The sequence below is a fragment of the Burkholderia stagnalis genome, assembly GCF_902830275.1.
GTDB classification, from domain to species: Bacteria; Pseudomonadota; Gammaproteobacteria; order Burkholderiales; family Burkholderiaceae; genus Burkholderia; species Burkholderia stagnalis.
This window is the reverse complement of the sequence record NZ_CADESW010000021.1, coordinates 1-113,605: the sequence shown is the minus strand read 5'-3', so window position 1 is coordinate 113,605 and position 113,605 is coordinate 1. Positions and strand designations below refer to the sequence as shown.

General features: G+C 69.1%; 99 protein-coding genes, 2 pseudogenes and 1 riboswitch (1 of these 102 cut by a window edge). Of the genes and pseudogenes, 43 read left to right on the top strand and 58 right to left on the bottom strand.

Annotation, left to right across the window (positions count from 1 at the left end; all coding sequences use genetic code 11):
• Positions 1-533 carry the start of a sensor histidine kinase gene (locus HWY45_RS28960; protein ID WP_059883820.1) on the bottom strand. It extends 541 nt beyond the left edge of the window, so only the first 533 of its 1,074 coding nucleotides appear in the window; it begins with the start codon at positions 531-533; its stop codon lies off the left edge, out of view.
• A 322-nt stretch (positions 534-855) separates the two neighbouring features.
• Between HWY45_RS28960 and HWY45_RS28955 the strand changes: the two genes are divergently transcribed.
• The 4 genes from HWY45_RS28955 to HWY45_RS28940 all read left to right on the top strand — a co-directional run bounded on the left by HWY45_RS28955 (position 856) and on the right by HWY45_RS28940 (position 2,544).
• Positions 856-1,389, top strand: a complete 534-nt coding sequence (locus HWY45_RS28955; protein ID WP_059883821.1) for a hypothetical protein — start codon at positions 856-858, stop codon at positions 1,387-1,389.
• A 157-nt stretch (positions 1,390-1,546) separates the two neighbouring features.
• Complete coding sequence (locus HWY45_RS28950) at positions 1,547-1,735, top strand: hypothetical protein (RefSeq protein ID WP_059883822.1); 189 nt, start codon at positions 1,547-1,549, stop codon at positions 1,733-1,735.
• Entirely contained in the window at positions 1,701-1,973 is a 273-nt protein-coding gene (locus HWY45_RS28945; protein ID WP_081059789.1) for a hypothetical protein, read from the top strand. The genes HWY45_RS28950 and HWY45_RS28945 overlap by 35 nt, the downstream gene beginning before the upstream one ends.
• Positions 1,966-2,544 carry a DUF4337 domain-containing protein gene (locus HWY45_RS28940; RefSeq protein WP_059883824.1) on the top strand — a complete coding sequence of 193 codons (579 nt, stop codon included), beginning with the start codon at positions 1,966-1,968 and terminating at the stop codon, positions 2,542-2,544. Before HWY45_RS28945 ends, HWY45_RS28940 begins: the two co-directional genes overlap by 8 nt.
• An 82-nt stretch (positions 2,545-2,626) precedes the next feature.
• On the opposite strand, the gene HWY45_RS28935 is transcribed toward HWY45_RS28940, so the two are convergent.
• A complete protein-coding gene (locus HWY45_RS28935) occupies positions 2,627-4,105 on the bottom strand; it encodes an aminotransferase class V-fold PLP-dependent enzyme (protein ID WP_059883825.1) in 1,479 nt (492 codons plus the stop codon).
• 381 nt (positions 4,106-4,486) lie between these two features.
• Here HWY45_RS28935 and HWY45_RS28930 point away from each other — a divergent pair, with 381 nt between their 5' ends.
• Complete coding sequence (locus tag HWY45_RS28930; protein WP_230946961.1) at positions 4,487-6,220, top strand: 3-keto-5-aminohexanoate cleavage protein; 1,734 nt, start codon at positions 4,487-4,489, stop codon at positions 6,218-6,220.
• A gap of 15 nt (positions 6,221-6,235) precedes the next feature.
• Complete coding sequence (locus HWY45_RS28925; RefSeq protein ID WP_059883827.1) at positions 6,236-6,769, top strand: gamma carbonic anhydrase family protein; 534 nt, start codon at positions 6,236-6,238, stop codon at positions 6,767-6,769.
• 115 nt (positions 6,770-6,884) lie between these two features.
• Here HWY45_RS28925 and HWY45_RS28920 read toward each other — a convergent pair whose 3' ends face one another.
• Positions 6,885-7,766 (bottom strand): alpha/beta hydrolase, encoded by an 882-nt coding sequence (locus tag HWY45_RS28920; protein ID WP_059883828.1) that lies wholly within the window; start codon positions 7,764-7,766, stop codon positions 6,885-6,887.
• Positions 7,767-7,830: 64 nt separating this feature from the next.
• Positions 7,831-8,925 (bottom strand): OpgC domain-containing protein, encoded by a 1,095-nt coding sequence (locus HWY45_RS28915; protein ID WP_059883829.1) that lies wholly within the window; start codon positions 8,923-8,925, stop codon positions 7,831-7,833.
• A gap of 380 nt (positions 8,926-9,305) precedes the next feature.
• On the opposite strand from HWY45_RS28915, the gene HWY45_RS28910 reads away from it, so the two are divergent.
• Entirely contained in the window at positions 9,306-10,460 is a 1,155-nt protein-coding gene (locus HWY45_RS28910; RefSeq protein ID WP_059565623.1) for a porin, read from the top strand.
• 27 nt (positions 10,461-10,487) lie between these two features.
• Here HWY45_RS28910 and HWY45_RS28905 read toward each other — a convergent pair whose 3' ends face one another.
• Complete coding sequence (locus tag HWY45_RS28905; protein WP_059565624.1) at positions 10,488-11,399, bottom strand: LysR family transcriptional regulator; 912 nt, start codon at positions 11,397-11,399, stop codon at positions 10,488-10,490.
• Positions 11,400-11,538: 139 nt separating this feature from the next.
• Between HWY45_RS28905 and HWY45_RS28900 the strand changes: the two genes are divergently transcribed.
• Both HWY45_RS28900 and HWY45_RS28895 read left to right on the top strand, forming a co-directional pair.
• Complete coding sequence (locus tag HWY45_RS28900; RefSeq protein ID WP_059810229.1) at positions 11,539-12,555, top strand: aldo/keto reductase; 1,017 nt, start codon at positions 11,539-11,541, stop codon at positions 12,553-12,555.
• Positions 12,556-12,715: 160 nt separating this feature from the next.
• Positions 12,716-13,456: a sulfite exporter TauE/SafE family protein gene (locus HWY45_RS28895; protein ID WP_059883877.1), complete on the top strand. Its 741-nt coding sequence runs from the start codon at positions 12,716-12,718 to the stop codon at positions 13,454-13,456.
• 23 nt (positions 13,457-13,479) lie between these two features.
• On the opposite strand, the gene HWY45_RS28890 is transcribed toward HWY45_RS28895, so the two are convergent.
• A complete protein-coding gene (locus tag HWY45_RS28890) occupies positions 13,480-14,376 on the bottom strand; it encodes a LysR substrate-binding domain-containing protein (RefSeq protein ID WP_059565627.1) in 897 nt (298 codons plus the stop codon).
• 513 nt (positions 14,377-14,889) lie between these two features.
• Between HWY45_RS28890 and HWY45_RS28885 the strand changes: the two genes are divergently transcribed.
• From HWY45_RS28885 to HWY45_RS28875, 3 genes are all read left to right on the top strand, one after another.
• Complete coding sequence (locus tag HWY45_RS28885) at positions 14,890-15,705, top strand: peptidoglycan DD-metalloendopeptidase family protein (RefSeq protein WP_059883830.1); 816 nt, start codon at positions 14,890-14,892, stop codon at positions 15,703-15,705.
• 185 nt (positions 15,706-15,890) lie between these two features.
• Positions 15,891-16,787: a class A beta-lactamase gene (bla, locus tag HWY45_RS28880; RefSeq protein ID WP_059883831.1), complete on the top strand. Its 897-nt coding sequence runs from the start codon at positions 15,891-15,893 to the stop codon at positions 16,785-16,787.
• 133 nt (positions 16,788-16,920) lie between these two features.
• Positions 16,921-17,793: a LysR substrate-binding domain-containing protein gene (locus HWY45_RS28875; protein ID WP_059565630.1), complete on the top strand. Its 873-nt coding sequence runs from the start codon at positions 16,921-16,923 to the stop codon at positions 17,791-17,793.
• Between the two features lie 57 nt (positions 17,794-17,850).
• Here HWY45_RS28875 and HWY45_RS28870 read toward each other — a convergent pair whose 3' ends face one another.
• The 9 genes from HWY45_RS28870 to sapR all read right to left on the bottom strand — a co-directional run bounded on the left by HWY45_RS28870 (position 17,851) and on the right by sapR (position 25,700).
• Entirely contained in the window at positions 17,851-18,186 is a 336-nt protein-coding gene (locus tag HWY45_RS28870; RefSeq protein WP_059883832.1) for a fimbrial protein, read from the bottom strand.
• A 312-nt stretch (positions 18,187-18,498) separates the two neighbouring features.
• Positions 18,499-18,753, bottom strand: coding sequence for a GlsB/YeaQ/YmgE family stress response membrane protein (locus HWY45_RS28865; protein WP_059810238.1), 255 nt, complete (start codon positions 18,751-18,753; stop codon positions 18,499-18,501).
• A gap of 127 nt (positions 18,754-18,880) precedes the next feature.
• The gene (locus HWY45_RS28860) at positions 18,881-19,657 is read right to left on the bottom strand and encodes an ABC transporter ATP-binding protein (protein ID WP_059810241.1); all 777 of its coding nucleotides are present in this window, start codon (positions 19,655-19,657) and stop codon (positions 18,881-18,883) included.
• Positions 19,654-20,562, bottom strand: coding sequence for an ABC transporter ATP-binding protein (locus HWY45_RS28855; protein ID WP_175038361.1), 909 nt, complete (start codon positions 20,560-20,562; stop codon positions 19,654-19,656). The genes HWY45_RS28860 and HWY45_RS28855 overlap by 4 nt, the downstream gene beginning before the upstream one ends.
• On the bottom strand, positions 20,552-21,472 hold the full coding sequence (gene nikC, locus HWY45_RS28850) for a nickel transporter permease (protein ID WP_059810243.1): 921 nt from the start codon (positions 21,470-21,472) through the stop codon (positions 20,552-20,554). Before nikC ends, HWY45_RS28855 begins: the two co-directional genes overlap by 11 nt.
• Before the next feature lie 66 nt (positions 21,473-21,538).
• Complete coding sequence (locus tag HWY45_RS28845) at positions 21,539-22,609, bottom strand: ABC transporter permease (protein WP_059883833.1); 1,071 nt, start codon at positions 22,607-22,609, stop codon at positions 21,539-21,541.
• Between the two features lie 10 nt (positions 22,610-22,619).
• Positions 22,620-24,215 carry an ABC transporter substrate-binding protein gene (locus HWY45_RS28840; RefSeq protein ID WP_059883834.1) on the bottom strand — a complete coding sequence of 532 codons (1,596 nt, stop codon included), beginning with the start codon at positions 24,213-24,215 and terminating at the stop codon, positions 22,620-22,622.
• Between the two features lie 40 nt (positions 24,216-24,255).
• A complete protein-coding gene (ddpX, locus tag HWY45_RS28835) occupies positions 24,256-24,819 on the bottom strand; it encodes a D-alanyl-D-alanine dipeptidase (RefSeq protein WP_059883835.1) in 564 nt (187 codons plus the stop codon).
• 14 nt (positions 24,820-24,833) lie between these two features.
• Complete coding sequence (gene sapR / locus HWY45_RS28830) at positions 24,834-25,700, bottom strand: sap1 transcriptional regulator SapR (protein WP_059883836.1); 867 nt, start codon at positions 25,698-25,700, stop codon at positions 24,834-24,836.
• 344 nt (positions 25,701-26,044) lie between these two features.
• Here sapR and HWY45_RS28825 point away from each other — a divergent pair, with 344 nt between their 5' ends.
• Both HWY45_RS28825 and HWY45_RS28820 read left to right on the top strand, forming a co-directional pair.
• Positions 26,045-27,301 carry an oxalate decarboxylase family bicupin gene (locus HWY45_RS28825; protein ID WP_059810257.1) on the top strand — a complete coding sequence of 419 codons (1,257 nt, stop codon included), beginning with the start codon at positions 26,045-26,047 and terminating at the stop codon, positions 27,299-27,301.
• Between the two features lie 80 nt (positions 27,302-27,381).
• Positions 27,382-28,698, top strand: coding sequence for an Nramp family divalent metal transporter (locus HWY45_RS28820; RefSeq protein WP_059883837.1), 1,317 nt, complete (start codon positions 27,382-27,384; stop codon positions 28,696-28,698).
• 85 nt (positions 28,699-28,783) lie between these two features.
• Here the strand turns inward: HWY45_RS28820 and HWY45_RS28815 are convergent, their stop codons facing one another.
• The 4 genes from HWY45_RS28815 to HWY45_RS28800 form a co-directional block, all read right to left on the bottom strand.
• Positions 28,784-30,373 carry an ABC transporter substrate-binding protein gene (locus HWY45_RS28815; RefSeq protein ID WP_059883838.1) on the bottom strand — a complete coding sequence of 530 codons (1,590 nt, stop codon included), beginning with the start codon at positions 30,371-30,373 and terminating at the stop codon, positions 28,784-28,786.
• Between the two features lie 124 nt (positions 30,374-30,497).
• The gene (locus HWY45_RS28810; protein ID WP_059810264.1) at positions 30,498-30,836 is read right to left on the bottom strand and encodes a hypothetical protein; all 339 of its coding nucleotides are present in this window, start codon (positions 30,834-30,836) and stop codon (positions 30,498-30,500) included.
• Positions 30,837-31,078: 242 nt separating this feature from the next.
• Complete coding sequence (locus HWY45_RS28805; protein WP_059810266.1) at positions 31,079-31,408, bottom strand: hypothetical protein; 330 nt, start codon at positions 31,406-31,408, stop codon at positions 31,079-31,081.
• A 133-nt stretch (positions 31,409-31,541) separates the two neighbouring features.
• On the bottom strand, positions 31,542-32,444 hold the full coding sequence (locus HWY45_RS28800) for a LysR family transcriptional regulator (protein WP_059810268.1): 903 nt from the start codon (positions 32,442-32,444) through the stop codon (positions 31,542-31,544).
• Positions 32,445-32,610: 166 nt separating this feature from the next.
• Between HWY45_RS28800 and HWY45_RS28795 the strand changes: the two genes are divergently transcribed.
• Complete coding sequence (locus HWY45_RS28795; protein ID WP_059883878.1) at positions 32,611-34,641, top strand: FUSC family protein; 2,031 nt, start codon at positions 32,611-32,613, stop codon at positions 34,639-34,641.
• A gap of 39 nt (positions 34,642-34,680) precedes the next feature.
• Here the strand turns inward: HWY45_RS28795 and HWY45_RS28790 are convergent, their stop codons facing one another.
• Positions 34,681-35,598 carry a bestrophin family protein gene (locus HWY45_RS28790; RefSeq protein WP_059883839.1) on the bottom strand — a complete coding sequence of 306 codons (918 nt, stop codon included), beginning with the start codon at positions 35,596-35,598 and terminating at the stop codon, positions 34,681-34,683.
• 11 nt (positions 35,599-35,609) lie between these two features.
• On the bottom strand, positions 35,610-37,934 hold the full coding sequence (locus HWY45_RS28785) for an FdhF/YdeP family oxidoreductase (protein WP_059883840.1): 2,325 nt from the start codon (positions 37,932-37,934) through the stop codon (positions 35,610-35,612).
• A 141-nt stretch (positions 37,935-38,075) separates the two neighbouring features.
• On the opposite strand from HWY45_RS28785, the gene HWY45_RS28780 reads away from it, so the two are divergent.
• Complete coding sequence (locus HWY45_RS28780; protein WP_059883841.1) at positions 38,076-39,512, top strand: aminotransferase-like domain-containing protein; 1,437 nt, start codon at positions 38,076-38,078, stop codon at positions 39,510-39,512.
• An 86-nt stretch (positions 39,513-39,598) separates the two neighbouring features.
• Here HWY45_RS28780 and HWY45_RS28775 read toward each other — a convergent pair whose 3' ends face one another.
• A complete protein-coding gene (locus HWY45_RS28775) occupies positions 39,599-39,922 on the bottom strand; it encodes a hypothetical protein (RefSeq protein WP_059883879.1) in 324 nt (107 codons plus the stop codon).
• Positions 39,923-40,539: 617 nt separating this feature from the next.
• On the opposite strand from HWY45_RS28775, the gene HWY45_RS28770 reads away from it, so the two are divergent.
• Positions 40,540-41,898 carry an MFS transporter gene (locus HWY45_RS28770; RefSeq protein ID WP_059565649.1) on the top strand — a complete coding sequence of 453 codons (1,359 nt, stop codon included), beginning with the start codon at positions 40,540-40,542 and terminating at the stop codon, positions 41,896-41,898.
• Between the two features lie 79 nt (positions 41,899-41,977).
• Here HWY45_RS28770 and HWY45_RS28765 read toward each other — a convergent pair whose 3' ends face one another.
• Entirely contained in the window at positions 41,978-42,724 is a 747-nt protein-coding gene (locus tag HWY45_RS28765; RefSeq protein WP_059565650.1) for a carbonic anhydrase family protein, read from the bottom strand.
• A gap of 234 nt (positions 42,725-42,958) precedes the next feature.
• Between HWY45_RS28765 and HWY45_RS28760 the strand changes: the two genes are divergently transcribed.
• Positions 42,959-43,405, top strand: coding sequence for a cupin domain-containing protein (locus HWY45_RS28760; RefSeq protein WP_059565652.1), 447 nt, complete (start codon positions 42,959-42,961; stop codon positions 43,403-43,405).
• A 71-nt stretch (positions 43,406-43,476) separates the two neighbouring features.
• Here HWY45_RS28760 and HWY45_RS28755 read toward each other — a convergent pair whose 3' ends face one another.
• From HWY45_RS28755 to HWY45_RS28735, 5 genes are all read right to left on the bottom strand, one after another.
• Complete coding sequence (locus HWY45_RS28755; protein WP_059883843.1) at positions 43,477-44,040, bottom strand: isochorismatase family protein; 564 nt, start codon at positions 44,038-44,040, stop codon at positions 43,477-43,479.
• 56 nt (positions 44,041-44,096) lie between these two features.
• Positions 44,097-44,540 (bottom strand): MarR family winged helix-turn-helix transcriptional regulator, encoded by a 444-nt coding sequence (locus tag HWY45_RS28750; protein ID WP_059883844.1) that lies wholly within the window; start codon positions 44,538-44,540, stop codon positions 44,097-44,099.
• A gap of 119 nt (positions 44,541-44,659) precedes the next feature.
• Positions 44,660-44,896, bottom strand: a complete 237-nt coding sequence (locus HWY45_RS28745) for a DUF7661 family protein (RefSeq protein ID WP_059565655.1) — start codon at positions 44,894-44,896, stop codon at positions 44,660-44,662.
• Positions 44,897-44,940: 44 nt separating this feature from the next.
• Complete coding sequence (locus HWY45_RS28740; protein ID WP_059883845.1) at positions 44,941-46,011, bottom strand: serine hydrolase; 1,071 nt, start codon at positions 46,009-46,011, stop codon at positions 44,941-44,943.
• A 71-nt stretch (positions 46,012-46,082) separates the two neighbouring features.
• Complete coding sequence (locus HWY45_RS28735) at positions 46,083-46,985, bottom strand: LysR family transcriptional regulator (RefSeq protein WP_059883846.1); 903 nt, start codon at positions 46,983-46,985, stop codon at positions 46,083-46,085.
• Between the two features lie 475 nt (positions 46,986-47,460).
• On the opposite strand from HWY45_RS28735, the gene HWY45_RS28730 reads away from it, so the two are divergent.
• Positions 47,461-47,736, top strand: coding sequence for a helix-turn-helix domain-containing protein (locus HWY45_RS28730; RefSeq protein WP_059810289.1), 276 nt, complete (start codon positions 47,461-47,463; stop codon positions 47,734-47,736).
• A 55-nt stretch (positions 47,737-47,791) separates the two neighbouring features.
• On the opposite strand, the gene HWY45_RS28725 is transcribed toward HWY45_RS28730, so the two are convergent.
• The 3 genes from HWY45_RS28725 to HWY45_RS28710 all read right to left on the bottom strand — a co-directional run bounded on the left by HWY45_RS28725 (position 47,792) and on the right by HWY45_RS28710 (position 53,705).
• Positions 47,792-48,535, bottom strand: a complete 744-nt coding sequence (locus tag HWY45_RS28725; RefSeq protein ID WP_059883847.1) for a transporter — start codon at positions 48,533-48,535, stop codon at positions 47,792-47,794.
• A gap of 76 nt (positions 48,536-48,611) precedes the next feature.
• Complete coding sequence (gene mgtA, locus HWY45_RS28720; protein WP_081069851.1) at positions 48,612-51,374, bottom strand: magnesium-translocating P-type ATPase; 2,763 nt, start codon at positions 51,372-51,374, stop codon at positions 48,612-48,614.
• A gap of 690 nt (positions 51,375-52,064) precedes the next feature.
• Positions 52,065-53,705 carry a S8 family peptidase gene (locus HWY45_RS28710; protein WP_059883849.1) on the bottom strand — a complete coding sequence of 547 codons (1,641 nt, stop codon included), beginning with the start codon at positions 53,703-53,705 and terminating at the stop codon, positions 52,065-52,067.
• Between the two features lie 505 nt (positions 53,706-54,210).
• Between HWY45_RS28710 and HWY45_RS28705 the strand changes: the two genes are divergently transcribed.
• From HWY45_RS28705 to ilvD, 3 genes are all read left to right on the top strand, one after another.
• Positions 54,211-55,107, top strand: coding sequence for a glutamate/aspartate ABC transporter substrate-binding protein (locus HWY45_RS28705; RefSeq protein WP_059883850.1), 897 nt, complete (start codon positions 54,211-54,213; stop codon positions 55,105-55,107).
• 162 nt (positions 55,108-55,269) lie between these two features.
• Entirely contained in the window at positions 55,270-57,132 is a 1,863-nt protein-coding gene (locus HWY45_RS28700) for a methyl-accepting chemotaxis protein (protein WP_059883851.1), read from the top strand.
• Between the two features lie 168 nt (positions 57,133-57,300).
• A complete protein-coding gene (ilvD, locus tag HWY45_RS28695) occupies positions 57,301-59,160 on the top strand; it encodes a dihydroxy-acid dehydratase (protein ID WP_059883852.1) in 1,860 nt (619 codons plus the stop codon).
• A gap of 129 nt (positions 59,161-59,289) precedes the next feature.
• Here the strand turns inward: ilvD and HWY45_RS28690 are convergent, their stop codons facing one another.
• From HWY45_RS28690 to HWY45_RS28675, 4 genes are all read right to left on the bottom strand, one after another.
• A complete protein-coding gene (locus HWY45_RS28690; RefSeq protein WP_059883853.1) occupies positions 59,290-59,997 on the bottom strand; it encodes a DUF3142 domain-containing protein in 708 nt (235 codons plus the stop codon).
• 7 nt (positions 59,998-60,004) lie between these two features.
• Positions 60,005-62,179 carry a PA5441 family protein gene (locus tag HWY45_RS28685; RefSeq protein WP_059883854.1) on the bottom strand — a complete coding sequence of 725 codons (2,175 nt, stop codon included), beginning with the start codon at positions 62,177-62,179 and terminating at the stop codon, positions 60,005-60,007.
• Positions 62,180-62,449: 270 nt separating this feature from the next.
• Positions 62,450-64,708: a penicillin-binding protein 1C gene (gene pbpC, locus HWY45_RS28680; protein WP_059883855.1), complete on the bottom strand. Its 2,259-nt coding sequence runs from the start codon at positions 64,706-64,708 to the stop codon at positions 62,450-62,452.
• Positions 64,709-64,715: 7 nt separating this feature from the next.
• The gene (locus HWY45_RS28675) at positions 64,716-70,760 is read right to left on the bottom strand and encodes an alpha-2-macroglobulin family protein (RefSeq protein WP_059883856.1); all 6,045 of its coding nucleotides are present in this window, start codon (positions 70,758-70,760) and stop codon (positions 64,716-64,718) included.
• 304 nt (positions 70,761-71,064) lie between these two features.
• Here HWY45_RS28675 and HWY45_RS28670 point away from each other — a divergent pair, with 304 nt between their 5' ends.
• The 5 genes from HWY45_RS28670 (at position 71,065) to HWY45_RS28650 (ending at position 76,209) form a co-directional block, all read left to right on the top strand.
• The gene (locus HWY45_RS28670) at positions 71,065-71,568 is read left to right on the top strand and encodes a sugar dehydrogenase complex small subunit (RefSeq protein ID WP_059565668.1); all 504 of its coding nucleotides are present in this window, start codon (positions 71,065-71,067) and stop codon (positions 71,566-71,568) included.
• Positions 71,568-73,181, top strand: coding sequence for a GMC family oxidoreductase (locus HWY45_RS28665; protein WP_017329146.1), 1,614 nt, complete (start codon positions 71,568-71,570; stop codon positions 73,179-73,181). Before HWY45_RS28670 ends, HWY45_RS28665 begins: the two co-directional genes overlap by 1 nt.
• A gap of 2 nt (positions 73,182-73,183) precedes the next feature.
• Positions 73,184-74,461, top strand: a complete 1,278-nt coding sequence (locus tag HWY45_RS28660) for a c-type cytochrome (protein WP_059565670.1) — start codon at positions 73,184-73,186, stop codon at positions 74,459-74,461.
• Positions 74,462-74,630: 169 nt separating this feature from the next.
• Positions 74,631-75,050, top strand: a complete 420-nt coding sequence (locus tag HWY45_RS28655; RefSeq protein ID WP_059565723.1) for a DoxX family protein — start codon at positions 74,631-74,633, stop codon at positions 75,048-75,050.
• An 82-nt stretch (positions 75,051-75,132) separates the two neighbouring features.
• Positions 75,133-76,209, top strand: coding sequence for a porin (locus HWY45_RS28650; RefSeq protein WP_407060557.1), 1,077 nt, complete (start codon positions 75,133-75,135; stop codon positions 76,207-76,209).
• A 133-nt stretch (positions 76,210-76,342) separates the two neighbouring features.
• On the opposite strand, the gene HWY45_RS28645 is transcribed toward HWY45_RS28650, so the two are convergent.
• Both HWY45_RS28645 and HWY45_RS28640 read right to left on the bottom strand, forming a co-directional pair.
• The gene (locus tag HWY45_RS28645; RefSeq protein ID WP_059883857.1) at positions 76,343-77,656 is read right to left on the bottom strand and encodes an MFS transporter; all 1,314 of its coding nucleotides are present in this window, start codon (positions 77,654-77,656) and stop codon (positions 76,343-76,345) included.
• 41 nt (positions 77,657-77,697) lie between these two features.
• A complete protein-coding gene (locus HWY45_RS28640; RefSeq protein ID WP_059883858.1) occupies positions 77,698-78,879 on the bottom strand; it encodes a M20 aminoacylase family protein in 1,182 nt (393 codons plus the stop codon).
• A 173-nt stretch (positions 78,880-79,052) separates the two neighbouring features.
• Here HWY45_RS28640 and HWY45_RS28635 point away from each other — a divergent pair, with 173 nt between their 5' ends.
• Positions 79,053-79,955: a LysR substrate-binding domain-containing protein gene (locus tag HWY45_RS28635; protein ID WP_059565676.1), complete on the top strand. Its 903-nt coding sequence runs from the start codon at positions 79,053-79,055 to the stop codon at positions 79,953-79,955.
• A 173-nt stretch (positions 79,956-80,128) separates the two neighbouring features.
• Positions 80,129-80,449: a pyrimidine/purine nucleoside phosphorylase gene (ppnP, locus tag HWY45_RS28630; protein WP_059810310.1), complete on the top strand. Its 321-nt coding sequence runs from the start codon at positions 80,129-80,131 to the stop codon at positions 80,447-80,449.
• A gap of 112 nt (positions 80,450-80,561) precedes the next feature.
• On the opposite strand, the gene HWY45_RS28625 is transcribed toward ppnP, so the two are convergent.
• The 4 genes from HWY45_RS28625 to HWY45_RS28610 form a co-directional block, all read right to left on the bottom strand.
• A complete protein-coding gene (locus tag HWY45_RS28625) occupies positions 80,562-80,903 on the bottom strand; it encodes a hypothetical protein (RefSeq protein WP_059883859.1) in 342 nt (113 codons plus the stop codon).
• Between the two features lie 359 nt (positions 80,904-81,262).
• The gene (locus tag HWY45_RS28620) at positions 81,263-83,056 is read right to left on the bottom strand and encodes a chloride channel protein (protein ID WP_059883860.1); all 1,794 of its coding nucleotides are present in this window, start codon (positions 83,054-83,056) and stop codon (positions 81,263-81,265) included.
• 20 nt (positions 83,057-83,076) lie between these two features.
• A complete protein-coding gene (locus HWY45_RS28615; protein WP_059883861.1) occupies positions 83,077-83,490 on the bottom strand; it encodes a MarR family winged helix-turn-helix transcriptional regulator in 414 nt (137 codons plus the stop codon).
• Between the two features lie 114 nt (positions 83,491-83,604).
• Positions 83,605-84,783, bottom strand: coding sequence for an HPP family protein (locus HWY45_RS28610; protein WP_059883862.1), 1,179 nt, complete (start codon positions 84,781-84,783; stop codon positions 83,605-83,607).
• Between the two features lie 350 nt (positions 84,784-85,133).
• Here HWY45_RS28610 and HWY45_RS28605 point away from each other — a divergent pair, with 350 nt between their 5' ends.
• From HWY45_RS28605 to HWY45_RS28595, 3 genes and pseudogenes are all read left to right on the top strand, one after another.
• Positions 85,134-86,102, top strand: coding sequence for a LysR family transcriptional regulator (locus HWY45_RS28605; RefSeq protein ID WP_059565682.1), 969 nt, complete (start codon positions 85,134-85,136; stop codon positions 86,100-86,102).
• Positions 86,103-86,108: 6 nt separating this feature from the next.
• Positions 86,109-86,264: pseudogene (locus HWY45_RS28600) on the top strand (LysR family transcriptional regulator); the annotation flags it as partial.
• 95 nt (positions 86,265-86,359) lie between these two features.
• Complete coding sequence (locus tag HWY45_RS28595; RefSeq protein WP_230946962.1) at positions 86,360-87,028, top strand: hypothetical protein; 669 nt, start codon at positions 86,360-86,362, stop codon at positions 87,026-87,028.
• 207 nt (positions 87,029-87,235) lie between these two features.
• Here HWY45_RS28595 and HWY45_RS28590 read toward each other — a convergent pair whose 3' ends face one another.
• Together HWY45_RS28590 and HWY45_RS28585 are read right to left on the bottom strand one after the other, a co-directional pair.
• Positions 87,236-87,757, bottom strand: a complete 522-nt coding sequence (locus tag HWY45_RS28590; protein ID WP_230942540.1) for a hypothetical protein — start codon at positions 87,755-87,757, stop codon at positions 87,236-87,238.
• The gene (locus HWY45_RS28585) at positions 87,757-88,845 is read right to left on the bottom strand and encodes a calcium:cation antiporter (RefSeq protein WP_059565684.1); all 1,089 of its coding nucleotides are present in this window, start codon (positions 88,843-88,845) and stop codon (positions 87,757-87,759) included. Before HWY45_RS28585 ends, HWY45_RS28590 begins: the two co-directional genes overlap by 1 nt.
• 194 nt (positions 88,846-89,039) lie before the next feature.
• Here HWY45_RS28585 and HWY45_RS28580 point away from each other — a divergent pair, with 194 nt between their 5' ends.
• The 5 genes from HWY45_RS28580 to HWY45_RS28560 all read left to right on the top strand — a co-directional run bounded on the left by HWY45_RS28580 (position 89,040) and on the right by HWY45_RS28560 (position 93,954).
• A complete protein-coding gene (locus tag HWY45_RS28580; RefSeq protein ID WP_150998811.1) occupies positions 89,040-89,327 on the top strand; it encodes a hypothetical protein in 288 nt (95 codons plus the stop codon).
• Positions 89,328-89,388: 61 nt separating this feature from the next.
• On the top strand, positions 89,389-90,945 hold the full coding sequence (locus HWY45_RS28575; RefSeq protein ID WP_059810319.1) for a 3-hydroxyacyl-CoA dehydrogenase: 1,557 nt from the start codon (positions 89,389-89,391) through the stop codon (positions 90,943-90,945).
• Positions 90,946-91,000: 55 nt separating this feature from the next.
• The gene (gene paaK / locus HWY45_RS28570) at positions 91,001-92,320 is read left to right on the top strand and encodes a phenylacetate--CoA ligase PaaK (RefSeq protein ID WP_059565686.1); all 1,320 of its coding nucleotides are present in this window, start codon (positions 91,001-91,003) and stop codon (positions 92,318-92,320) included.
• Between the two features lie 38 nt (positions 92,321-92,358).
• Positions 92,359-93,159: an enoyl-CoA hydratase-related protein gene (locus tag HWY45_RS28565; protein ID WP_059883882.1), complete on the top strand. Its 801-nt coding sequence runs from the start codon at positions 92,359-92,361 to the stop codon at positions 93,157-93,159.
• Positions 93,160-93,282: 123 nt separating this feature from the next.
• Positions 93,283-93,954, top strand: coding sequence for a MarC family protein (locus HWY45_RS28560; RefSeq protein ID WP_059565687.1), 672 nt, complete (start codon positions 93,283-93,285; stop codon positions 93,952-93,954).
• A 19-nt stretch (positions 93,955-93,973) separates the two neighbouring features.
• Here HWY45_RS28560 and HWY45_RS28555 read toward each other — a convergent pair whose 3' ends face one another.
• From HWY45_RS28555 to HWY45_RS28545, 3 genes are all read right to left on the bottom strand, one after another.
• A complete protein-coding gene (locus tag HWY45_RS28555) occupies positions 93,974-94,840 on the bottom strand; it encodes a CPBP family glutamic-type intramembrane protease (RefSeq protein ID WP_059883865.1) in 867 nt (288 codons plus the stop codon).
• Positions 94,841-94,938: 98 nt separating this feature from the next.
• Positions 94,939-95,595 carry a VC0807 family protein gene (locus tag HWY45_RS28550; protein ID WP_059810378.1) on the bottom strand — a complete coding sequence of 219 codons (657 nt, stop codon included), beginning with the start codon at positions 95,593-95,595 and terminating at the stop codon, positions 94,939-94,941.
• A 60-nt stretch (positions 95,596-95,655) separates the two neighbouring features.
• Entirely contained in the window at positions 95,656-96,288 is a 633-nt protein-coding gene (locus HWY45_RS28545) for a histidine phosphatase family protein (RefSeq protein ID WP_150998808.1), read from the bottom strand.
• A riboswitch (cobalamin riboswitch) is annotated at positions 96,264-96,405 on the top strand. It overlaps the preceding gene by 25 nt.
• Positions 96,406-96,452: 47 nt before the next feature.
• On the opposite strand from HWY45_RS28545, the gene HWY45_RS28540 reads away from it, so the two are divergent.
• Positions 96,453-96,662, top strand: a complete 210-nt coding sequence (locus HWY45_RS28540; RefSeq protein WP_017329174.1) for a CbtB domain-containing protein — start codon at positions 96,453-96,455, stop codon at positions 96,660-96,662.
• Between the two features lie 12 nt (positions 96,663-96,674).
• Positions 96,675-97,400, top strand: a complete 726-nt coding sequence (locus tag HWY45_RS28535; RefSeq protein WP_059883866.1) for a CbtA family protein — start codon at positions 96,675-96,677, stop codon at positions 97,398-97,400.
• A 63-nt stretch (positions 97,401-97,463) separates the two neighbouring features.
• On the opposite strand, the gene HWY45_RS28530 is transcribed toward HWY45_RS28535, so the two are convergent.
• Positions 97,464-98,528, bottom strand: a complete 1,065-nt coding sequence (locus tag HWY45_RS28530) for a 2,3-butanediol dehydrogenase (protein ID WP_059883867.1) — start codon at positions 98,526-98,528, stop codon at positions 97,464-97,466.
• A 526-nt stretch (positions 98,529-99,054) separates the two neighbouring features.
• On the opposite strand from HWY45_RS28530, the pseudogene HWY45_RS28525 reads away from it, so the two are divergent.
• Positions 99,055-99,345, top strand: a pseudogene (locus HWY45_RS28525) (DUF3331 domain-containing protein); the annotation flags it as partial.
• On the opposite strand, the gene HWY45_RS28520 reads toward HWY45_RS28525, so the two are convergent.
• Complete coding sequence (locus HWY45_RS28520; RefSeq protein ID WP_059883868.1) at positions 99,317-100,522, bottom strand: GNAT family N-acetyltransferase; 1,206 nt, start codon at positions 100,520-100,522, stop codon at positions 99,317-99,319. The pseudogene HWY45_RS28525 and the gene HWY45_RS28520 sit on opposite strands and share 29 nt — an antisense overlap.
• Positions 100,523-100,657: 135 nt before the next feature.
• Here HWY45_RS28520 and pdxR point away from each other — a divergent pair, with 135 nt between their 5' ends.
• Positions 100,658-102,130: a MocR-like pyridoxine biosynthesis transcription factor PdxR gene (gene pdxR, locus HWY45_RS28515; RefSeq protein ID WP_059883869.1), complete on the top strand. Its 1,473-nt coding sequence runs from the start codon at positions 100,658-100,660 to the stop codon at positions 102,128-102,130.
• A 229-nt stretch (positions 102,131-102,359) separates the two neighbouring features.
• Entirely contained in the window at positions 102,360-103,850 is a 1,491-nt protein-coding gene (locus HWY45_RS28510) for a trypsin-like peptidase domain-containing protein (protein WP_059883884.1), read from the top strand.
• A gap of 7 nt (positions 103,851-103,857) precedes the next feature.
• Here the strand turns inward: HWY45_RS28510 and HWY45_RS28505 are convergent, their stop codons facing one another.
• The 3 genes from HWY45_RS28505 to HWY45_RS37490 all read right to left on the bottom strand — a co-directional run bounded on the left by HWY45_RS28505 (position 103,858) and on the right by HWY45_RS37490 (position 105,990).
• A complete protein-coding gene (locus HWY45_RS28505; protein ID WP_059883870.1) occupies positions 103,858-105,204 on the bottom strand; it encodes a leucine-rich repeat-containing protein kinase family protein in 1,347 nt (448 codons plus the stop codon).
• Between the two features lie 102 nt (positions 105,205-105,306).
• A complete protein-coding gene (locus tag HWY45_RS28500) occupies positions 105,307-105,822 on the bottom strand; it encodes a GNAT family N-acetyltransferase (RefSeq protein WP_059883871.1) in 516 nt (171 codons plus the stop codon).
• Complete coding sequence (locus HWY45_RS37490; RefSeq protein WP_367650932.1) at positions 105,823-105,990, bottom strand: TetR family transcriptional regulator; 168 nt, start codon at positions 105,988-105,990, stop codon at positions 105,823-105,825. It lies immediately after the preceding gene.
• Between the two features lie 100 nt (positions 105,991-106,090).
• On the opposite strand from HWY45_RS37490, the gene HWY45_RS28490 reads away from it, so the two are divergent.
• Entirely contained in the window at positions 106,091-107,119 is a 1,029-nt protein-coding gene (locus HWY45_RS28490) for a D-alanine--D-alanine ligase family protein (RefSeq protein WP_150998805.1), read from the top strand.
• A 24-nt stretch (positions 107,120-107,143) separates the two neighbouring features.
• Here the strand turns inward: HWY45_RS28490 and HWY45_RS28485 are convergent, their stop codons facing one another.
• The 7 genes from HWY45_RS28485 to cobA form a co-directional block, all read right to left on the bottom strand.
• On the bottom strand, positions 107,144-107,842 hold the full coding sequence (locus HWY45_RS28485) for a fumarylacetoacetate hydrolase family protein (protein WP_059883872.1): 699 nt from the start codon (positions 107,840-107,842) through the stop codon (positions 107,144-107,146).
• Positions 107,843-107,967: 125 nt separating this feature from the next.
• Positions 107,968-108,888, bottom strand: coding sequence for a helix-turn-helix transcriptional regulator (locus tag HWY45_RS28480; protein WP_059565730.1), 921 nt, complete (start codon positions 108,886-108,888; stop codon positions 107,968-107,970).
• Between the two features lie 158 nt (positions 108,889-109,046).
• The gene (locus HWY45_RS28475) at positions 109,047-109,832 is read right to left on the bottom strand and encodes a YkgJ family cysteine cluster protein (RefSeq protein WP_059883873.1); all 786 of its coding nucleotides are present in this window, start codon (positions 109,830-109,832) and stop codon (positions 109,047-109,049) included.
• A gap of 41 nt (positions 109,833-109,873) precedes the next feature.
• Entirely contained in the window at positions 109,874-110,476 is a 603-nt protein-coding gene (locus tag HWY45_RS28470) for a uracil-DNA glycosylase family protein (RefSeq protein WP_059883874.1), read from the bottom strand.
• Positions 110,477-110,606: 130 nt separating this feature from the next.
• Positions 110,607-111,653 (bottom strand): CmpA/NrtA family ABC transporter substrate-binding protein, encoded by a 1,047-nt coding sequence (locus HWY45_RS28465; RefSeq protein ID WP_059883875.1) that lies wholly within the window; start codon positions 111,651-111,653, stop codon positions 110,607-110,609.
• Between the two features lie 11 nt (positions 111,654-111,664).
• Positions 111,665-112,261 carry an ANTAR domain-containing response regulator gene (locus HWY45_RS28460; protein ID WP_059565701.1) on the bottom strand — a complete coding sequence of 199 codons (597 nt, stop codon included), beginning with the start codon at positions 112,259-112,261 and terminating at the stop codon, positions 111,665-111,667.
• A gap of 138 nt (positions 112,262-112,399) precedes the next feature.
• On the bottom strand, positions 112,400-113,176 hold the full coding sequence (gene cobA / locus HWY45_RS28455) for a uroporphyrinogen-III C-methyltransferase (RefSeq protein ID WP_059883886.1): 777 nt from the start codon (positions 113,174-113,176) through the stop codon (positions 112,400-112,402).
• Between the last annotated feature and the right edge of the window lie 429 nt (positions 113,177-113,605).

Genomic DNA, 113,605 nt, shown 5'->3' with positions numbered 1-113,605 from the left:
AACAGGAAATGCGGCTCGATCTGGGCCTGCAGCAGCGCGAGCCGCGCGGCCGTTTCGGCCTGGCGCGCCTCGGCGGCCTCGCGCCGCTGCGTTTCGAGCGACGCGCGTATGCGCGCGGCCTGCACGAACACCGAGACAAATGCGCAGGCCGCACCGGCGACGACGAACGACGAGCCGTAGGCCAGCCATACCTTGACGCCCGCATGTCCGATCAGGTGCGGAACGTGCCCGATCGTCGAGGCCGCGATCTCGAAACCGATGAACACGCTGGCCGGCGCGACGATCAGGATCTTCGGCACCAGCGCCAGCTTGCCGCGCACGAGCTTGTCGGCGGCGACACTGAGCAGCGTCGCGCTGAAACCGATGCCGTTCGCGACGACCAGATACGGGAGCAGCACCTCATTGCGGCGGGTGGCCCAGAACATCAGCCCGACACCGGAGTTGAAAACCAAGAGGCCCAGCAGCGATCGGCCTCGATGCACTAGGCCGGCATGGGGCGCGGACGACAGGAACGGGAGGAGCCTGCTTTGCATGGCTGCGAGCGAGTGCGGATGGCGGCGATGGTAACGTAATTCGCGGCAGCGTCACCACTGGCGAGCGGCCGCGACGCATGCGCGGCGGCCTCGATTCGCGCACGCAGCCAGCGTAGATGCGACGCGTCGTCGGGTTGTTGTAATGCAGCAGCGCGCGTGGGCTGGCGCGACGACGAAGCGGCCCCGCACGGACATTCGCCGGACGCAGGCGCCGTTCATCGGCCAATTCCCACCGTTCGTCGCAAAGCGCGGCAGGCGGACTTTCCGGCCGCTATAGTCGTCGGCATATCCGCCGCGCGCGGCGCTCTCGATCAGGTACCCCATGCAACATCTCCCGGCCTACGTCTACGTGTTGTTCTGCGGGCTCGCCTATATCGGCGTGACGCGCTGCTTCGCGCGCGAAGTCCGGCCCGTGCGTCCGATCCTGTTTCCGATCGTGTTCGTCGGGCTCGGCCTGTCGAGCCTCGGCCACCTGTTTCCGCAGGCGGGAGGCGATGCCTACGCGGCCGCGCTGGCCGCGCTCGCGCTGGGCGCGACGGGCGGCTGGTTCCACGCGCGCCGCTGGCGGCTGCAGTTCAGGACCGGGCCCGAAGGCATGCTCGTGCGTCTGCCCGGTGACGCGAGCCTGCTGGCCACGCTGCTCCTGACCTTCGTTGCCGAGACGTTCATTCATGACGCGATCGCCACGTCGCGGCCGTGGGCCGCCACCGGAACCTTCGCGATTCTGTCATTCGCGGTCTGGGGCATGCTCGTCGGTATGCCGCTCGGACGCGCGGTCAACGTGGTCACGCGCTGTATCCGTCATGCGAACGGATCGTCCGACGAGGGCGCCGCGCCGTCGTTCGAGTCGCGCTGAACCGGCACGGTCGCCGGCGAAGTCATCGAGACTTTCGCGCCGCGGTCTTCTTCCTCACCCGACGCATGGCGTCGGGCGATTCGCTTTCCGCGTCACGAAGAAACCTGTCCGCCTGCCTCGTGCGATCGGCGCGAACGTGCTCCAGCGGATCGATGCAATGAGCGAGGACGCGCTGGCGGATTTCCGCGCGCGCCACGTCGGCTTCGTCAGCCTGCCGCACCAGCACTTCGATGCGTTCGACGGCATCGCGAAAAGCTATTTTCGCGCCGATCCGCAGACTGGCGCGTTGACCGTGTTCGTCGTGCCCCGCGATGGAGGTGCTGAACACGGTGATCGGGCTGCGTGAGCGCTTCATTCCCGCGACCTTCAATCTCGACGAGCAGGCGCAGGAGAACGCGTCGAAGCGCGCGTCGGCCGGCGCGCAAATTGGGGCCGCTGCTGTAACGCACGCGCGTTCGTTTCCTGGGGCGTCGAATGTTGAGCTGATCGTGTGGTTCGGACGTTGCTCGACTTCGCCCAACTACCGGATAATCGCCGCATTATCCCGAGAGACCGCGTATCACGCGGATGCCAAGGATGTCTGAAGAATTCGAAGTTCATGGCCCTCACGACCATGCGGTGGAACATCACGCGGCTCATGGTGGCGATCAAGGTACGTCGCGCATCGCGGTGCTGACGGCCGTGCTTGCCTGCTTCGGCGCGATATCTGCCTATCAGAGCGGTGCTGACGAGAGCTTCGCGCTGCTCTACAAGAATGACGCCGCGATCCGGAAAACCGAGGCTGCGAACCAGTGGGCCTACTATCAGGCGAAGGGCAATAAGCAGAACCTCGCCGAGCTCGGCGCGGCGTTGAGCCCGGAGGCGTCGCCGCAGCGAAAGCGGTTCGAGACGGATGCCGCGAGATACCGCGCCGACAAGGAGCCGATCCGGGCACGTGCCGAGGCGCTCGAAAAGGAAGTCGAGAAGAACAACGCCGCGAGCGAGGAGCGGATGCACCGACACCATCGATGGTCGCAGGCGACGACCGTCTTCCAGATCTCGATCGCACTGGCGGCGATCACGATCCTCACGCGGCGGTCATGGATGCAGGGCCTGTCGATTGGCGCGGCCGCGATTGGCATCGTGATCGCGGGGTTGGCGTTCTTTGGGGTTTGATTGACTGGCAGTCGCGGAGCACGCGTGACCTACGATATCCGTCTCAAGCTCGTCTGAACTGGCTCACCGCGCCATCACGCCATCACGCCATCCGCCGCGCCACCAGCCGACTCCACAGCATCCCGGCCCGCTTGCCGCTTCCGCAATACGCAAGAACCGGCTTCGGCAGCGCATCGACCATCGCGCCGAACGCATCGACCTGCGCGTCGCCGATCTGATCGGATTCGACCGGGAGGTATCGCGCGTCGAGCCCAAGCTCACGGGCCGCGGCTGCAATCTCCTCGAACGCCGGCTGATCGGCGCTCTCGCCATCGGGCCGGTTGCAGATCACGGCGCGGAAGCCCGCGCTGCGAATCGCTTTCAAATCATCCGGCGTGATCTGGCGCGACGCCGTCAACCCGCTCGATGCGCTCGACCGGCACTGCTCGATCGCGTGCCGGAAGCAGGCGATCGCGAAGTCGATGTCCTGTTCCGTCGTGAAGCGTCCGACGCTGATCCGGACGGTGCGGCCCGCCGATTCCGCATCCAGCCCGATGGCCGTGAGGACGTGGGACGGCGTGCCGGCGGCCGAGTTGCACGCCGAAGTCGACGACACGGCGAGCGCATCGCCCAGCATGAACGGGAAGAAGCCCGGTGCGGTGACGGTCAGGCTCAACGTATGCGGGATGCGCCGCGCCGCGGCCGCGTTCTGCGTGACGTCGCCGAGCGCCAGCACGCCGTCCTTCAACCGCGTGCTGAGCACGGCAATCCGCGCCGCTTCTGTCTCGAGTCCTTCGGCGGCCAGCTCGCACGCGGTGCCCATGCCGACGATCTGGTGGGTCGCAAGCGTGCCCGAACGCAAGCCGCGCTCGTGTCCGCCACCGTGCATTTGCGGCGCGATTCGATCCGCGATGTCCCGGCGCACGAACAGCGCGCCGATCCCTTTGGGCCCATAGAACTTGTGCGCCGACATCGACATCATGTCGATGCCGAGCGCGCGCACATCGATCGGGGTCTTGCCGAGCGCCTGCGCCGCGTCGACGTGGAGCAGGGCGCCGGCGGCGTGCACGACCCGGGCGATCGCGCCGATGTCCGTGAGGGTGCCGATCTCGTTGTTCACGAGCATCAGCGACACGAGGCCGGTGTCCGGGCCGATCGCCGCGGCCACGGCGTCGGCCGTGATTTCGCCGTCGGACGTCGGCGTGAGACAGGTGACCGACATGCCTTGCTTCGACAGGCTGGCCATCGTGTCGAGAATGGCCTTGTGTTCGATGCGGCTCGTAATCAGGTGACGCTTCTCGACGGCGGCATCCGCATAGCCCTTGAGCGCCAGGTTGTTCGATTCGGTCGCGCCCGACGTCCAGACGATTTCGTCCGCATCCGCGCCGATGAGCGCGGCAACCTGTGCGCGCGCCCGTTCCACCTTCGCCCGCGCCTGCCTGCCCGCGGCATGCGAACTCGACGCCGGGTTGCCGAACGCGCCGTCCGCGCCGAGACAGGCGACCATCGACTCGATCACGCGCGGATCGGCCGGCGTCGTCGCTGCGTAGTCGAGGTAATGCAATGTGTTGTTCTCGCTCATATCCTTCACTGGCCCCTTCGCAATGCAGGAAATGATACGGTGACCGACCAGGAAAAAGGATCCAAACTTGGCTGGAAATTGGGCCTTTCGTGGAATATTTTTCTATCGATCGGCGGCGTTCGGGGAGCGGGGGCCTAAGTTGGCGGCATCGGCATGCTGCCCGGCGGTGACCGGGCAGCTCCGCGCTCTCGGAAGACCGTGCCCCGATCTCGAATCGAAACCGGCAGCGGCTCTCGAAAAACGCATGAACATTCCGGGTGCATGTTTTTTCTCGCGATGATTGCGATACAAGCGCATCTGCAAATTGCCGGAGTTTTCAATTGATTTAAACAATTTCGGCGGTTCAAGAATAATCAATCAAATCATTTCAACATCATCTGATTGTTTCTTTCAAATTCCAGTCAATTTACCTTCATAAGCCTTGTATTAAATTTCAATTGCTATAAGCTGATCGTAAGCAACGTTGCTTCATGTATTTCTTCTCATCCAACAGGAAGATTGCCCATGACACGTATGTACATTACGGCCGCTCCTACCGGGGCTGTCCCGAAATGGCTCGATCCGCTCGAACCGACCTTTATTCCGTCCGGTCTTATTCACCCGTTATTCGACTCGGACGAAGCCGAGAAAATCGTCGCGCGTTTGCGATCGGACGGCTGGGAAGCCGTTCCCGCCGGCGGATGGTTGATCGAATCAGGACACGGTTTTTCTCTTGCAGATCGTTTTTTAGCAGAACTACCAAACCCGCCTGTCGCGCGCCATGCATTGGAGGAAATGGGGTGGACTCACCGCGATCGGGCGTGGCATCCGCCACCGGTGTCGGCATCCGGCAGCGCCGTCATTCCGCGCGAATGGCTGGCGGCGCTGTCGTCGGTCGAGCTCGTCAGGCGCATCGTGCTGCAATTGACGACGTATGGATGGGTGGCCGACGAGCGCGGCGATCTCGTCTGGCATCACGCGAAGCTGCACAGCTATGTGCCGCCTGCGCTGATCGAGTCGATTCGCGAGGATTGTCCGGCGCTGCTGGCGAAACTCGAAACATCCGGCTGGCGTGCATGCGGCGCCGGCTACTGGCAAGCAGGCAAGGGGCGCTCGCCGGTCCTGCCGATCACGCCGGATGCAATCGTCGACGAAACCGTCCGGTCGATCCAGGAAGGCGCGGCGGTCGTGCACCTGCACACGCGTGAACTCGGCGACCGCACGTCGCTCGAGATCCCCGGGCTGGGCGCCGTCACGGTCGGCACGCAGCGCAACCAGATCGTCGTGGACCACTACGACGCGATCGTGCCGGCGGTGCGGAACGTCGATACGACGGCGATCCTGAATCTGTCGACGAGCGTGCGGGGCGATCGTCAAGGCTCGCGCAGCACGCTGCGGCGCGCTCACCTGAAATCCTACGGCGAGGCCGCGGTGCCCGAAGTTGCGTCGCTGAGCCCGGCCGCGGTGATTTTCCAGGGCGGCGGCGGTTACGACAACGCGCCGGATTTCCTGGCCGAGCAGTTCGCGCATTTCCAGCGGGTCGGCACGCGCCCCGAGGTGGAAGTCTTCAATCACACGATCATCGACAACGCGACCACCCTTTACCGCGCGTTCCTCGAAGCGACCGGCCGGCCCGTGCTGTTCATGCTGGTGGCCGGCGTCGACCAGTACCGTCGCGATCCGGTCAGCGGGGACGTGGAGGACGATTCGCTGATCGCGCCCGACGTCCGCCAGGAAATCGCCCGCTGCGTGGCGGCCGGCGACGCGCCGGCGCGGCAGCGCGCGATCGATCTCGCGGTCGAACAGCTGAGCCCGGTGGTCGCACGGCTGCGCGACGGCTTTCCGTCATCGCTCGTCTCGCTTCTGTTGCCGGGGCCGCTGCAGGCGATACTGGCCGATCTCGCGCACGCGTTGCGCCTGGACGGCGTGCGCATCGGGCTGGAAGACGGCCTGACCGTGCTCGACAACCGGGTTCCGGGCGGCGTGCGCAAGGCGCGCGGCACCTGGGAGCAGGTGCGCATGCTGCGCGAAGACCTGCTGGCCAGGGGCGTCACGGTGCAAACCGCCGCCGAGGTGCGGGACATGCTCGGCCTGCCGGTCGCCAGGCCGCGTACGTCGCATTCGACACGCGCATGACGGAGCGAATATTCGATGGCTATCTATCGATTGGGTGAGCGCGTGCCCACCATCCATGCGAGCGCGTTCGTCGCGGATACGGCGTCGATTGTCGGCGACGTTCGGCTGGGCGCCGATTCGAGCGTCTGGTTCGGCGCGATCGTGCGCGGCGACACCGAGCCGATCGTCGTCGGCGCGGGCACCAACATCCAGGACGGGGCCGTGCTGCATACGGACGCGGGGTGCCCGTTGACGATTGCCGAACACGTGACGGTCGGCCACCAGGCCGTGCTGCATGGATGCACGATCGGCGAGGGCTCGCTGATCGGGATCCAGGCGGTGGTGCTCGACGGCACGGTGATCGGCCGTCAATGCCTGGTCGGGGCGGGCGCGGTCGTCACGGCGGGCAAGGTGTTTCCCGAGCGATCGCTGATCCTCGGTGCGCCCGCCAAGGTCGTTCGCGTCCTGACGGATGAGGACGTCGCGCGGCTGCGCACGAATATCGGCTTCTATGCGGAGGTGCGCAGGCCGATGTACCAGCGGGCGCTGCACCGGATCGATCCGGTGTGACCCGGCTCGGCGAACCGTTGCGTCCGGCCGTGGACGCTTCGGCATGACGCGGCCGGCCCTTCGCCGGGCCGGCCCGCGCCACCCGCCCGGGCGCGCAATAGTGCGCCCGGGCGGCTTACTTCACGCAATCGAGCGTATACCTGAGCGCCGGCGCGATCATGCCGCGCCACACGTCCCACGTGTGGCCGCCGTCGACGATGCGCAGCTCGGCCGGGTTCTGCGCGCGGCGCAGCTGCGTATACAGCAAGCTCGATTCGGCCTGGATCGTCAGGTCGTCGTCGCCGGCGGCGATGAACATCGGCACGCGCCAGCTCCGCGCGAAATAGCCGCGCAGCAGCGCCGGGTAGTTGAGTTCATGCCAGACACGCGAGTCGAACTGCTTGTCGCCGAACACGCCCACGTAGCGCGCCGCGGAATTGAGCGGCGGCTCGTTCGCGTAGATCGCGGGGCTCAGCAGCATCGCGCCGCAGAACAGGCCCGGCTCGAGCAGCGCGAAGCGCAGCGCGCCGAAGCCGCCCATCGACACGCCGCCGATCGCGCGGCCCGCGCGCTGGTTCGACACCGCGAAATGCGCCTCGACGTCCGGCAGCAGGTCGTTGAGGAACGCGCTCTGCATCCGTTCCTTGCGGTCGACGTACCAGTCGGTGCCACCCTGCGGCATCACGATGACGACCGGCGGGATGTCGTGCCGCTCGATCAGCGTATCGGCGGTGGTCTGCAGGCGGCCCTGCGTGATCCAGTCGTTCGCGTTGCCTGCGTTGCCGTGCAGCAGGTACAGCACCGGGTAGCGCGCGCCTTCCGGGTTGTAGCGCGGCGGCAGGTAGACCGTGTACGACCAGTCGCGCTGCAGCGACGACGAACGGAACGTGCGCATCGCGACGCTGCTGTCGTCGCTGATCGGGGCGACCTGGGCCGGCTGGGCGGGCGGGGAGGATGCGGCGGATTCGGCGAAGCCGATGGTCAGCGCGGCGGCAAGCAGGAAGGAAAATCGGCGCATGTCGAGCGGGGTGAGGAGTATCGTCGCCTATCGTAGCAGCGGCGGATGACGGTCGCGCGGCGGTTCAGCGCCGCGTGCGGAACGGCAGCCGCGACATCAGCGGCGCGTAGAGCTTGGCGACGAGGTACAGCAGGCCCATCGCGCCGACGTCGGCGGCCAGCCCGAGCGGCACGTCGAGGTAGCCTTCGGTCGCCTGGTACAGCAGCGAATCCACCGCGAGCGAGATGCCGGTGCCGGCGACGAAGCACAGCAGGCCCTGGCGGCCGATCGTGCCGATCCACGGCATGGCGTGCGCCACCTTCTTCATCCAGCCGAGGTGCACGAGCTTGGCCGCGAGCCACGCGATCGCGAGGAAGTTCACGAGCCGCAGCACGCCGAGGTTCTGCTTGATCGACGGATCGGTCGGGAACGGCTCGATGCGCAGCCGGTAGTACGCGCCCGCCGCGACGATCGCGAGCGACGCGGCGGTCAGCAGCCAGCCCTGCGGCTTCGGCGCGAGCGTCTGGTAGACGGGCTGGCAGCGCGAGACCGCGCCGAGCACGAACAGCAGCTGCCACGCGAACGGATTGAAGTCCCATGGCGCGCCCTCGACGGTCGGCAGGAAATGCGCGGCGTGCGGCGCGGCGAACCACAGCGACGCGCTGAACGCGAGCAGCAGCCACGGCTGGCTGCGCGCGAGCGGCAGCGCGAGCGGGACGAGCAGCGCGAAGAACGCGTACATCGGCAGCACCGACGCGAGGTACGGCTGGCGCCGGAACAGCAGGATGTCGCGCAGCGCGGCGAGCGGCTTGTGGATCAGGCCGTCGAGATCGTTGGTCGGCATGTTCGGGCCGTCGATCGCGAACGCGTTCAGCGCCGCGGTGATCAGCAGCATCAGGCCCGCGGTGACGAGGAACGCGCGGTAGATCTCGAACGCGCGGCGGATGAAGCGCTGGCGCGCGGCGGCCTCGTCGTGGCGCTCGGCGAGCGAGTTGTACGCGATCGCGGTCGCGAAGCCGCCGAGGAACACGAATACTTCGGCGGCGTCGCACAGCGCGTACGCATGCAGCGTGACACGGGACAGGATGCTGCCGCCGATGTGGTCGACGACGATGACGAGCAGCACGAGGCCGCGGAAGAAATCGAGCTCGGCGTAGCGGCCGGGCCGGGCGGGGCTCATCGGCGCGCCTCCCGGCGAGCGCCGCGCGCGCGGCCGGCACGCACCGCGCGTGAATCGGGGTCAGGCATGACTTCGTGAAGAATTGTCGACAGGAGGCGCATTGTGCCACCGAAGTGGCCGGTTCAGGGTTTACGTGAATGGCATATCTGCCAGCCACGGCCCGCAAGGCCCGCCCGGCAACCGGGACAATGGGGCCAGTTGGAAGGGCGCAACGCTTTGCGCGCGGGTGCCGCGCCCCGATGGACGTTTGGATTGCGTCGTGACACCATTTTGACCATTGCGCGGCGTGCCACCCCGCGCCGCCCGCCGATCGGGCCATACAAGACCAACAACCGGGCGCCCCGCACGAGCGCCCCGACTCCCGGTTCTGGAGATTCGCCATGAAGAAGCACGTCCTTTCCGCCGCCGCGCTGGCCGCCTTCGCCGCACCGGTGTTCGCGCAAAACAGCGTGACGCTGTACGGCCTGATCGACGAGGGCTTCAACTACACGAACAACGTCAACGTGGGCGGCCTCGGCAAGACCAACTACCAGCTCGCGAGCGGCTATGCGCAGGGCAGCCGCTGGGGGCTGCGCGGCTCGGAGGACCTGGGCGGCGGGCTGAAGGCGATTTTCGTGCTCGAAAACGGCTTCGACGTGAACAACGGCCGGTTCAACCAGGGCGGCCGCATGTTCGGCCGGCAGGCGTTCGTCGGCCTGTCGGAGTCGCGCTTCGGCACGCTGACGTTCGGCCGCCAGTACGACGCGCTCGTCGACTATCTCGCGCCGCTGACCGCGAACGGCAACTGGGGCGGCACGCTGTTCTCGCATCCGTTCGACAACGACAACACCGACAACTCGTTCCGCGTCAACAACACGGTGAAGTATGCGAGCCCGGACTGGAACGGCCTGACGCTCGGCGGTACGTACAGCTTCAGCAACAGCACCGGCTTCGCGAACAACCGCCAGTACAGCATCGGCGCGCAATATTCGCTGGCCGGCCTGCAGGTCGCCGCGGCCTACCTGCAGGCGAACAGCCCCGGGATCGGCAACGCGGGCGCGATCGCGGCCGACGACGCGAACTTCGTCGCCGACCGCCTGCGCATCTTCGGCGGCGGCATCAACTACACGTTCGGCCCGGCGACGGTCGGCTTCGTGTACACGAAGACCGACGTGAAGAATCCGGTGTCGACCGTCTACCTGCCCGCGTCGACGTTCTCGGGCCTCGGACTGACCGCGACGAAGTTCCAGAACTTCGAGGTCAACGGCAAGTACCAGCTCACGCCCGATTTCTTCCTCGGCGCGCAGTACGTCTTCACGGACGGCAAGTTCGACGCCGCGGCCGGCTCGTTCAAGCCGAAGTACCACACGGTGGGCGTGATGGCCGACTACAGCCTGTCGAAGCGCACCGACGTGTACCTGCAGGGCGCATGGCAGAAGGTCGCCGGCGACCGCACCGGCACGGCCGCCGACGGCGGCTACGTAGTCGGCACCGACGGCCCGTCGTCGTCGTCGAACCAGTTCGCGGTGCGCGCGGCGATCCGCCACAAGTTCTGATCGCCGGCGCAGGCGTGCCGACGCCCGTCAGCCGGGCGGGCGCGTCCGCCCGATCGTCTGCGCGAGCCAGTCGACGAAGATCCGCACGCGCGGCGCAAGATGCCGGCCATGCGGAAACACCACCGACACCGGCAGCGGCGCCGCATTCCATTCCGGCAGCACCTCGACGAGCGAGCCGTCCGCGAGCGGCCCGTCGAGGCTGTCGCGCGGCGCCTGGATCATTCCGAGCCCGGCGAGGCAGCAGGCCAGGTACGCCTGCGAACTGTTGACCGACACGATGCTGCGCATCTTCACCGCGTGCATCTCGCCGGTATCCATGTCCGCATATTCCCAGTCGAGCTCGCGGCCCGTGCGGCTCGAGAAATAGCCGACCGCGACGTGTTCTGGCAGGTCGTCGGGCGAGCGCGGCGTGCCGTGGCGCGCGAGATACGCCGGCGACGCGCAGTTGACCTGCGCCAGCTCGCCGAGGCGCCGCGCGACGAGCGACGTGTCCGACAGCGCGCCGACCCGCACCGCGCAGTCGATGCCGTCGGCCACCAGGTCGACGAAGCGATCGGTCGTGCTGATCACCACCCGCAGGTCCGGGTAGCGCGCATGGAACGCCGGCAGCGCCGGGATCACCTCGTTCAGCGCGAAACGCTCGGGCAGGTCCACGCGGATCACGCCGCGCGGCGACGCGCCGGCGTCCTCGAACAAGGTCTCGGCGTCATCGAGATCTGCGAGCAGCCGCACGCAGCGCTCGTAGTAGGCCGTGCCCTCGGCGGTCAGCGCGACGCGCCGCGTCGTGCGCTGCAGCAGGCGGATCTTCAGGTGTTTCTCGAGGTACTGGACGGCGTTGCTCACCGTCGGGCGCGGCAGCTGGAGCTGCTCGGCCGCTTTCGTGAAGCTGCCCAGATGGGCGACGCGCGCAAAGATGCGCATTGCGTGCAGATGATCCATGCGAGGCGGGGGTGGGGCGGATTGGACAGCCTCCATTGTTAATCAGCGTCGAATGGTTTGGTGGAGTCTTTCGCGTTTATCACCAGCCGGGATCTCGCCAGAATGCGGTCCATCCACTCACCACTTCGAGGAAACGGACATGGAACTGCGTCAACTGGGCCGCTCGGGCCCGCGGGTGTCGGCCATCGGGCTCGGCTGCATGGGCATGTCGGACCTGTACGGGCCGGCCGACCGCGCGGAGAGCATCGCGACGCTGCACGCGGCGCTCGACCACGGCATCACGCTGCTCGACACCGGCGATTTCTACGGGATGGGCGACAACGAGATGCTGATCCGCGACGCGCTGCGCGGCAGGACGCGCGAGCAGGTCGTGATCAGCGTGAAGTTCGGCGCGCTGCGCGATCCGGCGGGCACCTTCGTCGGCTACGACGCGCGGCCGGCGGCCATCCGGAATTTCGTCGCGTATTCGCTGAAGCGGCTCGGCACCGACTATCTCGACATCTACCGGCCGGCCCGGATCGATCCGGCGGTGCCGATCGAGGACACCGTCGGCGCGATCGCCGATCTCGTGAAGGCCGGGTACGTGCGGCAGATCGGGCTGTCGGAGGTCGGCGCGGACACCGTGCGCCGCGCGGCGGCCGTCGCGCCGATCGCCGATCTTCAGATCGAGTATTCGCTGCTGTCGCGGGACATCGAGGCCGAGATCCTGCCGGCCTGCCGCGCACTCGGCATCGGCGTGACCGCATACGGGGTGCTGTCGCGCGGGCTGCTGAGCGGGCGCTGGACGGCGGCGCGGGAAGTGGGGCGCGATTTCCGCGCGGCAAGCCCGCGCTTCCAGGGCGAGAACCTGACGCACAACCTCGCGCTGGTCGAAGCGCTGCGGGCGATCGCGGACGAGAAGGGCAGCAACCCGGCGCAGGTCGCGATCGCGTGGGCGCTGACGCGCGGCGACGACATCGTGCCGCTGATCGGCGCGCGCAAGCGCACGCAACTGCAGGACGCGCTGTCGGCGCTTGCGATGCAACTAACGGTCGATGATCTCGCCCGCATCGAAGCGGCGGTGCCCGCCGGGGCGGTGGCCGGCGACCGTTATCCGGCCGCACAGATGGCGCACCTCGACAGCGAGCAGGGGCGAGGGGCGGCTCACAAGGGGTGAGCAGCCGTCGGCTGGCGGCCTCACTGCCGCCGGGCGCCGCCCATCGTGCCGCCCGGCCCCCGCCGCGCCAGCCCGAGCCAGCCTCAGGCAAAACCAGATGGCGCGCGGCGGGCCGGCGGTTCACGATCGCGCCGTATTCACCCGAACGGAACGCGCGCTCATGCAACTCGATACGACGACGATCATCGTGCTGGTGTTCCTGCTGGCCGGTGCGGTCAAAGGCATGATCGGCCTCGGACTGCCGACGATCGCAATGGGGCTGCTGACGCTCGCGATGCCGCCGTCGGCCGCGGCGAGCGTGCTGCTCGTGCCGTCGTTCGTCACCAATGTCTGGCAACTGTGGCTCGGCCCGTGGTTCGGGCCGCTGCTGCGCCGGCTGTGGCCGCTGCTCGCGGGGCTGACGATCGGCACGCTGACGGGCGGCCTGCCGGCGCTTGCGTCCGGCAACGGATGGACGCACGCCGCGCTCGGCGTCGTGCTGGCCGCGTATGGCGGCTGGGGGCTCGCGGCCGCACGGCTGCCTGCGCCCGGGCGTCACGAGCGATGGCTGTCGGCCGTGGTCGGCTACCTGACCGGCGTCGTCACGGCCGCGACCGGCGTGTTCGTCGTGCCGGCGGTGCCGTACCTGCAGGCGCTGCGGCTGTCGAAGGACGACCTGATCCAGGCGCTCGGGCTGTCGTTTACCGCGTCGACGATCGCGCTCGGCCTGCAGTTGCGGATGACCGGCGCGCTGCAGGCGGTCGATCTCGGCGTGTCCGTGCTGGCACTCGTGCCGGCGCTCGCGGGGATGCTCGGCGGGCAGGCCGCACGGAAAGTGATGAGCGAGCGGGCGTTCCGGCGCTGCTTCTTCGTCGGGCTGATCGCGCTGGGCGCGTACATGGCGGCGTCGGCGCTGCATTGAACCCGCGCCGCTGCGCCGACTGGCTAGCCCTGCGCGGCCGCGCCCGACAGGAACGCGACGAACTCCCGCGTGTACTTCGGCAACGCATCGAACGACCGCGCGCACAGTGTCAGCTTCCGGTGGCTCCATGCATCGGACAGCTCGACCATCGTCACGTCCATCGTCTGCATCGCGCGCGCTGCCGCGTGCCGCGACACGATCCCGATCCCCACGCCGCTCTCGATCACGCGGCAGATCGCGTCGAAGCTCTTCAACTGCACGCGATAGCGGATCCGCTTGCCGAGCGCCCGCGCCTGGTCGGCGAGGTGTACCTGCAGCGCGCTGCCGTCGGTGAGGCCGATGAAGTCCGCATCGACGATCTCGTCGAACGCGACCTTGTCGCGCGCGGCGAGCGGATGGCCGGCCGGCACGACGACGATCAGCCAGTCCTCGCGAAACGGCATCTGCGCGAGCCCGCCGAGCCCGACCGAATCGGCGACGATGCCGACGTCCGCCGTCTTGTTGCGGATCGCATGCACGATCTCCTGGCTCGAGCGCTCCTCGACGCTGATCGACAGCTTCGGATGATGCGGCAGGTACGCGGCGAGCGCGTCGGGCAGGTATTCGCTGAGCGACGCGGTGTTGCACAGCAGCCGGATGTGGCCGCGCAGCCCCTGGCCGTATTGCTGCAGCTCGCCGCGCATGTGGTCGATCTGCTGCAGCACGGTGCGCGCGTGATGCTCGAGCGCGCGGCCCGCGTCGGTGACCTGCGTGCCCGACTTGGTCCGGTGCAGCAGCGGCACGCCGAGCTCGTCCTCCATCCCGCGGATGCGCTCGCTCGCGGCCTGCAGCGTGATGTGCGTGCGTTCCGCGCCGCCGGTGATGCTGCCCGCCTCGCAGGTATGCAGGAAGAGCCGCAGGTCGGTCAGGTCGAAGCGCATGGCGGGGGCGTGTCGTGGGTATCGGCGATACGGTAGCAGGAACCGCGGACGCGGGCTCAGGCTTTGCCTGAGGCCCGCTTCGCCGCTTCCGCATTTTCGGGGCGCGATCATTGCCGGATCATGGGCCGCATATCGACCCAAGGAGACCGTCATGCGCACCAACCCGTCGTGGGGCGTGTCGTTCAAGATCGCGCTGCACCTGTTTTTCCTGTGCGTCGGCATCGTGCTGGCCTGCCTGGAACTGGCCGACCGGCTGCGCTGAGCCCGCCCGCGCCGTTGTGCGCGCATCGAAAGGCTTGCGTAATTTTCCCCGTTCCCCGGAAATTTTTGCGCTAATTGCGCCGCCAGGCGTCAAGTTCTTCCCGATTTGACCGTATTACCGGTATCGAGCATGCGCGGACGCGGGCTTCGTGATCGTTTGTCATCAATGTTTGCATCCGGTTACACGTCGCCCGTCCCGTTTTTGAGATGCTTGAAAGCTTGTCAAGAATGTTAAATCGGAGTCGGTCGACCATGGAAAAGCGCGAGATCTACCGCAGGGCGGCGTGGCTGTCGGGCCTTGGCGCCGTGCTCGTCATGGCCGGTTGCGCGACCGCCCCGCCGGTTCCGCCGAGCGATACGCTCGCGGGCGGGCCGGCATCGCCGCAGGACGCGGCCGCCCAATCGGCCGCGACGGCGCCGCCGCCGGCCCCCATCCTGGTGGCGCATCGCTATGTCGTCAAACGCGGCGACACGCTGGCGGGCATCGCGTCGGCGCACGGCTGCAGCGTGGCCGACCTGCGCCTGTGGAACAGGCTCGGCGCGCGCAGCCGGCTGCGGGCCGGGCAGGCGCTGCGCATCGTGAAGCAGGAAGCGCCGCAGGCGCCGGCCGTCGCATCGGCGCAGGCCGCGTCGCCGGCCGCCGCGCAGTCGGCCAGCGACCGGCAGGTCGTCAAGGAAACCCGGCGTCATGCAAGCGGGGTCGCGCTGACGTGGCCCGCGCGCGGCAATGTCGTCGAGCCGTTCCGGCCGGGGCAGAACCGCGGGATCCAGATTGCCGGCCGCGCCGGCGACCCGGTGCGCGCTGCCGCCGACGGCCGCGTGATGTATGCGGGCGTCGGGCTGAACGGCTACGGCAGCCTGATCATCGTCCAGCACAACGCGGATTTCCTGACCGCGTATGCGCACAACCGCAAGCTGCTCGTGAAGACCGGCGACGTCGTGCGCCAGGGCGACGCGATCGCGGAGATGGGCGATGTCGACAACTCGCGCGTCGCGCTGCTGTTCGAGGTGCGGCGCGACGGCAAGCCGGTCAACCCGATGCCCTACCTGCCGACGTCGCAAGGCTGAGCGGCGCGCGGCCGGCGCTGGAATACGCGCGCGGTCGCTGCTACGCTACGCGCAGGAGCAGGAGCAGGAGCAGGAGCAGGAGCAGGAGCAGGAGCAGGAGCAGGAGCAGGAGCAGGAGCAGGAGCAGGCCCGCTCGTCCGTCGTTCCCGTCATGCAGCGCCCGATATGCAGTCGATCCGTCAGCCATGGACCACTCTCCGTCACGCCGTTCGCTGCTGCTTGCCGCTGTCGCGGCGCCGTTCGTTGCCGCATGCGCGCGAGCGCCCGCCGGCGACCGCGAACATCTTCACGCCGCGCAGTCCCAGCTCGATGCACTCGAAAAAGCATCGAACGGCCGGCTCGGCGTTGCCGCGCTCGACACCGCGAGCGGCGCGCGAATCGGCTATCGCTCGCGCGAACGCTTCCCCGTGTGCGCCACGTACGCGGTCGTCGCGGTGGCCGCGATGCTGGCGCGCAGCACGCTCGATGCGTCGCTGCTGTCGCGCCGCACGCTGTATCGGCGCTACGAGCTCGTGCCGGGTTCGCCGGTCACCGAGAGCCGCGCCGATACCGGCATGACGGTCGGGCAATTGTGTGAGGCGGTGCTGCAGTCCGACGACAAGTCCGCGGCGAACCTGCTGATGCGCGTGCTCGGCGGGCCGCAGACCGTCACCGCGTTCGCGCACGACAGCGGCGACACGAGCTTCCGCCTCGACCGCTGGGAGCCCGCGCTGAACACGGCGACGCCCGGCGACGAGCGCGACACGTCGACGCCGCTCGCGATGGCCGAAGCGCTGCGCCGGCTGCTGCTCGGCGACGTGCTGCGCGAACCGGAGCGCACGCAACTGACGACATGGATGCTCGGCAACGCGCGCGGCTTCGCGGGCATCCGCGCGGGTGTGCCGTCCGACTGGCGCGTCGCCAGCATGGGCGGGGCGGGCGGCTACGGGACGACGACCGACGTCGCCGTGCTGTGGCCGACCTCGCGTGCGCCGCTCGTGATGGCAGTATCGTTCACGCAGCCCGATGCCGGCGCGGCGCCGCATGCGGACGTCGTCGCCGCGGCGGCGCGCATCGCGGCAGCCGCGCTGATCGCCGCTTGACGTTCATGTGATGTTCGGCTGATGCCGCTGGTCCACCGGCCGCGCCGCCTCGCGCAAAGCCGGCGTTTCGCTTATCGTGTCGGTCTGCGCGCGCCGACGGCGCGCGCGTTTTCATCGCTCACTTCGCCTTGCCATGCGCCGACTTCCGCCCCTGCACGCGTTGCAGATCTTCTCGACGGTCGCCCGCCACCGCAGTTTCACGCGCGCGGCCGAGCAGCTGTGCATCACGCAGGGCGCGGTGAGCCGGCAGATCCAGACGCTCGAGGCGCATTACGGTTTCCCGCTGTTCAAGCGGCATGCGAAGGGGCTCACGCTGACGGCAGAGGGCGAGCAGCTGCTGCCGGTCGTCAACGAGAGCTTCGCGCGGATCGAGGACATCTCGATGCGGCTCACGCGCCAGCGCACCGACCTCGCGCTGAAGGTGCCGACTTGCGTGATGCGCTGGATGCTGCCGCGGATCATGCGCTTCCAGGGCGAGCATCCCGATCTGCACGTGCAGATCACGACCGCATGGCAGCACGTCGTCGACTTCGCAACCGAACCGTTCGATGCAGCGATCGTCTACGGCACTTCTCCGGGCGCGGGCGTCGTCGCGCTGCCGCTGTTCGACGAGCGGCTGACGCCCGTGTGCGCGCCCGAGCTGCGGCAGGCGTCGCCGCTCGATGAAGTCGGCGATCTCGCGCGCCATACGCTGCTGCATCCGACGCGCGACCATCGCGACTGGCGAGCGTGGCTCGATCACGCGGGCGCGCGCGCGATCGACCCCGAGCGCGGGCCGAGCTTCGACACGCTCGATCTCGCGACGAACGCGGCGATGCAGGGCTTCGGCGTCGCGATCGGCGACGTCACGCTCGTCGAGGACGACGTCAGCGCGCGACGGCTCGAACGCCCGTTCGACGTCGTGCTCGAAACCGGCGCGCGCTATTTCTTCGTGTATCCCGAGAACCTCGGCAGCCAGCAGAAGATCCGCGCGTTCAGCGACTGGATCGCGCGCCATCGCGACTGACGCGCGACGGCGTCGAAGGCGTGTCGAACCCGCTGCGCGCCGCGCCGGCGGCCGGTGTTACTGATACGTCACGATCGCGATCATTGGCGCTTGAGCGTTGCCCGCACGTTTCGGTAAAACGATTGCGCGGGAAGCTTGCGTAAAGGTCGTTGTCTTGACTGCCTGCAGGCTCGCGGCGTCGACGAATGCGATCTGTCCGGACGTGGGGCGCGGGCAGTCGGGGCGCACGCTTGCGGGCACCCCGACCGCCGCATCGAGCGCGAACGAGCACGGCGGCTCGACGATCATGCCGGTGAACTGGATGATGCCGGACGCGCCGGCGGCAAAGGGCGAGGATGTGGCCAGAAGCGAGGCAGCCAGAACGAACGAGGCGGCGATTGCGCGATGCTTCATGACAGGCTCCAGAGAGGACGCGTGTCGCAGCGGGGCCGCTCGAGTGGCAGTCCGTCAACGCTGCGGTGCTAGGTGCGTAAACGGCAAATGCATTGGATCTCTTGAATGGAAAATGAAAAATAAAACGAATAATCAAACGATATCGATATCGTTCGATTCAATATATGCCGCGTCTGCGCTATCGCAAGTTGGGGGTAATACCGGTGCGACAGGATCGTGAAAGCCGCGCGCGATGCGCGGCATCGTCCGGAATGCAAAACGGCCGCTCAGTGACGAGCGGCCGTTTTGACGGGTGACGCGGAAAGCGCAGGTTCAGGCGGCGCGCTTGCGAATCGCGCCGACGATGACCAGCAGCACGATCGCGCCGATGATCGACGCGATCCAGCCTGCGCCCTGGCCCGGCGCGTACCAGCCCGCGGCGCGGCCGACGTAGCCCGCGATCAGCGAGCCGACGATGCCGACGACGGACGTCAACACCAGCCCCATCTTGTCGTCGCCCGGCTTCAGCGCGCGAGCGAGCAGGCCGACGATCAGCCCGACCACCAGGGTTTCGATGAAATGCAGCATGAGCCCTCCTGTTCGTTGATGGATGAATGTTGCATGGACCGGCGTGCCGCGCAAGGGTTCCGCGCAGCCCGCCGCGCGTGAAGTTTCGCATGCCGACACGTCGCCGCGATGTCAGGCCGCCGCGATGTCAGGCGGCGGGCGCGTCGAGCGCCGGGTCGAGCCGGCGGTAGCCTTCGGTCGCGCGCAGCAGCGAGCGCGTGTAGTCGCGCGCAACCTGGCCGGCCCGCACGTCCTCGACGCCGAGCAGCTCGACGATCTCGCCGTGCTGCATCACCGCGACGCGCTGGCACAGGAAACCGACCACCGCGAGGTTGTGGCTGACGAGGATCATCGTCAGCGCGCGCTCGCGATGCAGGCGGCGCAGCAGGTTCAGGATCTCGGCCTGCACCGACACATCGAGCGCGGACGTCGGCTCGTCGAGCAGCAGCACGCGCGGCTCGACGATCAGCGCGCGCGCGATCGCGACGCGCTGCCGCTGGCCGCCCGACAGCTGGTGCGGATAGCGGAAGCGGAACGCGGGCCCGAGCCCGACTTCGGCGAGCGCGCGGGCGATGCGCGCGTCGGCGTCGCTGATCCCGTGGATCGCCAGCGGCTCGCGCAGCGTCTGGTCGATCGTGAAGCGCGGATGCAGCGACGCGTACGGATCCTGGAACACCATCTGCACCTGGCGGCGGAACGCGCGGTCAAGCTTCCCGCCGATCGGCCGGCCGTCGATCGACAGGCTGCCCGACGCGAGCGGCACGAGCCCGGTGAGCGCGCGCAGCAGCGTCGACTTGCCGGAACCCGATTCGCCGACGAGGCCGAACACCTCGCCGTCGCGCACCGCGAAGCTCGCGTCGCGCACCGCGTCGACGTGGCCGGTGCGGGTCGGAAAACGGATCGAAACGTGGTCGACGTCGATCATCGGGCGGCCTCCTGTTGCGGTGCGATGCCGAGCCAGGCCGGGTCGCGCTGCAGCACCGGCAGCTCGTCGGGCGGGTTGCGCAGCGGCGGGTTGGCCGCGAGCAGACCGCGCGTATAAGGGTGCGTCGCGTGCCGCAGGTCGCGCGCCGCGCAGGTCTCGACGACGCGCCCCGCGTACATCACCGCGACGCGATCGCAGAACGACATCACGAGCGGCAGGTCGTGGCTGATGAACATCAGGCCGGTGCCGTGCCGCGCGATCATCGCGTCGAGCACCGCGAGCACCTGCATCGACACCGCGACGTCGAGCGCCGAGGTCGGCTCGTCGGCGATCAAGAGGCGCGGGCCGGTCGACACCATCATCGCGATCATCACGCGCTGGCCCATGCCGCCCGACAGCTCGTGCGGATACGCGTCGGCGACGCGCGCCGGGTCGCGGATCTGCACGGCCGCGAGCGCGTCGACGATGCGCGCGCGCAGCGCGCGGCCGCGCAGCCCCGGCTCGCGCAGCCGGAACGCCTCGCCCATCTGCTTGGCGATCGTCATCACCGGGTTCAGCGAATACTTCGGATCCTGCAGGATCATCCCGATCTGGCTGCCGCACAGCCGCCGGCGCTCGCGCGGCGACATCGCGAGCAGGTCGTGGCCCGCGAAGCGCAGCGTGCGCGCGGACCACTGCGCGGCGTCGGGCAGCAGGCCGAGCAGCGCGCGGCCCGTGAGCGACTTGCCGGAACCCGACTCGCCGACGATGCCGAGCCGTTCGCCCGGCGCGAGCGTGAGCGACAGGTCGCGCACGGCGTCCGACACCGTGCCGTCGTGGCCGCGAAAGCCGATCTTCAGCCCGTCGATCTCGCACAGCGGCGCGTTCGTGTGGTTGGTGTGGGGGGCGGTCATGTCACGCTCCATGGCGCGGATCGAAGACGTCGCGCAGCCCGTCGCCGAGCAGGTTGAATGCGAGGCTGACGAGCAGGATCGCCGCACCGGGCAGCGTCGCCACCCACCACGCGTCGAGCAGCACGTTGCGGCCCGACGCGACCATGAAGCCCCATTCCGGGCTCGGCGGCTGCGCGCCGAGGCCGAGGAAGCCGAGGCCTGCGACGGTCAGGATAATGCCCGCCATGTCGAGCGTCGCGCGCACGATCACCGACGACATGCAGAGCGGCACGATGTAGCGCAGCAGGATGCGCGGGCCCGACGCGCCCTGCAGCCGCGCGGCGTGGATGTAGTCGGCCTGCGCGATGCGGATCGTCTCGGCGCGCGCGAGGCGCGCATACGCGGGCCACGCGGTGATCGAGATCGCGACGACCGCGTTGATCACGCCGGGCCCGAGCGCGGCCGCGAATGCAAGCGCGAGCACGATCTTCGGGAACGCGAGCGCGACGTCGGTGATGCGCATCAGCACGCTGTCGACGAAGCCGCCGACGTAGCCGGCGGTCGTGCCGATCGCGAGCCCGACCGGCACGACGAGCACCACGACGAGCATGGCGATGCCGAGCGTCAGGCGCGCGCCGCCGATCAGGCGCGAGAGGATGTCGCGGCCGAGCTGGTCGGTGCCGAGCCAGTGCGACGGCGAGCCGGGCGGCAGCAGGCGGTCGGCGAGCACCTGCCGCAGCGGGTCGTGCGGCGTGATCAGCGGGCCGGCGAGCGCGACCGCGACCAGCGCGACGAGGATCGCGAGCCCGAGCAGGTTGAGCGGATTCGCGGCGAACCGGCGCCAGCGGCGGTACGCGAGGCCGAGCGCGGCCTGCGAGCGCGACGCGGGCGCGTCGGACAGGAGCCACGCGCGCAGGGTGGGGCGTGCTGCATTCGTGGTCATGAGCGGGCGGCCTTTGGCGTGAAGCGGGCGGGAAGAAGCGATGAAGCGGACATGTCGGCGCGGCCCTCAGCGTGCGCGCGGATCGAACACGCGATACAGCGCGTCGGTCAGCAGGTTGACGGTGATGAACATCGCGCCGATCACGAGCGTCGCGCCGAGCACCGCGCTCATGTCGGCGTTCAGCAGCGCGCCCGTCAGGTACGAGCCGAGCCCCGGCCACGCGAACACGATCTCGGTCAGCACCGAGCCTTCGAGCAGGTTGCTGTAGGTGAGCGCGATCACGGTCAGGAGCGGCACCGCGATGTTGCCGAACGCGTGCCGCCAGATCACGCGGCGCTCGGACAAGCCCTTCGCGCGCGCGGTGACGATGTATTCCTGGCTCAGCTGGTCGAGCATGAACGAGCGCGTCATCCGGCTCAGGTACGCGACCGAGTAGTAGCCGAGGATCGTGGCCGGCAGCGCGATGTGCGACAGCGCGTTGCGGAACACGTCCCATTCGCCGGCCAGCGCCGCGTCGATCAGCAGGCTGCCGGTGCGCGTGTCGACCATCCCGTCGAACACCGGGTCGAGCCGGCCGGGCCCCGCGACCCAGTGCAGCCGCGCGTAGAACAGCAGCAGGCCCATGAGGCCGAGCCAGAACACGGGCACCGAGCTGCCGATCAGGCCGACGAAGCGCGCGACGTGATCGATCGGCCGGTTGTGCTTCACCGCGGCCACGACGCCGAGCGGCACGCCGATCGCGATGCCGATCAGGGTCGCGAGCGTCGCCAGCTCGAGCGTCGCCGGAAACACGCGCTTGATGTCGTCGAGCACCGGGTTCGACGTCAGCAGCGACATCCCGAGATTGCCGTGCAGCACGTCGCGCGCGTAGATCAGGAATTGCGTCGCGAGCGGCTTGTCGAGGCCGAGCGCGATGCGTTCGGCCGCATACGCTTCGGCCGACGCGCGATCGCCGAGGATCGCGAGCACCGGGTCGATCGGCACCTTGCGGCCGATCACGAAGGTCAGTGCGAGCAGTCCGGCGAACGTGACGGCGAGCGTGAGCGCCCAGCGCAGCACGCGCAGCGCCCGGCGTATGGCCGGGCGCCGCGCGGGCAGCGTGCGCAGCGCTTCGAGGGAGGGAGCGGGAGTCGACATGGGGTGAATCTTATTGCTTCTTCAGGTTGCGGTACGACACGAGATCATTGATCGGCCCGACGTCCAGGCCGCCCACGCCCGGCCGCGTCGCGACCTGCGCGACCTTCTCGAACATGATCACGAACGGCGAGCGCGCGGCCAGCGACTTCTGCATCGTCTGGTAGCGCTGCGCGCGCGTCGCGGCGGACGGCTCGGCGAGCGCGGCGTCGGTGTCCTTCGTCAGCTGCGGAATGTCCCAGCGATTGCGCCAAGCGAGCATTTTATAGCTCGACTTGTCGGAATTGTCCGGATTCCACGCGAAACCCTGCGCGTTGCTGTGCGGGTCGATGTAGTCGGCCGACCATTCGCCGATGTAGATGTCGTGCTGGCGCGCGCGGTATTTCGCGAGCGTCTGCTTGTTGTCGCCCGGGATCAGCTGCACCTTGACGCCCGCCTGCGCGAAATTCGCCTGCACCGCCTGCGCGATTTCGGTGTACGGATAGTCGTTGCGCACGTCCATCGTCACGGCGAAGCCGTTCGGCACGCCGGCCTTCGCAAGCAGCGCCTTCGCCTTCGCGACGTCGAGCCGGTACGGCTTTGCGTCGAGCGTGCCGAGGAAGCCGTCGGGCAGGAAGGTCTGGTGCACCTTGTAGGTGGTCTTCACGACGTGGTTCTGGATGCCCGAATAGTCGACCAGCCATTTCAGCGCTTCCTGCACCTCGGGCTTCGCGAGCGTCGGGTTCTTCGTGTTCAGGCCGAGGTACAGCAGCGTCGCCTGCGGCGACGGCGCGACCTTCGCCTTGCCGGACTTCACGACCGCCGCGAGATCGTCGGGGCTCAGGTCGCGCGCCGCGTCGACGTCGCCGTTCTCGAGCAGCAGGCGCTGGCTCGCGGCTTCCGGCACGTGGCGCAGCACGATGCGCTTCATCGCAAGCGGCAGCCGGTAGCCGTCGAAGCGCTGCAGCACGAGGCTGTCGCCGGCCGCCCATTTGACGAGCCTGTACGCGCCGGAACCGGCTTCGTTGGTCTTCAGCCATGCGTTGCCGAAGTCGCTGCCCTGCTGGTGCGACAGCAGCAGCTTCTTGTCGAGCACCGACGCGGGCCACGAACCGAGCACGTTCAGCACGAAGGTCGGCGCGTACTTCTGGTCGGTCGTGACGGACACGGTCTGGTCGTCGAGCTTCTTCACGTTCGCGAGCACGTTGGCCTTCGTGAGGCCGATGCCCGTCAGCACCGCGGCCGGGCCCTTGTCGAGCAGCACCGTGCGCTGGATCGACCATGCGACGTCGTCGGCGGTCAGCGGGTTGCCCGAATGGAACTTGAGGCCGGGGCGCAGCTTGAACGTGTAGGTGAGCCCGTCGGGGCTCACGGTCCACGACTGCGCGACGTCGCCGTTGAATGTCGACGGGTCGCGCAGGTCGACGCGCACCAGGCGGTCGTAGGTGTTCGCGACGTATTCCTCCGGCACCAGCTCGTAGATCTCGCCTGGATCGAGCGTCGTGAATTCGTCCAGCAGCGTGGCCATCACGAACATGTCCTTCGGCGTCTCCGCGCGCGCGGCGAGCGGGGCGGCGGCGAGCACGGATGCGGTGAGCGCCGCGACGAGCCGGGGTGTCAGACGTTTCATGTGCGCTCCTTCGGTGGGTCATCGGGAAATGGGTCGAGCCTCACATCAGCCGCCACGGGCCGCTGTCGGCGTTGTCGATCTGCGGCAGCGCGTGCGAGCCGGGCAGTTCGTAGTGCCACCATTCGCTCGCGATGTGCGCGAAGCCGGCCGCGTGCATCACGCCGAGCAGCAGCAGGCGGTTGCGCTGCACGGCGGCCGGCAGGCCCGCGTGGAAGTGGCCGGACGCGGCCACCATCTCGTCGAAGCCGGTGCCCATGTCGAGCACGTCGCCGTTCGCGCCGGCGAGCGTCAGGTCGAGCGCGGTGCCGCGGCTGTGGTTCGAGCCGCGGCCGAGATCGGCGACGAAGTTCGGATCGGGCAGGAAGTCCCACAGCACCTGCTGCGCCTGCGGCGGGCGATACGCGTCGTAGATTCGCAGCCGCAGGCCCGCCTGCGCGGCGACCTCGGCCGCGCGGCGCAGCGCCGCTTCGGCCGGCTCGAGCAGCAGGCAATGCGCGCGGCGGTAAATCGCCTTGCCGGTCAGGTTGCGTTCGGTCGCGTAGACGAGGTCGATCGCGACGTCATGCGTGCGGGCCGTGATTTCGACGAGGCGGGGTGCATTCATCGGCGGATCGGGGCTCAGGGTTCGAATTGGTCGAACGCGCGCTGCAGCTCGCGGTTGCGCGCGACGCGCCGGTCGATCGCGGGGCCGAGGCGGTCGACGACGGCCGTGATCAGCAGGTTGAACAGGCAGGTGAGCGGCGCGAGCGAATCCCAGAACTGCCCGACGTCGGTCTTCACCTGCAGCAGGTCGGCCGGCCATTCGCGCGCCCACGGGCAGTAGAGGTCGGTGACGAGCGCGAATGGCAGGCCGCGCTCGGCGGCCGCCTGGCAATAGCGGCGCGCGACGCGCGAATATGCGCGGGTGTCGGTGACGATGCAATACGGCTGCGCGAATTCCGAGTTCAGCGAATCGACGTACGAGCCCGACTGGCCGTCCGAATAGAACACGCGCGGGCGCAGGTATTCGAGGTAGCTGCTGAATGCGTTGCCGATCCCGCGCGTCGACTGGATGCCGAGGATGAACACGGCGTCGGCTTGCGCGATGCGCTCCGCCACGCGGGCGAACACGGGGCCTTCGGCGAGCCGGTAGACGTGCCGGATCGCATCCAGCTCGCGGTCGAGCGACTGCGCGAGCGCGTCGTGACGCGCGCCGTCCGGCGTGGCGGCGGCGCGGCGGTATTCGTCGAGGCGGTCGGTGATCATCCACGGGCGATCGCCGTCGCCGCGCAGCTCGCGCTTCAGGTCGTCGAGATTGCGGTAGCCGACGCTGCGCAGGAAGCGCCCGACCGAGATTCCGCTGGTGCCGGCCTGCTGCGCGATCTGGTCGGCGGTCTCGAGGCCGAGCCGGTCGAGATTCGCGAGCATGTAGCTCGCGATGCGCTTCGCGGTGGGCGTCAGTTCGGCGAAACGGGCTTCGACGGTATGGGCGAACGCGCAGGTCATCGGCTGTTAGATCGTTGTCGTTTGGCGGCGAATTGTCATTCATCTAACGAAGCCAAAATCATTCGCGCCAGCTTATAAAAACTATGGTGTGACGAATATCGATAGAGGGATGGCCCGAAAAATCGGCGAGACGGCATCCCGCACGTTCGCGTCACCCGAATGCATTTATTACAAACTTAAAGTTGATTATATTAAATCATTAAACCATCTTGATTATTCATTTAATTTTCTCTCGGTTTTGTATTTAACTTGTGTCTCGGGATATCGAGTTAATCGACAAATTGAAAGGTGATCGATTATCCCGTGCCGAGAATTCGATTAATTGCGGAATTGAAGAGGAAATCATGACGAATCTTTCCCGACGCAGGATGCTCGCGAACACGGCCGGCGCGGTTGCCGCGGCCGGCCTTGCCGTGACGGCGAAGGCGGCCACGTTCGGCAACCCGGACCGCCCGCCGGAAGGCGCGGTCAACGCGCGCAACCGCCAGAGCCTGACCGATCCGGGGCCGAAGAATCCGGCTCTCGCCAATCAGTTTCCATCGTTTCAGGATCCGCCCGCGACCGATATCAACGGCATGCCGTTATTCTGGGCGTCTTTCAATAATGCGCATAAACGCATTCAGGACGGCGGATGGGCGCGGGAAGTCACGCAGGACGATTTCGCGATTTCCGAAACCATTTCGGGCGTCAACATGCGCCTCACGCGCGGCGGCATTCGCGAGATGCACTGGCATCAGCAGGCCGAATGGGCGTTCATGCTCGACGGCCGCTGCCGGATCACCGTGCTCGACGAGCAGGGCCGGCCGTCGGTTCAGGACGTGAAGACGGGCGACCTGTGGTATTTCCCGCCCGGCCTTCCGCATTCGCTGCAGGGGCTCGGCACCGACGGCGCGGAATTCCTGCTCGCGTTCGATAACGGCCGCGCGTCCGAATTCAACACGCTGCTGCTGACCGACTGGATCGCCCACACGCCGCCCGACGTGCTCGCGCTGAACTTCGGCGTGCCGGCCGATGCGTTTTCCAGGATCCCGCTCGACAACCTGTGGATTTTCCAGGGCGACGACCCGGGGCCGCTCGCGCAGGCGCAGCGCGCGGCCGCGTCGTCGCGCGGCGCGCCGCCGCAGCCGTTCGTGTTCTCGCTCGGCGACATGAAACCCGTCGTCAGGACGCGCGGCGGCGAGGTGCGGATCGCGGACAGCAGCAACTTCAACGTGTCGAAGACGGTGTCCGCCGCGCTCGTCACCGTGCATCCGGGCGGCATGCGCGAGCTGCACTGGCATCCGAACGCGGACGAATGGCAGTACTACATCCAGGGCGACGCGCGCATGACCGTGTTCGACACGGGGCCGAAGGCGCAGACAGCCGACTTCCGCGCGGGCGACGTCGGCTACGTGAAGAAGAGCCTCGGGCATTACGTGCAGAACACGGGCAACACCGATCTCGTGTTCCTCGAGATCTTCAAGTCGGAGCGCTACGCGGAAGTGTCGCTGTCCGACTGGCTCGCGCATACGCCGCCGCGGCTCGTCGAGGCGCACCTGAACCTCGCGCCCGACGTGATCGCGCAGATTCCGCGCAACCGCCCGGACGTCGTGCCGGCGTGACCTGCGCGCGGCCGGCAGGCGGCGCGCCGGCCGCGACGCTTCCTCACTCGCAGCCTCCTTCATTCGAACGGAACGAGACCATGCTTCCCATGTCGAGCAAACCAGCCGGCGGCGTCGCGCTGCCGGGCCCGTCCTCCGAACTCTCTGAACGCACCGGGCGTGCGGCGCGCGCCGCGCTGGAAGGGCGCCGCACCGGCGCGGCGGCGCTGCTGCCGTTCGTCGGCCCCGCCGTGATCGCGTCGATCGGCTACATGGATCCCGGCAATTTCGCGACCAACATCCAGGCGGGCGCCGCGTACGGCTACCGGCTGCTGTGGGTCGTGCTCGCCGCGAACGCGATCGCGATGCTGTTCCAGGCGATGTCGGCAAAGCTCGGCATCGTGACCGGCCGCAACCTCGCCGAGCTGTGCCGCGCGCATTTCCCGGCGCGGCTCGTCTGGGCGATGTGGATCGCGTCGGAGGTCGCGGCGATGGCGACCGATCTCGCGGAATTCCTCGGCGGCGCGCTCGCGTTCGGGCTGCTGTGCCACCTGTCGCTGCTCGCGGGGATGGTCGCGACGGCGCTTGCGACCTGCGCGATCCTCGGGCTCGAGACGCGCGGCTTCCGGCCGCTCGAGGCCGCGATCGCGGCGCTCGTCGGCGTGATCGGTATCTGCTACGTCGGCGAGCTGCTGATCGCGCCGCAGGACTGGCAGGCGGCGGCGCTGCATCTCGTCGTGCCGCAGCTGCCGGATCACGCCGCGCTGACGATCGCGGTCGGCATCATCGGCGCGACGATCATGCCGCACACGCTGTACCTGCATTCGGGGCTGACGCAGGCCCGCACCACGCTGCGCAACGACGCCGAGCGCCGCCGGCTCGTGCGTTTCTCGAACCGCGAGGTGGTGGCCGCGCTCGGCGTGGCCGGCGCCGTGAATCTCGCGATGGTGATGATGGCGTCGTCGGCGTTCCATCGAGCAGCGCCGGGCACGACCGACATCGGCGACGCGTATCACACGCTGGTGCCGGTGCTCGGGCCGGCGGCCGGCGCGCTGTTCCTGGTCGCGCTGCTGACGTCGGGCGTGTCGAGCTCGGTGGTCGGCACGATGGCGGGGCAGGTCGTGATGCAGGGCTTCATCCGGCGCCGGCTGCCGGTGTGGGTGCGCCGTGCGGTGACGATCGCGCCGGCGTTCGCGGTGGTCGCGCTGGGCTGCGACGTCACGCGTGCGATGGTGCTGAGCCAGGTCGTGCTGAGCTTCGTGCTGCCGATGCCGATGATCGCGCTGCTGGTGCTGTCGGCGCGCGCGGACGTGATGGGCGCGCATGCGATGCGCATGCCGCTGCGGATCGCGGCCGGCGCGGCGACGGCCGTGATCGTCGGGTTGAACGGGTATCTGGTGTGGGCAGCGTTCAATTGAAATCGAATGCGGCGCCCCGCGGCGGCGCGGCGCCGCCGCGTCGTGCCCGCGCGCCGGCGTAGCGGGGCAGCGCGGGCGACGTCGCTTACTTCTTCAGCGTCCGATACGACACGAGATCGTTGATCGGCCCGATTTCCGGCCCGGTGACGCCCGGCCGCGTCGCGACCTGCACGACCTTCTCGAACATGACGATGAACGGCGAGCGCGCGAGCACCGCCTTCTGCAGCGCGTCATAGCGCTGCGCGCGCTTCGCGGGCGACGGCTCGACGAGCGCGGCCTCGGTGTCCTTCGTCAACTGCGGGATATCCCAGCTGTTGCGCCACGCGAGCATCTTGCTGGCCGACTGGTCGGAATTGTCCGGGTTCCATGCGAAGCCGCGCGCGTTGCTGTTCGGGTCCATGTAGTCGGGCGACCATTCGCCGATGAAGATGTCGTGCTGGCGCGCGCGATACTTGCCGATCGCCTGCTTCGCGTCGCCCGGGATCAGCTTCACCTGGATGCCCGCCTGCGCGAAGTTCGCCTGCAGCGCCTGCGCGATCTCCAGGAACGGGTAGTCGTTCGGCATGTCCATCGACACCGAGAAGCCGTTCGGCACACCGGCCTTCGCGAGCAGCGCCTTCGCCTTCGCGACGTCCTGCTTGTACGGGCGCGCGTTCAGCGTGCCGAGGAAGCCCTCCGGCAGGAATGTCTGGTGCACCTTGTAGGTCGTGCTGACGATGTTGCGCTGGATGCCGTCGTAGTCGACGAGCCACTTCATCGCTTCCTGCACCTCGGGCTTCGCGAGGTTCGGGTTCTTCGTGTTCAGGCTCAGGTACAGCAGCGCGGACACCGGCCACGCGGTGACCTTGATCTTGCCCGCCTTGGTGAGCGCGGCGAGGCTGTCGGGGCTCAGGTTGCGCGCCGCGTCGGCGTCGCCGTTCTCGAGCAGCAGGCGCTGCGCGGATGCCTCGGGCACATGGCGCAGCACGACGCGCTGCATCGGATACGGCGTGCGGTACCCGTCGAAGCGCTGCAGCACGATGCTCTCGTTCGGCGTCCACTTGACGAGCTTGTACGGGCCCGAGCCGGCGTCGTTGGTGCGCAGCCAGCCGCTGCCGAGATCGTTGCCCTGCTGGTGCGACAGCAGCAGTTTCTTGTCGAACACCGACGCCGGGCACGCGCTCAGCACGTTGAGCACGAAGCTCGGCGCGTACTTGCGGTCGGTTTCGAGCACGACGGTTTGCGGATCGACCGCGCGCACCTTCTGCGCGACGTTCGCCTTCGTGAGGCCGAGATCGGCGAGCACGCTGGCCGGCCCCTTGTCGAGCAGCACGGTGCGCTGCAGCGACCACGCGACGTCGTCGGCGGTCAGCGGGTTGCCGGAATGGAACGTGAGCCCGGGGCGCAGCTTGAACGTGTAGGTGACGCCGTCCGCGCCGACGCTCCACGATTGCGCGATCTGCCCGTTGAACTGCGTCGGATCCTTCAGGTCGACGCGCACCAGCCGTTCGTAGGTGTTCGCGACGTACTCGGACGGCACGAGCTCGTAGATGCCGCTCGGGTCGAGGGTCGTGAATTCGGCGAGCTGGGTGGCGATGACGAAGATGCCGGGTGGCGTCGCGGCCTGGGCCGGCAGCGCCGGCGTGAGCGCGACGAGCGCGGCACTGACGAACAGCTTGGACAGCAGATGCTTCATGCGGGCTCCATCGGGAAGAGATCGTGATGCGATTCTCTCATCGACGGGCGCCCGGCTGAAAATATTCGCTGCACGCGCAGGGTGCGCGTGCAGCAGGCAGGCGGGCGGCGCTGCGCCTGCCGCGTCAGATCGCGCAGCGCGCGATCGCGAAGCGCATCGCTTCCTCGGCCGGCTCGTTCGCGGAGCCGCGCACGACCTTGATGACCGAGCCGGCGCCGGCCGGCGTGAGCGTGACGAAGTAGGAGCCCGAGCCGACGTCGACGTCGGTCGCGCCGTTGTGATGCGAGCGGCGCGCATCCGACAGGCGGCTCTCGAGGCAGTTGCCGATCGCGTCGGCCGGGCGCTGCGACGAAACGTAGATCATCGCGTTCGTGCCGCCGGAGGCGGCCGTGTCGGACGTCGGCGCGGAACCGCAGGCGGCGAGCACGGCGGCGGCGGGGAGGAGCAGCAGGAATCGTTTCATGATGGGTCGTCGAGTGTCTCGTGTCGAGGCTGGAACGCGGGGCAGGCGAAACGCGAAGCTTCGCAACGAAACCGCGTCGCGTCGCGCGTTTTTGCGCAGCGGATGCGGGGAGCGGATGACGGCGGAGTATACCCGCAGGGGATGACGCGCATCGCGCGCTGAAACGATTCGATACAACCAGCAACAAGCGCCCGCTGCCGGGGTACGGCAGCGGGCGTTCGAAGTTCACCGCGCCGGAGCGCTTATTGACCGATCTTGTGGCTGACCGCGTTCTCCTGCTGGTTCAGCACGCGCTGTTCGGGCTTGGTGAGATGTCCGCCGTTCTGCGCCGCCATGTCCCGCTCTTCCTGGCGGATCTTGCGGTCGTCGCGATGCAGTCGCGCCGCTTGCGCGTGCGACATCTCGCCTTCCTTCACTTCGTTATGGATGCGGCGGTTCTGGTTTGCGAGGCGCTGGTTCACCTCTTCGCGGCGCGGGTGGGCCTTCTGCCACGGCGTGTCGGCGAAGGCGGTGCCGGTCAGCACCGACATCAGCGTGGCGGCGATCGCGAAATTCCGGGTGAGGGCTCGCATGGTGGGTTCTCCTGTCGTTGCGCGGAGGAATTTCCGGCGCTTGCCCCAAGAACGGGTGGCGCACGACAGGTGTTGACGGCCGATCTGTATCGTTTGTGAGCGATTATTACGCGCGCCGCGGGTCAGGTGCGGGTCAGGGCACGGTGCGCCACGACTCGAAGGTTTCCGTCAGGAAATCGACGAACGCGCGCACCTTGCTGTCGAGCGTCGCGCGTCGCGGAAAGAGCGCGTTGAGTTCGACGTCGTCGGTCCGGTGCCAGTCGGGGAGCACGATTTCCAGCTCGCCGCTCTCGAGCCGCCTGGCCGCGAAATGCATCGAGACCAGCGCGATGCCGCCGCCGCTCACGGCCTGGCGCAGCACCGTGACCGATTCGTTCGAGATCAGGATCGGCCGCACCGGCACGTCGGCGACCTCGCCGCTGGTGCTGGCGAGCCGCAGCGTCAGGCCCGGCGCATCGCGGCCCACGTACAGGATGTCGTGCTGCGCGAGATCCTGCGGCGTGTTCGGCCGTCCGGCGCGTTCCAGATACTGCGGGCTCGCGGCGAGCTTCGCGTGCGACCAGCCGAGCGGCCGCGCGACGTAGCCGGAATCGCTCAGCGGCCCCGTGCGCAGTGCGACGTCGAAGCCGTGCTCGACGAGGTCGAGCGGGCTGTTGTCGTAGGTCAGCACGATCTGGATCTTCGGGTAGCGGCGGCGGAACTCGGTGAGCGCCGGCTCCAGCTTGAACAGGCCGATCGCGTACGGCGCGAGCACGCGCAGCGTGCCTTCCGGCTCCGTGCGCAATGCGCGCGCACGGCGGTCCGCCGCCAGCAGGATCTCCTCGGCGCGCAGGCAGTGCTCGTAGTAGTCGCGGCCGGCCTCGGTCACCGACACGCGGCGCGTGGTGCGGTACAGCAGCTGCACGCCGAGATCGGCTTCGAGCTGCTTCACCTTGCGGCTCGTCCGGCTGAGCGGCATGCCGAGCTGCGTGGAGGCCGCGGTGAAGCTGCCGCGCTCCACCACGCGCAGGAAGATCTGGATGCTTTCAAGGTCCATACAGGCGGCTCGTGTGATCGGGTGTGGTCGAATCGCGCCCATCTTAGCGTTCCTTGCAATTTCGTTTCATGTCGCGCGCGCCGGTGCCGATTATCCCGCCGCGCGGAATAACCTATCCCAGCCGGCCTCCGTAGTGGCGGCGCCCGCGCGCACGTATGCTCGCCGCATGAAATCCGCTTTCACCAAGACCGCGCCGCTCGCGGCGCTGCTGGCCGGCCTGCGCACATCGCTGCCGGCGCTGTCGCCCGCCGCCATCGGCTTCGCGCTGCGCACCACGGCCGCGTCGCTGATCGCGCTGTACATCGCATTCCGGATGAACCTCGACGACCCGAAGTGGGCGGCGGCGACCGTGTGGATCGTCGCGCAGGGCAATCGCGGGATGGGGCTGTCGAAGAGCCAGTACCGGATTCTCGGCACCGCCGTGGGCGCGGCGGTCGCGCTCGCGCTCACCGGCGCGTTCGCGCAGGCCCCCGAACTGTTCCTGCTCGCGCTTGCCGCGTGGATCGGGCTGTGCGCGGGCGTCGCGACGTTCCTGCGGAATTTCCGCGCGTACGCGGCGGTGCTGGCCGGCTATACGGCCGCGATCATCGCGATGGATGCGGTGTCCGCGCCGCTGCATGCGTTCGACATCGCGACCGCGCGGTTCATGTACGTCGTGGTCGGGATACTTTGCGCGGCGACGATGGAGACGATCTTCTCGCCGGGCGCGCCGCTGCGGGACGTTCGCGTGCGGCTGGCGCGCTATCTCGAACGGGCGGCCGCCGTCGGCGCCGGCGCGCTGCGCCGCGAGTCGAACGGCGCGGCGATGCACCGGCTGTTCGTCGATGCGCTCGAACTCGATACCGCGGCCGAGTATGCGGCGGCGGGCGCGCCGCCGGTGCGGCGCGCGATCGGGCATCTGCGCGGGGCAGCGCTCGCGGTGCTGACCGCGCATGCGGCCGCGCAGGCCGTGCGCGAGCACGCGCGGTGCAGCGGCGACACGCCGGAGCCGCTGCTCGCCGAGGCCGCGCGGGTGCTCGACGGCATGGCCGCGTCGGGCGAGGCCGGGCCCGGTATGGCGTCGCTGCGGGCGCGCGTCGACGACGCGCTGCGCACGGAAGCCGCGGCGCCCGCCGGCGCGCGCACGTCGCGGCTGCTCACGCTCGACCGCCTCGCGGCACTTCTTGCCGGGTTCGACGGCGCGTTCGCGCGCAAGGCGCTGATCGACCTGCCGAATCCGCCGCCGCTCCGGGTGCGCTACGCGTATCACCGCGACGCGGTGCTCGCGTGGCACAACGGCGTGCGCGCGTTCGTCGCGGTGCTGGCCGCGGCGGCGTTCTGGATCTTCAGCGCGTGGCCGTCGGGCGCCGGGTTCGTCACCATCGTGGGCGTGGTCAGCGCGCTGTTCTCGACCCGCCCGAATTCGATCGGCGCCGCGATCGGCTTCCTGAAGGGCACGGCATGCGCGGCGCTGGCCGGCATCGTGTGCAACTTCGTCCTGTTGCCGGCGGTGTCGGATTTCGTGATGCTCGCCTATATCGTCGGCGTGTTCATGATGGGCGCGGGCATCGCGATGCGCTATCCCCGCACCGCGGCGATCGGCAGCAGCTTCGCGATCTTCTTCTGGAACTTCACGTCGCCGAGCAATACCGCGCGGATCGGCGATGCGGCGTTCCTCAACGGCGCGCTGGCCACGCTGCTCGGGATCGCGTTCGGCGCGCTGGTGTTCGCGCTCGTGTTTCCGCACGACTCCCGCGCACGCCGGCGCCGCCTGCATCGCGCGGTGCGCCGCGACCTCGCCGGGCTTGCCCGCAACCCGCGGAAATGGTCGGCGAGCATGTGGCTGAGCTGCACCGCCGACCGCGTGGGGCACGAAATCACGTTCGCGGGCAGCGTGCCGCCGTCCCTCATCGAGCAGGACACGCGCGACCTGCTCGCTGCATGGACCATCGGCGACAGTGTGCTGGCGCTCGCCGCACTGGCTTCGGCGCAGGCCGCGGCGCGGCGGCCGGTCGCCGTCGTGCTGGCGCGGATCGCGCGGGCGGAGTTCGCGCGGCTCGAGGCGACCTGCGATGCCGTCGAGCGTGCGCTGCGGCGGCGCCTCGGCGATCTCGACGGCGACGACGGGCGTGCACTGCTGCGAGGTATCGTGCTGGTGCGCACGATTGCGGAAACCGCGAGCGCGCATCGCAAATTCCTGCGCGGCCGGACGGACTGAGCGGCGGGAGGGGAAGAAGGGCGACGCGCCCGCCGGGCGTCAGGGCAGCCGGTAGTACTTGCCCGGCGTCACTTCGTCCGGCAGCGGATCGCCGTTCAGCTCGAGCAGCGTGCGCTCGATCTGGCGCGTGATCGCATCGAGCGCGAGATGGTTCGGGCCGGTGCCGAACGGTTCGGCGATCGCATGCGCGATCGCGTCGAGCGCGATCAGCGTGTAGGCGACGAACACGGTGACGAACGGCGTCGCGGCGCCGATCGAATCGACGAGGCCGAACGGCAGCAGCACGCAGTATGCGTAGATGGTCCGGTGCAGCAGCACGTCGTACGAGAACGGGATCGGCGTCGACGCGATGCGTTCGCAGCCGCTGACCATCGCGACCAGTTCGTCGAGCCGCGCATCGAGCATCCACAGGCGCGTGTCGGCAAGGCGGCCGGCATCGGCGCGTGCGGCGAGCGTGGTGCGCAGCCCGTGCAGGATCGCGACCGGGCGGAACTTCAGCGGCGCGATCCGCGCGTACGCCGCATCGTCGAGCAGCGGCCGCAGGTCGGCCGCGGGATCGGTGCCGCGCAGCTGGTGCTTGAGCGCGTACACGAACGCGATCACGGTGCGCACGAACGTGCGGCGCTCGGCGTCGGTGTCGAACGCGCCGTACGCGAGCATCTGCGACACCAGCGTGCGCGCCGCGGTCAGCACGCCGCCCCACAGCACGCGCGCCTCGCGGTAGCGGTCGTAGCTCGCGTTGTTGCGGAACGCCGCGAAGATCGCCAGCGTCAAGCCGATCAGCGTGAACGGCGTCGGGTTCAGCGGCACCTTCTCGCCCATCACGCGGCCGCCGGTCCACAGCGCGACGATGCTGATCGCGAGCGTCAGCGCGAGCTGCGGCAGGATCGACTGCAGCACCGAGCCGTTCCAGACGAACAGCATCCGCAGCCAGTGCTCGCGGGGACGGACGATCATGCCGGTTCTCCTCAGGCGGCCTGCGACGCCGGCGCCGCGGCGCGGTGCAGCAGCACCGGCACCGATTTCGAGGTCGGCGTGTTGCAGACGTCGCCGACGCTGTCGAGCGGCACGAGCGGGTTCGTCTCCGGATAATACGCGCCGATGCAGCCGCGCGGAATGTCGTACTCGACCAGCAGGAAGCCGTCGGCGCGCCGCTCGATGCCGTCGTGCCACACCGTTTCCATGTCGACCCAGTCGCCGGCCTTCAGGCCGAGCATCGCGAGATCGTCCGGATTGGCGAACACGACGCGGCGCTGGCCGAACACGCCGCGATAGCGGTCGTCGAGCCCGTACACGGTCGTGTTGTACTGGTCGTGGGAGCGGGTCGTCATCAGTGTCATCAGGCGCTCGCCGTGCAGCGCGCGGGCGCGCTGGATCGGCGTGTCGGTCGGCAGCGCGTGCGCGATGAAGTTGGCCTTGCCCGTGGGCGTGAGCCATTCGCGGTCGCGCGACGCGACGCGCAGGTGGAAGCCGCCCGGCTTCGCGATGCGCGCGTTGTAGTCGTAGAAGTCGTCGAGGGTGGCCTCGATCGCGTCGCGGACCTTCGCGTAATCGTCCTTGTACGCGAGCCAGTCGATCTTGTCGCTGCCGAACACCGCGTGGCCGATGTGCGCGACGATCGCCGTTTCCGACATCAGGTTCGGCGAAGCGGGTTTGTTCATCCCGTACGACACGTGCACCATGCTCATCGAATCCTCGACGGTCACGCCCTGCGCCACGTTGTCCTGCAGGTCGATCTCGGTGCGGCCGAGCGTCGGCAGGATCAGCGCGTCCTGGCCGTGGACGAGGTGGCTGCGGTTCAGCTTCGTCGTGATGTGCACGGTGAGCGCGCAGCGGCGCAGGCCTTCCCAGGTGCGCGGCGTGTCCGGCGTTGCCATCGCGAAGTTGCCGCCCAGGCCGATGAACACCTTCAGGTGGCCCTCGAGCATTGCCTCGATCGTCTCGACGACGTCGTAGCCGTGCTCGCACGGCGGCGCGAAATCGAACACCTTGCCGAGCCGGTCGAGGAACGCCTGCGACGGCTTTTCCTCGATGCCGACCGTGCGGTTGCCCTGCACGTTCGAATGGCCGCGCACCGGGCACAGGCCCGCGCCGGGGCGGCCGATGTTGCCGCGCATCAGCATCAGGTTGGTCAGCATCTGCACGGTCGCGACCGAATGCTTGTGCTGCGTGAGGCCCATCCCCCACGTCGCGATCACGCGCTCGCTGCGTGCGTAGAGCCGCGCGAGGCCGTCGATCTGCTCGTACGACACGCCGCTTTCGGCGGTGAGCGCCGACCAGCTTTCGTTGCGCAGGTCGTCGGCGAACGCGTCGAAGCCGGTCGTGTGCTCGGCGATGAACGCGGTGTCGAGCACGCGCGCGGCGCCGTTCTTGCGCGCGTCGTCGTCGAATTCCAGCACGCGCTTCGCGATCCCCTTGATCAGCGCGAAATCGCCGCCGAGGGTCGGCTGGATGAACGTCGACGCGATGTTGGTGCCCGACATCGTCAGCATCTCGATCGGGCTTTGCGGATCCGCGAAACGCTCCAGCCCGCGCTCCTTCAGCGGGTTGATCGACACGATCGTCGCGCCGCGCTTCGCGCACTCGCGCAGTTCGCCCATCATCCGCGGATGGTTCGTCGCGGGGTTCTGGCCGAAGATGAACAGCGTGTCCGCGTGCTCGAAATCGTCGAGCGTGACCGTGCCCTTGCCGACGCCGACCGACGGCGGCAGCCCGCGGCTCGTGGCCTCGTGGCACATGTTCGAGCAGTCGGGGAAGTTGTTCGTGCCGAAGCGGCGCACGAACAGCTGGTACAGGAACGCGGCCTCGTTGCTCGCGCGGCCGGACGTGTAGAACGCGGCCTGGTTCGGGTCGGGCAGCGCGTGCAGGTGGCGGGCGATCAGCGCGTACGCGTCGTCCCATGCGATCGGCACGTAGCGGTCGGTGCGCGCGTCGTAGACCATCGGGTCGGTGAGGCGGCCGTGCTGCTCGAGTTCGTAGTCGGTCTGTTCGAGCAGCTCGGTGACCGTGTGCGCGGCGAAGAACGCGGGCGTCACGCGCTTGCTCGTCGCTTCGGCCGCGACGGCCTTCACGCCGTTCTCGCAGAACTCGAAGGTCGACGCATGCTTGCGGTCGGGCCACGCGCAGCCGGGGCAGTCGAAGCCGTCCGGCTGGTTCTGGCGGAACAGCGTGCGGTAATTGCTGCCGGACACCTTCTCCTTGATCAGGTTGACCGTGACGGCCTTGAGCGCCCCCCAGCCCGCGGCGGGATGGGTGTACGGCTCGATGCGTGCGTTGGCGGGTTTCTTTTTCATGATGCGGGTGTCGGGGGGAGCGATGGATGCAGGTTACGCGCGGGCCGTTGCACGCTGCGTGTACACCTGTTCATCCCGAAAAAGAGTACAGTTGCGCGAAACTGATGCATTGCAGAACAGAACTGTACGTGTGAAAGCAAAGTGAAAGAGAGCCGCGCGAAGCGCTACGACAAACTGGCCGACGATCTGCAGGCGCAGATCGAGAACGGCGTCTACCGGCCGGGCGAACGGATCCCGTCGGTACGGCAGGCGAGCCGCCAGCACCGGCTCAGCATCACGACCGTGCTGCGGGCCTACCTGGTGCTCGAAAGCCGCGGGCTGATCGAAAGCCGGCCTCAGTCCGGCTATTTCGTGAAGGCGCGCACCGGGCGCGACGCCGTGCTCGAGCTGCACCTGTCGACGCCGGTGGCGACGTCGTCGGCCGTCGACGTGAGCCGGCTCGTGCTGTCGACGCTGCGCTCGATCGCGCGCGACGACGCGGTGCCGCTCGGCTCGCCGTACCCCGACGCGACGCAGTTTCCGGTGCAGCGGCTCGCGCGGCATGCGCAGGCGATCGCGCGGCGGCGCACCCGCTGGGGCGTGATCGACGACCTTCCGCCGGGCAACCAGGAACTGATCCGGCAGATCGCGCGGCGCTACCTGGAAAGCGGGATTCCGGTGGAGCGCGACGAGATCGTCGTGACGATCGGTGCGACGGAGGCGATCAACCTGTGCCTGCAGGCGGTCGCGCGCCCGGGCGACACGATCGCCGTGGAATCGCCGACGTTCTACGCGATGCTGCACGCGATCGAACGCATGGGCATGCGCGCGATCGAGGTGCCGACGCATCCGGACGACGGCATCGATATCGACGCGCTCGCGCAGATTCTCGAACGCGAGCCGATCGCCGCCTGCATGGTGATGCCGAATTTCCAGAATCCGCTCGGCTTCCAGATGTCCGACGCGCGCAAGCGCGCGCTCGTCGAGCTGCTCGCGAAGCATCGGGTGCCGGCGATCGAAAACGACGTCTACCAGGAGCTGTACTACGGCGACGCGCGGCCCAGCGCGTTGAAGTCGTTCGACCGGGAAGGGCTCGTGCTGCACTGCGCGTCGTTCTCGAAGAGCCTGTCGCCCGGCTACCGGATCGGCTGGGCGATGCCCGGGCGGTATCGCGACCAGGTCGAGAAGCTGAAATTCCTGAACACGCTCGCGACGCCGGTGACCGAGCAGCTCGCGATCGCCGAATACCTGAAGCACGACGGCTACGACTTCCACCTGCGGCGGATTCGCAAGCAGTACGCGCAGCAGGCGAACCTGATGAGCGCGATTGTGCGGCGCTTCTTCCCGGAAGGCACGCGGTTGTCGCACCCGCAGGGCGGCTACGTGCTGTGGGTCGAGCTGCCGCCGCAGGTCGACGCGATGCGGCTGTACCAGCTCGCGCTCGCGCAGCGCATCACCGTCGGGCCCGGCCACATGTTCTCGGCCGGCGGGAGCTACCACCATTTCATCCGGCTGAATTACAGCTATCCGTGGTCCGCGCAGATCGAGCAGGCGCTGAAGACGCTCGGGCGGCTGGCCGGGGAGTGCGCGAGCGGGTGAGGCGCGCGCCGCGGGTTGCGTTCGCGCGCTTCGGCGCGTCGCGTCACCGGTGGGTCGCCGCCGATGCGGCCACGGCTGCGCGGCGCTTATTCCGGATACGCGTCGTGGATCTTGAGGTTCGCGAGCCGGAAGATCGTGCGCAGCGTCTGCGGATGGATTTCCCGGCGCGCCGCGAGCGACGACAGGATGTAGTCGAGCACCTTCGCATACTTGAGCAGCACGAGCCCGGACTCGAGATCGGCATGGCCGGCGCGCATGCGTTCGGCCATCTGCAGCATGTCGGCCGACAGCATGTGCGCCATGTGGATTTCCATCCGTTGTTTTTCGCTCCAGGCCGCTTCCGGTTGCTCGAGCAACCGGTTCATGAACGCCTGGAATTGCGCATCTGACTGATTCGGCAGCGCACCCATAGTGACCCCGTTGTGTTTTTTTGCGAGCGCGTCCGTGGACGGGCCCTGCGGTTTCCCCGTATCCGCGCCGATCGCGGCGCGGTGCTTGTGCCGGACGGGATGCAGAATCCGTACCAGCGTCGCCAGCCACGCGCGGCGCAGGCGGCGCGCGCGGCCCGGCAACGGCCGCCGGCGCTTGCCGGCCGGCGGTTCGGCGCAACGCGCGCGCGGATGCAACGGCCCGTGTGCGGCGTGCGACGGCGGCCGGAATGCGGTCGGATGGGCGAAATCGTTCACGGATGTAACGTAACGGCGGGAACAGCGCGTATGCGCGGCGGCGATGCGCGCGCCGATCGATCGGCATCGACGGCTGCCGGGCAGGGGCGCGTTTTCCCGGATCGAACCGTCGCAGCATTGATGGGCGGCGCATTCCGGCAGCACGATCAGGGGCGGCGAAGCATCCGCCCGGTCAAGCAGGCTTCGTGAAAGCAGCGCGATCGGCGCTGGCGATTCGCGACGGGGTGGGCCGAAGGTTTCAGGCTTGTATCGTCTTCATCGGGCACGAATGCGGCGACGCCGGAACCCCCCGCATACAAGATGGTCCATACATCTATTGCCCTTCTTCAAGGGGACGCAAAATGGCTGCCATGCAACCCGGGGCCACGCCCCTCTCCGACGAGGAGGCCCGGCGCCAGTTGCGCCGCGCCGTCGTCGCCAGCACGGTCGGCACGACGATCGAATGGTATGACTTCTTCCTCTACAGCACGGTCACCGGCCTCGTCTTCGCCAAGCTGTACTTCCCCCAATCCCACCCGCTCGTCGGCACGCTGCAGGCCTTCCTGATCTATGCGGTCGGCTTCGTCGCGCGGCCGGTCGGCGCCGCGATCTTCGGCCATTACGGCGATCGCATCGGGCGCAAGGCCACGCTGATCGTCACGCTGCTGCTGATGGGGCTCGCCACCTTCGCGGTGGCCTTCGTGCCGACCTATGCGGCGATCGGCATCTGGGGCGCGGTCGCGCTCACGGTGCTGCGCTTCATCCAGGGTGTCGGCGTCGGCGGCGAATGGGGCGGCTCGGTGCTGATGTCGATGGAATGGGCGCGCACCAACGCGCACCGCGGTTTCGTGGCCGCCTGGCCGCAGTTCGGCGTGCCGGCCGGGCTGTTCCTCGCGAATCTGGCGGTGCTCGCGATGAGCTGGATCTCCGGCAGCGCATTCCTGACGTGGGGCTGGCGCGTGCCGTTCCTCCTGAGCATCGTGCTGGTCGCGATCGGCCTCTACATCCGCCTGAACATTCTCGAGACGCCGATCTTCGCGCGGCTGCTGGCCGAGCACCGGATCGAGAAGGCGCCGATGCTCGAAGTGATCCGTCGCCAGCCGAAGGACATCGTGCTTTCCGCGTTCGCGCGGATGGCCGAGCAGGCGCCGTTCTACATCTTCACGGCCTTCGTGTTCACCTACGGCGTGTCGACGCTGGGCGCGTCGCGCAACCTGCTGCTGATCGCGGTGCTCGCGGCGTCGGTGGTCGAGTTCGTCACCATTCCGCTGTTCGGCCACGTGTCCGACGTGATCGGGCGGCGGCGGATGTACATGATCGGCGCGGCCGTCGCCGGGCTGTTCGGTTTCCTTTATTTCGCGATGGTCGATACCCGGGACCCGGTGCTGATCTTCGCGGCCATCGTGCTGTCGCTGGTGCCGCACGCGATGATGTACGGGCCGCAGGCCGCGCTGATCGCCGAGTCGTTCACCGGGCGGCTGCGCTACAGCGGCGCGTCGCTCGGCTACCAGCTGGCGTCGGTGATCGCGGGCGGGCCCGCGCCGCTGATCGCGACCGCGCTGTTCGCCTACTACCATTCGGGCTACGCGATTGCGGCGTACGTGCTGGTGTGCGCGGCGATCAGCCTGATCGCGGCGTCGCGGCTCGGGGATTACACCAACAAGGACATTTCGCGGGAATACGACGACGTGCACGGCGGGCATGCGCCGCCGGTCGCGTGACGTCCCCGCGATGCCCGCAGCGGCGCCGATCGTTCGCGCGCGTGGCCGGCGCGCGCGCCGAACGATGCGGCCGACGTGATCACCCGAGGAATTCCAGCGCGCCCGTGCCGAGGTTGTACATCGCGCCGACGATCCTGATCTTGCCGCCGGCTTCCAGCTCGGCGAGCACCGGGCTGTCCCGGCGGATGCCGGCGAGGGTCAGCTCGACGTTCTTGCGCGCGACGGCGTCCACGAACGCGTAGTTCGTCGCGGTCCGCTCGCCGTCGTACCGGGTGGCCTGCACCGCGGGCTTGATCTTCGCCAGCAAGCCGGTGAGATTGCCGAGCTCGGCATCGGCAATCGCGCCCTTGATCGCGCCGCACGCAGTGTGTCCCATCACGACGACGACTTTCGCGCCGGACAGCTTGCACGCGAATTCCATGCTGCCGAGGATGTCGCTGTTCCCGATATTGCCCGCGACGCGGCAGTTGAAGATGTCGCCGATCCCGAGATCCATGATCACTTCCGCGGGCGCACGCGAGTCGATGCAGCTGAGCAGCACGGCCGCGGGATACTGCCCGCTCGCGCTGGCGCGCTGTTCGCGAAGGTAGTTGCGGGCCTTGCGCTCGCCTTTCTGGAAGCGCGCGTTGCCTTGCTTCATCACCTCGATGATCTGTTCCGGCGTCATGCGCTCGCGCTGTGCCTTCGTCAACGCATCGGCGCGCGCCGTCAGCACGGCAAGCGGGCCGGCGGCGAACCCGGCCACCGACGCGGCGCCGGCGAGCCGCAGAAAGTGACGGCGGCCCGAATGGCCGTAATGCTTCGGATATTCGAAGGTGTCGCACATGGGGTTGTTCCTCTTCCTGGGCGACCGGCTCGCGCTGCCCGGCGTCGGATTGAACCACTATAGCCCGCGGCCTGCGGGGTTCAAGCGAATCGCGCGACGCACCTTGCGCGCGTTTCTCGACAGACGAATGCGTCGTGACGCGATTGGGGAAAGCGACGTTTTTCGCCCACCTGCGATTGCCTACACTCAATAGCAGCGGGTGAGGACGAACCCCGCGACGATCAGGGAGCGGAAATGAATGCCACGGAAGCAGCTTCGACCGACGCGATCGCGGTCGGGGAATTGATCATTCGATATCTGGTAGACGGAACGGCGACCGGCGGAATCGGCGTATTCGAGCTGACCGTGCCGCCGGGCGCGCAGGTGCCGCCGCCGCACAGCCACGCGCGGAACGAGGAGTGCGTGTACGCGTTGTCAGGGACGCTGCGCTACTCGGTCGACCGTGTCGTGCGAGAACTCTCGCCCGGCGACTGCATGTTCACGCCGCGCGGCTCGGCCCATTACTTCAGCAATCCCCATGAGGAAACCGCGCGTGCGCTGGTCGTCATGTCGCCCGACATCGGCGCGCGGTATTTCCGCGACATCGCGGCGGTCGTAAAGGCGGGCGGGCCGCACAACCGTGAACGGCTCGTCGAGGTGATGGTGCGCTACGGACTGGCGCCCGCGAAGCCGGCGATGTAGCCGCTTGCGCGGCCGCCGGCACGAATCGTCAGCGCATTTCGCGAGCGCCGGCCGGCGCGACCGAAGCGCGCTCAGGCATCGAGCGTATCGAGCCGCGCGACGATCTCCCGCGCCGACGCCGTCTCGCCGAGCCGCGGGAAAATCCGCGCGATGCTGTTCGCGTGCGCATCCGCGTTCAGGTCGGTCATCGCGTCGACGGCGAGCGTCACGTTGTAGCCGAGTTCGAACGCGTGGCGCGCGGTCGACTCGACGCCGATGCTCGTCGCGATGCCGGCCAGCACGACCTGCGTGACGCCCGCGGCCCGCAGGTGCGCGTCGAGGCCGGTGGCGGTGAATGCGCCCCAGGTGCGCTTGGTCACGACATGGTCGTTCGGTTGCCGGTTCAGTTCGGGCACGAGCTCGGCCCAGTCCGGCGGCAGCGGCCCCTTGAGGCCCGGCTGCATCGTGCGGCCCGGCGCGCCGCCGGCCACGTTCACGAGCACGACCGGCAGGCCCCGGCGGCGGAACGCGCCGGCCAGCTCGGCGGCGTGCTCGATGACGTCGGCGGCCGGATGCGCGGTGGGGAGGGCGGCGATGCCTTTCTGAAGATCGATGACGATCAACGCCGAATTCGAATCGAGGGCGATTGCGCTCATGGACGACTCCTGTAGGGGCGACGGGAGCATGGCGGCACGCGTGCCGCCTTCGGGATTCACGACTCGCCGAGCCGCCTGATCAGCGGGATCGCGGCGGCGAGCGTGTGCATCTCTTCGGGGTCGAGCCTGGCGAGCGCGGCCTGGAGCCATGCGCGCTTCGCGACGGTGCGCTGCTGCCGCTCGTCGATGCCGGCGCGGGTCAGCAGGAACAGGATCTGGCGACCGTCGGTCGGATGCGGCTCGCGCTGCACGAGCCCCTCGTTCTTGAGGCTCGCGAGGATCGTCTTCATCGACTGCGGTTTCATCGACTCGGCGCGGGCGAGCTCGGCGGTCGTCATCGGCCCGTTCTGCTCGAGGCGCGCGAGTGCGCTCAATTGCGACAGCGTCAGCCCGCTCGAATCGACCTCGGAGCGCAGCCGGCGGATGAGCTGCCCGACGGCCAGCGTCAGGTCGTCGACGACGGTTTCGGCGCAAGCGCCGGTTTTGCGTGGGCGTGTCATGGGCGGATCATAGAAGAACGCAGTTTAACTTGCAAGTTAAACTGTCGATTTGCGCGAGACGGGCGATCGCCCGAAAGGGTTGTGTCGGCGCTGCCGATCGATGAAGGGAAAGGGTGGCGCTAGTCGCGTCCGGCCGGCGTGACGAGCGTGACCTGATCGTAGCGCGGCGTCGCGTTCTCGTGCAGCAGGTCGCCGATGTACTGCGCGAGCTCGTCCGCCGGGATCGCATCCGGAATCTGCAGGTTCGCGCGGCGCCGCTTGCCTTCGGTGCCGAGATCGAACACCACCCAGCGATCCCGTTCGCGCACCACCGCAATCAGTCGTCCGAACGCGTTGAAGCGGTATTCGTCCTTCATTGCATCGCTCCCGAGGGTTGATCGATTCTCGTGTGCCGTCCAGGTCACATCAGCGAGCAGGCGAGCCAGCGGCGGATCGTCTGCGCATCGCGCGTCACGCCGGCGCGCGTCGGCGCGCCGAGCAGCACGATGGTTTCCGGGCGGCCATGCACGTGCATGCGCATCACGACGCCATGGCCGGCCTCGTTGATGAAGCCGGTCTTCTGCACCTGGATGGGCCACTGGCCGTAGCGTACCAGCGGATCGGAGTTCACGTAGCGCAGCGTGCCGCGGCCGGGCTGCACGGTGCCCGACCTGGCCGTCGAGAAGCGCCGGATCAGCGGATCGCGCGCGGCGGCGTCGACGAGCCGCGCGAGTTCCTCGGCGGTCGACACGTTGCGCGGCGACAGGCCGGTCGCCTCGTGAAAGCGCGTGCGGCGCATGCCGAGCCGGCGCGCTTCCCGGTTCATCGCGGCGACGAACGCGGGGCGGCCGCCCGGATAGTCGCGGCTCAGCGCCGCCGCCGCGCGGTTCTCCGACGACATCAGTGCGATGCGGTGCATGTCGCGGCGCGACAGCATCGAGCCCACCGACAGCCGCGAATGCGTGAACTTGATCGCGTCGCGATCGTGCGCGGTCACGCGCAGCATGCCGTCCAGCGGGCGGCCCGCATTGCGCGCGACGACCGCCGTCATCAGTTTCGAGATCGACGCAATCGGCCGTACCGTGCGCGCGTTGCGGGCCAGCAGCGGCGTGCCGCTGCGCACGTCGAGCACGTAGACGGCGCGTGAATGCAGCGCATTGACCGCGCGCGGGCTGTAGCCGCAACTCGCAAGCAGGCGGGGCCCGGGCGCCGCGCGATGGCGGGCGGGCAATGCGCGCTTCGTGTGGCGCGGATGCTGCGCGGGTGCGATGTGCGGCTTGGCCGCGTGATGGCGCACACGGGGGCGGCGATGCTTGGCGCGCCTGGCGTGCGCGGCCGGCTTCTTCAGCTTGGCTGCCGTCACATGGCGCTGGGCGGGGCGGTGTTCGACGCGGTGCGCGGACGCGTTCGACATGAGCGCGCACAGCAGGATCGACGCGATGATGAGTAGAAGGGTCCGGGCGCGGGGCGCGCGCGCGTGGGTGCCAGACAAGCGGCAATCTCCTGGTTTCACTCGGGCGAGGGCGCCGCGCCGTGCGCGCGGCGGCGAAAGGGTGCAGGGGATTATAAGGTCGATTGCGCGGGCAACGATCCGGGGCGCTTCATCGCGGCGCGCACGAACGACACGAAGCGCAGCGTCACGGGGTCGTCGCGCATGGACGGCCACGCGAGCCCGACGCGCCATTTCGCGTGCCGGCCGGGCAGCGGCAGCACCGTTGCGTCGCGCAGCAGATGCTGCGCGCGCGAAGGAATGAACGCGACGCCGACGCCCGCGGCGACCGACGTGAGCACCGACTGCACGTCCTCGGCCTGCTGCGTCACGTTCGGCACGAAATGGCGTTCGACGCACCACCGGTCGACCTGCGCGGCGAGCCCGGCGCCGCGCGCACGCTGCAGCGCGATGAAGCCGATTTCGTTGAGTGCCTCGAGATTCGCCGGCAGGCGCGTGTATCGCAGGTGCGGCGGCAACGCGAGCGCGAGCGATTCGTCGACCATCTTGAACGACGACAGGCCTTCGCCCGGCGGCAGGCGCATGAAGCCGGCGTCCAGCTTGCCGGCCAGGATGCGGCGCGTCTGCTCGGCGGAAGACAGGTCGCTCAGCGTGACGGCAACCTCCGGATGCTGGCGCCGGAACTCGGCGATGAGCCGCGGCACGATCGTCAGCACCGACAGGCAGATGCCGATGCGCAGGTGGCCGCGCCGGCCGCTGCTGGCTTCCCGCGCGCGCATCAGGATGTCGTCCGCGTCGCGCACGAGCGCCTGCGCGTCGGACAGGAAGCGCTCGCCGAACGGCGTGAGCTCCGCGCCGTGCCGGCCCCGTTCGAACAGCTTGCCGCCGAGGCTGGATTCCAGCGCGCCGATCTGCTTGCTGAGCGCCGGCTGGCTCATGTGCAGCGCTTCCGCCGCGCGGCTGAAATGGCGCAGCTCGGTCACCGTCAGGAACGTTCTGAGCAGTTTCAATTCCATTCTTGAAAGGAATCGTATCGGTCAAAACATTCATTTTACGGATCGAACGGCCGCGTGTTCAATACGGGCATGTCCTTGCCGAAACTCCTCGCCATGTCGCCTTGTCATTCGATGTCCGGTCCGGCCGATGCGGCCGGCGAACCTGCCGCCGCGGCCGGCGGCGAACCCGGCGCCGCGCCTGCCGCCAATGCCGCGCCGCGCAACGGACGCGGCCGGCGCGTGCGCTTCGGAGATGCAATACCCGACGCGCCGCCGCGCGCGGCGACGGGCTCGATCGCGATCAGCTTCGCCGTCGTATCGCGCCGGCACTGGCCGCGATGAATGCGGGCGCGTGATCGCCATGCAGTCGCGGTGGAAGCGGTATAGTGTGTCCGCCATTGTCGTCCGGCTCACGCCGGCGCAGTGTGATGGCCGGCAGGATGCCGGGCTGTATCTTGTCGAACGCCACGTTCGCGCTCTCTGCCACACGGAACCGATGACCACCGAACAGAACGAAGACGACCTCGACCCCGCGCTCGTCGCGATCCTCGCGTCGCTTTACGAAGCGGCGAACGATCCCGCCGGCAAGCCGTGGTCGCTGCCCAAGCTCGCGAAGCGCGTGCAATTGCCGATGAGCACGCTGCGCCGCGTGCTGACCCAGCTCGACGCCGGCGGCCTCACGGTGACGACCTTGCACGAAGACGGCACGGGCAGCGCCGCGCTGACCGCCGAAGGGCGCGCGCTGTGCGCACAGCTTTTCGACGCGGGATGAAAAATGGCGGGCTGCCGAAGCAGCCCGCCATCGGATCACGCGCAGTGCCGGCGCGTCACCAGCGCGCCGTCAATCCCGCCATCACCGAATGGTCGTAGGTCTGGTCGTTCAGCCCGCGGCGATATCCGACGTCGAGATCGAGCCAGCTGACGGGCGAGTAGATCGCGCCCACGATCGCGAACGCCGGGTTCGCACCGGCGCCGCGCTGCGGATTGCGCGACATGCCGACGTCGACCGCCAGCTGCAGCCGGTCCGTCGCGCGGTAGAGCGCCGCGCCGGACACCTGCCACAGCGATGTCAGTTGATCCTGCCGGTTCGGCTGATACGTGTATCCCGCATTCGCGAGAAACGAAAACCGCGCGACGTCGAACTGCGCGAGCATCGTCGCGCCGGCGCCCACGCGGCCGGTGCCGAGCCCGCGCCGGTCGTCGCCGGTCGGCATCGTCAGCTTCGGCTTGAGCGCCAGGGTGAACGGCCCGTGCTCGACGAAGCGCCATTTCATCCCCACCTCGACGTCGCCGAACCCCGAGCCGTTCTCGTCGGAGCGCGTCTGTACGTGCGTATAGGGCGCGTTGACGTAAATGTCGAGCCGGTCGCCGAACCCGCGCGTCAGCGTCGAATTCCACATTTGCTGGCGGCCGATGTCCGGCTGCTTCGACGTGGCCTCGGTATTCAGTTCGAGCTGCCAGTGCGCATTGCCCTGGGTGCTCGTGTCGTCGCTGACGAGCGGATGGGTCGCATGGGCGCCCACCGGCGCGAACAGCGTGCTCGCGACGGCGAGCGGAAGCATCTTTTTCATTGCATCACCTGGGAAGCATGGTGCGCGGCAGGCCCGCTCGTGTTGCACGGGCCTGCCGGCATTCAGAGGGCGGGAATCAGAACCACTGCTTGTAGCGGCGCACGTAGATCGTCTTGACCGTCTGCGCGAGCAGGATGTAGCCGACCATCGTCGCGACGAGCCACAGCCAGTAGCTGCCCGGCAGGTGCATGAAGCCGAGCGCATTCGCGAACGGCGAGAACGGCAGCCAGCAGCCGATCGCGATCGCCGTGACCGTCGACAGCAGCACCGGCAGCGACGCGGTGCTCTGCAGGAACGGAATCTTCTGCGTGCGCAGCAGGTGCACGACGAGCGTCTGCGACACGAGGCTTTCGATGAACCAGCCGGAATTCATCACGACCTGGCCGCCCGCGCCGCCTTGCAGGTGATACAGCGCGCCCGCGCCGAACACGAACCACATCAGCAGGTACGTCGTGATGTCGAACACCGACGACGTCGGCCCGACCCACAGCATGAAGCGGCTGATGTTGCCCGCTTCCCACTTGCGCGGCTTCTTCAGGAACTCGGGGTCCATCTTGTCCCACGGCAGCAGCATCTGCGACGTGTCGTAGACGAGGTTCAGCACGAGCAGCTGCGTCGCGAGCATCGGCTCCCACGGCAGGAACGCGCTGGCGACGAGCACCGAGAACACGTTGCCGAAGTTCGAGCTGGCCGTCATGTTCAGGTACTTGAGGATGTTGCCGAACGTTTCGCGGCCCTTGATCACGCCTTCCTCGAGCACCATCAGGCTTTTCTCGAGCAGGATGATGTCGGCGGTTTCCTTCGCGATGTCCGCGCCGCTGTCGACCGAGATGCCGACGTCGGCGTCGCGCAGCGCGGGCGCGTCGTTGATGCCGTCGCCGAGGAAGCCGACGGTGTGGCCGTTGGCCTGCAGCGCCTTGACGATGCGCGCCTTCTGCAGCGGCGTGAGCTTCGCGAACACGGTCGTGCGTTCGACCACCTGCGCGAGCGTCGCGTCGTCGAGCGCATCGATCTCGGTGCCGAGCATCGGCTTGCCGGGATTGAGCCCGACCTGGCGGCACACCTTCATCGTGACGGTCGGATTGTCGCCGGTCAGCACCTTCACGGCGACGCCGTTCTCGCGCAGCGCGGCGAGCGCGGGCGCGGCCGATTCCTTCGGCGGATCGAGGAAGGTCAGGAAGCCGCGCACGACGAGGTCGCGCTCGTCGGCGGTGCGGTACTGCTCGCGTTCGTCGCCGCGCGGGATCGCGCGCGTGGCGAGCACCAGCACGCGGAAGCCGTCCTCGTTGTAGGCGTTCGCCTGTTCGAGCAGCCGCTTGCGGGCGACGAAATCGAGCGGGCGCACGCCGTCCTCGTCCTGAACGTGGGTCGACACCGCGAGCATTTCCTCGACCGCGCCCTTGCAGATCAGCGTATGCGTGCCGCGCGCATCCTCGACGACGACCGACAGCCGGCGCCGCACGAAATCGAACGGCAGCTCGTCGATCTTCTTGTAGCCCTGCGGCTTCACGCGCTCGCCGATCTCGTTCGCGCGGGTGACGATCGCGATGTCGATCAGGTTCTTCTGGCCGCTCTGGTGATGACTGTTCAGCCAGCCGAGCCGGAGGATCTCCTCGTTCTTGTGGCCCGACAGGTCGAGATGGTGCTCGAGGATGATCTTGTCCTGCGTGAGCGTGCCGGTCTTGTCGGTGCACAGCACGTCCATCGCGCCGAAATTCTGCACCGAGTTCAGGCGCTTGACGACGACCTTGCGGCGCGCCATCGCGACCGCGCCGCGCGCGAGGTTCGCGCTGACGATCATCGGCAGCATCTCGGGCGTCAGGCCGACGGCCACCGCGAGCGCGAAGGTGAGGGCGCTGAGCCAGTCGCCCTTGGTCAGCCCGTTGATCATGAAGACGACCGGCACCATCACGAACATGAACTTGATCAGCAGCCAGCTCACGCTCGCGACGCCGCGGTCGAAGCTCGTCTCGATGCGCTTGTGGCTGACGACGTTGCGCGCAAGCGAGCCGAAGTAGGTGTCCTCGCCGGTCGCGACGACCACCGCCGTCGCGGTGCCGCTCACGACGTTGGTGCCCATGAAGCAGACGTTCCCGAGATCGAGCAGCGACAGCGACGCATCGTTCGAGGCGGCCGCGGGCGCATTGGCCGACTTGCCGGAGACTGCGCCGAGCGTGTCGTATTTCTCGACCGGCAGCGCTTCGCCGGTCAGCACGGCCTGGCTGATGAACAGGTCGCGCGACGCGATCAGGCGCACGTCGGCGGGAATCATGTCGCCGGCCGACAGGTGCACGATGTCGCCGGTCACCACCTCGCGCATCGGAATGTCGCGCCGCGTCGGCTCGGCGGTGTCGGCCACCGCGCGCTGCACGGTCGCGGTCGTGCGCACCATTGCCTTGAGCTTCTCGGCGGCGCGCAGCGAGCGGAATTCCTGCACGAAGCGCAGCAGCGCGCTGATCGTCACCATCGTCAGCAGGATCGTCATGCCGACGTAGTCGCGATCGTCGGGCGCCGCGAAGTAGACGTCGGTGCAGAAGCTGATCGCGGCGAGCACCAGCAGCACGTAGACGAACGGGTTGTGGAACGACATCAGCAGCTGGCGAGCCCAGTGCGGCGGCTTGTCGTGTGCGATCTCGTTGGGGCCGTAGTATTGCAGGCGGTCGGCGGCCTGCTCGTAGGTGAGGCCGCGGGTGCTGGCGCCCAGCACCTTCAGCGTTTCTTCGAGCGGGCGGGCCGCTTCCTGCGCGGCGCGCATGATGTGCGGTGCGGCTTGCCGGCCGGCGCCGCCGGTCTTGATGAAACCGCGTTGCTTCTTGTGAGAGGGGTTGCGTTGCGTCATGTGTTGCTCCTTGCGCGCGAGGCGGCGGGCGGGGCGCGCACGTTATCGACGAACGAACGCTCCCCGCCGCGTCGCGTCGGGCGCGATCGGCTGTTGATCGATGAATGGGGGAACGCTCGCCGGCGCGGCACGCGCGATCAGGCAGGCCGTGCGCGTGCGCGCACCGGCGAGCGGTAATCGACTACTGTCGTCAGAGTTCATTGGCACTCCTGTCGGTCGTGGGCTGGCGGCACGGGCGATCGGTGGCGGTGCGTGCGCGGCGGCACACACGCCGGACGGCGCGCGAACGGATTGCGCACGCAGCGGTGCTGCGCGCGGCACGAGCGTGCACGGGGCCGCGCGAGCGGTCGCGTGTCGTTCGAAAAAATCGGCGGGAATCTGGCCGGTCAGGCCGGAAGGGCGCCGCATCCTGCTTCCCGGGATGCGGCAGAAGACGAGGCTCTGCGCGTTTTCCTCAGGCAGCAGTCAAGTTGGCCGAGCGCCAACTACAACTCGCATCGGTGTTCACAGAACACTCCAGGTAATTAGACGGGGGCGATGGTAAAGGGTCGCACTGCGAAGCGTCAACCCTTTTTGTCGGACATTTTGCGCGGCAGCCCGACGAAGCGCGACCCGTCCGGCGGCCGGAAACGAAGCGGGCCTTCGGCATGCCGCCGAAGGCCCGTGCGTGGCCGTGTCGCGGGCGGGGCGTTACTGCACCGCGGCCGTCACGGCGGCCGACGCATCGAGGATGCCGGCGCCCGCCGGGAGCGCCGAGCACGCCGTGCCGGCCGCGAGCTTCGTCGCGCGCGCGCCGCCCTGCAGCTTCTGCTGGATCTGCGCGGGCGTGAGGTTGCCGTTCACGGCGAGCATCAGCGCCGCGACGCCCGACACCTGCGGCGTCGCGAGGCTCGTGCCGTTCGCGACGCCGTAGCCGTCCGCGCCGGGCACGGTCGTCCCCGTGTTCGACGTCGACAGGATGTTGACGCCGGGCGCGCTCAGCGAGACATCGGCGCCGAAGTTGCTGAAGATCGCGCGCCGGCCGCTTGCGTCGTTCGCGCCGACGCTGATCACGCCGCGGCAGTTGGCCGGCTGGTCGAGCGCGGTGGCGAGGCCGTCGTTGCCGGCCGCGACGATGACGGTCACGCCGCGCGCGGTCACGTCGTCGATCGCCTGCTGGAACGTCTGGCTGCACGGGCCGGTGCCGCCGAGGCTCAGGTTGATGATCTTGGCCGGCGTCGGGTTCGTCGGCGCGCCGCTGACCGCGATGCCGGCCGCCCAGCGCATCCCGTCGGCGATGTCGCTCGTCACGCCGCCGCACTTGCCGAGCACGCGCACCGGCAGGATCCGGCCGAGCCACGACACGCCGGCGACGCCGATGTTGTTGTTCGCGGTCGCGCCGATGACGCCCGCGACGCGCGTGCCGTGCCAGCTGCTGTTGCTCGGCTCGTTCGCGCAGTGATAGAACGGGCCGCCGACGGTGTCGATTTCCTGTTGCGTGACCCAGTCGCCCGGGTCGGACGCGTCGGCGCCGCGCCCCTGGCCGTTGTTGCTCGTGTGGACGTTGCTGATGAAGCTGTAGCCGGGCAGCAGGTTGCCGGCGAGATCGGGGTGCGAAAGGACGCCGGTGTCGAGCACCGCGGTGACCACGGTCGGCGAGCCTTTGGTGCGGTTCCACGCGGGCGGCACGTTGATGCCGGCCGTCGGGTCGGACAGGTACCACTGCTGGCTGTACGACGGATCGGTCGGAATGTCGCGCACGCGCATCCGGCCGTCCGGTTCCGCATAGTCGACGTCGGCGTCGGCGGCGAACACCTGCGCGAGCGCGGCCGCGTCGGCGGCCGGGATCGACTGGCCGAGCGCGAGCACGGCCGCGCCGCTCGTCATCGTCCGTTCGACCTGGACGTTCAGCTGCGTGCGCCCGGTCGTGCTGGCAAACGCGCGCGCGCTGCCGGCCGGCGCGACCCATTGGCTCATCGCGCGCTGGATCACGGCATCGAAGCGCGACCCGGTGTTGGCGGCCGCCATCGCGTGCGCGGCGCTCGACGTCTTCAGGCGGACGATCAGGTGATCGACCGGCGGCTCGTCGGCCGCGACCGTCATCTGGGCCATTTGCGCAGCGGCTTGCTGCGCCGAGCATGAGTTGCTGTTGTTCGTCGTCGGCGCGGGCGCCGGGGCGGGCGACGGGGCCGGGGCGGGCGCCGGCGCGGCGGCGGACGGCGACGGGCTGCTGTCGCCGCCACCGCCGCCGCATCCGGCGATCGGCAGCAGCGCGGCGGCGGACAGCAGGCCGGCGAGGGCGCGTGCATGGGTCAATCGGGCCACGGCGGGATTGAAACGTTTGGCGTTCATAGTGAACTGGATCCTCGTAGGTAGCCGTTGTGCCGGCGTTGGCGGTCGGGCCGGCGAGGCCCGATGGCCGGCCGCGATGGCGGCGGCTTCGGCGGGCGGTCGGCCTGACTTGTTGTTCTCGGGCGGCCGGGCAACGGGTGCTGCGGCGCGCCATGCACTGGGTAACGGCCGGCGCGGCGGCTTCTTGAGCACGTTTCAAAAGAAAGAATTAGGGTCGCGCAAACGATAGCGTTGCTGCGCACCCGCACGAACACGCGTTTGGAACGAATGATCGGAGGCGGCAGCCGGCGCCCGCGCCACGCACGGCGCGACAAGCCCGGCGGGCGACGGGCGGCGGCGTCGTTGCGGCATTGCGGGAGGACGGCCCGGCGGCCTTTTGGGGGCAGATGTCAGCGGTGCGAGGCCGCCGTCTGCGACGGCGCGCAACGTTGCGCTTTCCCCGATGTGGCGCGATTTTGGCGAGCGTAGGATCGGGGTTCGACCCACTATCCGTCAGGAGACAAGCATGGACCGTCGCTACCGGTGGCTGGCCCTGGCCGTGTCGTTCGCGCTGTCAGGCGCCGCGCACGCGCAGGCACTCACGGGCACGCTGAAGAAGATCAAGGAGACGGGCGTCGTGTCGCTCGGCATCCGCGAATCGTCGGTGCCGTTCTCGTATTCGGACAACCAGCAGAAGAACATCGGCTATTCGCGGGACATCGCGTCGCGCATCGTCGATCAGCTGAAGACGGAGCTGAACCTGCCGGGCCTCGCGGTGAAGGAGATCCCGATCACGTCGCAGAACCGCATTCCGCTGCTGCAGAACGGCACGATCGATTTCGAATGCGGCTCGACGACGAACACGCTCGAGCGGCAGAAGCAGGCCGCGTTCTCGAACAGTATCTTTCTCTACGGCATCCGCTTCAGCACGCGCAAGGATTCCGGCGTGAAGGACTTCGCGGACCTCGCGGGCAAGACGGTCGCGACGACGGCCGGCACGTCGGACGAGCGGCTGCTGCGCAAGCTGAACGAGGAGAAGAACATGAACATGACGATCATCAGCGCGAAGGACCACGCCGAGGCGTTCATGAACGTGACGACCGGGCGCGCGGTCGCGTTCGTGATGGACGAGCCGCTGCTGTACGGCGAACTCGCGAAGGACCGGACGCCGGGCGCCTACACCGTGACGGGCACGCCGCTCGTCCACGAGAACTATGCGTGCATGCTGCGCAAGGACGATCCGGCATTCAAGCACGTCGTCGACGGCGTGATCGCGAAGCTGCAGACCTCCGGCGACGCGGAGAAGCTCTACAACCGCTGGTTCACGCAGCCGATCCCGCCGAAGGGCATGAACCTGAACTATCCGCTGTCCGCGGAGATGCGGCAGCTGTTCAAGAACCCGACGGATCAGGCGCAGTACTGAGCGGGAAGGGCCGGCCGGGCGCGCGCGATCGTTGCGCGCTCAACGGCCGCCCTGAACATCTCCATGGAGTGATACCGACTATTTGCGCGTAGCCATGCCGTTTCGCCGCGGCGTGCCGATAACTCATGCTGGCTACGATCGAGCGACTGTCGGGGATATTCCATGCACTTCTGGCGCAAGCTTTCCATCCAGAGAAAGCTGGTTTTGAGCATGACCAGCTGCCTGCTGGTCTTTGTGGCGATTTCGAGCGGGCTGAGCGTCCGGCTGATCGGCAGCACCGTGCGCGAGCGCGTCGTGCAGGACGAACTGCCGACCGTGCTGAACAGCATCCGCGCGGACGTGCAGCGCCAGCTCGCCGGGCCGGTCGCCGCGTCGCGGCTGCTGGCAGGCGATGCCTTCCTGCTGCAGTGGGAAGCCGACGGCGAACCCGAGGCCGGCACGCGCAACTGGATGCGGCTCGCGGAGAACGTGAAGGCGCAGCAGAAGGCCGCATCCGTGCAATGGGTGTCGACGGCGAGCGGCAACTACTACACCGAGGGCGGCCTGCAGCGCAAGCTCGGCGACCACGACCGCTGGCTGACGGCGTTCCTCGCATCCGGCAAGCCGTTCGAAGTCAACATGGATCGCGACGTGACGGCCGGCGGCTACATGATGTTCATCAATGCGCGCGTGGAAAGCGGCGGCAAGCCGCTGGGCGCGTCCGGCATGAGCCTGTCGGTGGACGCGCTGGCGCGGGGCATCGCCGCCTACCGGCTCGGCGAGAGCGGCTTTGCGTACCTCGTGCGCCCGGACGGCGCGATCATGATGCATCGCGATACGTCGCTGATCGACGGCAAGCACTTCCTGACGGAGCAGGCCGGGCTGCCGCGCGACGCGGCCGGCGTGCTGCTGGCCGGCAAGCCGTACGCGTACCTGAGCCATGCGGCGCCGGGCGGCGAGCGCTTCGTCGCCACGTCGTTCATTCCCGAGGTGAACGCGTACGTGGTCGTCGAGGTGCCGGAGGCGGAGCTGCTCGGCCCCGTCACGCGCGCGATCCGCAACGCCGCCGTGGTGGCCGCCGTCGCCGGCATGGGCGTGGCGCTGGCGGTGATCCTGCTGGTCGGCCGCGCGATCGCCGCGCCGATCCGGCGCGCGGCGGACCTGCTCGACGAAATCGCCAGCGGGCAGGGCGACCTGACCCGCCGCATGACGGTCGAGGGGCAGGACGAGATCGGCCAGCTGTCGGACGCGTTCAACCGCTTCGTGTCGTCGCTGGGGACGCTGGTCCACCGCGTGCGGGCGGCGTCCGCGTCGATCGCGACCGGTTCCGCGCAGATCGCGACGGGCAACGCGGATCTCAGCGAGCGCACCGAAGGACAGTCGAGCAACCTGGAGCGGACCGCGTCGTCGATGGAGCAGATCACCGCCGTCGTGAAGAACAACACGGAAACCGCCCGCACGGCGGCCCGGATGATCAACGGCGCGTCCGACGCCGCGGTGCGGGGCGGCCAGGTGGTGGGCGAGGTCGTGGCCACGATGGCGCAGATCAGCGACGCGTCGCAGCGGATCTCCGAAATCATCGTGCTGATCGACAGCATTTCGTTCCAGACCAACATCCTCGCGCTCAACGCGGCGGTGGAAGCGGCGCGCGCCGGCGAGCAGGGCCGCGGCTTCGCGGTCGTGGCCGCCGAGGTGCGCAGCCTCGCGCAGCGCAGCGCGCAGGCGGCCAAGGAGATCAAGGCGCTGATCGAGCACAGCGCGGGGACGGTCAGCGCCGGCTCGCGGCTCGTGGTCGAGGCGGGCGAGGTGATGCGCGACGTGGTGGCGCAGGTGCAGGGCGTCACCACGCTGATGAGCGAGATCGCCGAGGCGAGCCAGGAGCAGAGCGCGGGGATCGACCAGATCGGCGGCGCGGTGCAGTCGCTCGACGAGATGACGCAGCAGAACGCGGCGCTGGTGGAAGAGAGCGCGGCGGCGGCGGAGAGCCTGCGGCAGCAGGCGGCGGACCTGACCCGATTGGTGGCGGCGTTCAAGGTCGATGCGTGACGGCGCCCGCGCCGCCCGGCGGCGGGCGCAGGCCGCACGCGAGCGGGACGGTATGGGATAATGCGCGTTTTGCCCGGAGCGCAGCTCAAGAGGTTGTTCGCAAGGGCGCGCAGGGGCCTTTATTCCCGTGGCCCGCTTCCTTTCCGCGATAATTCTTCAGCAACCACAATGCCCGCATACCGTTCCAAAACCTCCACCGCCGGCCGCAACATGGCAGGGGCGCGCTCCCTGTGGCGCGCCACCGGCATGAAAGACGAAGATTTCGCGAAGCCGATCATCGCCGTCGTCAACTCGTTCACCCAGTTCGTGCCCGGCCACGTGCACCTGAAGGATCTCGGCCAGCTCGTCGCGCGCGAGATCGAGGCCGCGGGCGGCGTGGCCAAGGAATTCAACACCATCGCGGTCGACGACGGCATCGCGATGGGCCACGACGGCATGCTGTATTCGCTGCCGAGCCGCGACATCATCGCGGATTCCGTGGAATACATGGTGAACGCGCACTGCGCCGACGCGATGGTGTGCATCTCCAACTGCGACAAGATCACCCCCGGCATGCTGATGGCCGCGATGCGGCTCGACATCCCGGTGATCTTCGTGTCCGGCGGCCCGATGGAAGCCGGCAAGACGCGCCTCGCCAACCCCATCACCAAGACGGTCGAGCTGAAGAAGCTCGACCTGGTCGACGCGATGGTGATCGCGGCCGACTCGGCCTATTCCGACGCGGAAGTGGCCGAGGTGGAGCGCTCCGCGTGCCCGACCTGCGGTTCGTGCTCGGGCATGTTCACGGCCAACTCGATGAACTGCCTCACCGAGGCGCTGGGCCTGTCGCTGCCCGGCAACGGCACGGTGGTGGCCACGCATGCGGACCGCGAGCAGCTCTTCAAGCGCGCCGGCCGCCGCATCGTCGAGCTGACCCGCGAATACTACGAGCAGGAGAACGCGCGCGTGCTGCCGCGCGCGGTGGGCTTCAAGGCGTTCGAGAACGCGATGACGCTGGATATCGCGATGGGCGGCTCGACCAACACGATCCTGCACCTGCTGGCGATCGCGCGCGAGGCGGGCATCGATTTCACGATGACCGACATCGACCGCCTGTCGCGCGTCGTGCCGCAGCTGTGCAAGGTCGCGCCGAACACCAACAAGTACCACATCGAGGACGTGCACCGCGCGGGCGGCATCATGGCGATCCTCGGCGAGCTCGACCGCGCCGGCAAGCTGCATACCGACGTGCCGACCGTGCACGCGCCCACGCTCAAGGACGCGCTCGACCAGTGGGACATCGTCCGCACGCAGGACGACGCGGTCCGTAACTTCTACCTGGCCGGCCCGGCCGGCATTCCGACGCAGGTGGCGTTCAGCCAGGACACGCGCTGGCCGAGCCTGGATCTCGACCGCGCCGAAGGCTGCATCCGCTCGTACGAGCACGCGTTCTCGAAGGAAGGCGGCCTGGCCGTGCTGACGGGCAACATCGCGCTCGACGGCTGCGTGGTGAAGACGGCCGGCGTGGACGAGAGCATCCTCGTGTTCGAGGGCTCGGCTCACGTGACCGAATCGCAGGACGAGGCGGTCGAGAACATCCTCAACGACAAGGTCAAGGCCGGCGACGTGGTGATCGTGCGCTACGAAGGCCCGAAGGGCGGCCCCGGCATGCAGGAGATGCTGTACCCGACGAGCTACATCAAGTCGAAGGGCCTCGGCAAGGCATGTGCGCTGCTGACGGACGGCCGTTTCTCGGGCGGCACGTCGGGCCTGTCGATCGGGCATTGCTCGCCCGAAGCGGCGGCGGGCGGCGCGATCGGGCTCGTGCGCGACGGCGACCGGATCCGCATCGACATTCCGAACCGGACGATCGACGTGCTGCTGTCCGACGAGGAACTCGCGCGCCGGCGCGAGGAGCAGAACGCGAAGGGGTGGAAGCCTGCGAAGGCGCGTCCGCGCAAGGTGTCGGCGGCGCTGAAGGCGTACGCGAAGCTGGTGATGTCGGCGGACAAGGGCGCGGTGCGCGATGTGTCGCTGCTGGATGACTGATCTGGCGACGGGCTAGTGCCCGTTCGTCTCGAAACCGCTCGCTTGAACTGCACCCCAAAAGCTGGATGTCAATCCAGCATTTGGGGTGTTTTTCATGGCGAAGCATGACGAGAGCTTCAAGCGACAGCCCTAGCGATTGCGCAGGAATACGACGTACCCGCGAAACCATGGATTCGCCGCGAGATAGGGCGGCGCATCCCACTCGCCGCCTTCGATCACGCCGATGCGAAACGGCAGCTGCAGCCTTGCGACGCGGGGCAGATAGGCCGCGTAAGCGGGAATCGTGCTGCGCCCCTGATAGGTCTGCACGACCACTTCGTCGACGATCCCCCTGAGCTGGTTGACCTGCCCGGTATCGATGCGGCTGCTCCAGTCGAGGAGCCCCGTGATGCTCAACCGGCAATCGTCAGGCAAGGTCTCGCGCAGGCCCCGCAGGAATTCCAGATAGTCCTGCAGATGGCGCGTGCGCGCATCGAAGTCGATCTGGATGCCCGCGATCGTGCGGCCCGACGCACGCCAGCGCGCGAGCTGGGCCAGCATGATCTGCGTGACGCGCGGCGTCCAGCGCAGCGTATGGGCACGATAGACGAGCCAGATGCGCGCGTTCGGCGCGGGCGGCAGCGCGACTCCCTGCGCGATGAAGCGCACCTGCGCATCGTCCTGGGGCGACGCCTCGATCTGGCCTTGCAGCACGTAGACGGTGCGTGCGTCGCGCACGACCGCCTGTGGCTTCACGCCCGCCCACAGCCAGAACGCGTCGTACTGCGCGGGATCGACCGTGCCGGCCGGCGCGATGCGCGCGGACAGCATCAACGCGACGAACAGGAGGCGCTTCACGCCGGGCTCACCAGTAGTACTTGAGCGTCTGCGCCCATTGGCTGCCCGGATAGGCGGCCTTCAGCGTGTTGAACCAGCGCTTGCGGGTGTTCTTCGGAACGTCCTTCCCGCCGCAATCGTTGTAGCCCGACGGCGCATAGCATTTGATCGCCCGGTACAGCGCATAGGCCCGGTCGTTGGGGTTCGCCTGCGCGTCGTCCATCACCGCCACGTAGCCGGGCATCCGCTCGAACGACTTGCCCTTGAACTGTGACGGCGCACTCCCGAGCGTGGGCGGCACGCGCGCGGCGCTGGCAGGCGGGGCGCCGGCAGCGGCCCATGACGGCAGCGAATATTCCCCGAGACCGGACTCGGCCGGATGGCGGCGCACGAAATCGGCGAGGCAGTTCATGCCTTTCGCATCGGCGGGATTCTGCTGCAGGGCCGCCGCGATGTCGCGCGCGGACGGGCATGCATAGCCGTCCTCGTTTTTGGCGCCGGGCTGGGCGAACGGCTTCAACGCATCGGACGGCGCGTCGGACACGAGGGCGACGTCCGTGACGAAGTCGGCGTAGTGCGCGCGCGTGAACTCCTTGTACAGCAGCGTGTACAGCGCGATGTCGCGCAGCGCGCCGCTGGTCGACTTGTTCTGCGCCTGCGCGCGCAGCAGGTCCGCATTGGCCGCGCGCTGGAGCAGGGTCGCGCGAATCGCGGCGTTCTGGATCGGCGAATCGTCGGCGAATGCTTCGTCGACGAGGCCGGCCTGTTCGAGGTTGATCGCGAGCGCCAGCTCCAGCGCCTCGCGCTGGAAGCGGAGTTTCGCGAGCGGGATCAGGTCGCGCCAGAGCTGCCGGGTCTTGTCCGGCTGGCCGCTGTCTTCCAGCGCGAAGGCGCGCAGCGCCTGCTGGCTCAGGCCGAAGTAGTCGAGCGGTGCGCCGCTCGCCTGCGGCAGCAAGTCGAGCGCCGCGGCCGGCTTATGCCCGACGTAGACGTACCAGGTGGCGAGCAGATAGTCGTAGAGAGCGGGCGTGCCGGCGAAGCGCGGCTTCTGCGCCTGCAGCTCGCCCAGCGTAAGCGGCTTGTCGCGGCTCGAGTCGGTGCTGTCCGACGTGCGCATGCGCATCAGGTCGACGGTCGCCAGCACCGCGGGCGACTGGATCTGGCGCGGGTCGAATCCCGGCGCGAACACCAGCTTGCTGTCGAGTTCGTTCGCCAGTTGCATCAGCGGCACGTTCGACACCGTGGGCGACCAGTGCGCGAACGCCTTGTCGTAGAGATCGGCTTGCTGCGCGACGTTCCCGCCGAGCCAAGCGACACGCCGCAACAGCCCCGACGCGGAGCCCGCATAGCGCCCTTGCGGATAAACCTTCAAGTACGTGCGAAAGACCGTGTTCGCGGCGTCGAGCGAGACCTTCGCGACGCTCTCGCGTGACGGCGTGGGGCTGTCGTGGTCGAATGCATTGGCCTGCGCGGCGTTCAACTGCGCGCGCCCGGCCATATAGAGCCCGGTTTCCTTCAGCCACGGGTTCGCGCTGTGCGACGCACCGGCGAAGGCCTTGGTCGCGGCGGGGAAGTCGAAGCGGTAGAACGCGTTCGTGCCGTCGAGGTAGGTCGCGAACTGCTGCCCGATGGGCGATTTGACCGAGGGTTTCGTCCACGCGGCGCTCGCGCCGCCCGACGCGCAGGTCTTTTGCGCGATGTCGGCGCGCGCGGCGCGCAGGCGCGCGGCTTCGTCGCCGGGGAGATCCTTGGCCGCGTTCAGTGCAGCGCCGAACGCGTCGGCGCCGGCAGTCATGCTGCGGCAGATGCTGCCTTCGCCATCGGCGTATTGATTCGACGGGGCGTTGGCATTCGACGCATTGCCGGTCGTGTCGGGTTGCTTCTGGCCGATGTCGATCCATCCGGAGAAGTCGTACGAGAAGGGCACGACGATCCGGTTCACCCGGTCTTTCGGCGGGATGGTCTTCGGGTCCGGGAACAGCTGCGCGAGCTGGCCGCTGTCGACCATCAGCAGCATCGCGTTGATGCGCGTGTCGTTGGCGGGGCTCAGGATCGGCATGCCGCCGCACGAATAGGCGTTCTGCCGGAGCGCGGCGGGTGGATTGCAGCTGTCGTCCGAGCTTGCATGGGCGACGGGGATGCAAAAGAGGCTCGCCGTCAGCGAGGCGATCAGGTTTCGGTGCAGCAACGTGGTTCTCCGCATTGTTCTTGTGCTGGGTGGAGTCGAACCGAATCGAGGATCCCGGCCATGGGCTCGAAGCGGGTCGTAAAGGGCGGCCTTGCTCGGGGGAGCAAGGGCAAGGCGCTTGATTCTATTGAATGTGCAGGGCAGCTAGCAACAGCATTTGCCGAGCGCCATGCGTCCTGCGTTCGACTCGCTTTCGCGCGTGAGAGCCATTGGTTGTTCTGAGGCGCATGAACCGATCGCATGCCCGCTTCATTATTCGCGCCGGCACGGCAATGGCCTGATCGCTCAACGCCGCCTCGCCCCCACCTTCGCAAACGCCCCCCGCACCTCGAACCCGATCGCATCCACCACATTCCCGCGCGCATCGACCAGTTCGAGCCGATGCTTGCCCGGCCACGGCAACCATGCCACGCGATCCGCATGCCCGATCACCTTGTCGTCGAGCCGCCACGCGAACTTCGCCGCGTGCCCGGACGTGCGTTCGAACCAGATCCGCTGGTTCTTCGGCGGAATGTCCGGATCGATCGCGAAGATCGTCCCGTCGGTCGGCGCGCCGATCGTCAGCGGCGCGCGCGGCCCGTCCTTGCCGTCCTTGCCGGCCGCGACCGGCGCCGCGAGCCGGATCGTATCGACCGCGGTGCCCGCCAGAAACCATTCGCCGCGCGCGGGCTCCAGGTCACGTTCGAACGCGATGCGGCGCTGTTCGACGCCCGCCGGCGCGCGCGGCGCGCGGCTCGCGAGATCGCGATGCAGGTAGCCGACGACCGCCGACCAGACGGGCGCCGCGCCGGTCACGCCCGACACGTCCCACATCGGCGAGCCGTCCGCGTTGCCGACCCACACGCCGACCGTATAGCGCGACGTGTATCCGACCGCCCAGTTGTCGCGCATGTCCTTGCTGGTACCGGTCTTCACTGCCGAGAAAAAGCGGGTCGCGAGCGGGTTGTCGAAGCCGAAGGTACGCACCCGGGCGTTGTTGTCGGCGAGGATGTCGGTGACGACGAAGCTCGCCGCCTCGCTGAACACACGCGTGCCGTCGGCTGCGCGCGCAGGCGGCGCGCTCGATGCAGCCGACGCACCCGCCACCGCCAGATCCGCAACCCCACGCGCCACGCCCCCATTCGCCAGCGCCCGATACGCATTGGTCAGCGACAGCAGCGTGACGTCCGCGCTGCCGAGCGCGAGGCTGAAGCCGTAATAGTCGCCTTCCTGCGCGAGCGGCAGCCCGAGCGCGGTCAGCGTGCGCGCGAAGCGATGCGGCGTGACGAGCACGAGCGTGCGCACCGCCGGCACGTTGAGCGAGCCGCCGAGCGCGCTGCGCACGCTCACCCAGCCCTTGAAGTCCTTGTCGTAGTTCTGCGGGATGTACAGGCCGCCGCCGGCGGCGAGGTTGATCGGCGCGTCGTCGAGCAGCGACGCGGCGGTGAGCCGCTTCTCGTCGATCGCCTGCGCATACAGGAACGGCTTGAGCGTCGAGCCGGCCTGGCGCGGCGCGAGCACCGCATCGACGTCGCGCGCGTTCGACAGCGCACCCGACGAGCCGACCCACGCGCGAATCTCGCCGCTCGCGTTGTCGATCACGACCACCGCGCCGTCCTGCACGTTGCGCCGGTGGGCGGGCGCGTTGAGCTCGGTCAGCGCGCGGGTCAGCGTGTCGCGCGCGAAGCGCTGCAGCGGCGCATCGAGCGTCGAACGCACCTGCGCGCCCGCGCCGGGCTTCACCTCGGCCGCGATGCGCCGCGCGAAATGCGGCGCGAGCGCCGCGCCGTCGTCGCGCCACGCGCCGGCGGGGCGGGCCGTCACGAGCTGCACGTAGCCGTCGAGCGCCGCGCACTGCTGCGCGGCGCGCATGTCGCGCAGGATGCGGCACGCGCGTTCGGCGACTTTCTCGGCATTCGCGTTCGGCGCGCGCACGAGCGCGGCGGCCACCGCGGATTCGCGCACGTCGAGCCCGGACGGCGCCTTGCCGAACAGCGCGCGCGACATCGCGTCGAGCCCGATCGTCTCGCCGCGGAACGGCACGAGGTTCAGGTAAGCCTCGAGAATCTGGTCCTTGCGCCAGCCGCGTTCGAGCAGCAGCGCGTTCATTGCCTGCGACGCCTTCTGCGGCAGCGAGCGCTGCCCCGACCGGCGCGGCGAATCGCCGAGCAGGCCGGCGAGCTGCATCGTCACGGTCGACGCGCCGCGCGTGCGCTCGTTCCACAGGTTGCCCCAGGCGGCGCCCGCGATGCCGCGCCAGTCGACGCCGCTGTGTTCGTAGAAGCGCTTGTCCTCGGAGACGACGATCGCCTCGCGGAACGCGGGCGACGTGTCGGCGAGCGCGACCCAGTCGCCGCGCCGCTCCGCGTGATCGACACGGGTGCGCTGCAGCGGCGTGCCGTCGCGCGCGAGCAGCACCCAGTCGGAGCTGCGCCAGCGGTGGCGCACGTCGTCGTAGGACGGCAGCGCGTGCGCGACGAGCGGGGCCGCGCACAGCACGGCGATGAAGAAGCGGCCGGCAGGACGGGCAAAATGCGCCGGCCGCGGTGCAGCGAAACCCATCATTGCGCGCTCACGGCTTGCCTGCTTCGGCCGGCTTGACCGTCACCGGCGGATTCGGCCACAGCCCGTACACGGACGGCGCATACAGCGCCTCGACGCGCGTTGGCGGCAAGCCGAACGTGCCGACGTTGTTCAGCCGCACCGTGTATTCGACCGACAGCTTGCCCTTCGGCAGGTAGTCGTAATACGCGCGATAGCCGTCGAAGTCGCGTTCGACGAAGGCCGGCCATGTGCCGTCGCCGGTTTTCTCGCCCTGCGTCGCCGCCTCGGAATCGCGGCCGAGGCCGGAGCCGAGGATCGTCGCGCCGGCCGGAACCGGATCGTTGACGACCACCCACGTCATGTCGCTCTGCGCGTCGATGTCGAGATGCACGCGCACCACGTCGCCGCGCGTCAGCACGCCCTTGACCGCGGGCGATACCGGCGTGACGGTCTTCGTGATCCGGTAGCCGGCCGCGAACGGCGCGCGCAGCGGCACCGCGGCAAGGCTCTCGATCGTCGCCCACGGGCGGCCGGTGCCGTTCTGCACGACGCTCAGCGTGCCCGGCTGGGCAGCGCGCGGCCACGGCAGCATCACGCTGCGCGCGGCGGCGGCACGCGTCGCCGGAGTCGCCGAGGCCGGTGCGGCCGATGCATCCGGCGCAGCCGGCGCTTGCGACCACGCGATCGACCGTTCGTCGCCGCCGAGCGCGACCTTGGTCGTGCCGCTGACCGGCGTGCTTTCATAGACGCGCGAGAACCGCTCGACCGCGAGCAGGCCGAGCGCGTTCGACGTGGTCGTCTGCCATGCGCCGCGCTGCTGCAGCGCGAGCAGGCCGGCCGTCACGCGCGGCATCTCGTCCTTCCACGCCGGGTCGCCCGCGAATTCCAGCGCGAGCCGCGCGGCGTTGGTCTCGTTGTTCGTCATCAGCCACCACAGATCGTCGTCGCGCGCGGTGGAGAACACGAGCTGCGTGCCCTGGTACGTGAGCCGCGCGCGCAGGATCTGCTCGACCTGCGCACGTTTCTCGTCACGCTGCGGGATGTCCTTCACGCGCGTCAGGATCGCGTGATAGTCGATCACCGCGGACGTCGGCCACTGGTTCGGCGCGATTTCGAGCGAGCCGAGCATCCGGCCCTGCGCCGCGCCGTAGCGCGACAGCGCCTCGATCGCCGCGAGCTTGCGCAGGTCGCGATCCTGGCGCGGCGCCCACGTGTTGCGCTCGGTGCGGCCTTCGACGAAGCGCGCGAGCCCGGCTTCGAGCTGCGTGCGCACGTCTTCCGGCAGCGCGAAGCGCGCGTCGAGGCGGCTTGCCTCGTCGGCGAGCACGAGCAGGTACGCGGACAGCGTCGGGCTGCCGTAGTGGTCGTTGCCGGACGGCGGCGGGAAGTAGCTCGCGAGCCCGTCGCTGTCGAGATAGACCGGCATGCGCGCGGTCAGCGCCTGCCATTGCGCGGGATCGCGCAGCCCGATCGCGCGCGACGCCTGCTGTTCGAGGCAGCGGTACGGATAGCGCTCGAACCAGCGCCGCACGCCCGGCAGGCCGTCGGCGAGCTTCGACTGCAGCGATACGGCGATGCCGCCGCGCGGCGCGCCTTGCGCGTTGGGCGCCGCGCCGGCCGGCGGCGCGACGGGCAGCGTCAGCGTGCCGTCGACCTGCGAGAGCGTCGCCTGCTGCACGGTGACCGGCAGCGCCGGCACGACCTTCTGCGCGACCGCGAGCGCGTCGGCCGCGCGCGCGCCGCCTTGCTCGGCCGCCTCGATGCGCCAGTTCAGCGCGCCGGCCGCGTCGAGCGACTGCTCGGGCACGGTGATCGTCCACGCGACTTCGCCGGCGCTGTTCGGCGCGAGGGAAAGGGTCTGCGGCGCGACGTCGAGGCCCGTCACATGCGGCGTGACGACCACCCGCATCGTGCGCTCGGTCGTGTTGCGCAGCGTGACCTGCGCGCGGAACGCGTCGCCTTCGCGCACGAGCGGCGGCAGGCCGGAGATCAGCTGCAGATCCTGCGTGCTGCGGATCGACGTGCTGCCGGTGCCGAAGCGGTCGGGGCCGACGGCCGCGATCGCGACGATCCGGAAGCGGGTGAGCGCATCGTTGAGCGGCACCTCGACGGTCGCGCTGCCGTTCGCGTCGAGCGTCACGCGCGGGTTCCACAGCAGCAGCGTGTCGAACAGCTCGCGCGTGGGCGCGGAGCCGCCGCCGCCGCCCGCCGGCACGGCCTTGCGGCCGAAGTGGCGGCGGCCGACGATTTCCATCTGCGCGGTGGCGGTTTCGACGCCGTACGCGCGCCGTTGCAGCATCGCGTCGAGCAGGCCCCAGCTCTGGTTCGGCATCAGTTCGAGCAGCGCCTCGTCCACGGCCGCGACGGCGACCTGCGTGCCGGCCGGCGCGGGCTGGCCGCCCGGCAGCGTGACCTTCACGTGCGCCAGCGCCTTGCCGCGCACGGTGTAGCGGGTCGCGTCGGTCGTCACGGTCACGCCGAGCCGGTGCGCGCCGGTGCCGACCTTGATCTCGCCGAGGCCATAGCGGAACGCGGGCTTCGACAGGTCGACGAACGCGGTGGGCGCCTCGTAGTGGCGGCCTTCGCGCCAGAACGCGCGCGCCCAGTCGAGCGGCGCCTTCCAGCCCCACGTGAAGAACGAGTACCACGGCACTTCGCGGATGCGGCCGCGCAGCGCGAGCACCGACACGTAGACGTTCGGCCCCCACGATTCGCCGACCTTCAGGTCGACGGTCGGGTTCTTGCCGTTCAGCTCGACGATGTGCGTTTCCATCACGCCGCCGCGTTCGACCGCGACGAGCGCGGTTGCGTAGCGGAACGGCATGCGCACCTGGAAGCGCGCGGTCTCGCCCGGTTCGTACGACGTTTTCTCGGGAATCACGTCGATCCGGTCGGTGTTCTCGCCGCCGAACCAGAGTTCGTCCTCGCGCGTGACCCACACCGACGTCGACGCATTCGACGTGCGGCCGTCGCCGTCCTTCGCGACGGCAATGAGCTGCACGTTGCCGGCCTGCTCGAGCGTCGCGTCGCACGCCATGCGGCCCTTGTCGTCGGTCTTGCCGGAGCACAGCACGCCGAGGTCGCGCGTGTCGCTCTTGTTGTCGTACGCGTAGAAGCCGCCGACCATGCGCTTGCGCGACGACGTGGTGATGCGCGCGATGCCCTTGATCTCGATCGGCACCGACGCGCGCGGCTTGCCCTGCAGGTCGACCGCGAGCGCCTGCACGGGCACCCGCTGGCCGACCGACACCCAGCGGCCCGCCTTGATGCCGGCGACGACCGCGGCCGGCCACAGGATCGCGTCGCCGCGAATCGTCTGGACTTCGCCGTTCGGATCGGCGAACGTCGCTTCGAGCGCGAGGCGCTTCGGCGCGTCGACGGCCGGCAGCCCCTGCAGCGTGACCGCGCCCGAACCGTTGCGGTCGAGCGTCAGCGGCAGCTTGTCGGCGATCAGCTTGGTCGCGTCGGGATCGTTGCTGCCGTGCGAGGCGCTCCCGCCGTTCTCGCCGTCCTGCTCGTCGTCGTCGGCCATGCCGTCGGCGCGCTCGGGGCGGTACGGCGTGAAGCTGAAATCCTCATAGCGATCGGCGAACGGCGGCGACGCCCATTTCATCAGCGCCGACACCTGCACGGGCAGGTTCGACGCGCCGCCGCCGGACACGTAGTCGATCTGCACCGCGAGCGGCGCCTCCTTCGCCGCGACGAGCGGGCTTTTCTGCGCATCGCGCGCGCCGATCGAGCCCTTGAGGACGGGCAGGCGGAACGCCTCGACGCGGAAGCTGCCGCTGTAGTAGCTGGCGGTCGGCGCATCGTCGGGGCCGTCCTCGAGCGACACGCTGTATTCGCCGAGCTTCGCGGCCGGCGGCAGCGCGAAGCGCGAATCGGCGCTGTGGTCGGCGGCCCAGGTCAGCGGCAGCTTGTACGTCTGCCCGGAGCCGAGATGGCGGATCGTCGCGCGGGTCGGGTATTGCGACGGGAACGCGAGGCTCTGCAGCGTTTCCCGGCGCACGAAATGCTTCATCGACACGGTTTCGCCGGCGCGCAGCAGCGTGCGGTCGAACACGGTGTGCGCGCGCACCGTCGGCGCGCTGTCCATGTCGGTCGGCACGTTGAAGCGCCACGACTCGATGCCGCGGTTCCAGCCGGAGCTGACGAACGCCATGTCGGGGCCGGTCTTCGGATCGTCGACGCGGGCCGACACGAAGTAATCGTCGTAGCGATCCGACTTGCACGCGTGCTTCGGCTCGAACGGCGCGTCGATCTTCAGCAGGCCCTGCGCGTCGGTCTTGCCCGCCGCGATCTGGTCGCCGTTGCAGTCGGACACGCGCACCTGCGCGTTCGGCACCGGCTTGCCCTTGTCGAGCGTGGTGACCCACACGAGGCTGTTCTCGCGGCCCTGTTTCAGGTGCACGCCGAGGTTGGTGACCAGTACGGCCGTGCGCACGTACATGTTCGACGGCTTCGCGAGCAGCGAGCGGCCGAGCGACGGCGACGCGAGTTCGAGCACGTAGAAGCCGGGCTTGTCGATCGGCACGCCGACCACCTCGAACGGCCGCAGCGTCGTCGGATCGGCTTTCGGCAGCGTCAGCGTCTGCGCGCCGGCTTCGCCCTTGAGCAGCGACAGCGAGCGCACGTCGATGCGGCGATCCTTCGGCGCGGGCTGGCGTTCGCCGGCCGCGAGCGGCACGTAGACGGGGCGCTGGCCGTGCGCGAGCAGGCCGGGGCGCAGCGTGTCGATCGTCGCGACGCTCATCGACCAGTTGTCGAAGCGCTCGACGAGCCGCATCCAGTCGCGGATCGCGGTGTCGTTCTCGACCTTCAGGTTCGAGAACTGCGCGCCGCCGGCATTGAGGCCCGCGACGTGCAGGTCGGCCTCGACGTTGCGCAGCGTGACCGGCACGAGCGCCGGCGTGCCGGGCTCGGCGAAGCGTTCGACGATGCCGAAGGTGCCCGACGAGAATTTCGCGAGCGGCGGCATCGGCGCGGTGCGCGTGGACAGCGGGAACAGGTCGGCATTGCTGAGCGAGCGGCCGGTGACGTCGCGCAGGCCGGCCGGCAGCTCGAGCGTCATCGCGGTCTGCTCGGGCAGCGGCGGCTTGAACGACACGGTGCTGACTTCCTCGCTGTGATCGTCCGGATCGAAGGTCGGCGCGAGCGCGTCGTGCGAGCTGCGCAGGCGGATCGCCTCGGCGTTTTTGCGGGAGATCGGCGCGTTGAAGGAGAGGGTCAGCGGGCGCAGCGGCGTGCAGGGCGCCTTCGCGTTTTCGCGCTCGCACGAGAAGCTCGCGGCGAACGGCGCGCGCACGGTGAAGTCGAAGCGGCGCTCGGTGTCGTTCGCGATGCCGCTCGGGCTCGCGACGCCCTTGCCGTATACGAGCTGCATCTTCGCGCCCGACGGCAGCGCCTGCGTGCACGACAGCGTCAGCACGCGCGCGGCGTCCTGCTTCAGGCCGAAGTGGTCGAGCAGCGCCTTGCGCGCGTCGGCATCGGCCGCGACGACGGGGATGCGGTTGCCGATGCCGGCCGCCTCGCACCAGATGTTCGCGAGTGCCGAGCGTTCGTCGGCGGGGCCGTTCAGCTTCAGTACGAATACCTGGCGTTCCTCGATCTCGCGCGAGCCCGGCCGCACCGATACCGGGAACGGGCCGCCCGTCTGGAACGCGAAGCGGCGCGGGCCGCTGGCCGCGGTGCCGGCCACCGAGCGCAGCCCGTCGTTGAGCGCGACCGCGCAGCGCACGCCGGGCGGCAGGTCGTTCTCGAAATCGTAGACCCAGGTCTTGTCGTCGAGCCAATGGCCCTGGCCGCGCCCGGCCGCGGAGTCGGTGCAGGTGACGCGCGCCGGATTCGGCGCGCTCGCCGAGCCGAACGCGACCATCGCTTCGTCGAACTTGACGACGGCCTGCCGGACTTCGGCGACGGTGCCTTGCGGCGACACGCTCACCGTGCGTGCCGCGTCGGCCTGTAGCGACGCCACGGCGGCGGCGCCGAGCGCCGCGACGGCGCCGATGCGCCAGAGCCACCTCGTGACGTTTTGAAAGATTGGTTTGTGCTTGTTGTCGTCGCGCTGCTTCATCGCTCGATTGCCCTCGGGGGAAGCTTTCTGTTTGATTGCACGCGATTCTAACCGACCGGCACTGCAGCCCATCCGGTTGGCGGGGGTGTCGTCGTCGCGCGACATGGGGAGAGGGCGTCTCGGACTTGTCGCACCGAAGACACAAAAATCCGGCGAAATATCGATTGTGTCGGAATGCGGAACATTTAATGGACTATAAAAAGATTGTTCGATCCGAATTGTGCGCGTACATTTCAGGCCCGCGCCAAAGTTTGAGAAATATCAAGCGTGGTTTTCCCGAATCTGGCGTCCGAGAGAAGGAAGCATGCACAACGACAACACTCCCCACTCGCGTCGCACCGGCGACGCGGCCGCCGGCATCACGCGGCGTCAATGGCTGCAGGGCGCGCTCGCGCTGACTGCCGCGGGCCTCACGGGCTCGCTCGCGCTGAAGGCGCTGGCCGACAACCCGGGCGGCGCGCCGCTCGACACGTTCATGACGATCTCCGAAGCATTGACCGGCAAGAAAGGCCTCAGCCGCGTGATCGGCGAGCGCCTGCTGCAGGCGCTGCAGAAGGGTTCGCTCAAGACCGCCGACGCTTTGCCGCAACTGGCCGGCGCGCTGTCCTCGGGCACGCTGAACCCCGATCAGGAAAAGCATGCGCTGGCGATTCTTGAATCCTGGTATCTCGGGATCGTCGACAACGTCGTCATTACTTACGAAGAAGCATTAATGTTCGGCGTCGTTTCGGACACGCTCGTGATCCGCTCGTATTGCCCCAACAAACCCGGCTTCTGGGCCGACAAACCGATCGAGAGGCAAGCCTGATGGCCGATACACAACAAGCCGACGTCGTGGTCGTCGGATCGGGCGTCGCGGGCGCGATCGTCGCGCACCAGCTCGCGATGGCGGGCAAGTCGGTGATCCTGCTCGAAGCCGGCCCGCGCATGCCGCGCTGGGAAATCGTCGAGCGCTTCCGCAACCAGGCGGACAAGATGGACTTCATGGCGCCGTACCCGTCGAGCCCGTGGGCGCCGCATCCGGAATACGGCCCGCCGAACGACTACCTGGTGCTGAAGGGCGAGCACAAGTTCAACTCGCAGTACATCCGCGCGGTGGGCGGCACGACGTGGCACTGGGCCGCGTCCGCGTGGCGCTTCATTCCGAACGACTTCAAGTTGAAGACCGTGTACGGCGTCGGCCGCGACTGGCCGATCCAGTACGACGATCTCGAGCACTACTACCAGCGCGCCGAGGAAGAGCTCGGCGTGTGGGGCCCGGGCCCCGAGGAAGACCTGTACTCGCCGCGCAAGCAGCCGTATCCGATGCCGCCGCTGCCGCTGTCGTACAACGAGCTCACGATCAAGACCGCGCTCAACAACCACGATCCGAAATTCCACGTGGTGACCGAGCCGGTCGCGCGCAACAGCCGCCCGTACGACGGCCGGCCAACCTGTTGCGGCAACAACAACTGCATGCCGATCTGCCCGATCGGCGCGATGTACAACGGCATCGTGCATGTCGAGAAGGCCGAGCAGGCGGGCGCGAAGCTGATCGAGAACGCGGTCGTCTACAAGCTGGAAACCGGTGCGAACAAGCGCATCACGGCCGCGATCTACAAGGACAAGACGGGCGCCGACCACCGCGTCGAAGGGAAGTATTTCGTGATCGCGGCGAACGGCATCGAGACGCCGAAGATCCTGCTGATGTCCGCGAACCGCGATTTCCCGAAAGGCGTCGCGAACAGCTCCGACATGGTCGGCCGCAACCTGATGGACCACCCGGGCACCGGCGTGTCGTTCTACGCGAGCGAGAAGCTGTGGCCGGGCCGCGGCCCGCAGGAAATGACGTCGCTGATCGGCTTCCGCGACGGCCCGTTCCGCGCGACCGAGGCGGGCAAGAAGATCCACCTGTCGAACATCTCGCGGGTCGACCAGGAGACGCAGAAGATCTTCAAGGCCGGCAAGCTGCTGAAGCACGACGAGCTGGACGCGCAGATCCGCGACCGCTCCGCGCGCTACGTGCAGTTCGACTGCTTCCACGAGATCCTGCCGCAGCCGGAGAACCGCATCGTGCCGAGCAAGACGGCCACCGACGCGATCGGCATCCCGCGCCCCGAGATCACCTACGCGATCGACGACTACGTGAAGCGCGGCGCGGTGCATACGCGCGAGGTCTACGCGACCGCCGCGCAGGTGCTGGGCGGCACGGACGTCGTGTTCAACGACGAATTCGCACCGAACAACCACATCACCGGCGCGACGATCATGGGCGCCGATGCGCGCGACTCGGTCGTCGACAAGGACTGCCGCACGTTCGACCATCCGAACCTGTTCATCTCGAGCAGCGCGACGATGCCGACGGTCGGCACGGTGAACGTGACGCTGACGATCGCGGCGCTCGCGCTGCGGATGTCCGACCAGCTGAAGAAGGAAGTCTGACCGTGCTGAAACAATCTCTCACCTTCCTCCTGGCCGGCTGCCTCGCATTGCCCGGCCTGGCCCGCGCGGCCGATCCGGCCGACGCGGCGCTCGTCAAGCGCGGCGAATACCTCGCGGTTGCCGGCGACTGCATGGCCTGCCACACCGTGAAGGGCGGCAAGCCGTTCGCCGGCGGCCTCGGGATGCCCGTGCCGATGCTCGGCAAGATCTACACGAGCAATATCACGCCCGACGCGGACACCGGCATCGGCGGCTGGACCTACGACGACTTCGAGCGCGCGGTGCGCCACGGCGTGTCGAAGAACGGCGACAACCTGTATCCGGCGATGCCGTACGTGTCGTACGCGAAGGTCAGCGACGACGACGTGAAGGCGCTGTACGCATACTTCATGCACGGCGTGGAACCCGTCAAGCAGACGCCGCCGAAGAACGAGATTCCCGCGCTGCTCAGCATGCGCTGGCCGCTGAAGATCTGGAACTGGCTGTTCCTGAAGGACGGCGCGTACCAGCCGAAGCCGGCGCAGAGCGCCGAGTGGAATCGCGGCGCGTATCTGGTGCAGGGCCTCGCGCATTGCAGCACGTGCCACACGCCGCGCGGCATCGCGATGCAGGAGAAGTCGCTCGACGAGACGGGCGGCAGCTTCCTGTCGGGTTCGGTGCTGGCGGGCTGGGACGGCTACAACATCACGTCGGATGCGAACGCGGGGATCGGCGGCTGGTCGCAGCAGCAGCTCGTCCAGTACCTGCGCACCGGCAGCGTGCCGGGCGTCGCGCAGGCGGCCGGCCCGATGGCCGAGGCGGTCGAGCACAGCTTCTCGAAGATGACCGACGCGGACATCGGGGCGATCGCCACGTACATCCGCACCGTGCCGGCCGTCGCCGACAGCAGCGTGAAGCAGCCGCGCACCACGTGGGGCAAGCCGGCCGAGGACGGCCTGCGCCTGCGCGGCGTGGCGCTCGCGTCGTCGGGCATCGACCCGGCGCGCCTGTATCTCGGCAACTGCGCGAGCTGCCACCAGATGCAGGGCAAGGGCACGCCGGACGGCTACTATCCGTCGCTGTTCCACAACTCGACGGTGGGCGCGCCGAACCCGACCAACCTCGTGCAGGTGATCCTGAACGGCGTGCAGCGCAAGGCAGGCAGCGAGGACGTGGGGATGCCGGCGTTCCGCCACGAGCTGTCGGATGCGCAGATCGCCGCGCTCGCGAACTACCTTACCGGGCAGTTCGGCAATCCGGCCGCGAAGGTGACCGAGCAGGACGTCGCGAAGCTGCGCTGAGCGACGGCGGGACGCGAACTTTTCTCGAGAGGAGGGCGCGCAGCGCATCGGGCGGCGCCCCGATGCAAGGTGGCTGCAGAGCGGGACGGGCGGCGTGCGTCGCCGCCCGTCCTGGTTCATTGACCCGCTGATGCGCGCGTGCCGCGCATCGCATTCGTTGAGCGACACCATGACACCGAGACAATCCTTTCTTGCGTCCCAGCGCGATGTGCTGCTGTTGCTTGCCCGCATCCTGATCGTTATCCTGTTCATCCTGTTCGGCTGGCCGAAGCTCGCGCATTTTTCCGGCACGATCGAGTACATGGGCACAGTCGGCGCCCCGGCGCCGATCATCTCGGCGGCGATCGCCGTCGTGATGGAACTGCTCGTCGGCATCGCGCTACTCGTGGGCTTCTATACGCGTCCGCTCGCGCTGCTGCTGGCGCTCTACACGATCGGCACCGCGCTCATCGGTCATCACTACTGGACGATGACGGGTGGCGAACAGATGAACAACATGATTCATTTCTACAAGAACATCGCGATCGCCGGCGGCCTGCTCGCGCTTTGCGCGGCAGGCCCCGGGCGTTTTTCGATCGATCGCGGCTGACCCGGCGCGCGCATGGGGCGCGCGTCGATGGTCGAGATTCCGAGGGGGCAATACCTTGCAATTCAAACATATCGCATGGCTGATGGCGGCGGCCGCGCCCGCGGCCGCGCTCGCGCAGACGAGCGTGACGCTGTACGGGCGGATCGACGCCGGCGTCGAATACCTGAACCACATCGCGACGCCGAACGGCAGTTCGACTCGCTGGAGCGCGGAAGGCGGCGACTGGGGCACCAGCATGTTCGGCCTGAAGGGGGCGGAGGATCTCGGCGGCGGGCTGTCGACGGTGTTCAACCTGGAGACGGCGTTCCAGGTGATGAACGGCACGACGGGCGGCGGCCGGATGTGGTCGCGCCGCGCGTTCGTCGGCCTGAAGAGCAACACGTGGGGCCAGCTGCAGGCCGGCCGCAACCTGTTCATCGACAGCGACGGCGTGTGGGAATTCGATCCGTTCGTGCAGCAGGCGTTTTCGTCGGCTTCGCTGGTGCGCGGCCGCAACTGGCAGCAGACCAGCAACAACATCGAATATCACAGCCCGGTGATCGGCGGCTTCGACGTGCAGGCGCAGTATGCGTTCGGCAACCAGTCGCGCGGTTTCAATTACGGCGCGCCGGACGATTTCGGCCGCTCGGACGGGATCATGATCTCGTACCACTCGCCGGTGCTCGACGTGCGCGGGATCTACGACGAGCTGCGCGACCGCAACGGCAAGTTCAGCAACATCTTCTCGAGCTCGCGCGAGTACTTCGTCGGCGCGAACGTGAAGCTGTCGCAGTTCAAGATCCAGGGTGCATATACGCATTACCAGGCGCCGGACAGCCCGGCCGGCGTGCCCGATCGTGCCGATCACTACTGGCTCGGCGCGACCTGGTTCGCGAATGCGGCCTGGGCGGTGACCGCGGGCGGCTACTACGTGAAGGTCGGCGATGGCGGCGGCGATGCATCGCACGACCCGTCGGGCCACGCGATGATGTACGTGCTCGGCACGACGTACAACCTGTCGAAGCGCACGTTCCTGTACGGCACCGTCGCGTATGTGCGCAACGGCGGCAATTCGAATTTCTCGCTGCTGGCGACGCCGCGCGACGCGACCCCGAACACGAGCCCGATGGCGGGCGAGTCGCAGACGGGCGCGTACGCGGGGATCATGCATACGTTCTGAGTGCGGGGCGGGGCGGGTGCGCCGCGTAGCAAAGCGAGGCCCTGGCAGCGGATGCCAGGGCCTTTTTCATGGGCGGTGGCGGGTAAAGGTCAGAAGGTGCGCATCGACTGCGCACGCATCGCCACGCAGCGCGTCAATCGAGCGCCTTGCCCGCCTTTTCATCCATGCAGCGCAGCGCAAGCAGCGTCAGCACCCCGCAGCCGATCGCATACCACGCAGGCGCATTCGGATTGCCGGTCGCCGCGATCAGCCACGTGACGAAGAACTGCGCGAAGCCGCCGAAGATCGCGACGCCGATGCTGTACACGAGCGCGCCGCCCGTGGCCCGCACCGCGCGCGGGAACAGTTCGCCGAGCATCGCGCCGGTTGCGCCGATGTTGATCGCATGCACGACCGACAGCGCCGCGATGATCGACAGCAGCGACGCGGCGCCCGGCCAGCGGTTCAGCGCGATGAAGGCCGGATAGATCGCGGCCATCAGCACGATGCGCGTCCACCAGACGATCCGGTTGCGCCCATGGACATCCGACAGGTAGCCGCCGAGCGGCGTCACGAGCATCAGGATCGCGCCCGCGACGCAGCCCGCCGTCATCGACAGCCAGCTCGGCAGGTGCAGCACCTGCACGCCGTAGATCGCCATGTAGAACACGATGATGTAGTGGATCGACGTGCCGCCGATCGTCACGCCGAGCCCCGCGAACACGGCCTTGCCGTGATGGCGCAGCACGTCGGCGAGCGGCAGCGACTGCACCTTCTCCCGCGGCGCGGGCGCCGCGGCCGGCACTTCCTCGACGGTGTGGCGCAGCCAGTAGCCGATCGGCACGAACAGCGTGCCGATCACGAACGGCACGCGCCAGCCCCAGCTTTCGAGCTGCGCGGCGCTCAGCGTCGACGTGAGCGCGACGCCGGTGAGCGCGCCCGCGAGCGCCGCGAGCCCCTGGCTCGAGAACTGGAACGATGCGTAGAAGCCGCGGCGGTGCTGCGGCGCCTGCTCCAGCAGCAGCGTGGTCGACGCGCCCACTTCGCCGCCCGACGCGAACCCCTGCAGCAGGCGTGCGAGCACGAGCAGCAGCGGGGCGGCGAGGCCGATCTGCGCGTAGGTCGGCGCGACTGCGATCGTCGCGGTGCCGAGCGCCATGATCAGCAGCGTCGCGATCATCGCGCGCTTGCGGCCGACGCGATCCGCATACATGCCGATAACGAGGCCGCCGAGCGGCCGCGTGACGAAGCCGACGCCGAAACTGGCGACCGCGAGCATCAGCTGGCCGAACGACGAATGCACCGGGAAGAACAGCTTGCCGATCAGGATCGCGAAGAAGCTGTAGACCGTGAAATCGTAGAACTCGAGCGCGTTGCCGACCGCGGCGGCGGCGATCAGGCGGCGCTTCTTCGCGGCGGCGCGCGCGTCGGCCGGCGCGCCGGCAAAAGGAAGGGCGGACGTTTCCATGGGATTCCCCGATGAACGCAAGCGTGGGTGGAGAAGAACCGTCAGGCCGCGAGCCAGGCTTCGGCCAGGCGGACCCAGTAGCTCGCGCCGATCGCGAGGATGTCGTCGTTGAAGTCGTAGCCGGGGTTGTGCACCATGCAGCCGCCCTTGCTGCCGGTGCCGTTGCCGATGAACGCGTAGCAGCCGGGGCGCGCTTCGAGCATGAACGCGAAATCCTCGCTGCCCATCAGCGGCGCGGCGTCGGCCTCGACGCGTGCCGCGCCGAGCATCTGGCGCGCGATGTCGGTGGCGAACGCGGTCGGCTCCGGATGATTGACGAGCACGGGGTAGCCGTAGTCGTACTGCACGTCGGCCGTCACGCCGAAGCTCTCGGCCTGGCCTTTCGCGAGCGCGTCGATGCGGCGCGCGAGCAGCTGGCGCACGTCGGCGCTTAGCGCGCGCACCGACAGCTTCATCACGACCGTCTCGGGGATGATGTTGAACGTCTCGCCGGCCTGCACGCTGCCGACCGTGATCACGGCGGCCTGCTGCGCGTCGACCTCGCGCGCGACGATCGTCTGCAGCGCGACCATGATGCTGCCCGCCGCCGACATCGGGTCGCGCGCGAAATGCGGCATCGCGCCGTGGCCGCCGACGCCGCGCAGCGTGATCGTCACGCGGTCGGCGGAGGCCATCGCCGCGCCGGTGCGGAACGCCATGTCGCCGGCCGCGCGGCCCGGCATGTTATGGATCGCGAAGATCGCATCGCACGGGAAGCGGTCGAACAGGCCATCGTCCATCATCGCCTTCGCGCCGCCGAAGTTCTCCTCGGCCGGCTGGAAGATCAGGTTCAGCGTGCCGGAGAACTTGCGCGTCGCCGCGAGATGGCGCGCCGCGCACAGCAGCATCGCGGTGTGGCCGTCGTGGCCGCATGCATGCATCTTGTTCGCATGGCGGCTCGCATACGGCAGGCCCGTGGCTTCCGCGAGCGGCAGTGCGTCCATGTCGGCGCGCAGGCCGATCGTGCGCGTGCCTTGCCCTTCGCGCAGCACGCCGACCACGCCCGTCTTGCCGAGGCCGCGGTGGACCTCGTAGCCCCAGCCGGCGAGCAGCTCGGCGACGAGATCGCTCGTCAGCGTTTCCTCGAACGCCAGTTCCGGGTGAGCGTGAATCCTGCGCCGCACCTCGATCAGCTCGGGGGCGATCGCGGCGATGCCGGGGATGACGGGATTCGCTGGCTGCATGGTGTCTCCGTGGGGGTGGTTGACGCGCTTATGACGTCGCAGCATATAAATTTCTTTCGCGCACCATAAGCTGATAAATTGCTTTGGTGCTCACCGCCGGTTGCCGCTAGGGAACACCCTGAGATCGTGCATGCGGAAGCGCATCCGGGTTTCCACGTATCACGCGCGTCGTCATGAAATACCATCAGTTGAAAGCGTTCGTCACCGTCGCGGAGGAGGGCAGCATCCGCGCGGCCGCGCGCCGCCTGAACGTGTCGCCGGCGGCGCTGACCAAGGCGGTCAAGGAGCTGGAGATCGCGCTCGGCGTTTCGCTCGTCGTGCGCACCGCGCGCGGCGTGCAGTTGACCGGCTTCGGCCAGCGGCTGCAGGTGCGCGCGCGGCTGATCGTCGCCGAGATGCAGCGTGCGCGCGACGACATCGAGCAGGCGCAGGGCGAGATGACGGGCTCCGTCGCGGCGGCCATCACGCCGGCCGCGGCGGTGACGATCCTGCCCGATGCGTTTCGCGCGTTCCGGCGGCGCTTTCCGGTCGCGCGGGTGAGCCTGATCGAAGGGTTCCCGGGCGTCGCGCTGCCGAGGCTGCACGACGGCTCGCTCGATTTCGCGGTCGCGGTGGTCGTGCCCGAGCTGCTCGCGGCGGAGTTCGATCACGCGGAGCTCTATTCGAGCCGCTCGCTGATCGTTGCGCGCAAAGGGCATCCGCTCGCGGCGGCCACGTCGCTCGCCGATCTCGTCGATGCCGACTGGCTGATGAATCCGTCGCCGGAAAGCTCGACGCAGGTGCTGTTCAACTGCTTCGTCGCGCATGGCCTGCCGGTGCCCGCGCGGATCGTCGAGTGCCCGAGCTTCGGGCTCGCGCACAGCCTGATGACGGGGTCCGACCTGCTCGCGTCGATGCCGGAGCAACTGCTCAACGCCGACTGGGCGCGCGACCGGTTCGCGATACTGCCGATCCGCGAGCGGCTGCCGGCCGTGTCGGTGCAGGTGGTGACGCGCCGCGACAGCCCGCTCACGCCGGCCGCGGCGATGCTGCTCGACTGCCTGCGCGATTCCGCGCGGCGGCAAGGGCTGAGGTGAGCAGGGAACTCCGCTGCCGTGAAGAAATTATCCAGTGATCCTGAGAAAATCGCGCCGGTAGCGCCCGGTTCCGGCGTGCCGGCGGCAAGCCGGTATCATATCGGCCGGCCGGCGATGCCTGCCGGTTTCCAACAACGTCCAATCTTTCGGCATCCAGCAATCAGAGGCAATACATGACCAGTGCAACCCAGTTCGACAACGTGTCGGTCGTCAAGCGCGCCAACGTCTATTTCGACGGCAAGTGCGTCTCGCATACCGTGCTGTTCCCGGACGGCACGCGCAAGACGCTCGGCGTGATCCTGCCGTGCGCGCTCAACTTCGGCACGGACGCGCCCGAATTGATGGAAGTGCAGGCCGGCAAATGCCGCGTGAAGCTCGACGGCAGCACCGAATGGCAGACCTACGGCGCGGGCGAATCGTTCTCGGTGCCGGGCAAGAGCCGCTTCGACATCGAAGTGATCGAGACGCTCGACTACGTCTGCAGCTATCTGTAACGATGTAATGCGCGCGGCGAACGGCTGCGGCCATGCAATGAAAAAACCCCGCAAATGCGGGGTTTTTTCGTTGATGCATCGCGGACGGCGCAAGGCCGTCCACGCGTACACGTTACAGGCAGGCGCTGATCGCGCCCGCGGCGTCGGCGCCCGCGCCGCTGCCGGCACGGAAGCCGACCCAGGTCTTCGCACCTGCGGTGTTGGCCGGACGCACCATGGCGGCTGCGCCGTTCGGCGGTTGCTGGCCCGGCGCGTACACGTCGGTCGCGAGGCCGTTCGCGAGCACGTTCTGCGAGACGACCTGTTGCTGGGATTTGTCTGCCCAGGTCTTCGCGATGCATGCCGACACTTCCTCAGCGGGTTTCTGGCTTTGCCCCACGTTCTGCACGGCGGACGGGTCGGCCGCGTGCGCGGAAATGGCAACGGTCAGTGCGATGAGCGGTAAGTATTTCACGTTATCTCCCTCGGGTCGTGATTGATTGAGCGGGATGCGCAGCAGTACTGCGTAAGGTGAGAGTCCACCGTTCGGAGCGGGTTCCGGCGATTCCGAAACAAGATGTTAAGGCGCTTGCCAAACCGCGGATCTGATGCTGCACAGCCTGCTGCACGGGACGACGCGTGCGTCGTCCGGTCGTCTCGCTGCCCGGGCGTGTGATGGGTGAAGGGTCGCAGCGTGCGGCATCCATGCGGATGCCGCGCCGCGACGCGTTATCGTGGACGAACTGAAGGAAGGCCCCGTCGCATGAGGCTCATGATGACAAACTTTCGCGCGTCGAACTGTCAAGCAACTTCAAATACGCGTCGATGCGCGATTCAGCTGGTCTTGCGTGCGGCGCCGAGGCTGCGACGCGCATTCGCCGGCACGATCGGCCGGAAGCGCTCGCGCTTGTGTTCCTCGTCGAAGTGCTGGAGCGCCGGCTTGATCAGGTCGCTGCGCGACACGAGGCCTGTCATGCGCAGCGACTGCGCATCGTCGACGACGGGCAGCCGCTCGAGGCCGAGCACCGCGAGACGCGTTGCGACGAGGCGGCACGTTTCGTGCGCCAGCGCGATGGCGGGCGCGTGACCGGCCAGCACGCGCGCGACCGGCGTATCGGGTGCGAACGTCGCGCGCTGCGCGTCGAGCAGTGCGCGATCGACGACCCCGAGCAGGCGGCCGTCCTTCACGACCGGATACGCGCGGTGCGTTTGCCGCGCGCCGAAGAACGTCGCGTCGACTTCCGCGAGCGGGGTGTCCGCGTCGATCGTGACGATCGACGCGGCGCGCGTCATCACTTCGGCGACGTCGTGCCGCTCGAGCGGATCGACGCCGTATTCGCGATAGATGTGATAGCCGCGGCGCGCGATCTTCTCGGTCATGATCGAACGCTTCATCACGACGGTCGCGAAGCCGTGCGCGACCAGCGTCGCCGCGAGCAGCGGCAGCAGCGCGTTGGTGTCGTGCGTGAGGCCGAACGCGAACACGATCGCGGTGAGCGGCGCGCCGAGCGTCGCGCCCAGCGTCGCGGCCATGCAGACGAGCGGCCACAGGGCCGGGTCGCCGCCCGGCAGCACCGGCGACAGCACGGCGCCGAGCCCCGCGCCGAGCATCAGCAGCGGCGCGAGCACGCCGCCCGATGTGCCGGAGCCGAGCGCGATCACCCACATCACGGCCTTCACGACCAGCAGCGCGAGCGCGATCCGCAGCGCGATGTGCTGGTGCAGCAGGTCGCCGATCACGTCGTAGCCGACGCCGAGCGCGCGCGGTTCGAGCCAGCCGCCGACGCCGATCGCGACCGCGCCGAGCGCGGGCCACCACATCCAGTGCACGGGCAGCTTCGCGAACGCGTCTTCGACGCGGTACAGCGCGGCCGACAGCCCGCACGCGAGCGCGCCCGACAGCAGGCCCGCGACCACGCACGACACGAGCGCGACCGGCGACGGCGCGGCGGTCGTCAGTGGAAACAACGGCTCGACGCCGAACAACACCGCGCGCGCGAAACCGGCGACCGCGCATGCGAGCGCGACCGGCAGGAAGCTGCGCGGGCGCCATTCGAACAGCAGCAGCTCGACCGCGAGCAGCACCGCGGCGACCGGCGTGCCGAACACGGCGGTCATGCCGGCCGCGGCGCCGGCGACGAGCAGCGTCTTGCGCTCGGCGGCGGTGACCTTCACGCACTGCGCGACCAGCGAGCCGAGCGCGCCGCCTGTCATGATGATCGGCCCCTCGGCGCCGAACGGGCCGCCGCTGCCGATCACGACGCCCGACGACAGCGGTTTCAGGATCGCGACCTTCGGCGACATGCGGCTCTTGCCGAACAGGATCGCCTCGATCGCCTCGGGGATGCCGTGGCCGCGAATCTTCTCCGAGCCGAAGCGCGCCATCATCCCGACGATCAGCCCGCCGATCACCGGCACCGCGATCACCCATGCGCCGAGCGTGTTGCCCGCGGGCGAGCGGTCGGCGAACGAGAACTGCTGGAAGAAGAACAGGTTCGTGAACAGGTGGATCAGGCTCAGCAGGACGAACGCCGCGAGCGTGCTCAGCACGCCGATGCAGGCGGCGAGCAGGGCGATCCTGGGCAGGCGGTCGTTGGTCGCGAAATCGCGTTTGTGCGGGGCGTTCATCGGCGTGGCGGGAGCAAGGGTCAGTAATCGAGTTGAGGCACCTGGAAGGCGCCCTTGAGCGACTTCAGTTCGGCGCGGTGCATCGCCGCGAGGCGCGCGAGCAGTGTTTCGCCGGCTTCTTCCAGATGCACCTCCACCTGGCGGCGGTCCGTTTCGCTCGGCTTGCGCTTCACGAGGCCGAGCGCTTCGCAGCGCGTCACCAGCGCGACCACGCCGTGATGCTGCGCCTGCAGGCGTTCCGCGAGCTCGCCGATGGTCGCCCATTCGCGTTGCGGATAGCCCTTGACGTGCAGCAGCAGCAGGTATTGCAGCGGTGTCACGCCTTCGCTCTGCGCGGCGCGTTCGGAGAAGCGCTCGAAACGGCGCATCTGGTAGCGGAATTCGGACAACTGCTCGAAATCGGATTTGTGCAGCGCGCGTCGGGTTTGGGTCATCGTCGGCGGAAAGCGATTGTGGTAGCCGGGAAATATATCACGATGTGATATAAATGGGCGAGCTGCGGCGATAGGCGAAATACGACATATGAATCGCGTCGCCGCGGTGCCCGGCTACGCAGCCTCGAGCATCTGCGTCTGCTGGTAAAGCCCCGTGACGAGGTCGGTTTGCGTGACGATGCCGACGAGCCGGCGCGATGCGTCAACGACAGGAATGTGGTGGTGACCGGAATGCGCAAACAGCGGCACGAGCGCGGTCAGCGGCAGCGTGTGCGGCACCGACGCGACGTCGCGGCTCATCACGGTGCCGACGCTCGCAGGCTGGCCGCCGAACGATTGCGGCAGGCGCGCGGACAGCCGCTGCCACAGCGGCGCCGGGCGGCGCGACGGGCGCGTCAGGTCGGCGCGGGTGACGATCCCGGCCAGGCGGTGGTCCGCATCGACGACGGGCAGCGCCTTCACGCGATGCCGGTCGAGCAGCGTGAGCGCGGCCGTCACCGATGTCGACGGCGCGACGCTCACCGCGCGCTTGGTCATCAGGTCCGCGCAGGTGAGCTGGCCGAACGTGCGCGCATACGCCTGCAGTTCGGTTTCGCGCAGCAGCGCTTCGAGATCGTCCGGCGCGACATCGAGCCATTCGCTGCGGCGCTTGAGCACCGCGTCGAGATCCTCGCGCGTGAAGCCGCCGTGCGCGGGTGCCGGCTTCGGACCGGCCTTCGGCTTCGCGTCGGGCCGCGCGCCGCCGTGCGGATAGCGGTGGCCGGTGAGCGCGTGGTAGGCGAGCGCCGCCGACAGCAGGATTGCCGATTGCAGCGCGATCGGCTCGAGCACGAAGCGGAAACCGAGCGCGTGGATGGCCGAGCCGCCGAGCACGGCCGTCAGCGCGACCGCACCCGACGGCGGGTGCACGCAGCGCAGCGCGAACATCCCGCCGATCGCGCCCGCGACGGCCAGCGCGGCGGCGGTGATCGGATCGGCGATCCATTGCGCGCACGCGACGCCGACGGTGGCCGCGACCAGGTTGCCGCCGATGATCGACCACGGCTGCGCGAGCGGGCTCGCGGGCACCGCGAACAGCAGCACCGCCGACGCGCCCATCGGCGCCACCAGCAGCGGCACGAGCCCCGGCACGCCGGGCAGCACCCGCATCGTCGCGCCGACCGTCGCGATGCCGACCAGCGCGCCGGCGCACGAGCGCAGGCGCTCGCGCCAGCCAAGAGTCAGCGGAAGCGGGGTGAAGCTGTGCAGCCACTGCCGCAAGGTGCGGCGCGACGGGGAGGAGCCGGACGACATGTAACGTATGAGGAAAAAGCGGTGAGGCGTGCGTCGAGGTGCGCGGAATTGTATCTCATTGTGATATAAATTGTCGCGCCGCAATGGCGCGACGCGCGCACGAAATCGGCATTCTTTCGTATTGCTTTCATCTGGCGGCACGGTGGCGCAACAGCGCAAAGTTGTTCGCGGCGGCGTACAATTCGGGCCACTGATTCCCCCGAACACCTGGACTACGCACGCGATGCCCGCTCTCCCGCCTTCTCTCCGGCATGGTGATCGCGTCAACGGGGTTCCCGGCCGTATCCCGTTGCCCACCTGACGCGAGCGCGGCCGACACTTCCTTATCTACTTTCCCCCAAGCCTATCCAATGGACATGCTCGAAAACATGCGCCTGTTCGTGCGCGTTGTCGAAGCCGGCAGTTTCACCGCGGTCGCCAAAGAAATCGACGCGACCACCGCGCAGGTGTCGCGCGCCGTCTCGAACCTCGAGGCGCACGTGCAGACGCGGCTGCTGCATCGCACGACGCGCCACCTCGGCCTCACCGAAAGCGGCCAGCGTTATTTCGAGCGCGCGAAATCGATCCTCGCGGAAATCGACTATGCGAACGCGGAGGCGCGCAACGCGCTGCTGCGGCCGTCGGGCAAGATGCGCATCCACGCGATGACGGGGCTCGGGCAGAGCCACGTCGTGTCGTCGATCGTCCGCTACCAGGAGGACAACCCGGACGTGTCGGTCGAGCTGACGCTCGCGCAGCGGATGCCGAATCTCGTCGAGGAGGGCTATGACGTGTCGATCGTCACCGCGTCGCAACTGCCGGATTCGGGCTACGTCGCGCAGACGTGCGGCACGAGCTGCAGCGTGCTCGTCGCGTCGCGCGACTACCTTGCGCGGCACGGCACGCCGCAGACGCCGGAAGACCTGCCGAAGCACACCTGCCTGCGGCTCGACACGCCGGCGTCGCCGGCCGGCGAATGGCGGCTCGAACACAAGGACGGCGACGAGCAGGTGCTCGAGCTGCCGCCCACGCCGTTCCAGGTCAACGTGCCGGACGCGCTGTGCGTGGCCGTGCGTGCCGGGCGCGGGATCGCGTGCGTCGCGCTGTATACGGTGCTCGACGATATCCGCGCAGGCCGCCTGATCCGCGTGCTGCCCGAATATCGGCTGCAGACGCTGAGTGTCTACGCGGTGTACGCGACGCGCCGCTATCTCGATGCGAAGATCCGCACTTTCCTCGAGCACTTGCGCACGACGCTTACGCCGGCGCTGGAAAACGACCTGCGCGAGCTGGACCGGCTGACCGTCGCGCACACCGAGTCGGGCCGCCAGCGCGCGTGACAATCTGTCGGCGGGGTCGTGTTCAGGCCGCTGGCGGATGTCGACGTCGCGGCCGAGCTGTATCTCGCGTGGCGCACGGACAACGACAATCCGGCGCTGCCGCGTTTCAATGCGATGGTCGAGCGTTTTCTCGCGGAGCATGCGGCAGGCGGAGTGGTGTGAGGCGGTGCTGTTGCACGATCCGCTCGGCCCGGCCGACTGATCGTTAGCATGACGGTATGCGACAAGACATATAACGAGGGCGCAGATTGATCCGGATGCTTTACCTGATTCCCGCCGCAATCGCGGCGTGGGTGGTTGCGTCGCGCTACGGCGCGCTGGCCGGCGGCGCAGCGGCGGTGGTGGCGCTGATCGCACCGGCCGTCATCCTGTCGAGGCTGGCGAAACGCGACGCGCACGACCAGCCGGTTCCCGCTGGCGACGCGGCGCATGTCAGGAGACTGGCTGTTCCCGGGGCCGCTCGCGCCCTGTTCGACGAGCTCCGGCGTGTAATCGAACGATACGTGGAGGTCGACGCGGGAACTGACGGCTCGACTGTGGCGATGGTGTCTGCCGGTGCGGCGATGACGGGTGACGACGACGCGCTCTTCGTGTTTCGCTCGCACGATCGCGCGTGGTCCGGGTTTCGTTGTGGCGGCGACAGCTTCCGGTTTCGCCACGGCGCGATTCTTACCGTGGGGATCTTCGCGATCGATTCGGTCAGGGCGCCTGGTGCCGGGTCGTGTCAGGGGGTGCTGTGGTTCGATGTGAAGCCGCGGAACATGCCCGCCGAGATCAACGAGCCATACATGAAGCGCGCATTTTTCGCGCTCGGGCCGGATTGCGGCGACAGCCTGGAGCCGATGCGCGAGTGGGCGCGCGTACTCGAGGAGATCGCGACGGCGCTCGATGCGAAGTTCGACGTCGCCGTCTATTCGGATGTGTAGTGGGCGGCGCGTTTCGAAGCGTCGGCCGCGTGCGGAAATGCCGTTTTTTCAATACGACATTCGACGGCGCATGGTCGAGTGGAATAACGTCTTTCCGACCATGCCCAGCCCGTTGCTGCCGTCGTCACCATTCCTGGCGCGGATCCGCGCTGCTCGACGCTGGCGAAGGGCTCGCATGCGACGCCCGTGCCGGCGATCCGGGCGGGCTCACCTGACGGGGCAGGCAGCTTTCAGTCGAACGGCCTGTTCGCGTGCGCCGCGCAGCGGGAGCCGCCTGAGATTGCCTTCGACGTCGATCCGAAGCGCCCCGTCGCCTTCGAACAGGCGATAGAACCGCGCCCGATCCTTGATCTCGCCGACTGCGTACATGTCGAGGTCCGACAGCGCGAGCGTGGCGCGGCCGGTGACGCGCGCGCTGTTCGACGCGAATGTCATGCGCACGCGCTGGCCGTCCTGCAGATCGGCGGCGCTCACCAGTACCGAGGCCCGGAGCCGGCCGGCTTCGCAGACCACGTAGAGCGCATTGCCGTCGGTGTCCCGGTCGCCATAGTCCAGCAGCGAGCCGTCGAAATGCCAGCCCGACGCACCATCGTCGGGCGCGCCGGCCGGCTGCGCGTGGCTCGCGGGCGCCGGCAGCGACAGCAGGATGCCGATCAGCCAGGCCGATGCGGCGTGGCGCGCGGCATGCTTGCGCACACCGCGCCGCGCGCCGGGCATCGCGCCGGCCATCAGTGCGTGACCGACAGGAACAGATATGCGGCGAACAGCGACAGGTGCACGACGCCGTGCAGCACGGTCGTGCGCCCGGCGCTGAGCGTCAGCGTGCTGACGAGCAGCGTCAGCGACAGCAGCACGGTTTCCATCGCGCCGATGCCGAGCGTGAGCGGCTGGCCGATCCAGATGAACACCGCGGCAACTGTCGGAATGGTCAGCCCGATGCTCGCGAGCGCCGAGCCGAGCGCGAGGTTCATGCTGGTCTGCAGGCGGTTCGCGCGTGCCGCGGTGACGGCCGCGAGCCCTTCGGGCAGCAGCACGAGCGCGGCGATCACGATGCCGACCGCAGCCTCGGGCGCGCCGAGCGTCAGCACCGCGTGCTCGACCGCCGGCGACAGCAGCTTCGCGAGCAGCACGACGGCAACGAGGCTTGCGAACAGCAGCAGAAGGCTGATCACCGCGGTGCGGTTGCTCGGCGGCGCCGCGTGCACGGATTCGTTCGCGCTGTCGTGCGCGGCGAGGAAGTAGTCGCGGTGGCGCACGGTCTGCACGAACACGAACACGCCGTACAGCACCAGCGACGACACGCCGGCGAATGCGAGCTGCGAATTCGAGAACTGCGGGCCCGGCGCGGCGCTCAGGTAGTTCGGCATCACGAGCGACAGCACCGACAGCGACGCGAGCACCGCGAGCGCCTTGCTCGCGCCGCGCCCGTGGAAATCCTGCTCGCCGTGCTTCCACGCGCCGACGAGCAGGCAGATGCCGACGATGCCGTTGCAGATGATCATCACCGCGGCGAACACCGTATCGCGCGCGAGGCCGGATTTCTCGGGGCCCGCGCCGAGCATCACCGACACGATCAGCGCGACTTCGATGACGGTCACGGCGACCGCGAGCACGAGCGTGCCGAACGGTTCGCCGACGCGGTGCGCGACGACTTCCGCATGGTGGACGGCGGCGAACACGGCGCCCGCGAGCGCGGCCGCGAACACCGCGATGACGAGACCTTCGGCTGGTACGACGCGCGACAGCGCGAGCACCAGCCAGGCGGCAAGCGGGGCCCAGAGGGTCCAGCGCGGGAGCTGGTTGGACGAGAGCGGCATGGTGGGTTTTCCTTATTCGAGTGGCGGCGCGCGACGCGCCGTCACGGGTTGGACGAAGCCCGGCCGGGAAATCCGCCGAACGATGACGATGGCACTGAAAGACGGCGGCGCCGACAGGCGCTGCCCGGGTTCGCCGCGTCGAGGAGGCGCGTGGCGCGGGCGGGCTGATGCCCGTCGCAGGGCGAACCGGTTCGATGCGGCTGGCTGCTGGAAGCGGGGCCGGATCGCCGCCGGGCATGGCCGGCGGCTCGGGTCCGGCCCCGAAAGGGCGGCCGGCGATGCGCGGCAATGGCGGCGTGGCACGCGGTTTCTCCCTGAAATCCGGCGGTTTGCGGGATTTTATCAGGTGGATGCGGGCCGCTATCCTGAAATCGAACCCTTACGTTGACCTTTCGGTTTGGAAAAAGTGCCCGATATTTTTCATTTTCTACGGTTTCGGTAACGGTCTTTTGCGCGACGAATTCGGGCTCGCCCTGACATAAATCTACCGACCGGTCGGTTTATAATCGCCGACATTCCCACTTCCTTGACGGATCGCAAGCGATGGCTGTTTCCTCTGCACAATCGGTGTACTCGGGCGCGCTGGCGCCGGCGGCGGTCGTCGGCGTGATCGGCGCGGGCGCGATGGGCGCGGGCATCGCGCAGGTGGCGGCGGCGGCCGGCCACACGGTGCTGCTGTACGACCTGAACGAGGCGGCCTGCGACAAGGCGCTCGCCGGCATCCGCGCGCAGTTCGCGCGGCTCGCGGAAAAGGGCCGGCTCGACCCGGCGCAGGCGGATGCCGCGGCGAACCGGCTGAGCGCGGTGCGCGCGCTGGACGCGCTTGCGCCGGCCGCGCTGATCGTCGAGGCGGCGGCCGAGCGGCTCGATGTGAAGCGCGAGATCTTCGCGACGCTCGAACGCCATGTCGACGATGCGTGCCTGCTCGCGACCAACACGTCGTCGATCTCGATCACGTCGATCGCGGCAGGCCTGCGCGTGCCGCAGCGCGTGGCCGGGCTGCATTTCTTCAACCCGGCGCCGCTGATGGCGCTCGTCGAGGTGGTCAGCGGGCTCGCGACCGCGCCCGAGGTCGCGCAGGTGCTGTACGACACCGCCGCCGCGTGGGGCAAGCGGCCGGTGATGGCGAAGTCGACGCCGGGCTTCATCGTCAACCGCGTCGCGCGGCCGTATTACGCCGAAGCGCTGCGCGTGCTGAACGAGCAGGGCGGCGCGCCCGCGTCGATCGACGCGGTGATGCGCGAAGCGGGCGGGTTCCGGATGGGGCCGTTCGAGCTGATGGACCTGATCGGCCACGACGTGAACTTCGCGGTGACCGAGTCGGTGTTCCGCGCGTACTTCAACGACCCGCGCTTCACGCCGTCGCTGATCCAGCAGGAGCTCGTCAATGCGGGCTTCCTCGGCCGCAAGTCCGGCCGCGGTTTCTATTCGTACGCGGACGGCGCGGCGCCGCCGGCGCCGGACGTCGAGCCGCCGCGCGACGCGCCGGGCGCCGTCACGCTGTTCGCGCAGGCCGGCCCGGCCGCCGCGCTGCATGCGCGCTTCGTCGAGCGCATTGCCGGCGCGCGGCAGGCGCTCGCGCATCCCGACGACCTGCTCGCGACAGCCGGCCGCGCATCGATCGCGCTGACCGACGGCCGCACCGCGACTGGGCGCGCCGCGCAAACGGGCACGGCCGATCTCGTGCTGGTCGACCTCGCGCGCGATTACGCGCAGGCCGGGCTCGTCGCGCTCACCCGCGCGCTCCAGTGCAGCGACGCGGCCTATGCGGACGCGGTCGGCCTGTTCCAGCAGGCCGGCTATCGCGTGATCGGCCTCGCGGACGTGCCGGGCATGGTCGTGATGCGCACCGTCGCGATGCTCGCGAACGAAGCGGCCGACACGGTGAACCAGGGTGTGTGCTCGCCCGCCGACCTCGATCTCGCGATGGAAAAGGGCGTCAACTATCCGTGCGGCCCGCTCGCCTGGGCGGACGCGATCGGCGTCGCGCGCGTGCATCGCGTGCTGTCGCACCTGGCCGCGAGCTACGGCGAGGACCGCTACCGCGTGTCGCCGCGCATCGCGGCGCTGCACGCGGCCGGCCGCGGGTTCCACGCGTAGCGGCGCGCCGCCCCGAACACGATAACGACATCACTCTCCATTGGAGGAGCCCCCGATGAACACCCCGACGCACCCGATGGCCGCGCTCGACCCGATCGAGACCGCCAGCCGCGACGAACTCCAGGCGTTGCAGCTCGAGCGGCTCAAGTGGTCGCTGCGCCACGCGTACGACAACGTCCCGCACTACCGCCGCACGTTCGACGCGGCGGGCGTGCATCCGGACGACCTGAAGACGCTCGCCGATCTCGCGAAATTCCCGTTCGCGACGAAGACCGACTTCCGCGACAACTACCCGTTCGGGCTGTTCGCGGTGCCGCGCGAGCAGGTGGTGCGCGTGCACGCGTCGAGCGGCACGACCGGCAAGCCGACCGTGGTCGGCTACACGGCGCGCGACATCGACACCTGGGCGAACCTGATCGCGCGCTCGATCCGCGCGGCGGGCGGGCGCCCGGGCGACACGCTGCACAACGCGTTCGGCTACGGGCTGTTCACGGGCGGGCTCGGCATCCACTACGGCGCGGAGCGGCTCGGCTGCATGGTCGTGCCGATGTCGGGCGGGCAGACCGAGAAGCAGGTGCAGCTGATCCGCGATTTCGAGCCGAAGATCATCCTCGTCACGCCGTCGTACATGCTGAACCTGATCGACGAGATGGTGCGGCAGGGGATGGACCCGGCCGAATCGTCGCTGAAGATCGGCATTTTCGGCGCGGAGCCGTGGACGCAGGCGCTGCGCGAGGAAGTGCAGACGCGCGCCGGCATCGACGCGCTCGACATCTACGGGCTGTCCGAGGTGATGGGCCCGGGCGTCGCGTGCGAGTGCATCGAGACCAAGGACGGCCCGGTGGTGTGGGAAGACCATTTCTACCCGGAGATCATCGACCCCGTGACGGGCGAGGTGCTGCCCGACGGCAGCGAAGGCGAACTGGTGTTCACGTCGCTGACGAAGGAGGCGATGCCGGTGATCCGCTACCGCACGCGCGACCTCACCGCGCTGCTGCCGCCCACGGCGCGCGCGATGCGCCGCCTCGCGAAGATCACCGGCCGCTCCGACGACATGCTGATCATCCGCGGCGTGAACGTGTTCCCGAGCCAGATCGAGGAGCTCGTCGTCGCGCTGCCGGCGCTGTCCGGCCAGTACCAGCTGACGATCTCGCGCGACGGCCACATGGACCGGCTCGACCTCGCGGTCGAGCTGCGCTCGGAGGCCGCGAACGTGGCGGACGGCGATCGCCACGCGATCGCGCGCGAGCTGCAGCACCGGATCAAGACGATGGTCGGCGTGTCCGCGGGCGTGACGGTGCTGCCGGCCGGCGGCATTCCGGCGACCGCGACCGGCAAGGCCCGGCGCGTGATCGACCGGCGCCATGCCGCATGACGCCCGATACCAGCAAAAACGAGGAACCCCGCTTGAAGATCGATGAACTGAAGACCCTGGCCGTGGCCGTCGATGCGCGCGGCATCGCGACCGTCGCGCTGGCGCGCGGCGACGTGCTCAACGCGTTCGACGAAACGATGATCGCCGAACTCACCGACACGTTCACCGTGCTCGGCGCGCGCGACGACGTGCGCGCGATCGTGCTGCGCTCGGACGGCCGCGCGTTCTGCGCGGGCGCCGATCTGCAATGGATGCAGCGCGCGAGCGCGAACGACGCGGCCGCGAACCTGCGCGACGCGGAACGCTTCGCGGCGATGATGCGCGCGATCCGGCAGTGCCCGAAACCGACGGTCGCGCGCGTGCAGGGCCACGCGTTCGGCGGCGGCGTGGGCCTGTGCGCCGCGTGCGACATCGTGATCGCGAGCGAGCATGCGCGCTTCGCCGTCAGCGAGGCGCGCTTCGGCATCCTGCCGGCCGTGATCGGCCCGTATCTGGTCGAGGCGGTGGGCCAGCGCCAGGCGCGCCGGCTCGCGCTGACCGCGACCCAGCTCACCGCGCGCGAGGCGGTCGAGATCGGGCTGATTCACCAGGCGGTGCCGCTCGACGCGCTCGACGAAGCGCTCGGCAAGACGCTCGCGGAGCTGGGCCGCAACGGCCCGAACGCGCTGATGGAGATCAAGCGCTTCTTCGACGCGATCGGCGAGTATCCGCCGTCCGATGCGCGGGCGACGTTCACCGCGCAGACGATCTCGCGCGTGCGCGCGACGGCCGAGGCGAAGGAGGGCTTCGCGGCGTTCTTCGCGAAGCGGCCGCCGGCCTGGGAGGCCGGCGACGCCTAAGCGCGCCCGGCGGCGCGGGCGGGCGTGTCGTCTGTCCCGCCCGTCCCGCAAACGGAAAGGCTTGCTCTACAATGCGTGACCCCCGGCACGCCCGCCGGTTATGCCTTGACCGTTCCCTGCCCGATGATCGTCAACCGCCTTATCTCCGAGATCCTGTTCGGCTTCACCGGCCTGATGGGCATCATCAATCCGATCGGCATCGCGTTCCTGTTCCTCGAACGCACCGAATCGCTGACCGAGCACGAGCGCGACATGCTCGCGAAGAAGGTCGCGTTCAACTCGTTCATCGTGTTGATGGTCGCGTTCTTCGCCGGCACGCCGGTGCTGCATTTCTTCGGGATCTCGATGGAAGCGCTGCGCATCGGCGGCGGCTTCGCGGTGGCCGTGTCGGGCTGGCGGATGCTGAACGAGCCGGACGTGCCGGGCGGCGGCGACACGCCCGTCAAGCCGATCGACGCGAACGCGATCATGACGCGCGCATTCTTCCCGCTCACCATGCCGCTGACGACCGGCCCCGGCTCGATCGCGACCGCGATCGCGCTGAACGCGAACCGCACGCACAAGCTGTCGGAATTCATGCTGTCGAGCATCGTGTCGCTGGCCGTGTCCGCGCTCGTCGCGGTGGTGATCTGGCAGACCTACAGCCGCTCCGCGTTCCTCGCACGCTATCTCGGCACCGAAGGCACCAAGGTCGCGATGCGCGTGTCCGCGTTCCTGCTGCTGTGCATCGGCGTGCAGATCATGCTGACCGGCTTCTCCGAATTCCTGCAGCCGATCGCCGACCAGATCAAGTAAGCCCGCCATCGGCCGCGCATCAGCGCGCGGCAGCCAGCATCGGGTAGGTGAACAGGCCGAAGTGGATTGCGTTCAGCCCGGCGTGCGCGAGCGCGGCCGCGAACAGGTCGCCGCGGCGGAACGCGAGGCCGTAGCCGACGCCGGCCACCGTGCCGAGCACGATCCACGGCCCGCCGCCCGCCGCGTGCGCGGCGCCGAACAGCACCGCGGCCACCGCGAGCGCCGCCCAAGGCCCCCACGCGAACCCCGCCAGCACCCGAGTCAGCCCGCCCTGCACGTAGCCGCGAAACAGCGCCTCCTCGGCGAGCGTCACGAGCAGCAGGTTGTTCGCGAGCCACAGCCAGCCGGCCGCCGGCCACTTCGGCGCCCAGCCGACCATGCCGAACGCGGTGGCGCCGGCGAGGCACGCCGCGGACGTCGCGAGCGCGGCGACGACGCCCGTGCGCCACGCGCGCGACAGCGCGACGCGCGGATGAACCCACGGCAGCACCCACAGCAGCCACAGGCCGACGAGCGGCTTGTCGAGATTCAGGTACATCGTGAACGGCGCGGCGTCGGGCGTGAAGCGGGTCGGGTCGATCACGCGCGGGTTATGGAAGCCGGGGAGCAGGTGCAGGCTCAGCGCGACCGCGACGGCGATGAACACGACATGCGCGGCGACGCGCACCGCGGGCGGGCGCGCCGCGGACACGCCCCACGCGGCCAGCGCGAGCACCGCAAACGGCACCAGCGCGAGCGGCGCGAGCTGGCCGAGCGTGAGCGCGCCGGCATAGCCGACGGCCGCCAGCACCAGGCTGGCCATGCGCAGCGGGCGGCACCAGGCGAGCGCCGCGGCGGCGAACAGGGCGATCCAGGTCGCGATGAACGGGAGGGTCGTAACGGACATGAGCGGCGTATTGATCAGACAAGACGCCGCGCATCATACAGGACCGTCAGGTTCGGCCGCAGAATGGGGCGGGCCGGCGCATGCGCGCCGCGCGGCCGTCAGCGGCCGGCGGTTTCGGTGAAGCCGTCGCGGTTCGGGATGTCGACGCTGCTGCGCTCGCGGATGCGCCGCCGGTACCAGAACGTCCAGACCAGCAGGCCGCCGAACACCGCATAGCCGGTGATCGGCGACACGACCAGCACGCGCTCGACGGGCCAGTTCACCACCATCCAGCAGCGGAACAGCATTTCCAGGCTCATCCCGGCGCCCCAGACGAACGTCATCAGGCGCAGCGTCTGCCGCAGCACGGGCTGCTCGTCCCACGCGGATTCGAAGCGTGCGGCGCCGCCCGCCATGCCGCGGGCCACGGTGGCGCGCGTGAGATAGAAGATCAGCGGACGTTCGCGCACGAGCGACAGCAGGAACACGATGCCGATCGCGCCGGACGCGAGCGATTCGCGCATCAGCAGCGCGCGCGGGCTGCCGCCGAGCGCCATCGCGACGATCGACAGCGCAATGCCGAACAGCACGACGGCGCTCACCGCGTCGACGCGGCGCGTGCGGATGAATTCGACGACGGACCAGACGACCGGCGGAATCGCCGACGCGTACAGCGCGCCGACTTCGCCGACATACGGATGGGCGATCCGGTACGCGACCCACGGCAGCAGCAGGTTGACGACGAGTTCGAGGAGCAGGCCGGCGCGCGGTTTCACGGGAGGTTCCATGAGACGGGTTCGGAAACTCGAATCAGATGCGATCGAGTATATCGGCATTCAATCGCCGCTTGCACGGGGCGGGAACCCGGATACGACCGACCATCCGTGCGCATCGCGCGCGAGCTCGACCGTCGACAGCGGCGCGACGTCCGCGCGCCACGCCGATTCCGGCGCGGCGCACGCCGCGTGCGCGAGCGCCGCGCGGATCACCGCGGCCGATGCGATCGCAACGACGTTGCCGGCCGGCAGCCGGTCGAGCCACGCGGCGACCCGGTGCCGCACCGCGTCGAACGATTCGCCGCCGTGCGGCGACGCGGCCCGATCGGTCAGCCACGCGTGGAGCTGCGCGGGCGCGTCGTGCGCGATGTCGGCGAGACGCCGGCCGCGCCACGCGCCGTAGTCGCAGTCGGCCAGCGCCGGCTCGATGGCCGCCGGCAGCGCCAGCGCGGCGGCGGTTTGCCGTGCGCAGCGTGCCGGGCCGCATAGCACCGTCGCGCCGGGCGGATATTGCAACTGCGGCAACCGCACGCGGGCGTCCGCGACCTGCGCGAGTGCGTGCGCGTCCAGCGCGTCGTCGTCGGGGAACGTGCCCGTGCGCATGGCCTGCGTCGCGGCATGGGCGATCAGCAGCACCTGCGTACGCTGCGGCGACGGCGTGCGGCGCGACGCTTTCTGATCCGGAACGTTCACGCGTACAATCCCCCCGTTGCGAAGTGCGGAAGCCGGTGTGAATCCGGCGCGGTCGCGCCACTGTAATCGGTCGCCAACGTTTCCGAAAGCCAGACCTGCCTTCGTCGCCACTGTCATTCTTCAACCGTTCGTCGGGGCGCGCTTTCCCCCCTGGAGGTTTCATCATGAGCGACGCAGTTCTCAAGCCGGTTGTCGCACCGGCGCCCATTCCCGTCCGGGAACTCCTGCCGTGGGCCGTGTTCGGCGGCCTGCTCCTGTTGCTGGCGCTGTACTTCGTCGGCGCCGAAGAGGGCGCGACGTCGCTGATTCCCGGCATGTTCGTCCACGAGTTCGTTCACGACGGCCGCCATCTGCTCGGCTTTCCTTGCCACTGACAGGGGGCGTTCATGGTCGGAAAGCTGTTGGTACGCGGCATGCTCGCGGGCATTGCCGCGGGTCTGCTCACGTTCGGTTTCGCCAGGGTGGCGGGGGAGCCGCACGTCAGCCAGGCGATCGCGTTCGAAGAGAAGCATGGCGAAGCCCATTCGCACGGCGACGAGCCGGAAGCCGAACTCGTCAGCCGTGACACGCAGGCCGGCGTCGGCCTGCTGACCGCCGTCGTCACGTACGGGGCCGCGTTCGGCGGGCTGTTCGCACTGACGTTCGCGTATGCGTACGGGCGGGTCGGGAAGCTCGGCGCGCGGGCGTTGTCCGCATGGCTCGCGCTGGCCGCGTTCGTCGCGCTGGTCGTCGTGCCGAACCTCAAATACCCGGCCAATCCGCCGGCGGTCGGCGATCCGGAAACGATCGGCGTGCGCACGGGGCTGTTCTTCCTGATGATCGCGATCTCGATTGCCGCGATGGTGTTCTCGCTCGGCGTGCGCCGCCAGCTGGCTGCGCGCGTCGGCGAATGGAACGCGTCGATCGGCGGCGGGCTCGTGTTCGTCGTGCTGATCGCGCTCGTGCAGTTCGCGCTGCCGGACTTCAACGAAGTGCCCGACGGGTTCCCGGCCGCGTTGCTGTGGAAATTCCGCGTGGCCGCGATCGGCATGCAGGCCGTGATGTGGACGACGATCGGCCTGCTGTTCGGCGCGCTCGCCGAGCGCAGCGGGCTGCTCGGCTCGCGCGCGTAACGCGCCGCGCGATTGCGGCGGCGCGCCGGGGCCGGCGATGGGCGGCCGGCCCCGGCGCGCACGTCAGCCGGCCGTCGGCCGGACGATGATCTTCACGTTGCGGTCCTTGTGGTTGACCAGCTCCTCGAAGCCGCGCGACACGATGTCGCCGAGCGCGATCCGTCCGGTGATCAGCGGCTGCACGTCGATGCGGCCGTCCGCGATGAAGCGGATCACGTCCGCGAATTCGCCGTTGTACGCGAGCGAGCCGATCACTTCCTTCTCGGTCGACACGAGGTCGAAGAAGTTGAACGCGCCCGGCTCCTCGAAGATGCCGACCATCACGGCCTTGCCGGCCTTGCGGATCACGTCGATCGCGAGCTTCGCGGTCGCGGTGTGGCCGATGCACTCGAACGACACGTCCGCGCCGTAGCCGCCCGTCAACGCCTTGACCTGCGCGAGCGCATCGGTTTCCTTCGGGTCGATCACCGCGCTCGCGCCTACCTCCAGCGCCTTCTGCTTGCGCGCCGCCGACATTTCCAGCGCGATCACGCGCCCGGCGCCGGCCGCCTTCGCGCACATGATCGTGCACAGGCCGATCGTCCCCGCGCCGACCACGACCACCGTCTGGCCGACGATGCTGCCGGCCTTCTTCACCGCATGCAGCCCGACCGCGAGCGGCTCGATCAGCGCGCCGGCCTCGGTCGGAAAGCCGTCGGGCAGCTTGTACAGCAGCTCGGCGGGCACGTTCACGAATTCGGCGAACGCGCCGTTGTTCATCAGCCCGGTGAACGCGAGGTTCTCGCAGACGTTGTACAGGCCGTGCCGGCAATACCAGCAGGTGCCGCAATGCTGGCACGCGTCGGCCGTCACGCGCTCGCCGAGCGCGAAGCCCGTCACGCCCGCGCCGAGCGCCGCGATCTCGCCGCTGAATTCGTGGCCGAGGATGCACTGGCCTTTCAGGCCCGTCAGCGGGTGCGGCGCGTCGACCGGGATGAAGACCGGGCCCGCGACGTATTCGTGCAGGTCCGAGCCGCAGATGCCGCACCAGTGCACGCGGATCGTGACCCAGCCCGCGGCGGGTTGGTCCGGAACGGGCACCTCCTCGACGCGGATGTCGCGGCGGCCGCGCCAGACCGCGGCCTTCATGCTGGAATGAACTGCCGATGCGGGTGTGCTCACAGGGTGTCTCCGTCAGGTTGGGGGCCGGCGCGAATCGCGGTCGCGGCGGGCGCGCGGTGGCGCGGTCGATTCGTATGCAGGAACGATGCCAGTGGTGCGCACGGTGGTGGCGGTGCGCTGCGTCATCCGTGCGGCGTTGCGCGTGCATGCGGCGGGCGGCCATGGGACTCTGTTGTGCTTCGCAAAGGCGCGCGGCGTGTGAGACGCGCGGGACGTTCGTCTCACCGGGGTGAGACGGAGCGGGGGCGGCCCGTCACCGGACCGACAGCCGCATCGGTATCGGTATCGGCATTGGCATCGGTATCGGCGTGAGCCGTGAAACGCCCCGTTGCGCGCACAGCCCCTTTACTTGAAGTGAACTTCAATTCGTATCATGTGCGCCGGTCGTTCGCGGCCCATCCGTTCACTCCATGGAAATCCGTCGAGCATGCTGAATTTCACCGAAAGCCCGATCGGCGACGCGCGGAGATCGACGCACAAGCGCGCCGACCGCGTGATTTCGCCGCTGCGGCCGCAGCTCTTCGTCACGATCCTGGAGGCCGGTGACGACGCTTTGCTGATCAGATGGGTCGAAAGCGGCCGCTGTCATTACGGCGAGCAGCGCTGGCGGCTGCGCGCAGCCGCCCGGCCGGGCCGCTGCGCGATTTCCGGGCAGCCGATCGCGCCGGGCGAACCGGTATTCCGGCCCGTGCTGCGGCCCGCGCCGGTGAACGGCGACGAGATGATCCGCCCGGCGTCGGTGCCGCGCGCGGGCGTTACCCGAGATCCTTGCGGTACTGGATGAACCCGGCGTTGGTGGCGACGCGGTCGTACAGCGCGCGGGCGGTCGTATTGGTCTCGTGCGTGAGCCAGTACACGCGGCTCGCGCCGGCCTCGCGCGCCCGCGCGTACACGGCGTCGATCAGCGCGCCGCCCGCGCCGCGCCCGCGCGCTTCGGCGGCGGTGTACAGGTCCTGCAGGTAGCAATACGGCCCCTCGGTCCAGCACGAGCGATGGAACAGCGCATGCACGATGCCGATCAGCGTGCCCGCGTCGTCGAACGCGCCGAGCACGAACATCGGTTCCGCCGGGTCCATCAGGCGCGCCCACGTCGTCGCGAACACCGCGTCGCTCAGCGGGGCGTTGTAGAACTGCCGGTACGCGCGCCACAGCGGCCGCCACGCGGCCTCGTCGGCGGCTTCGAGCGGGCGCACCGCGACGCGCGCCGCGCCGTGGCCCGCGCGGTCGCGCGCGGCGGCCCGCTCGTTGGCCTGCGCGTGGCGGATCGCGCCGAGCGACGCGCGCTGCGCGCCCTGTGCGTCGAAGTTGGCGGGCGACAGCCACGCATCGAACGCGGCCGCGAGCGCTGGCCAGTCGCCGTCGACGATCGCGTACCACGCGGTGTCGCGGTTGCGCCCCTTGTAGACCAGCGCCTGGCGGAACGTGCCTTCGTATTGGAAGCCGAGCCGGTCGGCCGCCTTGCGCGACGGCACGTTGAGGCTGTCGCATTTCCATTCGTAGCGCCGGTAGCCGAGCGTGTCGAACACGTGCTTCATCAGCAGGTATTGCGCCTCGGTCGACACCGGCGTGCGCTTCAGGCGCGGCGAGAACGTGACGGAGCCGACCTCGATCACGCCGTTGGCCGGGTCGATGCGCATCAGCGCGAGCGTGCCGACCGCGCGGCCGCTTGCAAGATCGATCACCGCGAAATGCAGCGGGTCGCTGCTCGCGGCGGCGCCGCGCGCGTAGTCGCGGTAGCTCGCCTCGTCCGCATAGGGGCCGTGCGCGAGGTAGGTCCAGTCGCTGCCGTCGGCGGCCTGCGCGTAGGCGGCGTACAGGTCCGCCGCGTGACGCTCGGCGTCGAGCGGCTCGAGGCGGCAATGGCGGCCGCCGAGCGTGACGGGTTGCGGGCGCGGGCGGGCGGACCAGTCGGGCAGCGGCTGCCCGACGGGCTGTTGGTGGGCGTTGAGGGTGATGGGCACGGTGGATCTCGCTTCAGGGTGACGGCCGGCGACGTACCGGCTTGAAGACGATCGTAGTGGGCGCGAGGTACCATGAAAAGTGCCAGCACATCGCAAATTTATGGTGCCACGCGGCACCGACGATCGACGCAACCGATGAACGCCACCTTACCGCCCGCCGACCTTCCCCCACAGCTCGACGCGCCGCTGACGCGCACGCCGGGCGCGCCTTCGTTGCAGCGGCAGTTGCTGCGCCGCCTGCGCGACGCGATCCTCGGCGGTGCGATGCCGGCCGGCAGCCGCCTGCCCGGCACGCGCGCGCTGGCCGACACGCTCGGCATTTCGCGCAACACGGTGACGGCCGTCTACGAGCAGCTCGTCGCCGAAGGCTTCCTGCAATCCGATCGACGCGGCACGCGCGTGGTCGGGCCGACGCGCCGGACCGAACCGCGCCCGCGCGCCGCGCCGCCGGCGGTCGCGCAGCGGCTCGGCCGCATCCGCCCGAGCCGCATCGTCGGCACCGCCGAATTCGAGGGCTTCCGGCCGGGCGTGCCCGCGCTCGCGCATTTCCCGGTCGATGCGTGGCGGCATGCGGTCGACCGCGCGCTGCGCCACACGGGGCGCGCGCTGCTCGGCTACGGCGATCCGCTCGGCGAGCCCGCGCTGCGCGAATCGATCGCGCGGCACCTGGCCGTGACGCGCGGCGTGCGCTGCGACCCGGAGCAGATCGTGATGACCGAGGGCGCGCAAGGCGCGATCGCGCTGTGCCTGCAACTGGTGACGAACCCCGGCGACACCGTGTGGGTCGAGGAGCCCGGCTATCGCGGCGCGCGCACCGCGATGCAGGCCGGCGATCTCGACGTGGTGCCGATGCCGGTGGACGCGGAGGGCCTGCGCGCGGACGCGGACGACTGGCGCGAGCGCACGCCGCGCGTCGTCTATACGACGCCGTCCAATCAGTTCCCGACCGGCGCGGTGCTGTCGATCTCGCGCCGGCTCGCGCTGATCGACGCCGCGCGCCGCCATCGCGCGTGGATCATCGAGGACGACTACGACAGCGAGTTCCGCCACACGGGCGAGCCGATCGGCGCGATGCAGGGGCTCGCGCCGGATTCGCCGGTCGTCTATGTCGGTTCGTTCAGCAAGACGATGTTTCCGGCGCTGCGCATCGGTTTCGTGGTGCTGCCGGAAGCGCTGCTGGCCGCGGTGCGCACCGTGCTGCCGGAGCTGCTGCGCGGCGGCGCGCGCCACGTGCAGCTCGCGCTGGCCGACTTCATCGAGAAGGGGGAGTACGGGCGGCATCTCGGCCGCATGCGGCGGTTGTACCGCGACCGCCGGCTCGCGCTGCTGGCCGCGCTCGACAGCGCGCTGAGCGTGCCGCATCGCGTCGAGGGCGGCCCGTGCGGGCTGCATCTGACCTTGCGCCTGCCGCCGCGCTACGCGGACCGCGCGCTCGTCGACGCCGCGCGCGCGCACGGAATCGGGCCGTTCGCGCTGTCGGGCTTTTCGCTGCATGCGCAGACGCCGCACAACGGGCTCGTGCTCGGCTTCGGCAACACGTCGGCGGACGCGTTCGAGCCGATGCTGCGCACGCTGTCCGCGCTGGCGAACCGGCTCGGCGGACCGTGACCGGGCCGGCGGCGGCGCATCGTCGGACTTGTGCGGATTGACGAAGCGGCCGGTTTGACCGGAACGAAGGCTGCCGCCGTTTTGCGGGCGATGCGAGGCCGGCGGGCGGGGCGGCGATTCGTATGCTCTGGCGCGCGGCGTGGACTATAAATGGATTCGTGTACGGGTGATTGTCGGCGGCGCGCGCGTCTCGCGCCCGCGGCGCGACGACTGCCGGGGGAGGTGCACCGTGGTTCGCCTGACGCTTGTCCGCGCCGTGCTTCGCGCCGCGCTGATCGGGGGAGTGTGTGCCGGCTGTCCGTGCCTGCAGCCGACGGCCATCGCGGCGAGCTCGGCGCCGCCCGTGGCGAAGGAGAAGCGCGCGGCGCCGGTCGATTTTCCGGCGATCGTCGAGCGCTACGGCGCGGCGGTCGTGAACATCAGCGTCGCGCCCCCGGAGGCGCAGGGGCCCGCGCCGGCGGGCGCGTCGTTCGCCGCGCTCGATCCCGACGATCCGCTTGCCGCATTCTTCCGGCGCGGCGCGCCGCAGCCGCCGACGCCCGAGACGGCGCCGCGCGCGATGTCGGGCGGCGGCTCCGGGTTCATCGTCAGCGCCGACGGCATGATCCTGACGTCCGCGCATGTGGTCGACCAGGCCACCGACCTGACGGTGCGGCTCACCGATCGCCGTGAATTCAAGGCGACGGTGCTGACGGTCGATCCGCAGAGCGACGTCGCGGTGCTGAAGATCGACGCGACGAAGCTGCCGGTGGTGCGGCTCGGCGATTCGGCGAAGGTGCGGGTCGGCGAACCGGTGCTGACGATCGGCGTGCCGGAAGGCACCGGGACGACGGTCACCGCCGGCATCGTCAGCGCGACCGCGCGCACGCTGCCGGACGGCGGCGCGTTTCCGTTCTTCCAGACCGACATCGCCGTCAATCCCGACAACTCGGGCGGGCCGGTGTTCAATCGCGCCGGCGAGGTGATCGGCATCGCGGTGCAGGTCTATACGGGCGCGGACCGCTACGCGAGCCTGACCTTCGCGATCCCGATCGGCCTCGCGGCCAAGGTGCGCACGCAACTGCAGACGCAGATGCAGGCGCAGCGCAACGCGTCGGCAAGCGCGTCGGGGAATGCGCTCGGCGTGGACGTGCAGGATGTCGGCGCGGGGCTCGCGGCCGCGTTCGGCCTGCCGCGCCCGGCGGGCGCGCTCGTCAACGCGGTCGACCCCGGGTCGCCGGCCGCCGCGATCGGCGTGAAGCCCGGCGACGTGATCGTGCAGCTCGGCGACAAGCCGATCGGCCGCTCGGCCGAACTGAACGACCATGCGGCCGCGCTGGCGCCGGGCGCGAAAGCGTCGCTCCGGCTGATTCGCAACCGCAAGCCGATGACGTTGACGGTCACGGGTGGCGTGGCCGGGGCGGGCACGCCGGCCGCGGGCACGGACATGGCTGCTACGCAGCCGGCTGGCGGCGGCGATCGTCTCGGGCTGACGATGCATCCGCTGACCGACGACGAACGCCGCTCGACGGGGCTCGCGGTCGGGATGATGGTGGACGACGTGCGCGGGCCGGCCGCGGCGGCCGGCATCCAGCCCGGCGACGTCGTGCTCGCGCTGAACGACACGCTGCTCGAAACGCCGGACGACATCGCGATGCTCGAAGCGAAGGGCGGCAAGGTGATCGCGGTGCTGATCCAGCGCAACAATGCGCGCAAGTTCGTGTCGGTCAGGGCGCGTTAGCAGTAACTCACCGCGCCGTTGGCGGCAGCTCCGCCCACGCATGCAGGGTGGACACGATCGTATCGAAGGACGGCCGGCTGTCGACGTCCTCGCTCAGGCAGGCCGCCGCGAGCGCTTCGAGCGCGCCGACGGCCGACGATGTGCCGCCATCACAGCGCGCCAGCAGTTCCTCGAGCAGACACCCGAACGCGCGCACTTCGAGCCGCTGCAAGGCGGATCCGGATCGCGCATCGTCGGCGTCGTAGAACGACGCCGCGCCGAAATCGCCGAGCAGCGCGCCCCCCGCGCCGCGATGCAGGATGTTGTGCGCATACAGGTCGCCGTGCAGGATGCCGCGCGCGTGCAGGTGACGCGCGGCCGACGCGATGCCGTGCGCGATACGCAGCGCCGACGCGAAATCGAAGCGCGCGTCGTCCGCATAGACATCGCGCGTGCAGGACGCGAGGCTCGGCGGCCCGGCAAGATTCTCGAACGCCGGATCGATCAGCGCCATGACGAGCCCGTGCGCGTCCAGCGGATGGCCTTTCACTTTGCCGATCACCGGGATCAGGTTCGGGTGACGTCCGGCGTGGATGCAGGCGGCCATCTCGCAGTCGGGGAGGCCATCGCTCGTCATCGCGCCCTTGAAGAGCTTGACGGCGACATGCGGCGCGGCGCCGTCCGCTTCCGCCAGCCGCCGCGCCCGATGAATGACGCCCGACGCGCCTTCGCCGAGCGGCTGTTCGAGCGCGAGCGATGCCCATTGAACCTCGGGGATCGCCGAGTCGGCCGCCGCGGCTGCTTCCCGTGCCGCGCTGAACGGGTTGCCGGCATACGCGAGCCACGCCAGTCGCGGCAGGCGCAGCAACCACGCCGGCAATGCGCTCAGCCGGTTCGACGAAAGGCGCACGAGCTCGAGCCGCGAGCATGCCGCCATCGACTCCGGCAACGCATGCAGCCGGTTGCCCGCGAGCATCAGTTTCTGCAACCGTGAACAATTGCCGAGTTCCGCCGGCAGTGTGTCGATCGCGTTGTCGGTCAGGATCAGCCAGCGCAACTGCGGCGGAAGCGATCGGCCGGAAACCGTGCGGATGCGATTCGCCTTGAAACCGATCATGCTCAACTGCGGGCACGCGCCCAGCACGTCCGGCAGTTCGGCGAAGCGGTTGTCGGATGCGAACAGGATGCGCAGCCGGTGCAGCCGCGGCAGATCGTCCGGCAGCGTCGTCAGCGCGTTTCCGCTCAGGTCGAGCGTTTCCAGCGTGTCGGCCAGATCGAAGATCTCGCGCGGAAACTCGGTGAGGCCGCACGCGAGTTTCAGGTGGCGGGCGCCGGCAAGCTGGCCTGCGCGCAGTTGTTCGAGGGTCGTCGTCACGGAAGGAAGGGAGCGTGCAATTCGATTGCCGGGGATTGTACGGGCAACGGTGCAGAAGCCGGCGGCCGGCGCTGGCCGGCGCATGCAGGCCGACGGCGCGCGTCAGCGACGATAGATGAATTCGAAATCCGTCGAGCTCCCGACCTTGAATTCGTAATCGCCGACCCGCCGGAACCCGGCCCGCTCGTAGAACGCGATGGCCCGCGCGTTGCCGGACCAGACGCCGAGCCAGATCGGGCCCGGCCGATGCTCGCCCAGGAACGCGAGCGCAAGATCGAGCAGGCGCTGGCCGGCTCCGGTGCCTTGCGCGCTGCGTCGCAGGTAAAGCTGGCACAGCTCGCCGTCTTCGGGCCTGGCTTCGGGATGCGGCAGTTTGCAGGGGCCGACGTGCACGTAACCGTCCAGCGCGCGCTCGTCCGTTTCCACCACCCAGGTGCGATGCCCGGGATCGGCAAGCTGGCGCGCGACGACTTCGGGTGAGTAGCTCGCGGCTTCGTATGCGGCGAGATCTTCGGCGCCGTAGCCGATGCCGAAACCCACGACGAAGGTTTCGCGGAACGTGTCGCGCTTCAGCTCGGCCAGGCGGCCGGCATCATCGACGGTGGCAATCCGGATCATTCAAACGGTCCTCAAGGAAGGGAAGGGTGACGGCGGCCGATCGGGGGAGAGGCATCGGAACGCGCGCTTCGACGGGAAGCATTCGCAAATCGTCATCCGGGATACACCGGCTTCGTCGATGATCCTGCCGATGTCCACCGCCTGATACCCGCGCTCCGCGCGAAGTATGCAGGCAAATCCGTATACGATAAAGTCCAGCGCCTGTCGGCTCGAAAGGCGCGAAAACCCTTTTGTCGTTCCATCGATTGCTCATTGTGCGGGGAAGACTGTGCAAGATTCCAGGCTGAAGGTTGCGGTGCTGTTCGGCGGCAGCAGCGCGGAGCGCGAAGTGTCGCTGGCGAGCGCCGGCCAGGTGATCACGGCATTGCGAAGCCTGGCGCATGAGGTCGTCGCGGTGGATGCGTCGCGCGGCCGTCTTTCCGCGGAACAGGAAGCACGCGTGCTGGCATCGCGCGTGGACGAAGCGCCGCCGTCGTCCGAGGCGCTCGCCGAATGTCGGGCCGGCATGCCGACGCTGCTTCCGCTCGACGATCTGGCCGGCGTCGACGTGGTGTTTCTCGCGCTTCACGGCGGCACCGGAGAGGACGGCACCTTCCAGGCGATGCTCGAGCAGGCGGGCGTGGCCTATACGGGCAGCGGGCATCTGGGCAGCGCGATCGCGATGGACAAGGACATGGCGAAACGCCTGTTCGTCGCCGCCGGCATTCGCACGCCCCACTGGCTGATGGCGCCGTGCGAAGCCGACAAGGCGCAGCAGCTGATCGGCTATCCGCTCATCGTCAAGCCGAATCGGGAAGGCTCGACCGTCGGCCTGTCGCTCGTGCGGAATCCGGCAGGCTTCGAGGACGCGGTGCGCACGGCCGGGCGCTTCGACGCCGAAGTGATGGTCGAGCAGTTCATTGCCGGCCGCGAGCTGACGGTCGGCGTGCTCGGCGAGCGTGCCCTGACCGTCGGCGAAATCGTCCTCGCGCCGGATGCCGTGTTCGACTACAAGGCGAAATACCAGGCGGGCCAGGTGCGCGAGCAATTTCCCGCCGACCTGCCGAAGGACATCGTCGCGGCCGTGCAGCAGACCGCGCTGCGCGTGCATGCGCTGCTGAAACTCGACGGCTACAGCCGGACCGATTTCCGGCTCGACCCGCATGGCAACCTCTGGTGCCTGGAGGTCAACACGCTGCCGGGCATGACGGCGACGAGCCTGCTGCCGCAGTCCGCCGGGGCGTCCGGCATCGGGTTCGCGCAGTTGTGCGAGCAGATTTGCCGCGCGGGCATCGCGCGGCACCGGGCGCGCCGCTGACGCACGGCGCGGCGCCCGTCGCCCTTACGGCTTCGCCCCCACCACGAATTCGAACTGCGCGACCCCGTCGACGCCCCCCGTCACGCGATCGCCCGGCTGCAGCGCGCCCACGCCGGCCGGCGTGCCGGTGAAGATCAGGTCGCCGGCCTTCAGCTCGACCGAGCGCGACACATAGGCGATGACGTCCGGCACCGCCCAGATCATGTCGGCGAGATCGCCTTGCTGGCGCGGCTCGCCGTTGACCGCGAGCCAGATGCGGCCCGCAGCCGGATGGCCGGTCGCGGCAACCGGGCGCAGCGCGGTCACGGGCCCCGACGCGTCGAAGCCCTTTGCCCAATCCCACGGCCGGCTCAGCTTCTTCGCGTCGGCCTGCAGGTCGCGGCGCGTCAGGTCGACGCCGACGCCATAGCCCCACACGTGCGACAGCGCATCGGCCGGCTCGATCGCGCGGCCGCCGCGGCCGATCGCGACGACGAGCTCGATCTCGTGGTGCAGGTCGTTCGTGAGCGGCGGATACGGGACGGTGCCGTGCGCCGGCACGATCGCATCGGCCGGCTTCATGAAGAAGAACGGCGGCTCGCGGGTCGGATCGGCGCCCATTTCGCGCGCATGCTCGGCGTAGTTGCGGCCGACGCAGAACACGCGGCGCAGCGCAAAGCGCGCGCGCGACTGGTCGACTTCGACGGAAGGACGCTCGGGAGCGTCGATGACATATTCGGACATCGGGTGGCCTCGTTCGGAAGGAAGACGGGGGCCGGCGCGCGCATCGTGGCCCGGCCGGCATGCGTGAACGATACCCGATGCGCACTGCGCCGAATGCGACGCAACTGCGCTTTTCCGGGACAAAACTACGCGTCGCCGTCCGGCAGCGCGGCGTTCGCGTCCCGATACGCCTTCGGCGACATGCCGACCCGCGCGCGGAAGCGCCGCGCGAAATAGCCTTCGTCGCGGAAGCCGACCGCGCGCGCGATCTCGGCGATGCGCCGGCTGGTGTGCGCGAGCAGCGATTGCGCGAGCGCGATGCGGCGCTCGGTCACGAGATCGGTGAAGGTGCTGCCGGTTTCCTTGCGGATCAGGTGCGCGAGATAGTTCGGCGACAGGAACGCGGCCTCGGCGGTGCCCGCGAGCGTCAGATCCTCGCGGGTCAGGTTCGCGCGCACGTGGCGCAGCACGCGCGCGAGCGCGTCGCGCCGCCCCGCGCGCTGCGCGCCGCGTTGCGCGAGCTTGTCGAGCGCGCCCGCATACTGCGTGCAGACGAGCCCGATCAGTTGCAGCAGGTAGCCGCGCAGCAGCGTGGTCGAGCCGAACGTGCGGACGCGGTCGGCGTCGAGCATGCACAGCGCGAGGCGGCGCGCCTCGTCGAACGCGTCGCCGGTCAGGATGAAATCGAGGTGCTCCTGGAAGCGGAACGGCGTCAGCTCGGGAAAACGGTGCGCGGGCACGTCCTCGAGGTCGAGCGGATCGACGTCGAGATCGGCGCGCAGGAATGCCTGGCTGAAGTTGATGACGACAAAGTGCGCGCCTTCCGGATGCGGGATCAGGTGCTCGCGGTGCGGCAGCACGAACGCGAGCGCGCCGCGCGGAAACGGCCGCGTGACGCCGCCGATCCGCTGCTCGGTGTCGCCGCCGAGGTTGAACTGGATCTGGAAATACGCGTGCCGGTGCGGCTCGGTGATCGCCTGGCGCGACGCCTGGTCGCGGATGTAGAAATCGAGCCGGTCGCTGCGTTCGGGCATCCCGTACAGGCGCGGCGGGGCGGAGGAGGACATTGCGGATTCGGCCATTCGTGACGCGGATTGAGCCGCGATGGTACAGCGAATCGCGGCGCCGCAGGAAGCCGCGCGGGCGCAGCCCGCCGCCGCGTCGGGCCGCCGGCTTGCGCAGGCGGCGAGCGGGTGAGCGCGCGCCGGCGCGCCACCGCTGCCGGTCATGCGGCCGGCGCGTCCGCGTCCGGATAGAACCCGAGGTAGCCGAGCGGCCGCGCGTCGGGCGCGCTGGCCGTCAGCGTCGCCGTCGCGCCGGTCGACGCGAGCGCATCCACCGTCGCCGCGCGATTGGACAGCAGCGTCCATTGCGCGGCCGCATCGTTCGCGGCCGTCGCCGCGCGCGCGCCGGCCAGCGCGGCGAGCAGCGCGTCGGCCGGCGGCGCATGGATCACGAAGCCTTCGTTCGCGACCGCCGCCGTTTCGATGCCCAGCGCCGCGCACACCCGCGCGCGCAGCGGCGCCTCGGCCTCGTTCGCCGCGCGCGAGCGGGCGATGTCGCGGCGCGTGGCCTCATCGACGATCATGCCGCCGCGCAGCAGCGGCGTCGTCTGCCATGCGTCGGGCGGACAGTTCTTGCCTTCCGGCGCCAGCTCGACGAACGGATTGATTTCCGCCGGATAGATCCGGCACACGAGCGGCCGTTCGTCGTAGATCCCGCAGCGCATGTCGGCCTGCAGGTTCGGGCACGGCCCGGTGTAGGACGCGGTGAGCACCGTCGTCACGCGCACCGGCAGCGTGCCGCTGAGCGCGGGCGTCGAGCGGGCCCGCTTGTATGCGGCGAACGCGTTGTCCGGCTCGGGTTCGACGGGCCACGGGATCGCGTCGCACAGCAGCTCGACGCGGCCGCCGCGTTGCAGCCACGCGATCGCTTCGTCGATCGTCAGCAGGAGGCGCAGGTCGTGGCAGCACTTGCCGCACGCCGTGCACGCGAAATCGATGTCGTTCACTGAAGGTTCCTGGTTGGGGGCGGCGCGTATCGGAATAGGGCTCAATGCGCCGCGAGCGCGGCGGCGACCCGGCGGCGCAGCTCGGGCACGACGTCGGCGTCGAACCACGGATGGTGCTTGAACCACGCCTGGTTGCGCGGCGACGGGTGCGGCAGCGGCAGCACCGCCGGGCCGTAGTCGCGCCATGCGGCGACGGTGTCGCTCAGCGACGCCTTGCGCGTGTCGCGCAGGAAATGCCGCTGCGCATACTGGCCGACCAGCAGCGTCAGCCGGATCGCCGGCAGCTCGGCGAGCAGCCGCTCGAGCCACAGCCGCGCGCATTCGGGGCGTGGCGGGTTGTCGCCGGTCGCGCCGCGGCCCGGATAGCAGAAGCCCATCGGCACGATCGCGAAGCGCGTCGCGTCGTAGAACGTGTCGGCGTCGACGGCGAGCCAGTCGCGCAGCCGCTTGCCGCTCGCGTCGTCCCACGGGATGCCGCTCGCATGCACGCGCGCGCCGGGCGCCTGGCCGACGATCAGGATGCGCGCGTCGCGGTGCGCGCGCAGCACGGGGCGCGGGCCGAGCGGCAGCACGGCTTCGCAGGCGCGGCACGCGCGGATTTCGGCAAGCAGCGCGTCGAGCGGCGCGTGCGGTTGGTTCGGCATGGGAATCGGGCGGGTTGCGGGCGTCGTCGCTTCATCGAAGCGCGGGGGCCGGGGGCGTCTGCGCCGACCCGATGCTTGTCAGGCGGCGAGTTCGAGACACGATCCTGCAATCGGTTCCTGAACGCGCGGGCTAGCCGGCGTGCGTCGCGCCCCTCTCGGCGACGGCAGCATCATACATGGCGGTGTGCGCGATTGCGTCGACGCTTGCGTCGGCGTCGGGGGCGCCGTCGAGCATGCCCCAGCGCCGGTATTGCGACACGAACCAGCGGCCGTCGTCCGCGCAGGGCCGGTTCACGGTGCCGTGCGCATGAAACGCGATCGGCAGCGGCGGCGCGGCGAACGGCCCGGCGCCGTAGTCGCCGAGCAGGCGCGGCGCGATCAGCGAGGCCGGCACGCCCACCGCGTCCGGCGACGCGAGCCAGCCGGCGGCGTCGCGGCGGTGCGCGGGATCGTCGAGCCACGCGCACGCGTCGACCAGCGTGCGGATCAGCGCGCGCGCGGCATTCGGGTACAGCGCCGCGAACTCGCGCCGGCAGGCGAGCGCCTTTTCCGGATGATCGGGCCAGACCTCGCTCGTCGCGGCGACCGTGCGGCCCGCGCGGCAGGCCTCGGCCACCGCATGCCACGGCTCGCCCGCGCAGAAGCCGTCGAGCTCGCCGTCGGCGAGCGCCGCGACCATCTCGGGCGGCGGAATCACGACGCTGCGGATGTCGCGCAGCGGGTCGACGCCGTGCGACGCGAGCCAGTGATAGAGCCACATCGCATGCGTGCCGGTCGGGAAGGTCTGCGCGAACACGGGCCGGCGGCCGAGCGTCGCGAGCGCCGCCGGCAGGTTGCCCTGCGCGCGGTACGCATCGGCGAGCCGGCCGGAGAACGTGATCGCCTGGCCGTTGCGGTTCAGCACCATCAGCACGGCCATGTCGGCCTGCGGGCTGCCGATGCCGAGCTGCATCCCGCACACGAGACCGTACAGCGCATGCGCGGCGTCGAGCTCGCCGGACAGCAGCTTGTCGCGCACCGCGGCCCACGACGGCTGGCGGTTCAGTTCGAGCGTGAGCCCGTGGCGTTCGCCGAGGCCGAGGCGCTGCGCGACGATCAGCGGGGCGGCGTCGCTCAGCGCGACGAAACCGAGGCGGAGGTGCGCGCGTTCCGGCGCGGCGGGGGGCGAAGTCGTCATGGCATGAGAACTCAAGGTTGCAGGGCGCTCGCAAGCACCTGGCGCGCGGCATCGACGATGCGGATGCCCTGGTCCATCGCGCGCTTGCGCAGCAGCGCGTAGGCGTCGTGTTCGGACAGCTTGCGGCGGTCCATCAGCAGGCGTTTCGCGCGGTCGATCAGCTTGCGGTCCTCGAGCTCGCGCTCGACGTCGGCGAGCCGCCGGCGCAGCGCGTCGTCGTGCGAGAAGCGGGCGAGCGCGACCTCGAGGATCGGTGCGAGCCGCTCGGCCGACAGCCCTTCGACGAGATACGCGCTGACCCCCGCGCCGACCGCCGCGCGGATCAGCGTCTGGTCCGCGTCGTGGCTGAACATCAGCACCGGGCGCGGCGCGGTCGCGTTCATCACGGCGAGCTGCTCGAGCGTGTCGCGCGACGGCGATTCGGTGTCGATGATCACGACGTCCGGCCGCTGCGCCTCGATGGCCGCCGGCAGCCGCGCCGGCGTCGCCACCTCGTTCAGCATCTCGTAGCCGAGGCGCGCAAGCGCGTCGCGCAGGTCGCCGATCGGCTTCTGCGTATCGGTGACGAGCAGCACGCGCAGCCGGAGGGGGGAAGCGGACGCGCTCATGATGCGAATGGAACAAGCGGGGCCGCCGCGGGCCCGGCGCCGCCGCGTGCCTCGCGCGCAGGCGGGCGCCGGTCGCCGCGCGGGCGGCCGGCGCTTTCACTATAGATGGGCGGCCGGCGCCGCGTTGCGCGCCGCATCCTACGCCGCACGCCGAACCGCGGGCGCGACGTTCGGCCCCGTGGTGTCATCCGCCTGCGTGCGTGCCGCGGCCTCGCCGATCGCCGCACCGACCAGGATCACCGCCGGGCTGCCGAGCCCCGCTTCGGCGACGCCTTGCGCGAGCGCGCCGAGCGTGCCGGCCCAGCGCCGCTCGTCGGGCGTGCCGGCCCACTGCACCGCCGCGGCCGGCGTGGACGCGGGCAGTGCGGCGAGCAGGCCGGCCGCGATCCGCTCGACGCGGCTCATGCCCATATAGATCGCGAGCGTCGTGCCGGTGGCCGCGAGGCGCGGCCAGTCGGGCTCGCCGTGGTCCTGCAGGTGCGCGGTGACGAACGTGACGCCCTGGCAATGCTCGCGATGCGTGAGCGACACGCCGAGGCTCGCCGCCGCCGCGAAGCCGGACGAGATGCCGTTGACGATCTCGACCGGAATCGCGGCGTCGCGCAGCATCCTCAGTTCCTCGCCGGCGCGGCCGAACAGCAGCGCCTCGCCGCCCTTCACGCGCACGACGTGCGCGCCGCGCAGCGCGTAGCGGCGCATCAGCCGCTCGATGAAGGCCTGCGGCGTCGAGCGGCAGCCGCCGCGCTTGCCGACGCGCACGACGCGCGCCTGCGGCGCGAGTTCGACGATCGCCGGATTGACCAGATCGTCGAGCAGCAGCACGTCGGCGGCCGCGAGCGCCTTCACGGCCTTCAACGTGAGCAGGTCGAGATCGCCGGGGCCGGCGCCGACCAGGGTGACCTTGCCAGTCGTCATGATGCGTTTCCATTGCCACGCGTGCGTGGCGGTCGAAGGTGAAGCGGGGGCCGCGATGAGGCCGGTGCGGAAGCCCGCGCGCGCCCCGAAACCGTAGCCGAAACCGTAGCCCAAGCCCAAGCCCAAGCCCAAGCCGAAGCCGAAGCCGAAGCCGAAGCCGAAGCCGAAGCCGAAGCCGAAGCCGAAGCCGAAGCCGAAGCCGAAGCCGAAGCCGAAGCCGAAGCCGAAGCCGAAGCCCAAGCCGAAGCCCAAGCCGAAGCCCAAGCCGAAGCCCAAGCCGAAGCCCAAGCCGAAGCCCAAGCCGAAGCCCAAGCCCAAGCCCAAGCCCAAGCCCAAGCCCAAGCCCAAGCCCAAGCCCAAGCCCAAGCCCAAGCCCAAGCCCAAGCCCAAGCCCAAGCCCAAGCCCAAGCCCAAGCCCAAGCCCAAGCC

Excerpts from the sequence above, each read along its gene's own strand:
- HWY45_RS28955 (WP_059883821.1), top strand. The coding sequence starts at position 856 with ATGCAACATCTCCCGGCCTACGTCTACGTGTTGTTCTGCGGGCTCGCC.
- HWY45_RS28950 (WP_059883822.1), top strand. The coding sequence starts at position 1,547 with ATGAGCGAGGACGCGCTGGCGGATTTCCGCGCGCGCCACGTCGGCTTC.
- HWY45_RS28945 (WP_081059789.1), top strand. The coding sequence starts at position 1,701 with ATGGAGGTGCTGAACACGGTGATCGGGCTGCGTGAGCGCTTCATTCCC.
- HWY45_RS28940 (WP_059883824.1), top strand. The coding sequence starts at position 1,966 with ATGTCTGAAGAATTCGAAGTTCATGGCCCTCACGACCATGCGGTGGAA.
- HWY45_RS28935 (WP_059883825.1), bottom strand. The coding sequence starts at position 4,105 with ATGAGCGAGAACAACACATTGCATTACCTCGACTACGCAGCGACGACG.
- HWY45_RS28925 (WP_059883827.1), top strand. The coding sequence starts at position 6,236 with ATGGCTATCTATCGATTGGGTGAGCGCGTGCCCACCATCCATGCGAGC.
- HWY45_RS28920 (WP_059883828.1), bottom strand. The coding sequence starts at position 7,766 with ATGCGCCGATTTTCCTTCCTGCTTGCCGCCGCGCTGACCATCGGCTTC.
- HWY45_RS28915 (WP_059883829.1), bottom strand. The coding sequence starts at position 8,925 with ATGAGCCCCGCCCGGCCCGGCCGCTACGCCGAGCTCGATTTCTTCCGC.
- HWY45_RS28910 (WP_059565623.1), top strand. The coding sequence starts at position 9,306 with ATGAAGAAGCACGTCCTTTCCGCCGCCGCGCTGGCCGCCTTCGCCGCA.
- HWY45_RS28905 (WP_059565624.1), bottom strand. The coding sequence starts at position 11,399 with ATGGATCATCTGCACGCAATGCGCATCTTTGCGCGCGTCGCCCATCTG.
- HWY45_RS28900 (WP_059810229.1), top strand. The coding sequence starts at position 11,539 with ATGGAACTGCGTCAACTGGGCCGCTCGGGCCCGCGGGTGTCGGCCATC.
- HWY45_RS28895 (WP_059883877.1), top strand. The coding sequence starts at position 12,716 with ATGCAACTCGATACGACGACGATCATCGTGCTGGTGTTCCTGCTGGCC.
- HWY45_RS28890 (WP_059565627.1), bottom strand. The coding sequence starts at position 14,376 with ATGCGCTTCGACCTGACCGACCTGCGGCTCTTCCTGCATACCTGCGAG.
- HWY45_RS28885 (WP_059883830.1), top strand. The coding sequence starts at position 14,890 with ATGGAAAAGCGCGAGATCTACCGCAGGGCGGCGTGGCTGTCGGGCCTT.
- bla (WP_059883831.1), top strand. The coding sequence starts at position 15,891 with ATGGACCACTCTCCGTCACGCCGTTCGCTGCTGCTTGCCGCTGTCGCG.
- HWY45_RS28875 (WP_059565630.1), top strand. The coding sequence starts at position 16,921 with ATGCGCCGACTTCCGCCCCTGCACGCGTTGCAGATCTTCTCGACGGTC.
- HWY45_RS28870 (WP_059883832.1), bottom strand. The coding sequence starts at position 18,186 with ATGAAGCATCGCGCAATCGCCGCCTCGTTCGTTCTGGCTGCCTCGCTT.
- HWY45_RS28865 (WP_059810238.1), bottom strand. The coding sequence starts at position 18,753 with ATGCTGCATTTCATCGAAACCCTGGTGGTCGGGCTGATCGTCGGCCTG.
- HWY45_RS28860 (WP_059810241.1), bottom strand. The coding sequence starts at position 19,657 with ATGATCGACGTCGACCACGTTTCGATCCGTTTTCCGACCCGCACCGGC.
- HWY45_RS28855 (WP_175038361.1), bottom strand. The coding sequence starts at position 20,562 with ATGGAGCGTGACATGACCGCCCCCCACACCAACCACACGAACGCGCCG.
- nikC (WP_059810243.1), bottom strand. The coding sequence starts at position 21,472 with ATGACCACGAATGCAGCACGCCCCACCCTGCGCGCGTGGCTCCTGTCC.
- HWY45_RS28845 (WP_059883833.1), bottom strand. The coding sequence starts at position 22,609 with ATGTCGACTCCCGCTCCCTCCCTCGAAGCGCTGCGCACGCTGCCCGCG.
- HWY45_RS28840 (WP_059883834.1), bottom strand. The coding sequence starts at position 24,215 with ATGAAACGTCTGACACCCCGGCTCGTCGCGGCGCTCACCGCATCCGTG.
- ddpX (WP_059883835.1), bottom strand. The coding sequence starts at position 24,819 with ATGAATGCACCCCGCCTCGTCGAAATCACGGCCCGCACGCATGACGTC.
- sapR (WP_059883836.1), bottom strand. The coding sequence starts at position 25,700 with ATGACCTGCGCGTTCGCCCATACCGTCGAAGCCCGTTTCGCCGAACTG.
- HWY45_RS28825 (WP_059810257.1), top strand. The coding sequence starts at position 26,045 with ATGACGAATCTTTCCCGACGCAGGATGCTCGCGAACACGGCCGGCGCG.
- HWY45_RS28820 (WP_059883837.1), top strand. The coding sequence starts at position 27,382 with ATGCTTCCCATGTCGAGCAAACCAGCCGGCGGCGTCGCGCTGCCGGGC.
- HWY45_RS28815 (WP_059883838.1), bottom strand. The coding sequence starts at position 30,373 with ATGAAGCATCTGCTGTCCAAGCTGTTCGTCAGTGCCGCGCTCGTCGCG.
- HWY45_RS28810 (WP_059810264.1), bottom strand. The coding sequence starts at position 30,836 with ATGAAACGATTCCTGCTGCTCCTCCCCGCCGCCGCCGTGCTCGCCGCC.
- HWY45_RS28805 (WP_059810266.1), bottom strand. The coding sequence starts at position 31,408 with ATGCGAGCCCTCACCCGGAATTTCGCGATCGCCGCCACGCTGATGTCG.
- HWY45_RS28800 (WP_059810268.1), bottom strand. The coding sequence starts at position 32,444 with ATGGACCTTGAAAGCATCCAGATCTTCCTGCGCGTGGTGGAGCGCGGC.
- HWY45_RS28795 (WP_059883878.1), top strand. The coding sequence starts at position 32,611 with ATGAAATCCGCTTTCACCAAGACCGCGCCGCTCGCGGCGCTGCTGGCC.
- HWY45_RS28790 (WP_059883839.1), bottom strand. The coding sequence starts at position 35,598 with ATGATCGTCCGTCCCCGCGAGCACTGGCTGCGGATGCTGTTCGTCTGG.
- HWY45_RS28785 (WP_059883840.1), bottom strand. The coding sequence starts at position 37,934 with ATGAAAAAGAAACCCGCCAACGCACGCATCGAGCCGTACACCCATCCC.
- HWY45_RS28775 (WP_059883879.1), bottom strand. The coding sequence starts at position 39,922 with ATGGGTGCGCTGCCGAATCAGTCAGATGCGCAATTCCAGGCGTTCATG.
- HWY45_RS28770 (WP_059565649.1), top strand. The coding sequence starts at position 40,540 with ATGGCTGCCATGCAACCCGGGGCCACGCCCCTCTCCGACGAGGAGGCC.
- HWY45_RS28765 (WP_059565650.1), bottom strand. The coding sequence starts at position 42,724 with ATGTGCGACACCTTCGAATATCCGAAGCATTACGGCCATTCGGGCCGC.
- HWY45_RS28760 (WP_059565652.1), top strand. The coding sequence starts at position 42,959 with ATGAATGCCACGGAAGCAGCTTCGACCGACGCGATCGCGGTCGGGGAA.
- HWY45_RS28755 (WP_059883843.1), bottom strand. The coding sequence starts at position 44,040 with ATGAGCGCAATCGCCCTCGATTCGAATTCGGCGTTGATCGTCATCGAT.
- HWY45_RS28750 (WP_059883844.1), bottom strand. The coding sequence starts at position 44,540 with ATGACACGCCCACGCAAAACCGGCGCTTGCGCCGAAACCGTCGTCGAC.
- HWY45_RS28745 (WP_059565655.1), bottom strand. The coding sequence starts at position 44,896 with ATGAAGGACGAATACCGCTTCAACGCGTTCGGACGACTGATTGCGGTG.
- HWY45_RS28735 (WP_059883846.1), bottom strand. The coding sequence starts at position 46,985 with ATGGAATTGAAACTGCTCAGAACGTTCCTGACGGTGACCGAGCTGCGC.
- HWY45_RS28730 (WP_059810289.1), top strand. The coding sequence starts at position 47,461 with ATGACCACCGAACAGAACGAAGACGACCTCGACCCCGCGCTCGTCGCG.
- HWY45_RS28725 (WP_059883847.1), bottom strand. The coding sequence starts at position 48,535 with ATGAAAAAGATGCTTCCGCTCGCCGTCGCGAGCACGCTGTTCGCGCCG.
- mgtA (WP_081069851.1), bottom strand. The coding sequence starts at position 51,374 with ATGACGCAACGCAACCCCTCTCACAAGAAGCAACGCGGTTTCATCAAG.
- HWY45_RS28710 (WP_059883849.1), bottom strand. The coding sequence starts at position 53,705 with ATGAACGCCAAACGTTTCAATCCCGCCGTGGCCCGATTGACCCATGCA.
- HWY45_RS28705 (WP_059883850.1), top strand. The coding sequence starts at position 54,211 with ATGGACCGTCGCTACCGGTGGCTGGCCCTGGCCGTGTCGTTCGCGCTG.
- HWY45_RS28700 (WP_059883851.1), top strand. The coding sequence starts at position 55,270 with ATGCACTTCTGGCGCAAGCTTTCCATCCAGAGAAAGCTGGTTTTGAGC.
- ilvD (WP_059883852.1), top strand. The coding sequence starts at position 57,301 with ATGCCCGCATACCGTTCCAAAACCTCCACCGCCGGCCGCAACATGGCA.
- HWY45_RS28685 (WP_059883854.1), bottom strand. The coding sequence starts at position 62,179 with ATGCGGAGAACCACGTTGCTGCACCGAAACCTGATCGCCTCGCTGACG.
- pbpC (WP_059883855.1), bottom strand. The coding sequence starts at position 64,708 with ATGATGGGTTTCGCTGCACCGCGGCCGGCGCATTTTGCCCGTCCTGCC.
- HWY45_RS28675 (WP_059883856.1), bottom strand. The coding sequence starts at position 70,760 with ATGAAGCAGCGCGACGACAACAAGCACAAACCAATCTTTCAAAACGTC.
- HWY45_RS28670 (WP_059565668.1), top strand. The coding sequence starts at position 71,065 with ATGCACAACGACAACACTCCCCACTCGCGTCGCACCGGCGACGCGGCC.
- HWY45_RS28665 (WP_017329146.1), top strand. The coding sequence starts at position 71,568 with ATGGCCGATACACAACAAGCCGACGTCGTGGTCGTCGGATCGGGCGTC.
- HWY45_RS28655 (WP_059565723.1), top strand. The coding sequence starts at position 74,631 with ATGACACCGAGACAATCCTTTCTTGCGTCCCAGCGCGATGTGCTGCTG.
- HWY45_RS28650 (WP_407060557.1), top strand. The coding sequence starts at position 75,133 with ATGGCGGCGGCCGCGCCCGCGGCCGCGCTCGCGCAGACGAGCGTGACG.
- HWY45_RS28645 (WP_059883857.1), bottom strand. The coding sequence starts at position 77,656 with ATGGAAACGTCCGCCCTTCCTTTTGCCGGCGCGCCGGCCGACGCGCGC.
- HWY45_RS28640 (WP_059883858.1), bottom strand. The coding sequence starts at position 78,879 with ATGCAGCCAGCGAATCCCGTCATCCCCGGCATCGCCGCGATCGCCCCC.
- HWY45_RS28635 (WP_059565676.1), top strand. The coding sequence starts at position 79,053 with ATGAAATACCATCAGTTGAAAGCGTTCGTCACCGTCGCGGAGGAGGGC.
- ppnP (WP_059810310.1), top strand. The coding sequence starts at position 80,129 with ATGACCAGTGCAACCCAGTTCGACAACGTGTCGGTCGTCAAGCGCGCC.
- HWY45_RS28620 (WP_059883860.1), bottom strand. The coding sequence starts at position 83,056 with ATGAACGCCCCGCACAAACGCGATTTCGCGACCAACGACCGCCTGCCC.
- HWY45_RS28615 (WP_059883861.1), bottom strand. The coding sequence starts at position 83,490 with ATGACCCAAACCCGACGCGCGCTGCACAAATCCGATTTCGAGCAGTTG.
- HWY45_RS28610 (WP_059883862.1), bottom strand. The coding sequence starts at position 84,783 with ATGTCGTCCGGCTCCTCCCCGTCGCGCCGCACCTTGCGGCAGTGGCTG.
- HWY45_RS28605 (WP_059565682.1), top strand. The coding sequence starts at position 85,134 with ATGGACATGCTCGAAAACATGCGCCTGTTCGTGCGCGTTGTCGAAGCC.
- HWY45_RS28595 (WP_230946962.1), top strand. The coding sequence starts at position 86,360 with ATGCTTTACCTGATTCCCGCCGCAATCGCGGCGTGGGTGGTTGCGTCG.
- HWY45_RS28590 (WP_230942540.1), bottom strand. The coding sequence starts at position 87,757 with ATGGCCGGCGCGATGCCCGGCGCGCGGCGCGGTGTGCGCAAGCATGCC.
- HWY45_RS28585 (WP_059565684.1), bottom strand. The coding sequence starts at position 88,845 with ATGCCGCTCTCGTCCAACCAGCTCCCGCGCTGGACCCTCTGGGCCCCG.
- HWY45_RS28580 (WP_150998811.1), top strand. The coding sequence starts at position 89,040 with ATGCGGCTGGCTGCTGGAAGCGGGGCCGGATCGCCGCCGGGCATGGCC.
- HWY45_RS28575 (WP_059810319.1), top strand. The coding sequence starts at position 89,389 with ATGGCTGTTTCCTCTGCACAATCGGTGTACTCGGGCGCGCTGGCGCCG.
- paaK (WP_059565686.1), top strand. The coding sequence starts at position 91,001 with ATGAACACCCCGACGCACCCGATGGCCGCGCTCGACCCGATCGAGACC.
- HWY45_RS28560 (WP_059565687.1), top strand. The coding sequence starts at position 93,283 with ATGATCGTCAACCGCCTTATCTCCGAGATCCTGTTCGGCTTCACCGGC.
- HWY45_RS28555 (WP_059883865.1), bottom strand. The coding sequence starts at position 94,840 with ATGTCCGTTACGACCCTCCCGTTCATCGCGACCTGGATCGCCCTGTTC.
- HWY45_RS28540 (WP_017329174.1), top strand. The coding sequence starts at position 96,453 with ATGAGCGACGCAGTTCTCAAGCCGGTTGTCGCACCGGCGCCCATTCCC.
- HWY45_RS28535 (WP_059883866.1), top strand. The coding sequence starts at position 96,675 with ATGGTCGGAAAGCTGTTGGTACGCGGCATGCTCGCGGGCATTGCCGCG.
- HWY45_RS28530 (WP_059883867.1), bottom strand. The coding sequence starts at position 98,528 with ATGAAGGCCGCGGTCTGGCGCGGCCGCCGCGACATCCGCGTCGAGGAG.
- pdxR (WP_059883869.1), top strand. The coding sequence starts at position 100,658 with ATGAACGCCACCTTACCGCCCGCCGACCTTCCCCCACAGCTCGACGCG.
- HWY45_RS28500 (WP_059883871.1), bottom strand. The coding sequence starts at position 105,822 with ATGATCCGGATTGCCACCGTCGATGATGCCGGCCGCCTGGCCGAGCTG.
- HWY45_RS28485 (WP_059883872.1), bottom strand. The coding sequence starts at position 107,842 with ATGTCCGAATATGTCATCGACGCTCCCGAGCGTCCTTCCGTCGAAGTC.
- HWY45_RS28480 (WP_059565730.1), bottom strand. The coding sequence starts at position 108,888 with ATGTCCTCCTCCGCCCCGCCGCGCCTGTACGGGATGCCCGAACGCAGC.
- HWY45_RS28470 (WP_059883874.1), bottom strand. The coding sequence starts at position 110,476 with ATGCCGAACCAACCGCACGCGCCGCTCGACGCGCTGCTTGCCGAAATC.
- HWY45_RS28465 (WP_059883875.1), bottom strand. The coding sequence starts at position 111,653 with ATGACGACTTCGCCCCCCGCCGCGCCGGAACGCGCGCACCTCCGCCTC.
- HWY45_RS28460 (WP_059565701.1), bottom strand. The coding sequence starts at position 112,261 with ATGAGCGCGTCCGCTTCCCCCCTCCGGCTGCGCGTGCTGCTCGTCACC.
- cobA (WP_059883886.1), bottom strand. The coding sequence starts at position 113,176 with ATGACGACTGGCAAGGTCACCCTGGTCGGCGCCGGCCCCGGCGATCTC.